Here is a 115,343-nt window from a genome sequence, read left to right as displayed (position 1 = left end):
CAGAGTCTTCAGTCTTTCGCATGAAGTAGCTTGTGGACGGGGTACCGTTCGGGAAAGTGTGAACATCCCCTGTCCCGCTTCCTCCACTCAGCAGTGCGACGCTCCATTTTTTAAGTTGCCCAGTTTCGACCATCTTCAAGATGAACTCAGACAATACCGCCGCTTTGGCGCTACTCGCATTCGGATGCGTAGTGTAAGTGCCGAGGAACTCTACAACTTTCGAATAATCCACATCCTTCCACAAACGAGCTCCAGGCCAGCGGTCAGGATCCCCATCACGCCCATACTGGATAGATTCTTCCCATCCTTCACCTAACGATGAAATGAGTGTGTCTGTGGCATCAAGATTTTTTTGCTGTATCTGGGCATCGCGATGGAAAAGGATGGTCTGAGGCCGTGTTCCACTGTAGGAAAGTGAAAGCGTTTGAGCGTTCCGCATTTTCAATGGGGATGTTACGGTCAGCACCTCATGAGACATCACTTTAAGGCCATATTGCTCCGGCGTAAGATTCGCTGCTGCCATAAAGTCAAACTCTTCACGCAGCTCCTCAGATGCATCTGCAATATGACCGAACCATTCCACAAGATCAGGAGAGGTATAGAGTCTGCACAAATCAAGATAACCCGGACGATAGCCGAACCAGCGACCCATCTGCATGAGCGTATCGTACATTTTAGTGGAGCGTACAAAATAACTGACACAGAGGCCTTCTAGTGTAAGACCTCGAGCGAGTTTGTCGCCGCCTATCGCGATAACTTTCAAAGCTGCGCCGGGTATTGCATAGTCCAATGCATCCTTGGCTGTTCCATTGATGGAACGAACCTGAATGTCTTCAAGAACGTCTGCCAGAACAGTGGTTATTTGCTCCCAGTCAGGCATCGGGGAAGGCCGATCCACCTCTGCGGAAAGACCTGTGACCTGTTGGTGAACAGGAAGGAAATCGTTCTCCCAGATCTGATGCAGATGTTCAAGTGCTTCCTCTGCACCCAATCTACGCGAAATTCGCTGTCGCATTTGACGTACGGTTTTTTCCACCTGTTCTCGCACATGGTCCTGGACATCGACGAATCGGGTAACGTGAATCAGCATGGAGCTATGCTGACCTCCCTGCCCCCTAAGCTCACGGACTGCGCAAGCAAGAACGAATGAGCCTATGGCCTGCCGTAGTGAAGGCGGAACTTCATCTTCACCTCCATAAAGAGGTTGATGAGTCTTTTTATGTTTGGGTGGCATCCAGCCCGAATCCGAAGCTGGATCATAATGATCCAGAATATCCCTGGCTAATGGCAGTGCTGCCGTTCTACCTTCCTTGGTCATCTTCCCAAACATCCGGGCAGGACCAATGTAGTTTGAAGGAGCGGCAAGGTTTATGATGAATGAGCGGGGAAAAAGATCAGGCCCTTCTTTTGCAGTAGCGCCCTTGTGATGAATAAAAATATTCGCGAATGGAGTAGCGGTATAGCCTACATATGCTTTTCTCGTGAAAGCATGAAGTATCTGGCGAATGAGGCTGTTGATGGTCTTCGGCTGGTGTTCCTCATCCGGAGTACCATCATCCTTGAAAACTTGTTCTCCCGTATCAACGGATGCGTTGTCAGCTTCGTCGTCAATCATCAGAAGAGGAAGTTTGGTTACAAGCTTTCTATCATCCTCTGCATCAGTGGAGTCTGCGACGCGGGTTTTGATCCATTGCAGGAGGGCTGTCAGAACGGTTTTCTGTTTTTTTACAACGAAAAGCCAAGGACGTTCTTCCGGAGATATGCCGTGAAAATGCTTGGCAATCGCTTTGCTGAAATCGCCATTTTCTGCACGAGTGGTCGCAGAGTTGGTCTTCAGGTTCTCTCCAAACTCGGCAACTCCTATAGGCATGCCCGGATCTCGATTGGCAGTCGTTTCATAGCCAAGAAAGCTTTCCTCTAACCGCATCTGAGTTTGCGAGCGCAGATTGTTGTGCATTCCGGCAAGTACAATGATGATCTTGTAGCCAGCGTCAGCAGCTTTGCAGATCAGTCCCGAGTAATTACTGGTCTTTCCAGATTGCACATGTCCGACAACCAAACCTCGCCGATCCCATGGGTCCGTTCTTCGAGGATCCTCAAGGAGTCGCAGGATATCGTCAGTAGCTTCGTCCACGCCATCCACCACTACATCAGCGAGCTTCGACTCCAGAAAGTCCCTGTATCGGCGCCAGTATAACCAATCACGTTTTCGCGAAGAAACAAGCCAATCCACGTGACCGGCGTCACTTTTCATCGTCGTGGATTTGCCGATCCTATGGCTGAAACGCTGAATCAGGACCATGACAGCATGTTGCTCGTCAACCATTTCAGGTGTGTCGCTAGCAAACATGAATGTTGCAAGTGCGACCTTTTCAGCAATGAACGCTGGTGTAACTCTTGACTTGTCTTTCTCGGCCTTCACCAAGCGCTGTGCAGTGGCGATAACGTTCTCCAACAACTCTGTCTGAGTATTGTTATCTTGAGTAATACTCATTCGGATCTCCCCAGATTTGCGATCAATGTTGGATATTTCTGAAATGGTTCTGTTCTGTGCATTGCCTTTCGCGCTTCGTCCGGACTTAAACCCTTCCGGGTAAGCAAGTCCTCGAATAGTACGGTTGCGACCTCAATAACTGACTGATTGGGTTCGCCATCAAACCCGGTTTTGGGCGTGTCCTTGTTCTCAGCCGTATCGAGCCAAATACGCTGAACAGGAACAGTTTCTTCTATTACGCGAAGCATCGCCTTGACCAAGTCCTGTCGCTCTCCGCACGCCTCGATAACTGCAGCCACTGCGGGGTGTCCCTGATGAATACGATAACGGAGCCCGCTGCGAAGGTGTTCAACATGCCAGGCCTGGTCAATCGGTGCTCCACCGGGCCCCTGTATGGTTGAACCTCGAAATGCAAAGACCTTCCTGGCCTTATCCCGGGTATTCTCGGCCAGGCCGGTAAGCCAGTTCCGCACAAAAACCGGTGGACGCGCTGTGGACTTACGTACATCGATTTTCCAGTCAGCATCCGCGGAGTTCGGAATCTCTATCCTGATACGCGCCAGACGATGAGATTCTTCACGATTCCAGGCACGTCCTCGGCCAAGCCCAAGCCATCCACCCGCCAGAAGCAGACGTTTGTTACGGTAAACATAAAAGCCCTGCTGAGATGTCCAACCTTCAGGACCGCCCGCTTTAGTAAACTCATCTTCAGAAAGCTTGTCCTTGTGAGGAAGCACATGACACTGAACCTCTAGGATGCCAGAGGGAGTATTTCTGCGCTCAACAGGAGATTCCATAGCCTTAGCGGGATGTCCTGTCATGAACGGATCCCAGGGTTGAACTGGCCTGCTGTTCATATACAGTTGGAAATCTGGATTAGATCCTTCAAGCAAACGATGGAAGATCATGGCGAGACGTAATTCGACATCATCAGCCAGATCTGCAAAATGGTTCAGATCAGATCCTGGTGTGACCACCCTGTCCATCTTTTCCCAGAGAACGATAGTGCCTGAACTCATTTCAGCAAGAGGTTCGATAAAACTCTCGGAGCCGACTGCGGGCCCCTCATACATACGCCAACCACCCTCAGGATCGGAAGCTATGGCGTCCAGATCCCAACGCAGACAAACTATCTCCTGTCCTATACGCTTTGAAGCAACTGTAAGACTGCGGCATTGAGAAAAGGATGCTGTTTTCAGCCCTAGACCAAAACGTCCAAGGTCGTTCGGAGCCCTTTCATCAAGTGGATTAAGTACTCCCAGCGTCATCGCTGCTTCAAGTTCCGGGTCACTCATACCGCACCCGTTATCAAGTATTGAAATCCTGCTCTCTGAATTCTTCCAATGGAAGTCAAGGTGAACCCGAGTGGCACCAGCAGATATGGAATTGTCCACCACGTCTGCCAAGGCTGCGGAAGTTGAATATCCAAGGCCCCGCAATGCTTCCATCATCGCCCCTGCCTTCGGGGGGGCGTATCTGATTTTCATCGTCATATCTCGAAAATGTCGTTTCTATTTCTTTGGAAACCCGAGTCGAGAAGCTTGCGACCAAATGCTCTTATCTTTGGAGTAGATACATAAGGCACAAGGATGGAAAGTCTCCCTCCATCCTTTCGTCGATCGTCTACTTTCAAACCGAGCTTTAACGCTTGTTCGACAAGATCCGACTTAGGGATTGCAATGTGAGGCGACTCAGGTTGCTCAAAATTATTTGAAGTTTCTGTTTCAGTCTCTACAGACTCTCGCTCACTAATCGGATTCAGGTCTGACTTGGTCTCAGTGTTTGATTGTTTATCCGTTAATGATGGCTCCCTGTTCTCTTTCGGTGCGAATTCATCGCCCATGAAGGGCCAAAGGATCCCCCGTTTGATCCTATGTGAAAGTTTACGCATCGCTTTAGATTCAATTTGCCTGATTCGCTCCCGTGTCACTGAGTAGTGCTGCCCAACCTCCTCCAGAGTCATGGCTTCGTCTCTCATCAGGCCAAAGCGCAGAAGGAGTACCTCCCTGCTTCGCTCATCCAATTCATCGAGTAGGCTCAACAGGGTGGATCTTAATGAAGAAAGCTCGGCAGCCTCTGCTGGGTTGGGAGTTAACAAGTCCGTCAACCCCTCAATTCTTGAGAAACCTGTTGCTGGGTCCACCTCGTCCAGTGATTCCACTTCATCGAAAACTGATAGGATCAGGCGTGTTTTTGAAATAGACATTCCGATACGTCGCGAAGTTTCATACTCCGATTCGGGACGACCCAAACCTGCTTCCACTGCGGATCTCTCGCGTAACAGTGTTCGAGATGTTTCCTGAATGTGGACAGGCGCTCTGACCACCCTGCCGTTGTCGGCAATGCTCCGGGTGATTTTTTGCCTGATCCACCAAGTTGCGTAGGTTGAGAATCGGAAACCCTTGCGCCAGTCGTAGCGGTCTACAGCCTTCATGAGACCTACATTCGCCTCTTGGACCAAATCATCAAAGGGCATTTCTGACCAGAGATACTTTTTCGCGATGGACAAAGCAAGTCGAAGGTTGGCAAGTATCATGCGATCTCTGGCTTTTGCCTGACGATTGAGAGCCGAAATAAACTGTTGTGAGATTCCTGAAGTGTTTGCTTTTTCTTGTAATTCTGTAAGAAAAGCTCGGGTAAGGCATAGTTTCACCAAGGACTCAGTGACCTTGCTGGTATCACTTTTCATCCTCTCAATATCCGCAACTGTGTTCACGAAAAACAAGGCTTCTTCATTCATACCCGTGTTTTCATCCTCTTCGTCGACGTCGTCGATGATCGGTATCAAAGGAGACTCGACTTCGGAAGACGACTCATGCCCACTGCAAAAATATCCTGCGTCTGCTTCCCTTCTGGCCACGCGGGTTGCTGCGTCGAAAATCACTGATAAACCGACGGGCCATTGAGCAAGGGCAGACATAGCCTCTCGACCAGCCTCCTCCATCTCCCTAGCCAATCTGATCTCATCTTCTGCACCAAGAAGGTCTTCACGTATTTCTTTCAAATAAAAGCGGAAAGGATCATTCCGACCGGAAGCAAGCTCCTCAAAAAATTGAGTCGCTTCCAACAGGATGTGCTCCTCTGCAGTAGTGGGTTCAATCTGATAAGGACCGCTTAAACCGATCCAATCCACGACTGTCGCTCCTAACTCTCCGGCAACAAATGTCAGAAGCCTCTCAGCTTCTTTATTCCGACTGCCATCTGAGTTCAATCCAGCATCAATAATGGCCTCTTCGGAAACACATCCTTCGTGTAGTGCGAACAGCAACAGATTTCTGAAAGAATCATTACTCTGATCAAGGGAAAGGGGAGTCGATCTTGATGGTAGGAAGAGATCTATATCATCCCAGTTTTCGTCTCGATTTATAGCGTTATGTCGACCAATACTCTCATGAACCTGTCGGGAGCCTCTGACAACCGTCTCATCTCCTTCAGGAACCGAAACTTCTTTCTCTGCTTCCCAATCATCACTGAAAATGTCTTGGAGTGGTTCGTCGTCGAACAGGAGAACTTCGTTTGCGGCGCAAGTGCTCGAAGGGGGGGCTGGCGTTTTACAAGACGAATCCGAGTTTAAGGCGGATGGCTCTATCAAAGGATTTACCAATCCAGCAATATTTTCTTCAACTCCAGAGTCAGTTGAAGAAGGAGTTAAAGTTGGGACTTGCAGGTCAGCTATTTCGCTACGAAAAGCCACCATTTTTTCATTCGCAACAAGGTATGGGGTATCAGGTTGGTTCGTCACAACAGCCGGATACAAAAGCTGCGAATCTGTTATGACACTTACCCCAGTGGCCCTGAGAAGTTCAATTGTTTCTTTACACCCATGCCTCATGGCGTGAGCCATTGCGTCCATTCCGTCTTGATCTTCAAGTTTCGGATTTGCTCCAGCGTTCAGCAAAAGGCGAATAGCCCCTGCACGGCCCCTAGCGGCGGCAAGAATCAACGGAGTAGCTCCCGTTCCATCTCTGGCATTTGGATCATCACCTCTAAGAATATGAAGCTTTATCGCGGCCTCAACCCCAGAGATAATTGATAGTTTAAAAAGAGGGTTAAGCTTCATCACAAATGAATATGAGAACCAAAGTCGCTAGAAACTTGAGGCCTAGAACGGGAAATTAAAAAAATGAGCGTATCAAATCGAAATTCTTTTCGATAACCTAAAAGGAACTGCAACGACCAACATAAGGGGGCTATGGTCAATAAAGGTTCATTACCGCCCAAAAAGTTACGAAAAATCTGGATGAGATGCCCGCTAAATTTTATTTTCAAAAGCATCTCCCTAAAAATAACAATTTTATTGTTTATTGAACAGTCTTCTGAGTACTTGTCATCGTGCTGGTTTCATGGATCTTTTACATTGACCAGATAAGCCCGTATTCAGTGCAATTCAAAAGACGGTCCAAAAAAGACAGGATTTCACCGTATTAAACGTGGACTCGACGCTGTAATAATTGATCATGTCATTTGGGGGCTAGTTGTGAACTGACCTCGATAGATCCAACCTAGTGGCTCTTCTCTTTCCATAAATGACAGGCGGTGTAGTCAGCGGTTAACTTAAGTCACACAAAAGCTTAAGGTGCAATCTGCATAGTTTTACCCAGAGTACCTAATTTTCTAAATAAATTATTGAAGTGCTGAATGCAGAATTAAGGTTTTATTCACCGTGTTCCTCCAAAGAAATTAGCGGAGGGCTAGGCTAAATCAATAGAAATAAAATTCATTTATCGAGCCTACTGACTTACCAACCCAATAAAAGTATTGATCAACCCCAAAGTCTCCGGCTTCTCGCTCCGCACATCGGCCAACCCAGGGCTCATCACCACAACGGCCAGGCTTTTTGCCCTGCTAACAGCCACGTTCAGCCTGTTCCTGCTGAACAGAAATTCCAAGTGCCTTGGCATGTGTTGTTCATTCGAGGTCACCATGGAGACCAGCACCACCTGTGCTTCTTGGCCTTGAAACTTGTCTACTGTACCAACTCGCGCTCCTTCAGGAAGCACTCGTTTTAGTAGGTTGACTTGCGCGTTGTAAGGTGCGACCACCAGAATTTCATCTGCATTTATGGGCAGCACTTCACCTTTTGGCCCAATAAAACTTTGCTTCATTAGCTCTACATAAAGCCTGTTGATGGCTTCAGCTTCTTCAATACTTTTTTGCGAATTGCCATCGTGTATCACTGGGTAGCAATAAACTCCAGTGGCCGAAAATTGGTCAGCCAGTGGTCCGGCTAAAACCAGGCCTTGGTTCTCGGTTTGCTGGGCATGCCGCAAGCGGCCTTCATAGAAGGTGGTGGATATGTAATTGCACACGCTTGGGTGCATGCGATAGCTTTGATCAAGAAACACACCGGTGTCTGGAGGTATGGTGGCCTTATGGCCCAGCAGGTATTCAAGCGTAGACAATCCGCTTTCGCCGGGGTGGTCGCCTTGAATGGGTTGCCCTAGTTGCATTTGGTCACCAAGCAGCACAATGTTGTCGGCGCACTGGCCCATGGCCACGGTGTTGGCGGTGGCCACCTGGCCAGCTTCGTCAATGAACAGGTAGTCGAAGCATCCGGTTAGCTGCCAACTGGAAAACAGCCAGGCGGTGCCTGCAAGCAGGTCGGGGGCCTCTTCCGGAGCGAGCGCCTCGTCTTCAAAAAGATCTTTTTTCTTGAGGTTGCTGATACCAAAGCCGTAGGCTTCTTGATCATCGGTGCTACATACTTTGACGCCGTAGAAGCTTTGCCCCATGCGTTCCAGAACCTGCGCTGTTTTTTCAACCAGGTTGTTGATGGCCTTGTGGCTGTTGGAGCTGATGGCCACTTTCTTGCCGCTTCGAATCAGTTCCGCAATCACGTGGCTGCCGGTATAGGTTTTGCCGGTGCCGGGTGGGCCTTGCACAAACAGGCAGCTGTGGTCCATGTTGCGGATCAGCTCGGTGGTTTGCTGCAAGGTAGTTTGCCCGCATTCCTGTTCAGGTTGAACCAGAACCTCGCCCACTTTCTTGTGGGCGAATCGGGGTGGCTGGCGAAGCAGGAATTGTCGAACGGCTGACTTTTCTGATGCGTCGTCTATTTCCTTTTCAACAAACCGCCACACCGCATCTGCAATTGTTGTTGTATCAAATGGAGCCCCCACCGAAATGTGCATGGTTCGACCAGGCTCTGAATATTTCAACGGCAATGATGTGCAGGCCAGCACCAGTTCGCAATTTTCTTCATCAATGCTTAGTATTTTTCCGCTGGGCATTGCTTCAGAATCAAGTACCTTGATTTGATCGCCTGCCTTGCACTTGAATTCCTGCTCGGGAAATTTCCACTTGCTTTGGCGTGGCATCTTCCCGCCCACCAGTTTGTCTGCAAACTGCAGGTTGGCAATCACTTCCATGTCGTCGAGCAGTTCTTCCGGCTCGGCTTCAATGCGTTCGAAAATGGCCCACCACGCAGGCTTTGCCGCACGCTTGTGGAAATCGATCAGTTGGCAAAGCAGTTGCCTGTATTGCTCAGGCAGTTGGCCGGTGTGCTTGCTGTTTGCCAGGCGATTTGGCAGCTCAGCCAGGTAGGCTTCATGCGCGGCTTGGTTGGCCGCACGTTGCTCAGCCATTTCAATTTGCTTGTCGGTCAGCGGCTTGCCAGGCAATTCCCTGTTTTTATCAAACCACGCAGCATGCGCTGGGCGTTGTTTCAGCAGCCATTCGCGCAGTTCCCAGGTTGATTTGCAGTCGTCGAGGTTATAGTCGTAAATGTCTTGAAGCAGTTGCGGGTCTTGTTCTTGCCGCCAGCGTTCATACACTACGATTGAGTCGGCCGCGTTGGTTACTTCCACGGTACGCGCGGTGCCATAAAACTTTTCGACCTGCTTGATTGAATAGCTGGGTTTGGAAATCCGCAAGCCCTCGCGAACCACTTTGTACAGGTCGACCAGCTTGTGGTGGCGTAGCAGATTGTCGACAGAATCTTCATGCAGGCCGTGCACGCTCATCAGCCGCTTCAGGGCTGTTTTTTCATAATGGGCGTAGTGGTAAATGTGGGCCTGTGGGTAACGCGTTAGGCGTTCATTCAAAAAGTTCATGAAGTCTGAAAATGCCTGGCCCTCTTCAGTACGTGTGTGGGCCCAGAAGGCCTTGAATTCTGCCTTGCCATTCTCGAAGAAGTAAACACCAAACAGGTATTCCAGGCCTTCGGGATACATGGGATCGCCTTCCATGTCGAAGAACAGGTCGCCTTCATTGGGCGGGGGCAGGCGCTCGAACCCTTTACCTTCTTCCACATTGCCAAGGCACTTGACCACGGCCTCGCCAGTTTCTTTTTCATGAACCTGCAGGGCGGCTTGTTCGGCAAGGCGAAGCAGGGTGGGCTCCTGAATGCCTTTTACCTTGGCTGTTTCACCCAGTCGTGAAAGCCCTTTCATGGTTGTTACACCGATAGAAGCCAGTTTCACGATTTGCGTTTTCGTGATGTTGGCCACCTGGCTTAAATGGTCGTCTTCCAGCCTTTGCTGGTCGCAACGTTCACGCCAGTGGCACATGCTGCAAAAGTTGCAGGGGTCGGGGTAGGTGACAGGTTGCAACGTGTGCTGGCTCAGGCTAGCTTCGAAATCAGCCATGAGTTTGCGGTAATAGGCAAAGTAGTCGTTCACGCGGTAGGTGCTGCGTTGGCCATTGCCCAGCTCCACGTGAATGTGTTCTGGCAGTTGCCCAGTGATGTCGGCCAGCAGGTCGCTGTAGAAACACAACTGCACCAGAAATTTTGTCTTGGTGTGGTGGGAAAGCTTGGTGTCCACCACGTCATACACCCACTGCCCGCTTGGGCTTTTGTGGGGCGTGCGCATGAGAAAGTCGGCATGCCCAATGTAAGCACCACGGCGAAGTGTGGCCTGAAACACCACATCTGCGCCTTCCTCAATGGCTTGGGTGGTTTGGCGAACTTGTTCGTCAAGCTCCTTGGTTTTTATTTCAACTACATGCAAACCCTGATCTTTCAGGGTTTGCAAATGCGCGGCTTCATGTTCCAGACCCTTGTCCATGATCAGCCGCATGGAATCCGTTTCATCGGCTTTTTCCATGGGCGCATCAAGGTGGCAACGGTCAAGCCAGGTGCGGTGCTTGCACTCTGCGAAATACGTCAGGTCTGATGCGGAAAACAGAATTTCCTGATCTCGTTTTTGCACTGTTTTACATTTGAAGGGTTGATTAAATAACAGGCCAAATAACCGGCGCAATGGACAAACTCCAAGCCGGCTATATTCATCATTTAACAGGACCTGTAGCTCAACAGATGAGCCTTACTGAACTATTACAAGCAAGGTGTATTTATAAGCGTAGTGTTAATAAAGGGGAAACCCTTGTTTGCGGGGGGTATTTGCGCTGCCTATCAAGAATGATTAACTTCCCAGGGTTTGAATCATTACAATCATGAAAATCCAAAGGAGAAACCGCCGTGCACGAAATCAAATGCCCCCATTGTTCAAAGGCTTTCAAGATTGATGAAGCGGGCTATGCCGACATTGCCAAGCAAGTGCGTGACACGGAATTCGAAAGCCAGCTGCACGAGCGGCTTGAGCTGGCCGAGAGAGAAAAACAAAATGCCGTAGACCTTGCCAAAACCAAGCTGGCCGGTGAGTTTCAGCGAACCGCCGCGGTGAAAGACACGGAAATTCAAGACCTGAAGGCCAAGCTGAACGAAGGGGAAATGGCACGCAAGATTGCCGTGACCGAGGCATTAAGTACGGTGGAGAAAGAACGCGATGCCCTTCAAAACCAGCTTGCCCAAGCGCAGCAGGAAAAGGAAAACCTGGCGAAATTGGCCCAGGCTAACCTGTTGAATGAATTGCAAAAGGCGGCTGCCGCCAAGGATTCCGAAATTCAAGCGTTGAAATCCAGGCTTGATTCCATGGCTGTTGCACAGCAACTGGCCATTACCCAGGCGGTGGGCACTGTTGAAAAAGAGCGGGATAAACTGAAAAACGGTCTTGAGAAAGTGGTGCTGGAAAAACAGCTTTCAGAGCAGTCGCTGAAAGACCGTTACGAAACGCAGATCAAGGATCGCGACGAGGCCATTGAACGATTGCGCGACATGAAGGCCCGCCTGTCCACCAAGATGGTCGGCGAAACCCTGGAACAGCATTGCGAGATTGAATTCAACCGCATTCGCGCCACGGCGTTTCCAAGGGCTTACTTCGAGAAAGACAACGATGCCCGCACCGGCAGCAAGGGCGACTTCATTTTCCGCGACATAGATGATTCGGGTACAGAAATTGTGTCCATCATGTTCGAGATGAAAAACGAAAGTGACCGCACGGCGACGAAGAGCAAGAACGAGGATTTTCTGAAAGAGCTGGACAAGGACCGAACCGAGAAGGGTTGCGAATATGCGGTGCTGGTTTCCATGCTTGAGCCTGACAACGAGTTGTACAACACCGGCATTGTGGACATGTTCCACCGCTACCCGAAGATGTACGTGGTGCGCCCACAGTTTTTCATTCCCATGATTACGCTGCTGCGCAATGCGTCGATGAACACGGTGAAGTACAAGGCAGAACTTGCGCTGGTGAAATCGCAGAACATCGATATCACCAACTTTGAAAATGACTTGGATACATTCAAAACTGCGTTTTCAAAAAACTACGAGTTGGCATCCAAGAAATTTCAAACCGCGATTGATGAAATTGACAAGTCGATCGACCACCTGCAAAAAACCAAGGACGCCTTGCTGGGTACGGACAGAAACCTTCGCTTGGCCAACGACAAGGCGCAGGATGTCACCATCAAGAAACTGGTTCGCGGCAACCCCACAATGGCTGGCAAGTTTGAGGCGTTGAAAAAGGCAGATACGGAGAATTAAAACCAGCCGCCGCTTGAATGGGTCAAATCGGGTCTCTTTTTGGGTAATGGTTTGTAAAATGGGTCAGAATGGCTCTATTGTTGGCTTATGCTGCGAATTGATACCCTACAAATCACGCCTGAAATTTTGGCGCTGATCGCCAGAATCGACGAGTTCAAAGGCGCTTGGCGCGCCTTGGGCACCCTTGCGCCTGAGCGTTTGTCGGCTTTGCGTCGTGTGGCCACCATCGAGAGCATCGGCTCCTCGACACGGATCGAGGGCAGCAAGCTGACCGACCGCGAGGTTGAGCAACTGCTGGTCAACCTGGAGATCAGGCGTTTTGATACACGCGATGAGCAAGAGGTTGCCGGCTACGCACAGGTGATGGACGTCGTTTTCGGCGCTTGGCAAGACATCCCGTTCACCGAGAACACCATCAAGCAGCTGCACCAAATCCTGCTCCAGCACAGCGACAAGGACGTCTGGCATCGAGGCAAGTACAAGACCAACACCAACAGCGTGGCTGCCTTCAACGAGCATGGTGAGCAGATCGGCATTGTGTTCCAGACGGCATCGCCGTTCGATACGCCTCGGTTGATGACCGAGTTGGTCAGTTGGGTCAATGCGCAGCGCGAGTCCAAACTACTGCACCCGCTGCTCATCACGGCGATCTTCGTGGTGGTGTTTCTGGAGATTCACCCGTTTCAGGATGGAAATGGCCGAATAAGCCGAGCCTTGACGACATTGATGCTCTTGCAGGCTGGCTACACCTATGTGCCGTACAGCTCCATGGAGAGCGTGATTGAACTCAACAAGGAAGCGTACTATCTGGCGCTGCGCCAGACGCAGGGTACAATCCGTACCGAAGCTCCGAATTAGCAGCCATGGCTGGTGTTTTTTCTGAGATCTCTGGCCGAGCAGGTGCGGCGACTGGAGAAGAAGGTCGAGCGCGAGAAACTGGTGCTGGCCAGCCTGCCGGAATTGTCGCTGCAGATTGTGGAAATGGTTAGGGAGCGCGGACGCACCACGATGAGTGAGATTGTTCAAGTCACGGGTGCCAACCGCAATACAATCAAGCACCATCTTCGCAACCTGGTAGAACGCGGCCACCTTGGTCAGCAAGGCAGCGGGCGAGGTGTGTGGTACGAGATGCGCTGATTACACTGAAGCCGCTGCACTTAAGTAATTAGCTGGCTTGGTTTTTCTATTTTGACTGGATTGTTATTTCAGCTAACGCCTGCCCGCCAGGTGTAGAAACATGTACATGAGTAGCAAGCCAATCAAAAAACCGAATGCCAAGCCAACGGCAATTTCCAAATCTGCAATTCGTTCGCAACAGGCCCCATCCGTGTAATTGGCTAACATTTCCCACGCCGATTTTGGCAAATTGATGAACCACAGCGCAGGCGTTCTTATCCAAAGAATCGCGAAAGCAATGCTAAAGAATGTTAGCCATATCACACAGCACAAGTACTTGATTTTCTTATTCACCGAACCACCAGTCTTGCCCATGCAAGAATATCTTTCTCAGGAATTTCCAAAGGTTTACCAGAGCGCAGCATTGTTCGCAAATGCACAAAATCTTGCAGCTTGTCGATCACGATACACCCTTCGCTCAAGCCGCTTGGGCCTTTGGGATGCAACCTGAACTTGCCGCGTTTTACTTGCTCGCACCAAGTTGCATCGTCAATGTTGCTATCAATTGCATACAACGCAAACCAATCGTCGCGGTTGTTGAACAAATCATATAGCCAGCCGAGCCTGCCGCCTGATTGCCGGTCCAGCACAAGATATTCACCTTGCGGAATTGGGCCTTGAGAGCGGACACACGTCGAAAGTCGTTGGTTGATATGTGAACCCATGCCGGAAAATGCTGGAAACTCAATGGCACTGAGCTGCAAACTGCTCATGGGTTTGTTGTTTAATTCAAAGTTGCATAGTCGTATGGCAGAGGCAGATTGCATCAACATTGTTTGTTTCGCTGAAAAACACTTTTGGTAACAAGCCCGTTAATTGAGTTCATTGTGTTTCTCATGTAGGTTTTCTGCCGCCTTACTCCCCAGACAGAAATGCAAATTTGGCGGTGCCCCGCTTGCGCTTTGTCGCCATGCATGATCGGTGATTGCCCGTTCGGTTTCACCGTGTGTGTTACCTTGACTTCTGACTCATCAACATTGAAGAAAAAATGATCAAAGACAACAACACCCACAGCATAGTGATTGGTTACATTCTCTGGATATTGGGTTTTATGGGCGCACACCGTTTTTATTACGGTCGCCCAATTTCAGGGATTATCTGGTTTTTCACCTTGGGTCTGTTTTTTATTGGCTGGCTTGTTGACCTGTTTCTGATTCCCGGCATGGACAAAAGCGCCGACCGGCGATTTTTGAGCGGCCCCATCAATTACAACCTGGCTTGGGTACTGCTCACGTTCCTGGGTGTGTTTGGCGTGCACCGGTTTTATCAGCGCAAGTGGATCACAGGCCTGTTGTACCTGGTGACTTTGGGTTTATTTGGTATCGGAATCATTTACGACTGGTGCACGCTGAACGACCAAATTGATGACTTGCACAGGGACGGCACGCTAATCTGAAAAGCGGTTTGATTGACTTGAAGTTGGTTGTCAGCAAGTCATCAGCTTGTTCGCAGACAATAAGCCAACCACAATAATACAGTTAGCTTGAACCATCATGAATCGCACTGAACGTTTGTACAAAATCGATCGAATGCTTCACGAACGCCGTGTGGTGTCAGTGGATACATTTCTCGAAGAACTGGGTGTTTCCCTGGCCACTTTCAAGCGCGACCTGGAGTACATGCGAGATCGCCTGAATGCCCCAGTGATTTGGGATCGTGATGCAGGCGGGTATCGGTTCGACAAGCAAGGTGTTGGCGACGCTTACGAATTGCCAGGCTTGTGGTTTAGTGCCTCGGAAATTTACGCACTGCTAAGCATGCAGCAATTGCTTTCTTCGCTTGAGCCCGGCCTTCTGACCCCACACATCGAGCCCTTGCTCACCAGGCTGAAAAGCTTGCTTGAGCAGGAAGGCATGTCCGCCGAATTGGTGTTGAAGCGAATTCGAATTCACAAGGTGACCGCCCGTGCTTATGAACCTGAGCACTTTGCGCCAATCGCAAACGCGGTTGTTCAACGCCGCAGAATAGTGATTGATCACAACAACAGGAACAGGGGCGAGGTCATTCGCAGGGAAGTTTCGCCACAGCGGCTGACCCATTACCGCGAGAACTGGTACCTGGATGCCTGGTGCCACCTGCGCGAGGGTATTCGAAGCTTTGCGCTGGATGCCATCAATCGTGTTGAGGTAACTGAAAGTGATGCCCTGGAATTGGCAGAGTCAGAAATTCAGGCCGAGCTGGATTCCGGTTATGGCGCTTTCACCGGCAAGGTTGTCGAACATGCAGAGCTTGAGTTTACGGCACCGCGTGCCCAGTGGGTCAGCAAGGAAACCTGGCACCCCGAACAAAAGGCTGCCTTCGCAGAGAATGGGGCTTATCGACTCACAGTGCCTTTCAGCAACCCGACTGAGCTGATCATGGACATTTTGCGGCACGTACCCCATGTGAAAGTAGTGGCACCTGAATCGCTTCGGCGACGCGTACAACAAGCGTTGCAGCAGGGGCTCGAAAATCTTTGAACCAACGCGAGTGGGCTTATGGCAGAACTGATACCCCATCCTGAACTTGTTGGCCCTGTGCCAGCCAACAAGCGAGAGGAATACAAAACAGCAACCTGGCTTGCAGAAGCGCTGCCACCCACTTACAAGGTTTTCCATTCGGTCCATTGGGCCACCCAGAATTGCGACAAGACTTTTCTGGGGGAAATCGATTTCATTGTGCTTAGTCCCCTTGGCCGTTTGTTGTTGATTGAACAAAAAAACGGTGGCTTACAGGAAGGCAAACAGGGGCTCACCAAGCTTTACAGCACCAAGCCCAAGAGTGTGGTTGTTCAAATGAACCGCAGCCTGGAAAACTTGCTTGCTGCATTTGAAGCGCGAAGCGATGTGCGAAACCATGAGCAACTGGACATTGACATGCTGGTGTACTGTCCAGACTACGTGGTTCAAAACAAAGCAGCTGCTGGTATCCCGGTGAATCGCATTGTTGACCAACACAATTCAATCGTTCTTCCCAATGTGATCCTCGATATTTTCAAGGAACGCCCACCACACAAAGAGGCGTGTCAGGACATCAACCTGATCTCGGATTTTCTGGGCAATCGATTGCGAATTCGCTATGACATCGGGTTTCTCGGGCAACTGGCGAAATCGGCGTACATCGAACAGGGAGCTGGCTTGTCTGAATGGGTCAGCAAGATGCATGGCGTACCCTTTCGATTGTTGATTGATGCAACCGCAGGTTCGGGCAAAACCCAATTGGCCCTGGATGAATTGCGCACGGCTCACCAGAATGGTCTCTCGGCCTTGTATGTGTGCTTTAACCGCAATCTGGCGGTTGACATGAAAACAGCCACAGGTCTTGCCAGTGCATGCACCACCTTCCATGAAATGGCGAGGGTGGTTTACGAATCGAAAGGTTTCCTTTACCAAGCCGGTACTACCGCGTTTCAGGCAAGCGTTGACTATTTTCTGGACCATGCCCACGAACTGGCAGGTAGTTTCGATGTGCTTGTCATTGACGAGGCGCAAGACTTTGAAGCGGCTTGGCTGCAAGCCCTGTTCAAGCTGTGCACACCTGAAGGCCGCCTGATTGCCCTGATGGACAGCAACCAGCGTTTGTATGAACGCGAGCCTTGCGATTTTGAGGGGTGGATTCGCATTGACCACCCAGTAAGTAACCGTTGCCCCCGTGTTGTTACAGACATCATCAATCAACTTGAATTGGTTGAAGAACCGATTGGCAGCCGAAGTGCGGTTGAAGGTCTGGATACTTTGCTGGAGACTTACACAGCGGGTGATGCAACTTCATTGGCCAGTGCTACTTCCGCAGTTGTGGCGCACCTGCTGAAAGAAGGCCACACGGCCGATGAAATTGTCGTACTGACCCTTCGAGGCGCCGAATCCAGCGCGCTGTTGAAGCTTGATGAACTGGCACAACACAGGGTCAAGAAAATTGTTGGGCGAACTGCAGAGGGTGATTTCATTTTTTCTGACGGTGACCTTGTTGTCGACACCGTGTTTCGATTCAAAGGGCGCTCTGCCAATTGCGTTGTGCTTTCTGAAATCGACTTCCATGAGCTGAATGAGAACACCAAGCGACGCTTGTTTGTGGGCATGACCCGCGCGCGTTTGCGCCTGGCCCTGGTGTGCACTACAGAAGCCGCAGAGGTACTGAGTCAAAAAATCAACGAATAAAATTCGGTGGCTGAATTGTAGTGGCTCAACTTAAGTGGCTCAATTCCAGTGGCTCATTCTGTGAGCTTTGCCGGGGTCAACATACGTTCACGTTGCGGGATATTCCACAACGCTTTTCTGCGAGACCCTACAATGAAAACTATTGCACCTGCATTACTCCTTGTGTTGTTGTCCACTGGCTGTGCGTCAATTACCAAGGGCACAAGCCAAACCCTGGTTTTTGAACTGGACCCGCAAGACACCCGTTGCACCCTGAGCCGCGATGGTGATGGAGAAATCGGATCAATCAACGCCCGCAACAACACCTTGACCGTGGGTAAAGACAAAGACGACATCGTGGTGAAATGCCAGGCACCTGGCCACGCGCAAAAAACCACGCGCCTGACCAGTTCCGCTGACGCTGCTGGCGTGGTCGGTGGTGCTTTCATCGATTTGGGTATTACCGATTTAGTGACCGGCGCCATGTGGATGTACCCCAACACAACCACGATTACCCTGGAGAAAGAGGGGGGTTCGGCCAACAGGGCTGAGGCCGCTGCACTCAAGTAATCAAATTCGCCCACGCTGGGCAAGACGGATCGCCAAAGCCTCCTGATTTCGGGAGGTTTTTTTATATCCAGTTTCTTGATTGCCGATCTTGAAACGGTTTGCTGGGTGATTCAAAAATTCAACTAAAGGGTTGAAGTCCTTTTTTTACTGGTGGCCTGATTTACATTCGAAAATATTGATGAACAGAAATCTTGTTGTTCGATATTTTTTGTCGAACTTGGATGCTATTCCAAGTCTAGTTAAATACATAGTGGCAATGCTGCATATCGAAAGGTATGCCAAAATTTCATTGATTTAAGGCAATACATTATCGCTCTCGCGTGATTTTGGAAACGCTTGGACCATTTTCTGACAGTCCGCTGTGGCTATAAAAAATCCTTTGAATTAGATTGCTCTGCACTAATGACAATACGATTGCACGTGAAGTTTAAATAAAATTCAATTTTCAGTTGCCAATGAAAAATGAATAAAATAAAATGTGAACTTATATAATTTTACGTGTAACATTTGTTGAAAGGTAGTCTAATGAACTTCTCAATTAAAGCCCTTGCAATTTCGACTTTAGTATCCATGAGTTTTTCGTCCCACGCTGGTGAATTCTCTTGTTCTTTATATGGCAATGTGGACTGTGCTGAACATATTAAAAAACTTGTTACGGACAAATTTACGTCCAAGTTTCCCAGCACGAAGTTTGAGATTGTTGCAGTATCTGAATTTCAAGTCTATTCAGATGGTGGTGGAGTAGGTTATGCAGTGGTCGGAGTAGTTCCGAAAGTTTCTGAGTCTGACAAATACGGGAATCTCAGCCTTTTTCCTATTCGTCGATTTTCTGCAACAAGACGCATTACAGGACAGGACATAAGCCCCTACCAGAAAACGCAAAATGAAATAGAGGTATTACAAAGTGCAGTTGAAGGGATGATGGAGGCTTGCCACCGCGATAAGGCTTGTAATGTAATGACAATGCGCTAAGCTCAATTGAGATACTTAATGCTGCTGACAAGTTTTATAGGCCGGCATCATTTCGTCCCACTCAAACAGGGGCAGCGCAGACACCATGGCAAGCTAAACTCTCGATCGCCATCATCAAGCCAATGTCAAAACGAATCAGCAAATAAGCAACTGCGTACTTGGTGGATCATTAATGAGTCAAAAGTTCACTCTTGATTGACGACCTGATAGGCGGCGTCGGCAATGTTGGGATTAATGAACATCACTGCTATGGTTGATCTTTTTGAAATGGAGGGTTTATGAAAATTACCGTCGAAGCAAATGTCCACGCCCCAATTGAAAAAGTTTGGCTGGCCTATACAACCCCGAGCGACATCGTTCATTGGAACGCTGCTTCCGACGACTGGCACACCACCCAGGCCAGTGTCGACCTTCGACCGGGTGGTGCTTTCTCTTCCCGCATGGAAGCGAAGGACGGCAGCTTTGGTTTTGACTTCGCGGGGACCTACACCAACGTAGTCCCGAATCGGCTGATTGAATACGCCTTCGGGGATCGACAAACGAAAGTTGAATTCAAGGAAAAGCCCGAAGGAGTTGCTGTGAAGATTGTGTTCGACGCGGAAACAACCCATTCCATCGAACAGCAACAGGAAGGGTGGCAGGCAATTCTCGACAACTTTGTACGTTATGTTGAAGCTCAAAGATGATGCGCATGATTAAATAAACCTACGAATCCCTCCAGAGAAAAACATGAACCAGGCCACCAATTCCTTTGTGCAACCCACCCAGGTCAGCTTCACTTCGGGCGGGCAGCAGTGTCGGGCAGACTTCTATCGCCCGGGTGATTCAGGCCCATTTCCCCTGATTATTCTGGCCCATGGTTTGGGCGGTGTCAGAACGATGCGCCTGGGTGCGTTTGCCGAGCGTTTTTTGGCCGAGGGGTACGCCTGCCTGGTGTTCGATTACCGCCACTTTGGTGACAGCGAGGGCCAACCCCGACAGTTGCTGGACATCAACAAGCAGCTTGAAGATTGGCAGTCGGCACTCAACCATGCCCGCACGTTGGCGGAAATTGACCCGGCGAAAATTGTATTGTGGGGAACATCCTTTGGTGGCGGCCATGTGCTGGCCGCTGCTGCGAAAGACCAGGGCGTGGCAGCCGTCATTTCGCAAGGCCCGTTCACGAATGGCTTGGCGTCAACTTTGGCGGTGGACCCGGTTGTATCCATGAAGGTGACGGCAAAGGCAATCCAGGACCGAGTGGGCGCCTTGTTCGGGGCCGAGCCGGTCATGGTCACGGTGGCCGCCTTGCCGGGTGAAACCGGCCTGATGAGTTCGCAGGATGCCTACACCGGCTTCATGAACCTTCAAAGCGATGGGCAAAAAGCATTGAATTACGTGGCCGCCCGGTTTGCGCTGGACATCATTCGTTATTACCCCGGAAGAAAGGCCAAGGACATCAAGGTGCCTGTGCTTTTCTGCGTGTGCGATAACGACACGGTGGCCCCTGCAGGCCCCACCCTGAAGTACGCCGCGCAGGCGCCCAAGGGGGAGATCAAGCGTTATGCCGATGGCCATTTCGACATCTACATTGGTGATGCGTTTGAGCGGGTGGTTGCCGATCAAATCCGGTTTTTGCGCCAGCACGTGCCGGTTTGACACATGGGTACCCCGTTCAAGCTGCTGCTGAGCCAGGAATCGATCGAGTGCTTGGCGCAGAACATTCTTGATGTTCACAAGGACTTTCCGGCAGCTGCATTTTGCCAACATGCACTGGATGGCTTGGAGCCGCTTGAACTGATGCAACGTGCCCAGCACATTGCCAAATCACTGAAGCATTTTTTACCAGCCACTTACGCGCAGGCCATCGCTATTCTTGTCGACTCAATGACGCCCGCAAAAACCGATGACAACGAAGTTGGGGCGGGTGGCTTTTTCTACTTGCCGCACAGCTTCTTCATTTCCGATTACGGGGTGGACAAGCATTACAACAATGGCGAAGACCCTTTCGATGTGTCCATGCAGGCCATGTACGCCTTAACCACTCGGTTCACATCCGAGTTTGCAATTCGCCCATTCCTGATTCACCACCCCGAACGCACGCTGGCACAAGTGGCCCAGTGGTTGAGCGACCCCAACCCCCATGTCAGGCGGCTGTGTTCCGAAGGCACACGCCCCAAGCTGCCATGGGGAAAGCGCATTCAATCATTCGTGGCCAACCCGCAGCCTACGCTGCACATACTCGAATCCCTGAAAAACGATGAGTCGCTGTATGTGCGCCGCAGTGTGGCCAATCACCTTGGTGACATTGCCAAAGATCATCCGGAGATTGTGTTTTCAACTTGTGAACGTTGGTTGCAGGCCGGGGCATCGAGCAACCTGAAGTGGCTGATTCGCCATGCGGTTCGCCACCCCGCGAAGAAGGGCAATGCAAGGGCATTGGAGATACGGGTCAAGGCCAAGCGGAATTAATTTTTTTGTGCGGTATTGGCACAGCGCCGACGCGCTGCAATATGCTGTCGGCTTTCACGGAGATTTATCAACGCAATGAGCAGCATGCAACAGAACAACCCCCTGCACGGTGTCACGCTGGAAGGCGTGCTCGTGAAATTGGTTGAACATTATGGGTGGGACGAGCTGGCGAAACGGATCAGCATCAATTGCTTCAAGAAAGACCCGTCCGTGAAATCAAGCCTGAAGTTTTTGCGCGCCACCCCTTGGGCGCGCGAGCAGGTGGAGGCGTTATACGTGGCTACCTTTGCGTCGTAAAGTGGTTAAGTTAATGATGGGCCATGCCCGGTTTAGAAATCAAAACCAATCAAGTAACTGGTGCTGCGCCCACTGGCGTCAGACTTTCTCAATACACCACGCTCCAGCAGGTCGGTGATGTCACGCAGCGCCGTGTCTTGTGAGCACTTGGCAATTGCGGCCCACTTGCTGCTGGTGAGTTTGCCCTCAAACCCATCCAGCAATTTGTTGAGCAGTTTGATCTGGCGGTCGTTCAATGGAATACCAGCAAGCTGCTGCCAGAAGCGGGCTTTGGCCAGCACCGTTGCCAATGTTTCCTCGGCCTTTTCAACTGCACGCAACAGGCACGCCAGGAACCACGTCAGCCAGTCGGTAATGTCGAGGCCACCTTTTTGCGTGCTTTCCAGTTGGTCGTAGTAATCCTTCCTCTCGCGTTGAATTTGGGCTGACAGGCTGTAGTACCGCTGTGCCGATTGTTCGGCACGTGCCAGTACCATGTCGCCCACTGCACGTGCAATTCGCCCATTTCCATCCTCGAAGGGATGAATGGTCACGAACCACAAATGCGCCAGGCCTGCCTTGATGACCAAATCATCTTGGTCAGCGCCGTTGAACCAGTTCAAAAACCGTTGCATTTCGCTGTTCAATACGCAGGCAGGCGGGGCCTCATAGTGCACCTGTTGTCGATGGATTGGTCCTGAAACCACTTGCATTGGGCCGCGGGAATCGTCGCGCCACTGCCCCACGCGGATGGGATTCAGGCTGCTGAAACCTGCAGGAAACAACGCGGCATGCCAGCCAAAAAGGCGGTCTTCTGTCAGGGGGGCGTGGTAGCGTTGGGTCGCATCAAGCGTCATGTCCACGACACCTTCAACTTGCCGGTCTGCCGGGGCCAGCGCGCCAATATCAACCCCAAGTTTGCGGGCGATAGACGAGCGCACTGATTCGGGGTTGAGCTTTTCGCCTTCAATTTCACTGGTTTTGAGCACATCGTCGGTCAATGCGCGCAAGGCAGCCTGGTCTTTCAAATCAAGCCCCATGTCATGCATGCGGCCAAGCAGACGACCTTGCGCCCTGTGTACCTGGGCGAGCAGGGGCGCGAGCCGCTGGGGGTTGTAAGACCAGCTTGGCCAGTCATCGTGCTGCCAGATGTAGAATTTATCTCCGCTTTTCATGCGGTGATTGTGCTTGGTTTTCACCGCACAGTCAATTTATTCGCCGCATTTCATGCGGCCTTTAAAGCGTCTATTCACCGCAATCAAGCCACAGCCTTGTATGCTTCAACAAACTGCGGGGGTTGTTTCTTGGGTCTGCCCGTTTTCATGTCGATGCACACCCACTGCGTGTGACCTTGCATCACGGTGACCTGGTCGCTTGCGCGTACAAACTGGTACTGCCGTGTCATGTCGGCTTTGCCATCATTCTGGCTGATCCAGGTGGCAACCCACAGGGTGTCGTCCGCGAAGGTGGGGCGCTTGTATTCCATGTGATGTTGCCGGGCCACGCAGCCGTAACCCAATTCAACAAAGCTTTCAAACGTCAGGCCCAAGTGGCTTGAATGAAGCGCCGCGATAGCCTGCATCCACACCAGATAAATGGTGTTGTTGGTGTGGCCAAATTCGTCCAGGTGTTCCGCTTGAACAATCAGCCGACCAACAAATTGCGGCGTGCTGTTCCATACGCTTGGTGCAGTATCGGCGAGGGCAATGGGGGTCAGATTGACGTCTTTGAAAATATTCGAGTTGTTCATGTTTTCTTTTTTTGATGTAAAGGTCGCAGCATTAAAAGCAATATATTTGGGAGGCTTTTCCAAAGCCGGGTGAATGCGTCTATAGCAACCTATTCAAATACAACGGTAATATAAAGGTTGAAGTGTCAGCGGAAGATTAGCACCGTGTTTACTTTAAGCCCCGAAGAAATCGCTTTACTTGTAGTGCCATTTTTCTTGCTGTTTGTACTCATTGTGAAGCATGCTGTTCGAGAGAGCATAGTGGCGGCATTATTGAAGCTGAAAAATCCATTGGCCACTGAGGTGTCAGACTGGTCTACGTCTGGAGGGTATTACGTTTGGGCGGTCAAGGCAGATTTTATATGGGGCGAAAAGTCAAACCAGCTTCTTCAGGTACCTGACACAGCTTGGGCTGTATCGTTTCTGCGTTTTTTGTTGATTATTCAATATGTTTTGCAGATCACGATGGCGATACTTTTTTACATTGTTTTCTTGAGTCATCGCTTTTAAAAATCCCTTTGCCCACCACAAAACATGCGATGAATTCATGGTGTTAATATGCCTTGTAAAACAGGTATATCCAGAACAGACCCGTTCCGAGACAGACAGGCCAATCAACATGAAAATTACCCCCACACTAATTACTGCAGCAATGGCCGGCGTACTGTCAGGCATTGTGATGCCGATTTTATGGCCCAAGCTGATTGATGAAGGGGGCAGCTTGGTGATCGCATTCCTGATCTTCGTGGCCTTTCCTGCGCATGCGTTTGTGATGGGTTTTGGTCGCCAGCCAACAGGCAAGCCGGGCACTGTGGACATGGACCTGCTGAAGCGGGTTGGTGTCTGGTTGGGCGCTGCAATGCTGGCCATGGTGATTGCGCAGGCGGTTTAAACAAGGGGAACAACAATGAATTACAAAGGTCAATGCATGTGCGGTGAAATCCGCTACCAGCTGACAGGTGAACCCAAGGTGGTCGCCTTGTGCCATTGCAACGACTGCCGTCGCAGTGCAGGTGCGCCGGCGGTGTCGTGGGCCATGTTTGATGAACCTGCGCTCACGGTGACCCAAGGCCAGCCGAAAACCATCAATTCGTTGGGTGCGGCCATGCGCAGTTTTTGCGGCAATTGTGGCAGCGGGCTGTTTTACCGCAACGCGGAAAACCTGCCGGGTATTGTTGACATACAAACTGCCACACTGGACGACCCCAATGCCCTTGTACCCCGCGTGCAAATCCAGGTGGCCGAGCGCCTCGAATGGATGACCCACCTGGACAAGTTGCCGGAATTCGAACGCTTCCCAGGCTGATTTTCCAAGCCCGGCCAACCTTTCTCGGTTTGTCCACAACCCCCCTTGCCTTTGCACACACCACCCTTTGTTTGCGGTCGTGTGCAAAGTTAACTACATTTTTCTCCAGAAAAAGGCGCAGTGTCACCCCTGGGTGGTTCATGCGCTACCTGTCATATTCCTGGAGAAACCACCCCATGCTCATTCAATTGGTGCCGAAGGCACACGAAGTCACCGACACATTTCGTACCCGCCGCTGTCTGATCAAGCGTATTCACAACGGCGCGGTGGAAAGTGAAACCGAAGTTTGGTTCAAGTTCGATCAATCGGTAAACCCGCCAGCGGACGACGATTGCGACTCCTACCTTCTGGCTGTGCTGATGGATGCGATGAAGGAAAACAGGCGCATCGAGATCAAGGGCAGTGTGTCAAAAACCTTGCTGGGTAATCTGGTGGAATACCAGTCGGCCTGGAACAAGTGGCTGCCCGATACTTACCACCACGTGGAAGTGCTGGCAGACCAGGTGAGGGAAGACAAGCCACCGGTTTCTGGTGCTATTTGTGCGTTCTCGGGTGGGGTGGATGCCACGTTTTCCGTGTGGCGGCATGCGAAAAAACTGTGTGGCTACAGGTCGCAGACCATCAATTTGTGCGCCATTGTGCATGGTTTTGACATTCCGCTTGCAGACGATGTGGCCTTTAAAAACGCCACAGCCCGGTCCAGAAACACCTTGAGCGATCTGGGTTTGAACATTATCCCCATTGCCACGAATTACCGGGAAATTTCGCGTGTGAATTGGGAACATGCATTTTCCTGTGCGCTGGTGGCCGCCCTTGGCAACTTCAAGAACCACGCGGGTACTTGCATTGTGGGCAGTAGTGAACCTTACGATTCATTGGTGATTCCCTGGGGTTCATCACCGATTACGGATCATCTTCTGGGTTCGGGCGAGTTCGGGGTAATGCACGATGGTGCAAGCCACAGCCGCACCGAGAAGGTCAGGGAGATCAATCAATGGAACGCGGGCAAGAACAATTTGCGCGTGTGCTGGCAAGGCGATTTAAAAGACCGCAACTGCGGGGTGTGTGAAAAGTGCATTCGGACCAAGCTCAACTTTTTGGCTGTGAACGCACCTGTACCTTTGGCATTTCCTGATTCGGATATTCTGCCTGACCTGAAAAAGGTTCAATTACGCAATGACGCGGTTCGAGCTGAATGGCGGCAGTTGCACCAGATTGCCGTCAAGAACAAAGTGGATGAGCCTTGGGTGTACCAGGTACCGGTGGTGATCAACAGAAAGCCCTTGCTTGAACGGGTGTTGCCGAAAGGCAGTGTTCGTCGAAAACTGGTGAGAAGCGTGGTGGGGAATTTGCGGGGGAACTGACAGGGATTCCTCAAATTCAACAGGCTCGAATGGAGCCTGTTGGATTTGTTTCAACTCAATGCCTTGAAGATGCTTGATCTTGCAAGGCGTTGGGTAATTACTTCTTTTTCTTGGCTTTCTTGGCGTTTACTGCGTCTTTCAATGCCTTGCCTGGTGTGAACTTGGCTGTACGTGCAGCAGCAATGCTGATTTCTTCACCAGTGCGTGGATTGCGACCAGTGCGTGCAGCGCGCTCACCGGAGCTGAAAGAACCAAAACCAACCAAAACAACGGAATCACCATCAACGATGGCTTTTGTCACTGTTTCAGTGAAGGCATCTACCAACTTGCCAGCAACGGCTTTGGATACATCGGCTTTTGCGGCTAGCGCGTCAATCAATTCAGACTTATTCATGGATTTCCCTTCTTTTTGTTTTAACACGATCAAAACAACAATTAACGGCTTACGTTACCACTACAAAGCCGCCTGTGCACAAGGTTCTGACAATTTTTTGAGCTGTTTTAGGCGCCTTGGCGACAAATTTCGCATTCTGATCGAAAAATTACCCCTTAAAGCCTGTGATTGGCCGGAGAAGGGCTGTGGGACACACGCAACTGTAACCTGTGGTGGCGATGTGCGTTATTTCAGCGAGAGTCGTTTTTTAATGGCCGTGTTCATGGGGAAACTGTGACACAGGCGCTGGAGTACAAGGGAATTTCTTTTGATCAAAGCAAGCTTTTGGGTGGTGTGGTTGGTGCTGATGGTTCTTCACGCGGCGGTGGCGGTGGTTCCGTTCTATGCGCACGAGTCGATGTGGACAGCCTTGCTGGCGTATTACTCGTATTTTGGCTTGGCCGTGCAGTTGTATGGCTGGGGTTTGCCAGCCATTGGCGAGTTTCGCGAGGGCATGCTGATTGCGCCTGTTACACCACTGGGCCAGTGCCTGATTGTCCTGTTCTGGATGCTGACCCACGCCATGTTGGCCGCACTGTTTAGTTGCAGCAGGTTTGTCAGACGTCGTCTGCAACTGGCTTGATCAACTCACCACTGTCTAGCCTGTTTTTACCCACCCCGCTGACCTGAAAACCCACGGGGTAAAACTTCACCTCGCTGCTGCTCACGATGTAATTTCGCAGCGCTGACACATCCTGGTTCTTTGGGTTCAGCCAGTCTGCCCAGTCTGTTCTCGGGATCATCACGGGCATGCGGTCGTGCACCGGTTGCAAGGCATCGCACGGACTTGTGGTGATGATGGCCGTACTCATGAGCAATTCGCCGGTGCCCGGGTCAACCCAGTGGTCGCACAGGCCCGCCATGGCAAAGTAGGGCGCTTGGTCAGGGTGGATGTAAAAGGGTTGCTTTCGGGCTTTGCTGCCTGGCGGTGGTGTTTGCCATTCGTAGTAGCCACTGGCGGGGATCAGGCAGCGGAATTTTTTGAAGCCGGTTCGGAATGAGGGCTTCTCGTGCACGGTTTCTCCGCGTGCATTGTTCAGCTTCGCGCTGGCTGTTTTGTCGATGGCCCAGTGGGGTACCAGGCCCCACACGTGGTTGAGAATGACCCGCTCGCCTTCGCGGTTGACTCGAACCACGGGCACGTGGCGCGTGGGGGCAATGTTGTAGCTGTTTGCAAAGGCAGATTCATCTTCGGTGTAGCGTGCGTCAAAATATTCAGTCAGCCGGCCAACCGGGCCTTCAAGAACATATCTGCCGCACATCCAAATCCCCGATATTGAATCACGCCCCTTTTTATCAGTTGCCGTAGGTTTTTACTACGTTTTTCATATATTGGTCGACATTGCTTTCAAAGATCTTGCGGGTGACTGAACCTGCGCCCATGGTGTAAACAGCGGGCACCTGGATTTTGTTCAGGCTGCCCTTCATGGTCAGGCTCATCTGTATGTCACCGTTGCTGCCGGGCGAATAAACGACTTTGCCGGTGAGGTCGGCGTTGCCTGTGCCGGGGATGTTGGTCCATGTGGACACGAGGGTATTGTCTTGTGTGTCGTGTCGATACGCTGCCGTGTATTCCGCCACGTGGGTCACACCTAGCTTGCCCATGGGCTTCATGCGGTAAAACCAGGTGTCTGGCTGGCCATGCGGTTTGAGCTGTTCAACGTTGGGCATCAGCTTGAGCAGCGGCTCTTTGGCCAGGAAGTCGGCTTTCAGCTTGTTGAAGTCGCCTTTGAATGTGACCGTTTTCTGAATGTCGATCGGGGCTTGTACTTCAGCCGCCCAAGCGGTTTGATGGGCAAAGGTGAACAGCAGGACGGTAAGAACCAAAGCCTGGATTGAACGGGACTGTGAACTGTTTTTGATCATCATGGCACTCCCTTTTTTACATGTGATGTCATGTGTCGTCACTTTATATGTGATGACAGTCGTAGTCAAAATAATTTCTAGAGTTTCCTTCCTATGTAATGTTTTGACGACAAGCGTCTTCATACGTAAATTGGCGCATGTTTACAAGTGATTACAAACAGGGACAAGCACATGAATCTGTCAGACACGCGCGCCATGGCGCAGGCCGTTGGTATCAACCCCGCCACAGGTGATGTATTGGGCGAATGCCCGCACACGCCGGCGCAGGCCATTCCGGAAATTTTCAAAAAGGCCCGTGAGGCGCAAGCCGTTTGGGCCCGGAAGTCGTTCAAGCAGCGTGCGAAACACTTGCGCTTGATGCGCGAGTACATCATCGAGAATGCTGACGACCTGGCCAAGACTGTGGCCACCAGCAACGGAAAAACCTGGTTTGATGCCATGGCGACCGAAGTGCTGCCCTGTACGCTGGCCTGCAACTGGTATGGCAAGAATGCCGCCCGCGTGCTTAAAAGCGAGAAGCGTGAAATGTCCAGCATCCTCTGGATTGGCAAGCGTTCCGAAGTGGTTCACGAGCCACTGGGTGTGGTGGGTATCATCAGCCCCTGGAATTACCCGCTGTCCATTCCTTTTGGTGAAATTGTGATGGGCCTGATGGCCGGCAACGCCATTGTGCTGAAAGTGGCTGCCGTGACCCCGATGGTGGGCGTGGCCATTGAACGAATCGTGGAAGCTGGGAAATTGCCCGAGGGCCTGTTTCACCATGTTGTGGGCGCAGGCGCCGAGGAGTCTTCCGCCTTTTTTGAAAACGGTGTGGACAAGCTGTTTTTCACGGGTTCGGTGCCTGCGGGCAAAGACCTGATGGCGCAAGCCGCCAAAACCCTCACCCCTTTGTCACTGGAATTGGGTGGCAAAGACCCGATGATCGTGCTGGAAGACGCTGACCTTGAACGCGCAGCCAATGGTGCGGCGTGGGCGGGTTATCAAAACTCGGGCCAATCGTGCGGTGGTGTTGAGCGCATTTACGTGCATGAATCGGTCTATGACCAGTTTGTAGATCTGTTGGCAGCCCGCACACGTTCATTGCGCCAGGGTGTTCCCAACGCAGAATGCACGGTGGACGTGGGTGCCATGACAACCGCCAAGCAACGCCGCGTGGTGGAAAAGCAGGTGGACGAGGCGGTAGCCCAAGGTGCAAGAGTTGTGGCCCAGGCTCAACTGGCAGACAACCTGCAGGGCGAGTTTTACCCAGCCACCGTGATGACGCACGTGCACCACGACATGGTCTTGATGCGCGAAGAAACATTTGGCCCGGTGTTGCCCGTGATGCCGTTCAAAACCGAGGAAGAGGCAGTGCGCCTGGCTAACGATTGCACCATGGCCCTGAGCGCGTCGATCTGGAGCCGTAACACAAACCGCGCCAAGGCGTTGGCCAGCAAGGTGCGCGGCGGTGTGGTGGCCATCAACGACCACTTGTACACCCACGGTATGTCGGATTTGCCTTGGGGCGGCCCTGGCGAGTCGGGTATTGGCCGTACCCATGGCCCGGAAGGTCTGAAGGAAATGACCAAGCCCAAGGCGATCAACTGGGATTACCTGCGCGCGAGAAACAACCTGTGGTGGTACCCACAAGACCGCGAAGCCTACCTGGTGATCAAGCACGCTTTGCGACTGGGTTCACCACGCAATGTGTTTGAGTTCCTGTGGGCCAGCCTGAAGGTGATGCCGACCATGATCAAGCGGATGTATTTCCAGAAATAAAGCGGCTGACTGAAAAACGGCCTATTGAAGGTTCAGGCGCAAGCCAAGGCCTTCCAGTATCATAAGGTTCGCTTCCACCAGGTCTTCGACCGGGGTTGCGAACCCGGACACAATCCAGGCCATGGTCGATTGGTTGATGGCACCCACCATGCCGGTGGTCAGAAGTTGTTCCTGGGTGGCGGACAAGGCCAGTTTGGGATAAAGCCCCTTGATCATCATCAGCAGCAATTGGCCAAATTCACTGACCGTGTCCAGGTAAAGCTTGTTGACGCGGTCGCTCACACCCAGCACTTCAAACCACACGGTTTTGGCCACCACCGGGTCGCGTGCACCTTCAAAAAAAGCGTGCAGGGCGGGGCGGGCCAGTTCAGCGATGGGGGTGCCGGGTTCCATGTTGCGGATCTGGCCGAACACAGCCGCAATCAGGCGCTGGATTTCCCTTTCATACACAGCCACCAGCACTTCCTCGACCGAGGCAAATGATTCGTAAAAATAACGGTCGGTCAGCTTGGCTTGGCGGCACAGGCCGCGTACCGAGGTGCTCTTGAAGCCCACGGTGCCGAACAGCAAGAGGCCTGCATCGAGGAATTGCTCGCGGCGCCGCTGCACGCGGTTTTCAGTGCTTTCGCCGCCGTAAAGCCTGCTACCTGTATCGGATTTGGAAAGATTTTTCATGAGTCTAATTTGACTACATTAATAGTCAGATGTAAAGACAATGGAAATTTTCAAATTCTGCGCTCGGCATGACGATGAAGAACGTTCATGCAAAAATGACCAAGTCAAGCACAGGTTTACGCCTGTCAGCCGATCAGGTAGATTACGGGCTAAACCAAGCCCCAAGCATGAGCTTGATGTGGGGTCTACAAACAAATTTGCCCGGTCAAGATGCGCACATCTCCCTCTGTCACGCCGTCAGTGTCCACCCCATTGTGGCGGCCAAGGGCATGGCAGTGCCACAGCTTGGCCTTGACGCTGTGGGCAACGTTGCCACTCTTTTGGCCTGCGATGGGGCTGGCCCAGTCCAGTAATCTCCAAGAGGTAGAAGTTCGCAGTAATTCCGACGACGAGGTCTCCGTATTTCCCGCCAGCAGTTCAAAGGCTGTCGTTACAGGGCAAGCTCTGAAGGAATCCAACACTCAAACACTTGCGGATGCCAGTATTCGCCTGCCCGGATTTTATGGCTTTGGCAGTACACCACGGCTGACCGGTTTCACCATTCGGGGTTTGGGTAACAACCAGTTCAACGACGGGCTGGACAGCAGCGTGGGTTTGTACGTGGACGGTGTCTACCTTGCCCGCCAGTCTTACGGTGCATTCGGCTTGTTTGACATTGAAGACATCACGGTACTACGTGGCCCGCAAGGTGCTGCCTACGGATTGGGTAGCACAGCGGGTGAGGTGCATTTGCGCACGCGCGCGCCCTCGCACACACCCGAAACGGCAATTTCTCTTGGGCTTGGCAATTACGGTTACCAGCAGGCCCAAGGTTCTGTAAACGGGTCCTTGATTCCAGGCGAGCTGGCTGGGCGCTTGAGTGTTTATAGCCAGCAACGTGATGGCCTGTTGTTCAACCAGTTCAATGGCGAGTATTTGAACAATCAGGACCGTGTGGGTGTTCGGGGACAGTTGCTGTGGACTCCACGAGACGATTTGATCGTTCGCTTGACCGGCGAATATGGTTTGATCGACCAGCGTTGTTGCAGCATCGGTTTGCTGGCACCGGTCAGCCCTTCGATTCAGGCCTCGGACGAGTACATGGGTTACAACCGTCCGGGCACCAACCCATCGGACCGGGTGGTTGACAACAACGTGGAGCCCCAGAACAAGCTGACGCGTGAGGCCGCTTCGGTGGTTGTGGAATGGGGGCCGGTTGGGCGACACCGTTTTGTCAGCATCACTGGGGTCAACCAGATTGCTTACAACCCGTCGATCAATGACGACGGAACGTCGATGCGGCTGCTGGTGGGCAGCAATACATCCAGGTCGCAGCAACTGACACAGGAATTGCGCTGGCATTCCCGTTTCAAGCGCCTGGATACCACGTTGGGTCTGTTTTACATGCGCCAGAACCTGAGCGGCGAGGAGCTGGGCATTCTGGGTGACGAAATTGCCTTGTGGGCCTTGGGTGGTTTGTTGCGCCAGAATGTGCCCACACTGAATCGGGACAATAGCGGTTTTCTGATCAATGCGGTGTTGCCGCCGCAGGCGCTCAATGGGTTGCGATTGAGCACGCCCTACAGCCAGGTGTCCGATACGTTTTCAACCTTCGCATCGGCCGATTTGCACACGGGGCCGAACACCACGGTGACCACCGGTATTCGATACACCGGCAGCCGTCGTGATGGGCAGGTCAGCCGCAGCCGTTCCGGGGGCAATCTGGATTCAAGCCCGTTGTCCCTGACCAACAACCTGGCCGTTTTGAGTGGCCTTCTGGGGCCGCAGGTCAATGCGATTACCTACGATGGCCTCATCGATTCGCTGGTGGGTGAATCATTCGACCGGCAGGACAGCCGCAAGGACAGCGGAGTCAGTGGACAATTGGCGCTTCAGCACAAGTTGAGCAAAACCTTGTCGGGCTACGCCAGCTTGTCGAGAGGATACAAAAGTGGCGGCTTGAACCTGGCTGGTTTGAGCGACCAGGTGCGTGCACAATTTGATCCTGAAATTGCAACTGGAATTGAGTTGGGTTTGCGCAAGTTGCCACGTCCCAATGCCCTGGGTGCCAGCCTGGCCCTGTATGAAACACGGGTGAAGAATTTTCAGGCCTTGACCTATGCGCCAAGCGATGGGCTGGTATCCAGCCCTCGGCAAAACAATGTGCTGAACATTCCCACGGTACGATTGCAGGGCATGGAGATAGACCTGACTTACCCGATTAATCGAACCTTGGTGGTGGATTTCGGTTTGGCCTACAACCGTGCAATCAGTACGAGTTTTTCAAATGCGCCCAACGAAGACACAAACCGCAACGACAAAAACCTGAGCGGTAAGCAGTTGTACAACGCCCCACGCTGGAGCGGTTTTGCAGCGCTTGAAAAGCGTTTCCCCATGCCCGGCAGTCTGGAGGCTTATGTTGGGGTTGAACACGCTTTCCGGACAGAAACCTTTGGCGCGGTGGACCAAAGCCGGAATAGTTTTATTGATTCATACCAGTTGACCAACCTTCGCCTTGGCTTGCGCAATACCCGTTTGGGCTGGAATGTGCAGGGCTGGGTTAAAAACCTGTTTGATGAAGACTACCTGGCGGCGGTGGCCCCACTTTACAGCTTGGGCGAATACGGTGGATTTGCCGGTGACCCCCTGACCTATGGCGTTAGCCTGGATTTGGTACTGGGTCGCTAACCCGCTTCCAGTAAAGCGCAATGGCTGTACAGGCCAGAATTTGCCAGCCCCCCCAGAATGCAATGGCCGCCATGGCGGTGCTTTGCGTCGGCATGAAGGTCAAAACCAGGACAACACCCAAAGGCGCATTTTGTATACCTGCTTCAATGGCAATGGTTCGCTTGTCGGCCGTTGGCAGCTTGAATGCGGAAGCGAACAGGTACGCGCTGCCCAGCACCAAGACTTGCAGGCCCGCGACCTCGCCCGCGTAATTCACAATGATCGTCATGTCCAGGTGCACATTGTCCTTGAGAACCAGCACCACCAGCACAGCGATTGAGGTGAGTGCAAAACGAGAAATATAGGGGGAGACCCGTTTGTAAAATCTCGGAAATTGATTGCCTGACCAATAACCCAGCGCCAGCGGAATCAACAGGGTCACGACAATGGCTGCACCCAGTTGAACAGGATCAATGTGTATGTTGTTCACGATGCCATTGAGGCCAGGATGCAATGAAGAGTACATCGCAAAATTCAGCGGAGTTACCACTGGCGCCAATAAAAAACCAACGGCCGTCAGTGAGATGGAAAGGGGTACATTGCCTTTTGCGATGAAGCTGAACACATTGGACAGGTTGCCGCCAGGTACGCAGCTGACCATGATGAGTGCCAGCACCAAGCCGGGGTGCATGGGTATGCAGACACTGAAAACAAAAGCAATAAAAGGCAACAGAGCAAATTGTGCAAGCAGCCCCACGGCCATTGGCTTTTTATTCTGTAGTACCAAACTGAAATCGGCTCGTCGAAGATTGAGTGATACCGCAAACATGTTCATTGCGATGATCAGGTTCGCCAGCACTAGGGTGCTGGTGTTGACGTTGAATTGGATGTCGTTGGGCATTGTTGCAAATTCATGGAAATTTGTTGTTGCAAGTGTGACGAAATTCATAGGAATAGTCTGCAATTCGTTTTATCGTGTGAATACATCGCTCCACTTCAATTGCTTTAAATGATCTTTTCTACCGTTGAACAGCCAGACATCGTAACCCTCAAAGGGGTTTTGCCGGCAAGCCTGGAAGTGTTTGGCTGCAGCGGCAGTGTGGGCGACCCTGGCAATGGCACATCGTGCTTTTTGTTGAATCAGGATGTGTTGATTGATGCGGGTAGTGGAGTGATGGCCATGAACACGGCCCAAATGTCCAAAATCAACCACGTGCTGTTGACCCACACTCACTTGGACCATGTGTCCGGTTTGCCTTTTCTGGTAGAAAGCCGCCAGCATTCACAGGCCAGCCCCTTGTATGTGTATGCCCAACAAAAAACGATTGATGTGTTGCGCCAGCATGTATTCAACGACCTGATTTGGCCTGATTTCACAGCCATTCCCAGTACTGAAAGTCCTGCATTGAAATTTGTGACCATTCAACCCCATGTTGAGTTGATGTTGGGCGGAGCAATACTGATTCCATTCGCAGTGAATCATTCTGTGCCCACTCTTGGCTTTGTGATCAAGTCATCCTCAGGTGTCTTGGCCATCAGTTCAGACACTTACCTGACCGACGAACTAAGCCAGGTCTTGAATTCAATGGTTCAAGTGGACCACCTGATTATCGAATCTTCTTTTTCAAACAAAGACAAGAAGCTTTCTGAGTTGACGCTGCACCTTTGCCCGTCTTTGTTGGCCACCCAGTTGAACAAGCTCGACACGTGTCGCAATGTCTGGGTTTCTTATTTGAAGGAATGGGACCGTATCCAAACCGAGCGTGAAATCGAAGACTTGGAATTCAATTTCCCGTTGAAGTTGTTGCGTCAAGGGCAAACCATTCGCTTTTGAGACCCAAAACCTTCCGTGACAGGGTCAGTCGTTCAATAGGGTCAGCAGGCGTTTGGCCATTCGCTGCTCTATCACTTGGCCACTCGAAGCGGCCAAATGACTGGCTTTGGTCAGGTTGCGCTTTGCGCAAAGAGTGCACTTGCTTTTCCTCATCAGCACTCGGGTTTTCAATATCAGGTAAACCGGCGTTGAAATCTGGAACCTGCGCTGCGCATTGTCCAGTTTTTTCAGCGTGTACTTGACAGCGACTTCCTCTTCGGAACTCAAAGGGGGACCGTGTTGTTCAGCTTCCAGCAACACTTCAAGTGGTAGTGAAATGCAGGTGTTGAGGTAGGCCTTTTCTTCAGCATCAACGCGAAGTTCCTTGCACATTGTCAGGGCCAGTCGTCGGGCAGCAGACCAGTCTTGCTCGCGATACAGCAACATCAGCTTGCAGCGGTTCACGGACATCATGGAGACCGGGTTGAAATTGAGCTCTGCTGCGGTTTTTTCCAGAAAACTCAGGGCATCGCGTGCCTCGGGAAACCGACCCAACATGGCCAGTGCGTAAATGCGCTGATTCAACAGCCCATATTGATGAAAGATGCTGAAGTAATTCGAGGCATATTTTTTGGCCAGTTCTTCATAGGTTATGTAGGTGCGCAGTACCTCTTCAAACCGACCTTGGGCATTCTGTATCGTGATGAAGGTGGAAAAGGCCAAAAGCTCGGTCTGGAACTCATGGCTTGAGCGCGCTGCTTCGACAGACTTTGTGGACAATTGCATGGCCAGCTCGAACTGTCCGGATGAATAAGCCATGTAACCCAGCCGGTGGTTGATGTGTGCTGCGGCCCTAAGCTTTTCTTTCTCGTTGGTGATGTCTTTCAACGACAGGTGCGTTTGCTGAATGAAGTAGCTCGTCCACCGCGGTTTACCGTAGATTTGCGCCACGATCGCACAGCCTGCGTAGGCTTTGGCCAGGTCACCTGTGTTGGCAGTGTAATGGTTCAGAATCTCGACTGCGCGGATCAGGTACAGGTAACCCAATTCGCCCCCGCCCGTGTAAAACTCCAGTTCAGACAGGCAGGTGTAGATGCGCAGCGCCAGAAGACTTTCCGCTGTGGATGGACTTTTGCGCTTGCTCAGCCAAGAGGGTGCAAGACCCTGAATATAAAAACGCCCAAGGTGAATCTTGATTTGCAGTGCAGACACTTTCGCGGGCATGGGCTTGTAATGCCCGGTGGGTGACAGGGCTTTTTGATACTCGCTGCGCGCGTCGTACAACTGCCCTTGCGCAAAATACACCTGTGCCTTTTTTTCAAGCCAGTGTGCCAGCTCAAGATTGGAGGTACCTGGCAGCAAACCGGATTCATGCCATTCAATGAGCTTGTTCAAGCGTTGCAGTGCATCGTCCAGCGCACCCACTTCGAATGCATAATCGGCCGCACGTTGGGATAGTGGAAAAGCTTTTTCAAGCTGGCCTGCCCAATCGTATTGGGCAGCCAGGCGCACGGTCAGGCGGTTTCGGACCCCTTCTTCAGCCTCCCCCATTTGACCTTCAAGCCAAGAGGCAAATTTTTGGTGGAGCTTTCGGCGTTCTTCAAACGGAATGCGATCGTACACGCACTGTTCAATGACCTGGTGTTCAAACCGGAACTGGGGTTGCCCCAAAACAGACATGGATGGCCGGATCAGCTTGCGCTCTTCCAAAACTTGCAGTGCCTGTCCCAGTTCCAAGGTATCTGGATAGGAAAAGGCGTCTTGAAGTTCTTGTGCCGTGAATGCCGCTTTGAAGATCGAGCAGTGGGCCAACACTTGGCGGTGCTGAGTTGCTAGCTGATCGGTCCTGGCTTGAAGGGCGTGTTCAAGGTTGACGGGAATGGCTGAAAATTGTTCGAGTCGACGAAAGTCAATTTCAAGCCGGGCATTACTGAACCTGCGAACGATGCTCTCCTGCAAAAGCCGTTGAATCAGGGCGCTGAGCAGCAGCAGGTTGCCTTCAGACAGCCGGTGCAGTGCTTCCACCAAGGGGCTGGGTACGGTACTTACCTCGAACCATTTCGCGAGAAATGTTTCGGTTTCCCCGGCTTGAAATTTCATCAGGGGAAGCGGGTGGCGTGCTGTTTCAAGCTGCTTCAGGCGCGCCAGAATGTCAGTGGTTTTGCTGTCGTCCGCTGAGGTGCGGATGGTGTAAATGTTCTGACAGGTTTTTCGGTTCAGCAATTCCTCCAATAGCAGTTGAACGGAGGCACTGTCATACCATTGAAGGTCTTCGATCACAAAAACCAGTTTGAAGTCTTTGGTAGCCTGTTCAAGCACAGTTGAAAAAATATGGGCAATCGCCCGAGTTCTGACGTCGGGCCTGGCCTGTTGAGCAAGCTCTGACAGCGTCAATTTCAATGGGGTGATCAAGCCGATCAACCCCAGCCACTCCAATTGTGCAGGCTCCGCTTGAAAGGTGTCCAGCAGCCAGGATTCAGGAGTGCTGGCCTTGTAGAGCCTTGACAGCTCGACAATCAAGGGAAAGGCAATCGCATAGGGCAACAGCCTGGAATAAGGGTTGGCTCGCAGCTCGATCGTGGTCAGCCCTTGCTGTGCCAGTGTGGCTTGAACGTGGCGCACAAAGGTGCTTTTGCCGACGCCGGCTTCACCGGTAATTTCAATACAACACGATACCCTTGCTGCGCGTGCATGGGTCAGCAGGCCGAGCGCCTGTTCCAGTTCCTGGCTGCGCCCGTGCAGTGCGTTGGTTTGAAGCTCTCTGTGGTGATTGGCTTCGTAGGGTTTTGGAATGCGAAACAATCGGACTGGGTCGGCTTCGCCTTTAATGGGCATTTCGGCCAGTTCGATCAGGGGCAATGCGTCATTGAGTTGCTGGCGGGCTTGTTCAGTAAGGTAGATGTGACCCGGTTCTGATTTTTCCAGAATGCGTGCGGCCAGGTTGACTTCACCGCCGTGGGCATTAAAAAGTTTCAGGTTTTTTCCACCGTATCGCCCCTGCCACGCATGGCCATATCCAATAACCGCGCGGGTGCTGACGCTTTGAACTTGAGTGGCCAGTTGCACGGCAAGTTCAACGTCGTTGATCTCGCTTTTCAAATGCCCCACTGCAAGTTGTACCCGAAGACCTTTGAGGGTTTGACAGGCACCGATCAAGGTAGCGTTGTACTGACCACCCAAGGCCTTCAGTTGGGTGAAACACGTATCCAGCCAATCAGGCTGCATTTCTTCGGGTGTTGTGGCGTAAAACTCAATGTACAGGATCGTCAGCAGTTTGATTTCGTTGAGTTCAGGTGTAGCTGGGACCTCAGGAAGATCGGTTTGCGCAAGGGCCTCTTGCTGATTGGCTAATTGTGGCAATACCTGGTAAAACCCGTTGCCCAACTGGCGAGTGCCGGGCAAATCGCCAAGCTGTTGCATGATTTCGAATGTGGCTGCGTCGCACACAATGTCGTGTGGCCCTGCCAGTTGCAGTGCCCGCAGTGCTTGCTCAACACCTTGGCCATTGGCAATCGACAGGGGAAAGTCGTCGAACTGCGCTGGCTGGTAAGTCGCAATTGGACCCCAGGCGATGCCGCTTTTGACTTGCGTGAATTGCCTGGCCAGTTGCCCGGCCTGGATTAGACCGCAGGCCTGGCGGATTTCCTGTGCACACTGTAAAACGCTTTTTGCGGCAAGCCTCGGGAAATACGCGATCACGGCATCGCCAATAAACTGAATGGTTTGACCCTGGTGTTGTTCAATACGGTTCAGAATTCTGTCGAAAATCCGGTCAAGCCACAGGCGTGTCTTTTCGGCGCCAATCTTGGGGCCAAAGAAAAGGCGGTGCGTACTCGCAATTTTGACAAATTCGCTGACATCGCAAATTAGAATAAAGCCATTGTTTTGTAGGTCTTTTTTCTCTTCCAGAGCAGATTTTGGTTTGGCAGACTCGCAGTTCATGATGGTTAAGTTTTTTGGTGGCGCTGCTCAAGTTAATGTCTGATGTGAAACCAGATTTGATCACTACGTGTAATGTACGTTAGATTCGCCTGCACGGCATCTGTGTAAGTTAGCGGACCGGCCTTTTCCGGTGGGGCCACTTGGCCGATCGATGGCTTGAACACATTCAGCAAACTTCAAAGACCTTGATGATCGCGCAGTAAGGGGAATACAACATGTTGTATCAGCCAAGGTGTACCGTGCTGGCTTTGAGGTGTGGTTGTGAGCGAATTCATAACGCGACACGCCATGTCTGTGATCTCTAATCTGCATACCGACCCTTTGTTGCCCTTCATTTCAACTTCTTCGGGGGTTGTGCGTTATTCTCCAATGCGCGATCAACACGCACAATGTACCCATGAATTGATCATTTCATGACATTGAGAGAAATAGAGCTGTATACGGCCTTAAGCCGAAGTGCCTTTCAGCTTTCTCAAAATGACCTGTATTGACACTCAAAAAGGTTAACCATGAAAAACTTTGCCCTTGCCCTTTTGTTCTGCGCCGCAGTATTCCCGGCTTTTGCTGACAAGCCCACCATGCCACTGCAACCCATCGCATCGCTGGATGTGCCACGTTACATGGGCACCTGGTATGAAATCGCCAAGTACCCCAACCGATTTCAGAAGCAGTGCGTGCGCAACACCAGTGCCCAGTACAGCCTGCAGCAGGACGGCTCGGTCACGGTATTGAACCGTTGCCAACTGGCCAATGGAACGATGGACGAAGCACTGGGTGAGGCCCGCCAAATTGATGGCGCCAAATCGCCGAAATTGGAAGTGCGTTTTGCACCCGAATGGTTGTCTTGGTTGCCTTGGGTGTGGGGCGATTACTGGGTGATAGATCTGGACCCTGACTACCAGTTGGTGGCAGTCAGCGAGCCCAGCCGGGAATACCTGTGGGTGTTGTCGCGCACGCCGCAAGTGGACAAGGTTCGTTACACTGCTTTGCTTGAACGGTTGAGCAAGCAGGGTTTCGATTTGCAGAAACTTGAATTGTCACCTCAGGGCCAATGAACCATGCGTCGTTTGAATCCAAAAAAACTGGTGCTCAGCAAATGGACCGCAGTCAAACCCGTGAACAGGGAATTGCATTTTCTGGTGCGGGCGGTGGTGCCGCCGGAAAGTCCGGAATTGCCTTCAGAGCAGTTCGAACTGGAAGCGGTTCATTCAGGCCGCGTGCAAATCATTCACTGGCGCGATTTGCAGGATGAAGGGCAGTGGCTGCAAGGTTGGAAATAAGCAGGTGAAGTGAAAAGCGGCTTACTTCTGCGCCAGCACATTGCAGAACCGCCGCCCCGTGGTGTCCTTCCTGAATTCTTCTTCCATCTCTTCAATGGGCATGTTTTTTTGCAGGTAATCGTCCACCACCGTCAGTGAGGTAAAACCCAGTGATTTCAAAAATGCAGGAAATTCTTTGGGCTCAAACCCGGCCTTGCTCATCCAGGCCGGGGCCCATTCAATAATCATGTTCAGGCGTTCGGCTTTCGAAATGCTTTGTCGAGCGCCTTCAAGCACGGCCATTTCATCACCCTGTACATCACACTTGATGAATTGAACGGTGTCGTTGCCCGACCCGCGTGCCGCCAGCAAATTGTCGATGGTGTCCATGGCCACTGATATTTTTCGGGCTGGCTTCAGGAACGGACTTTGCGACACGCCCGAATTCACAAAGTCTTCAGTCAGGAAAAACGCCGTGGTGCCCTTTTCTTTACCCACCGCTGCGTGAATCACTTCCGCATGCGCACAGGCTTGCAGGTTCTTTCTCAACTGGGGCAGCACTTCGGGCGATGCTTCCACTGCAATCACCTGGCCGGTAGGCCCCACCTTGTGCGCAGCCAGCAGGGCGAAATAACCGAAGTTGGCACCGATGTCGAGAAAAGTGTCCCCCACCTTCAAGTGCTTGCAGACCACCTTCGTGCTCAAGGGCTCGAACTGCGTGTAAATTTTGGACAGTGATTCTGGAATCTCAAAATAAAGATCGTCCACGATGTGAGATTTGATCATCATGCCTGCCACCGTCCTGCTCCTTCAAAAACCAGGCCACGCGGCCCTGCGACTTCATCTCTGTGCTTGCAGGCCCAATTCAGGGCTGCGCACATTTCAACTGAAAATTCATTGTCCAGCACCGTGTGTTCCTGCATGAAATTTTTGGATTGCACCATGCCCCGCAATTCTTCCAGCAAGCCAGGTTCGTTGAGGTAGCGCACCACGCCTTGCACATAGTTCTCGACCGAATCCGCCACACAATAGTCGGCCAGTCCCAGTGAATCCAGGATGTCGAAGTCGGTCCGCGAATGGGGCTCCGTGCCGATCAGGCTGATGACAGGCAGCCCCAGCACCATGCAGTCGATGGTGGAGGTGGCGTTGCCAAAAGGAAAGGGGCTCAAGGCCAGGTGGTTCTGGTTCAGCAAGTTCAGATAGGCCTCATAACCAGTGCGGCGTGCCACCAGGGCGGTGGGGAAATGGCTACGCAAGCGTTGCTCTGTGGATAGGTGCCCCACACCATACTCGTTCGGGAAAAACATGAAGCGCACTGGCTTGCTGGCCAGTCGCTCAATTTCCTTCAGCGCAGCAACAAAGTTCAGGTTGATCTTCATGGCATTGCAAGGCACTGCAATTTGCACGGTTGAATCGTTCAACACGGCAGGCGGTGGCAGCTTCAAGTCTTTGTGCGCCTGGGCCACATTGCTCACGCGGCTGTTCAGCAGCAGTGTGTTTTCAGATACCACACCTGCACCGCCATACACATTGGGGGTGGCAAACACCACATCCATTTCCGTGCTGTGGCTGGTGGCGGGGTGCCCAAAGCTCATGGCCTGCAAGGGGGCCCAACGCAGGTTGGCCAGCGATATACTCCAGGCCCGCATACCCACGCTCATGAACCATGCAATGTCGGGCGTGCACTGGTTCAATACCGGTTGCAGGTTCATTTCCTCTTCCGGTACTTCAATGAATTCATCGAACAGGCTGATGGACTGTTCGTCCACATCGGCTTTCAGGCCCACCATCACCAGGTAATAGTCGCGCTGCAACTGCTTGATCATGGGCGCGTACCAGCGGTACATGGCGTGCACTGATTTGAATGTTTCAGCAATCACCGCCATCACCGGTTTGTTGTCTGTGTTGCCCACGTGTTTCACGCTGCCCAATGGCTTGGGCTGAATGCCCCGGGCTTTGTGCACGCGTTTGAACCAGTTGTTCAGGTGCTTTTTGATGTCGTGCTTGCGCGGGCTGGTGCTGTAACTGCACAGCATCCAGATGTTGGAAATCAGTGCGCGGTACTGGTCCAGCGGGCGCAAGGCGTCATACGGGTTGTACTCTTCCAGCAAAAAGGTTCGCCCTGCATCACCCGTTACGGTCAAGGGCAAGCGGTCCAGCAACAGGCCAATTGCCAGCAGTGCCGATGTTTCCGAATGTTCTAGCGTCAACTCCACCAAATCAGCTGGCTCCAGGTCGCCCACACCCCCCAGCATCACGGCCCGCACCATGGCCGGGTTCTCGGTCAGGTGTCGGGTTTTCTTCTCACGGGCTTTTTGAAGCAACAGTTTCAAGACCGCACGGTTGCCACCATAACCCGACACTTCCAGCACATGGCTCATGAAACGTTTTTGCTTGGTCAACACCAGCACGCTGTTCAGGCTCAAGTTGTGTTTCAGATCGGTCAGTACATTCACGTAGAGTGCGGCAAAACGCGTACACAACTCGACAGTGCCTTGCAGGTTCAATTGCATCAGGCTGGCGTAGGGTTTGTTCTGGCATTCGTTGACCAGTATTGCAAGCTGGTTGACTGTTTTGTCAAGGTCTTGCCGTTGCAACAACACTCCGCTTTCAATCGCTTGAAGCTTGGTGTCGATTTCATCGAACACCAGTTGCAGTTGTTCTTCCAGGCTTGGCGTGCTTTTGCTTGGTGCCGTCATGTCATTCAACCCAGTTCAACTGTCTGCCCGCTGGCAGACGCTTGTGCAATGGCCTGGCTCAGGGCCAAACCTTCGGCAGCCACCCCCATCGACAGCGTGTAGGCATTCAGTTTTTCATCCCGCATGGCCTGTGCAATGTCGGCGTAGTAATTGGCAAAGGCCTCGATAAAACCGGAAGGGTGGCCTGCCTTGAAACGGTTGTAGCGGGGAAGGGCTGTGATGGTACTTTCTGTGGCAATCCGGTCCAATATCATCCGGTTGCCTGCATCGTCTGCCGCGTCAATCAGTTCCGGGTTTTCTTGGTGCCATTGAAGGCTGCCCTTTGTCCCAAACACGCGAATACGCAAACCATTGCGGTAACCCAGCACGGCCTTGCCGTACCACGCGTTCACAATCAGGTTGTCGCTGTAGCGAATCACGGCATCCACTTCATCAATCAGCCCGGGAGCCACATTGGTGATTGCGCGCGACCAAGCATTTACGGCCTGCGGCGTGTTGCCACACACAAAATTCACCAGGCTGTGAAGGTGCACGAACAGGTCGAGCGACACGCAACTGATATCGCCGTCTTCAAGTCGCCAGGCCTGAATGGCGTGCGTCTTGTTCTGGTTTTTCAATCGCATGTAGGAATCTTGCGGCATTTCCACCATCACCTTGAACACGGTGCCGATGGATCCACTTTCCACGCGGCGTTTCATTTCCCGCACGGCCGGGTAGCCGGTGTAATTGAAAATTGAAAACACCTGGGCGTTGTCAGCCGGTACCCGTTTCAACAAGGCGTTGCATTCATTGACGGTGGCCAGCAGTGGCTTGTCCGAAATCACGCGCAAATTGTGGTCAAGTGCCAGGTGTATGTACTGCGCATGCGACTGAATCGGCGTGGCGATCACGATCGCATCCACTTCATGGGCCACGGCCTCAATCAGTTTTTCGGCGCTGGGGTACAAACGGTTTTTCGGCACGTTGTACTGGCGACCTGACTCGGCATTGAATTCCGCGTTGCGGCTGAAGCAGCCCGCCACCAATTCAAATTCATTGTCCATTTTCATGGCAATTTCATGCACACGGCCCACGGCTGAATTCACGCCGCCACCAATCATGGCCACCTTGATGGGCTTGTGCAAAGGTTTCAATGCGTTCATGGCTGGGTTGTCCTTAACCGTTGAAGGTGTAAAGCTGCCGGTTCACGGCATGCCGTGCCAGTGTTTGCAGTTCGGCTGCGCTTGCACAGCGGGCAAACAACAAGGCAATTCGCCCGGCGGGGCTGGGTGCCACCAAGTCGCCCGTGCTGGCAATGGGTACCCAGCGTTCAAGGTGAAGCGGGTGCTTGAAATGCAGGTGTTGCAGCAAGCCTTCATGGGGAAGGGTAACTGTGTGGCGCAAAATGAATTGCTGTTTTGCCGGTCCAGGTGCAGCATGCCGGCCCAAAAATCCCTTGGTGTAACTTGCCACATAGGGAAAACCTGTTGAAAGTTCAATCAACTGGCTGTACAGGTCGCCGGGGCAACGGCGGGTCACTTCAACCAGCCAGAATTTTTCGCCTTTCAACAGGAACTGTGTGTGAATCAAACCATCGCACAGGCGAAGGCTTTGGGCCATGTGTTCAATTTCACGGCGAATTCGGCGGTGAATGTCTTCAGGAAAATCCAGCGCAATGTGGCTGGTGTCCACCACGAAAGGGTTGGCCGAGCCATGCTCAATCACGACAAAGTCCTGCAGCACCCGGCCATTCACCACGAAGGCGGAATGGCTGTACAACTGGCCATCTACAAACTCTTCCATGAGGCAGTCGCCGCTTTTGGATTCAGCACGGGCGGTCTCCAGTGCTTGTTTCAGTTGCGCTTCATTACCCGCCTGAACAACCGTGATGCCCCGGCCGCTGTAGGCGTCCACTGGTTTCACAATCACGTGGCAGTTGGGCGTTTCATCGGCGTTGAACACGCGGGGCACCGAAAGCCCTTCGCCTTGCGCAAAGCTTCTGAATTTCTGTTTGTGGTTGATTGTTTCAGTGGCGTACAGGCTGTCAATGCCGGGAAAGTGCAAGCGATCGGCCACTTCTGCACAGGAATAATACGACCTGTCGTTACAGCCCGGCACCAGGTATTCGATACCCAGCCGCGTGCACAGGTCGGCCAGTGCTGCCGGGTTGGAATAGTCCAGTTGCTGATAACCCGGCGTGGCCTTGGCCAGAAAGTCGCGCGGGTTGCCACCGGCAAACACCACGGTGTGGCCCGCGTTGCGCAGGAAATTCAGGATAGGCCCTGATGAAAAGTTGGTGTCAACCAACAACACCTTAGCCACGGCTGGCCTCGTCAATAATCACGCAGATTTTGGCCACGTCTTCCAGCGCCAGATCAGGGAAGATCGGCAGGCAAAGTACCTTCTCGGCTGCCTGGTGGGCATTGGGAAGCTTTCTGGGGTTGGCTGAAGGCAGGCCACGGTACATCGGCATGCTGCTGATCAGCGGGAAAAAATAGCGCCGGCCGTGAATGCCGTGTTCCTGCAATCGGGCGTAAAGGGCATCGCGTGAAATCGGGTAGTGGCCGTTCACAAAAACCGGGAAGTACGCACCGTTCCATTCCACGTCATCGGGCACAGCCAGCTGTTCAATTCCACGCACATCGGCCAGCAGCTCACGGTACAGGGCCTGAATGCGGAGGCGCTTTTCAATGGCCTCGTCCACGTATTTCAATTGCAGCAGGCCCATGGCGGCGTTCAGTTCGCTCATCTTGCCGTTGATACCCGGTGCCATCACCGTCACTTCATCGGCAAAACCAAAGTTCTTCAGGTAATCGATACGCTGCTTGGTTTTCTCGTCCTGGCAAATAATCGCGCCGCCTTCGAAGGTGTTGAACACCTTGGTGGCGTGCAGGCTGAGCACCGACAAGTCGCCCGCATTCAAAATGCTCTCGCCTTTTTGTTTTACGCCAAAGGCGTGTGCCGCGTCGTAAATCACTTTCAGACCATACACATCGGCAATGCGCTGAATTTCAACGGTGTTGACAGGCAGGCCATAACAGTGCACAGGCAAAATGGCGCTGGTCTGCGGGGTAATGGCTTCTTCGATTCGGCGGGGATCCAGGTTCAATGTCACCGGGTCCACATCCACAAACACGGGTTGCAGGTCATTCCACAGCAGGGAATGGCTAGTGCACACGAAGGAATAGGGGGTGGTAATCACCTCGCCCTGAATGCGAAGCGCCTTCAGCGCGGTCATCAAGGCAATGGTGCCATTGCAGAACAGGGCAATGTGGGGCACACCGAGGTACTCACACAGCGCTTTTTCAAGCTGTTGGTGGTAAGGTCCGTTGTTCGTGAGGGTTTTGCTGTTCCAGATTTCCTGCAGGTACGGGATGAACTCCGCAAGCGGCGGCAGCGCAGGCTGCGTCACATAAATTTTCCGATTGTCCATACCCAAGCCTTTCTATTCGATTTTGTTCATTATGTCTGCAAGCACTTGTAATCATTTGTTAAATATCAGGCCTGTTTCCCCTTCAGAAAATCGTTTTCCCCCGTTCAGGCTTGCTATAGTGGCGCATTGAAAATAGCCCAACAACGGCGTGCTCCGTTGTGTTGAAGGCTTTTTCTTTCCATGTTTGACCAGTTACCAGGAATTCACCATGTTTGTTACAAGCAACGGCGTAGGCTGGCTTGAAGCTGTGATTTTGGGTTTGATCCAGGGGCTTACCGAGTTTCTGCCCATTTCATCCAGTGCGCACTTGCGCATCATCGGCCCCATGTTGCCTTCCGGGCTTGACCCCGGCTCGGCCTTCACGGCCATCACGCAGTTGGGTACCGAGTTGGCGGTGTTGGTCTACTTTAGGCAAGATATTGCCAGGATCTTCCTGGCTTGGTGTGCGTCATTCAAGCGCAACACACCGTCCAGTCCGGATGCCCGCTCAGATGCTCGACTGGGCTGGCTGGTTATTGTGGGCACACTGCCAATTGCGGTGCTGGGCCTGCTGTTTCAAGACCTGATTGAAACCTACCTGCGCAACCTCTACCTAACCGCCATCATGCTGATCGTGTTTGGCTTGATCCTGGGGTTGGCAGACAAGGTGGGCAAACGCCAAACCGAGCTGCGCGACATGACCTGGCGCGACGGCATTGTGTTCGGCTTTGCTCAGGCCCTGGCCCTGATACCCGGCGTCAGCCGTTCAGGCGGTACCATCACCGCCGGTTTGCTGATGGGCTACACCCGTGAAGCGGCGGCCCGATATTCTTTCCTGCTGGCTGTGCCCGCCGTGTTTGCGTCTGGCTTTTACCAGCTGTACAAAAGCTGGGGTGTGGCAGGCCCTGTCAGCCCAGCCAACACGGCGCTGGCCACGTTCATCGCCTTCTTCGTGGGTTATGCGGTCATTGTGTGGTTTCTGAAAATTGTCAGCACACGCGGTTATGGCCTGTTTGTGGCCTATCGGGTCGTGCTGGGTTTTGTGGTGCTGGGCTTGTTGGCCGCCGGGGTTTTGCAGCCCCTGTAAAGTAGTAAAAGGATGTTTGGCATGCAGGTGTTGTGGTTCAAACGGGATTTGCGCTTAAGCGACCACCTGCCGCTTTTCGAGGCCATGCGCAACGCCAAACACCATGGTTTGGTGTTGCCCCTGTACATCCACGAACCTAGTCACCTTGCAGACCCCCACACGGCACGCCAGCACCAGGCCTTTGTGCATGAATGCCTGGACGATTTGCAGCAGCAGTTCCGCGCAGTGGGCGGTTACCTGCATGAGGAGTTGGGCGAGGTAGTGGACGTGTTGGCTGACCTGCACGCGCAGTACAAATTCACCCACCTGTGGGCGCACCAGGAAACCACCCAGCTTGTGCAATTTCAACGAGACAAGGCGGTAGCGGCTTGGTGCCGCAGCGTGGGTGTTGCTTTCATCGAGTTGCCGCAGAACAATGTGCAGCGGGGTGCATCGTTTTTCAGAGCACTTGAAGAAAAGCCGAGTTTTCAAACCTACCTGGACCGCGCGGCCCAAGAACCCATCAAGAACCCGGCTGGGCGGGATTTGTCTGCTTTTTTTGCCCCGCGACCACCTCAGGACTTGAACCGCAGCAACGTGCCCCTGGCCGCAGGCGCCGACAAACCCTTGCGCATGAAAGGCGGCCGCACCCAAGCGCGGGCGGTGGCAGCAAAGTTCTTTACTCCAGCAAAACTGAAGGCTTACCCATTTTCAATTTCAAGCCCCCTGAAGGCGTGGAATGGTTGTTCTCGCCTGTCGCCTTACCTGGCCTATGGCGTGGTCAGCGACCGCGAAGTGCTGCAAAAGCTCAATGTCTTGGTGAACACCGTGCACGGGCAGGGCGATCCACATGCGATAGCCAAGGTGGAAGATGCAGCCCGCTTTTATGTCGATCGGCTCATCTGGCGGCAAGGCTACTTTCAACAGTTCGAGAGCCACACCGGGCTTGAAACCGATGCCTTCTACCAGGGTGAGCCTTTTGAAATCAACGCCGCCCACTTGCAGGCCTGGCAGCAAGGAAAAACCGGCTATCCCTACATCGACGCCTTACAGCGTTGTCTGTTTCAAACCGGTTGGCTGAACATGCGGGCAAGGGCCACGTTGGTGTCGTTTGCCTGCGTGCAACTCGGTTTACCCTGGCAACCGGTGGCCTTGTACCTGGCTCAGCAGTTTCTGGACTTCGAGCCCGCCATTCACTACGGGCAAGTTCGTATTGCTTCCGGCACCAGCCATTTTTCACAAATGCTGGTTTACGATCCACTGAAACAACAGGCTGAACAAGACCCCAAGGGCGAATTCGTGCGGCGTTGGTTGCCTGAACATGGCACCAACCAATACCCGGCACCTCTCATCGACAACGCAGAATCCCTTAAGCAGGGCAAGGCCCGTTTGCACGCCATGCGGCAAAACCGGGTTTAATTTCCTCTCAACCCCGCACTCACATAGTCATGAAAAAGCCTGCGCATCTCTTTCGGGCCATCGGCCTGGCTGACCAGTGGCAGCAGGCCTTCATCGTGCATCACCATTGAAAAGTCGGCCAGGCCGTGAATGGCCGTGTTTACCGCCAGGTGAATCTTGAAACGCAACTGGGCTTCGGAATAACGGGGCAGCAGGGTCTGCAAGGCAGGGGAGAATACTTCCATGTAGGGGTTGAAAAAGCGGGTCAGAAATCGTTGACCCTGCTCGCCGGTTTGCCAGGTCAGGCGGGATAAAAACTGAATGCAGGTGGCGCCAGTTTGTCCGCTGGCGAATAACTTTAAAAACGGGTCAAAGATCAGTTCGCTCAATCGAACCCACTCTTTGTGCTCGGGCTTGCCAAGGGCAAATTCAGCATGCGCTTGTTTGCAATACACATCCAGCCGGCTGGTCGCAAATTCCACCACCTCTTCGACCAGGCGTGCTTTGGTCTTGAAGTGGTAGTGCACCACAGACCTGTTGCCTTGGCCTGACAACTGGCGAATCTGGCTCAAGGAAACCCCTTCAATGCCATGCTTCGCAAACTCGTTCAAGGCAATCCGCAAAAGCTTTTCCCGAGTATCAACGGTGTCAGTGGTCAAGACGGCTGGTTTGTTCATGTGCTTGTTTTTGTGAGTAATATTCCACTTGCCTTGCTTAATACCTTGGTATTAATCTAGGTTGATTAACAAGAATATAACTAAAAATCGGGAGACATGCGTGAAACTTTCACAGGTAGTCATGGCCGGGGTGGCTTTCGCGTTTCTGGCGTCCTGCTCGTCGGAAGACACTTCCAGTACAGCGTCCGCCACACCCTCTAACGCAACCAATGTGCTCAGCAGCGAATCTCTGGCGCAAGCCATGGGGGCTTCTGTGTCCAGCATGCCCTTGGGGCTGGGTTGTGGTTGGCTGGCTGCTTCTGACCCCGACAAGGCCAACATCGCCTTTCCCGACAGCGAAGCCAAGTACTGGGTGGCCGCAGCGCCCGTGTCGCCACAAACCCGTTTGCGAATTGATGGCCGATACCCCGACGCGCGTTACTTTTCCTACAACGCCTACGATGTGGCGCTGCGCCCCACCGACGCACTGGCCGATGTGGAATTAAGCCCCAACAGCGGATCTGTGAATTCATTTCAAAACGAAAATGCTGCACCCGGTGGGAAATACACCGCCTACCTGGAATACGGTCCATCGCGTGTCCAGAACGCCACTCAAAATCCCACCTCGGCCCCCAACTCTCCCCGCAAGCCCAACACCTTCTACACCGGCAACGTCAACCTTGGCCCCTTGGACGTTCCGAATGCACTGGCGCTGTTCATGTACCGGGTCTATGTGTCCGAAGCGGGCGAATTCATGGACGGCGGCGTGGGTCTGCCCACGCTTACACTTGAAACCGCCGACGGCAGTCGCGAGCTGGGCACCCTGCCCAACTGTGCTGAACCTGTCTTGCCCAACCTGGGCGGTGCTTTGCCCCCCTTGGGTATCAACGACCTGTTGCTGGGGCTTGATTACCCCAACCAGTTGGCCTTGCCTTTTCCCACGGCAAGCTACCCGCCCACCACAGGCAAATTCTTCAGCTTGGGCGACACCGTGTTTCGCATTCTCGGTAATGCAACCGGGCAAGACACCAGCGCCTTGGGCGGGCGCGTCGATTCCGGCTCGGGTGGTTTTTTAAGCAACATTCACAACGCCTACACCACCACAGCCTTTGATCGAAAAGGCGGCAGCATTGCGCTGCTTCGTGCCAAAGCGCCGACCTACCGTGGGCAGGCAGGTGTGCCATTCGGCACGGAACAACTTCGATACTGGTCCCTGTGCGGCAATGAGTTTGTCACCCAGCGTTACACCGATTGCGCAGCCGATTATCAGGTGCCGCTCGATCAAAACGGCTTTTTCACGGTTGTGATTTCCGACCCGGCCGACCGGCCTGCCAACGCCACCGCGGCCAACGGCTTTCTGTGGCTGCCTTGGGGCCCATATCCCGATCAGGTGCTGTTGTACCGCCACATGTTGCACAACCCAACATTCACACAAGCCATACAGAATGTTGAAAAAGGTGCAAACTTGGACACGGTAATGGGCCCCTTTGCACCGCAGGCCACGTATTGTAGTCCCGAGGTATTTGGCCAAAGCAACCGCAGCAGCGAAGTTTTTGCGCTGTGCCTTCAAGAACAGAACACCCAACAATAAACACTCAACACGAGGAGACATGACATGGCAGTTCTCAAGTTAAAGTCCGGTTTGCTGGCAGCGGCCATTGTTCTGGCCACAGGCGTGGTGCAGGCCAATGACCTGTCCGAACTGGGCAAAAGCCTGACCCCGGTCGGGGCCGAGAAAAAAGGCAATGCCGCAGGTACCATTCCCGACTGGACCGGTGGATTGAACAGTATCCCCAAAGGCTTCAACCCAGAAACCGGTTACGTGGACCCCTTCGCTGGCGAGAAGCCCCTCTTCACCATTTCCTCGGCCAACATGGCCCAGTACCAGGCCAATTTGACGGCGGGTCAAATTGAAATGATGAAGCGTTACCCCACCTACAAAATGAATGTGTACAAAACCCACCGCACCGCCGCGTATCGTCAGGCGGTGTACGACGCGGCCAAGGCCGAAGCGCCGAATGTGAAGCTGGTGGACGGTGGAAGCGGCGTGCAGGGCATCAAGAAATCGAACATTCCATTCCCTGTGCCCAAAAGCGGTGTGGAAGTGATCTGGAACCACAACTTCCGTGACCTGGGTGGCTCGGTGGTTCGTTACTCCGCTGACTTCCCTGTTCAATCCGATGGTTCATTCACAGTGGGCAAGCGAATTGAAACCGTGGCGTTGGCTTCCTACATGGACAGCCCTGAAGAAAACCGCATTCTCTACTTCATGAACCAGATCACGGCACCCGCCAACGCAGCAGGCGATGTGGCCCTGGTGCACGAGCCCATCAACCAGGTTGCCGAACCTCGTTTGGCCTGGCAGTACAACCCGGGTCAGCGCCGTGTCATTCGTGCACCTGAACTGGCTTACGACTCCCCGGGTATCGGTTCCGACGGCCTGCGAACCAACGACGACTTGAACGGCTTCAACGGTTCACCCGACCGGTACGAGTGGAAGTTGATCGGCAAAAAAGAAATGTACGTGCCTTACAACAACTACAAGATTGCCGATCGCACCTTGAAGTACAACCAGATCGTTCAGAAAAGTCACGTCAACCCCGACTTCGTGCGCTATGAGTTGCACCGCGTCTGGGTGGTTGAAGCGACACTGAAGCCGGGCAAGCGTCACATTTATGCCAAGCGTGTGTTCTACGTTGATGAAGATTCCTGGGCGGTTTTGCATGCCGATCAATACGACAGCCGCAACACCCTGTGGCGTGTTCGTGAAGTGTATGGTGTGCAGGCTTACCATGTACCCACCTTTGCCGGTACCGGCGAAGTGCTGTACGACTTGCAGTCGCGCCGCTACCTGGTGGGTGGTTTGACCAACGAAGAAAAGTTTGCCGAGTTTGGCAAGAAGTACACACCGGCTGACTTTTCCACTGCAGCCTTGCGCCGCATGGGTCGTTAATTGATGTCGTAATCAGCGATAATCGCGGTTTGATCGTTTCAAACCGCGAGCTGCCATGGCCCTTCGAGCCACCGTTTACAAAGTTCAACTGGACGTGTCCGACCTGGACCGCAACCACTTCGCGCAGTATCCGCTGACGCTCGCTTTGCACCCCTCTGAAACCGAAGAACGCATGATGGTTCGCCTGTTGGCGTTTGCCATGCACGCCGGTCAAGACGTGCAGTTTGGCAAAGGCTTGTCAGCTGAAGAAGAGGCCGCTGTGTGGGAAGTCGACCCCACTGGCGAAATCAAGGTCTGGGTTGATGTGGGTCAGCCTGATGAAAGCCGCATCAGGAAGGCCTGCGGCCGGTCAGGCCGCGTGGTGATTTACTGCTACACCCGCTCGGCCGAAGTGTGGTGGAGGCAGAACCAGGACTGGCTCAACAAACTCGACAAGGTCCAGGTGCTGCAACTCAGTGTCGAAGACGGTGCCACGCTGGCCAAACTGGCCCAGCGCAACATGGCGCTTTCCTGCACCATTCAGGAAGGCACGGTGTACCTTGGTGAGTCTGCTATACAGCCCATCATTCTCAAGCCCTGATCAATTGCCTTTGTAGGCAGTGGCCATGGCTTTCGAAAAATCCCGACCAGGCTCGCTGTTCACATGAATGCCGCCCTTGTCACTGGATTCAAGGGCTTGGTCGTTGTACACCGCCTCGTCCAGCTTGCCTTCGCTTTTGGCCACTATCAGTGAAACCACCGCATCGCCGCTCACATTCACTGCCGTGCGCAGCATGTCCAGCAAACGGTCCACACCCAGAATCAAACCAATGCCTTCCAGCGGCAGACCCACCTGGGCAAACACCATGGACAGCATGATCAGGCCCGCGCCCGGAACACCAGCCGTGCCGATTGATGCCAATACCGACATCATGATCACTGTCAAATAGCCTGTCATACCCAGTTCAACACCATACAGGTTGGCAATGAACACCGTCGCCACGCCCTGCATGATGGCCGTGCCATCCATGTTGATGGTGGCGCCGAAAGGCACTGTGAACGACGCCACGGAATTGTTCACACCCATGCGTTCGGTCACCGTGCGCAGTGTCACCGGGATGGTGGCGTTGGAACTCGATGTACTGAAAGCAAACACCTGCACATTGCGGATTTTTTTCATGAAGGTCACCGGGTTCAGCCCCGAGAAAACCTTGAGAAAAATCAGCAGCGTGACAAACAAATGTAGCAACATCACCCCGCCCGCCACCAGCACAAAGCCGATCAACTGGGCAAACAATTCCACCCCAAGTTCGGCCATGGCCTTGGCCAGCAGGCAGAACACGGCATACGGTGCAAGGGCCATGATGATGCTCACCATTTTCATCATGGCTTCATTCAAGATTTCGATCAGATCAATTACTTTGCGGGCTTTTTTGCCTACCAGCAACAGGCTCACACCCAGCAAAATCGCGAAGAAAATAATCGACAGCATTTCGCCCTGTGCCATCGCATTGATGGGGTTGGTCGGAATAATGTTGATCAATACATCGGATAAAGCAGGGGCTTCCCGCGCTGAAAACTCCGCACTGCTGCGCGCATTCATGCCCTCGCCAATACCCAGACCCACAGCAATCAGAATTGCACTGGCAATGGCCACGGCGGTGGTCAACATGTAAAAGCCGAATGACTTGGTGCCAATTTTGCCCAGCAATTTGATGTCACCAATGCCGCACACCCCGCAGATCAGTGAAAACAGCACCAGTGGAACCACCAGCATGTTCAGCGCATTGATAAACATTTTGCCCACAATGTGGAACAGGCCGCTGGTCACAAATTTCTGAACAAAACTGCCCTCGGCATTCAGCCCCGAAAAATTGATCGCCAAGCCCACCACAATTCCAAGCACCATGCCCAGAATCACTTTCACCGTCAAAGTCATTCAGTCGCTCCACGTATTTATTGAGGCTAAACTATAAGCACCAACCCACCATTGAACAAACTTGGCCTCCGGTATGTACTTCAACACCTCCAAAATCACCCCCCGCGAAAACTACCAGCTGCTCACTGGGGCCGTAGTGCCTCGCCCAATTGCCTGGGTTAGCACCCTCAGTGAACAGGGTGTTGCCAACCTGGCGCCCTATTCATTTTTTACGGTGGCCAGTTGCAGCCCGCCCGTGTTGTGCGTGGTGCAGGTCAACCCACGCGAACGGGCTGCGAAGGACACGCTGAGCAACCTGCAGGCCACCCGCGAATGCGTGGTGAACATTGTCAGCCACGTGCTGGTGGACGCCATGAACACAAGTTGCGGTGATTACCCGCCTGAAGTGGACGAGTTTGAAAAAGCAGGCTTGAAAAAATCACTCAGCAATTCAGTCACAGCACCCGGTGTTGAAGACGCACTGGTGCGTTTTGAATGCAACTTGCGCGAAGTGAAATTGGTGGGCGAAGGCGCCATGGCAGGCAGCATGATGCTGCTGGACGTACTGGGTGTAGAGGTCAATGACGCCGCCTTGCGCGCTGGCTTGATTGCTAACGACTTGCTGGACGCCGTGGGCAAGCTGGCGGGCGATGGCTATTGCATCACCCGCAGCAATTTTGAATTGGCAAGGCCGCAAAACATCTGAGAAATTCCGTAACGTGTCGCCTCGGTTCTGATTCCATCAAACATGCTGCGCAGACTGTGCCTGCTTTATTTTGTAAACGATTCCTTGCCGGGTCACGTTAACTTACATTACCCCGTAAGGAGCAATGTCATTCATGAAACCTGCCTTCAAAGCCACACTGCTTTCTGTTTGCATAGGCACCTTCGCATTTCAGCAGCAGGCATTTGCCCAAACAGACCCCGCACAAAAAAACCTGCCTGCACTTATTCAGGTGGCAGTCGGCAACAAACTTGTGCTGCAAGCCCAGGCTGAGGGAACAATTACTTACGAGTGCCGAAAAGAGAAAGACCCCCTGACCGCCTACAAGTGGACCATGGTCAAGCCGCAGGCCGTATTGAAAGACAGTGAAGGTAAGGAAATTGGAACCTATTCGGGACCACCCGCTCGTTGGTCCTTGAAAGACAACTCATTTGTGACCGGTTCACAAGTGGCCGTGTCGCCCAATGGTGAAAAAAATATTCCGCTTCAATTGGCCAAGGCCGATGTGTCGGGTGGCTTGGGTGAGTTGACAGCAATCACCTACATTCAGCGTGTGAACACGAAGGGTGGTGCCGCGCCGAAAGGCAAGTGTTCTGAAAGCAATGAAGGTGAAAAGGCAGATGTTAATTACAGTGCCCAGTACAGATTCTGGAGGGGAAACTGAGTTTTGGCAAAAAGCTATAAGTTGTAAGAACCTAATTTTTTGTCGGTAGCGATGAAGATCGAATTAAAGTCCCATATTTGCGCATACCTTGATGTACTGGGAGGGGCTGAGATTTTTTCAAATCAAAATCTTTTGGCGGCTGAATTTTTTCTATCGTCAATCCTGGAATTTGAGCGACGCTTGAATGCCATGGGGCCCGATGGTAGCCCAGTGGTTAAAACTTTTACTGACAATGTTTTTGCCGCATTCCCTCTTAATTCAACAAGTAAAAAGTTGAGAGAGCAACAGATCGCTGGTTTTCTTCAAGAAGTGGCCTGTCAAATACAGCATTTCTTCCTAGAATCTGAGCTTTTCTTGAGGGGGGCAGTGATTATTGGAGACATGATGATTCATGAGAAGTTTGTTTTCGGACCGGGTGTGGTGAAAGTTGTATCGGAAGAAAAGTCCGCGATCTTTCCCCGTGTGGTTCTTGATCATTCTGTCCTCGCCGAGCTTTCAGAATCATTCCAAGATGTGTTTGTTTACAGGGCAGCAGACGGGGTGACGTCACTTAACTATTTGGGAGTCCAGTTCTGGATGCTGAAGCCTCACCAAAAAGCAATAGAGAAAGCTTTGCTCAAAAACAAAAATCGAGTGGCGATAGAAGCCAAATACTATTGGCTGCAGCAATATCACGAGGACACTGAAGCACACCTTAGAAGATATGGTCTGTATCCCACAATGTAGGCGTCTGCCAGCTAAGCTCCACCCTGCTCAACCAACCGATACAACACCCACCCTGCCAATATGCTCACTGCCCAGGTCACCACAAAGGCCAGCAAGTTCGACGACATGCCCTGATGATCCAAGGCAATTACCACTGAACTTGCAAACACCGCAATGCCGTAGTGAATCAGGAATACCGAGTATGAAATATCGCCCAGCCAGCGCACTGGGCCGCGAACCAGGTTTGCCAATAACTGCTCCAGGTGATAACTGTTCAACAAAAGCAGGGCGGTCAACCCGGTCAGCAAAAGGCGTTCACGCCAGTCAATCCACAGGGCCAGGCTCAGCAACCCCAAAATCAGGGCACTACCCAAGCCTGCTTTCCCCTCACGCTGCGCCCAGTAGGCGATCACACCCAGCCCATACGAGCCGAAAAAATACCAGGCCCATTCATCGTGCCCTGCATGCAGGTTCCACCACCACAGCGACGACACCGCCATCGCGCCTGCAAGCAGCAACAAGGTATATTCAGGCTGTATCCAGCTGACATTTCCCAGCCGTTGGCTCAACCAGCTCATTAACACCATCACCGCAAACAGTTGAAGGTCGATCGCCACGTACCACACGCCTGCAGACAACGCTTCCACGCCCACCACATCGTGCAGCAGAAACACATGGGCCAGCAATTGCATCAGGTCCGGCAAATCAGACACCTCCTCGTGCACTGCAATTTTGCCGGCCAGCCAGCTCAGCAACACAGCCACAGCAATTGCCACCCAAAACGGTTTGGCCAGGCGCACGTAGCGCTTCTTCAGCAGCTTCCAGGGAGCTACCACCCTGCCTTGTTTCAGCATATTGAATAGCGACTGGCTGGCTAAAAAACCACCGATCACCAAAAAAATCTGAACTACATACCGACCTTCGTCTGCGATGAAACCCAACAGCGCAGGCCACTCAGCCCGCAAAGCAGGCGACATGGGTGTGTACAGCAACAGGTGGTGCATCACAATGACCTGTGATGCCAGGGCTTTTAGCAAATCAATGGTTGAATTGCGCGACATCACTTACTGCAATGAATCCAGGTGTTCACGCAGTATTCGGCGAACTTCCACGATGGCTTCAGGTGTTTCCTGCACGCTGTGCCAGGAATCGACCACCAATTCCGAAGCAGCACCCTTAAGCTTTGCGCTGGCATACGGCACTACGCCATCGCTGCTGTCCTCCAGTGTCAATTTCGGCGTGTCATTGCCCATAATGGAATGAAACTTGACCTTGTTCGAAATCGGCAATTTTGCCGACTCTTGCACAAAGGGATCCTGATCGCTCAGGTTCTTGATGCTGTTGATGGCACCTACCAAGGGCTCGTCTGATGCATTGTCAGAATTCACAAGCAGTTGCCCAATTTCCGTTACCCTGCTCAACACCGTGGCGGGTAGACGGATCAACCCAGACACAAAGCGTGCAAACCGGTTTTCTGCATAAGGGGTGCCACGGTGGGGCGCTGCAATAAAAATGGCACGTGTGGGTTGTGGCATGGCCTTGAATATCACATAGGGCTCGATTTTCTGGCGCAACCGCTGCTCCCTTTGCCGGGAAATACTGTATCGATCCAATACCGATTCCCACAACTGGTCGCCTGAGTCCGACACCATCAAACGCGCCAATACACCACCCATGCTGTGGCCAATCAGTACCATGTCTCTGGAAGCCCTGCGGCTGCCTTGCGGGTCAAAGTTTTTCAGGGTTGCATCCACCGCATCCCGAATTTCCCGGTTGTTGAATGGCAGGGGCAGGTTGGTGGGGTAATACACCTGCCAAATCTGGAAATTCTGCCGCAACTCCTCATCACCCAGTACCTCGTTGGCCACATTCACCCACGCCTCCGGGCTACTGGCCAAACCGTGCAACATCAGAATCACCCGGCGGTTGGGGTCAAAAGGTTGCATCAAATAAATGCGTGGTTTGTCCAGGGTTTCACTTCGCCCGATCAAGGACAACAGGCTTTCCTGTGCGAAGCCCGAACGGGCCAGCCATAGCCCGTACCCAGACGTGAAATTGGCGGCCAGCGGCACCCGAATGCCTCGAACATCCACACTCACATTCTTGTGCGGGTCAAAGCCCTGCAATTCGACCTGGTTTCCGGCCAGCACTGATTCAATGCTGTTGCCGGGAAAGCGTAGCATCACAGTCACTGATGGAAAGGGTGTTTCACTCCAGGGCTTGTTCTCGTCTTCCTGCTTTACCACACTGCTGGCAAACACTGCCACCAGTTCAGCGCCCAGGCCATCACGCCGATACTGGTTACGCAGCCCTTTGAAAGTGAGTGCAGACGCAGCAACCAGCTCATTGGGCAACTGGCCCTTGTGGCTCAGGCTGAGGCCTGCCGTGCTGCCGCTGACTTTCCAGGGGGAGAAGTCCAACAAATAGGTCTTTTCTTGAGAAACCGATTTTTCAAGCTGGTTCCTGTAGCGGTTGAACAAACCCACTACAGCCTGTTGCGTGGAAAAATTGTAATAGTCCCGAACCTGCGCCTGCCGGTCTTCCATGGCGCGTAAATCAGGGGTGCGATCGGTATAAAACAGGTAGGCGTATGCATGGCGAGCGCTTTCAAGGTAGGCCGACAGGGTGGCAGCTTTCAGCGTGTTATTAACCGGCTCAAGTTTTTGCATTTCCTCGTATTGAAGCGCTTCTTGAAGCCAAAGCTCTGACAAAGCCGACAGTCGCTGCTCGTCCCCCAGCCCTGCCGACGCAATCAATGCCTTTCGGCAGGCCAGAATATTGCTGTTGCAGCGTGCCTCGTCAATGCCCACCACCTGCAAGGCCGTACGCGCAGAGGCGCTCAGCTTTCCTGTGGTCAACACATCCCCACGGCGGGTCGACAGGTAATCTTCCGAACTGACAGACCCCACACTGACAATTGCGCAGCCTGAAATCGTCAGTGCCAGCACGCCCACACCGCTGGCCTGAATGAGTGAATGACAAAGCTTACGAAACATGTGCTGCGGCAAAGCGTGATAGAAGGGCCTGATTTTACGCACTTTTTACTACAGATTGCATCTTCATTTGCTTGCGCTGCGCAGGCTTTGGGCGGTGTTCGTTGCTGGTCATCTAGCCTTTCGCTGAGATGCTTCGTTGCGCATGCCTTGGGTCGGTGTTCGTTGCCGCGCATCTCGCCTTGGACAAGGCTTGTTTCCCGTCTTCATTATTCTGGCTTGGGGAATGCGAAACGCAATGGCGTCTTCGCATCGATTGCTTGCGCAATCGCCCCGCGCTGCGAATCAGCCGGGAAGCCTTGCCCCGAATCGGCAAGATGATGCAGCAATCAAACACCTCGCAGGCTGCGAACCTGCGCTGGTTATGGAGCAGGTGGTGGTGAACTCCTCTCAGGCTGCGAACTAACGCCGGTTAGCGGTTGCTTCTCACCAACGGTTGCAAGTCGCATATCATTCCCCAAAAGTCGCAGGCGCTGTCCTTCGAGTTTGCAAAGGCAGCATTGCCCTTGCACCGCCATTCAAGAAAGCCTGCCCTTGTGTTGAGTTCCTCGTCCGTTCGGCTGCAAGCCGAAAGCGCAGCCCGCCCGCTTTTTAGCGGGTGCGCTTAAGTCGGGGAACTCAACAACAAGGGGGATGTCAGGCTTTCTGGCGGAAGAGGGCATGCGCCTGAGCAAACGAAGAAAGGTCACGCGCTTTGCAAACGAAGAAGCAACCTACGCCTGAGCAAACCAAGCAAGGCCATGCGCCCGTACCGCCTGCTACCGGCTTTAGAGCGTGAATTCACCACGCCTGCCGCCAATTCCCTGCTAAAATGCAGCCTGTTTTCAAACCCTTGCATCAAATAGAGGCCCCGCGATGAACACGCGCTCCGCTTCTTCGTCTGCCAACCCCACCACACTGGTGGTCAACGGCCCTGCAGTCGAAGCCCAACTCCGTGAATTACTCCAAAAACGCATCCTGATTCTGGACGGTGCAACCGGCACCATGATTCAGCGCTACAAACTCACGGAAGCCGATTTCCGCGGCGAACGCTTCGCTGATTTCCATCGCGACATCAAGGGCAACAACGAACTGTTGGTGCTGACCCAGCCTGCCATCATGACCGAGATTCATGAGCAGTATCTGGCCGCGGGTGCCGACATTCTGGAAACCAACACCTTCGGTGCCACCACCGTGGCCCAGGCCGACTACGACATGGAACACCTCGTTGACGAGATGAACCGCGAAGCCGCCCGCCTGTGTAAAGAAGCCTGCCTCAAGTATTCCACGCCCGAGAAGCCCCGCTTTGCCGCTGGCGCGCTCGGACCCACGCCCAAAACAGCGTCCATCAGCCCCGATGTGAACGACCCCGGCGCGCGCAACGTCACGTTTGACCAACTGGTTGAAACCTACTACCAGCAAACAAAAGGCTTGGTAGAAGGCGGCGTGGACCTGTTGCTGGTCGAAACCATTTTCGACACCCTGAACGCCAAGGCCGCACTGTTCGCCATCGACCAGTATTTCGAAGACTCCGGCAACAAACTGCCCATCATGATTTCCGGCACGGTCACCGATGCGTCCGGTCGCGTGCTGTCAGGCCAAACTGTTGAGGCCTTCTGGAACTCGGTCCGCCATGCCAAGCCCATCACCATCGGCTTGAACTGCGCCCTCGGTGCCTCGCTCATGCGCCCCTACGTGGCCGAGCTGTCCAAGATTTGCGATGTACCCATCTGCGTCTACCCCAACGCTGGCCTGCCCAACCCGATGAGCGACACCGGCTTTGATGAAACACCCGACATCACATCCAGCCTGGTCAAGGAATTCGCGCAGGCCGGTTTCCTGAACATCGCCGGCGGTTGCTGCGGCACCACGCCCGACCACATCGCCGCCATTGCCAAGGCCTTGGAAGATCAGAAGCCCCGCACTGTACCCACCATCGCACCCAAGTGCCGCCTGTCTGGTCTTGAGCCCCTGAATATTGATGACGACAGCCTGTTCATCAACGTCGGCGAGCGCACCAACGTCACCGGGTCCAAGGCCTTTGCCCGAATGATTTTGAACGAGCAGTACGACGAAGCCCTGAGCGTGGCCCGTCAGCAGGTTGAAAACGGCGCGCAAATCGTGGATGTCAACATGGACGAAGCCATGCTCGACTCCAAAGCAGCCATGGTCAAGTTCCTGAACCTCATGGCCTCGGAACCCGACATTTCCCGCGTGCCCGTCATGATCGACTCCTCGAAATGGGACATCATCGAGGCTGGCCTGAAATGCGTGCAAGGCAAGCCCGTGGTCAACTCCATTTCCATGAAGGAAGGCGTAGACGAATTCAAGCGCCAGGCCCGCCTGTGCAAGCGTTATGGTGCCGCCGTCATCGTCATGGCCTTTGATGAAAAAGGCCAGGCCGACACGCTTGCCCGCAAAACCGAAATCTGCGAACGCGCCTACAACATTCTGGTCAATGAAGTCGGCTTCCCGGCTGAAGACATCATCTTCGACCCCAACGTATTCGCCATTGCAACAGGCATTGAAGAACACGACAACTACGGCAACGACTTCATCGAAGCCACCGGCTGGATCAAGAAAAACCTGCCGCACGCCAAAATTTCCGGTGGCGTGTCCAACGTCTCCTTCAGTTTCCGCGGCAACGAACCCGCCCGCGAAGCCATTCACACCGTGTTCCTGTACCACGCCATCAGAAATGGCATGACCATGGGCATCGTGAACGCCGGCATGATGGGCGTGTACGACGACCTCGAGCCCGAACTCAAAGCCCGCGTTGAAGACATTGTGCTGAACCGCCAGCCCACATTGCCTGCCAACGATCCCGACTTCGGCAAAACCGCTACCGAGCGCATGATCGAATTCGCAGCCACCCTCAAGGCTGGCGGCAAAAAGCTGGAAGAAAACCTGGAGTGGCGCAACCAGCCAGTTGCAAAGCGCCTGGCGCATGCACTGGTCCACGGCATCACCAACTTCATTGTTGAAGACACCGAAGAATGCCGCGCTGAAATTTCAGCACGCGGTGGTCGCCCAATCAATGTGATTGAAGGGCCGCTCATGGACGGCATGAACGTGGTCGGTGACCTGTTCGGTGCCGGCAAAATGTTCCTGCCCCAGGTGGTGAAAAGCGCCCGCGTCATGAAGCAGGCGGTGGCCCACCTCATCCCGTACATCGAAGAAGAGAAAAAGCAGTTGGTGGCCGCTGGTGGCGACGCCAAAGCCAAGGGTAAAATCCTGATTGCCACTGTGAAGGGCGACGTCCACGACATCGGCAAGAACATTGTCACCGTGGTGCTTCAGTGCAACAACTTCGAAGTCGAGAACATGGGTGTCATGGTGCCTTGCGAGCAAATTCTCGCCAAGGCCAAGGAAATCAATGCCGACATCATTGGCTTGTCCGGCCTCATCACGCCCTCGCTTGAAGAAATGGCCTATGTGGCCAGCGAGATGCAACGTGACCCGTATTTCCGCGACCGGGGCATTCCACTGTTGATCGGCGGAGCCACCACCAGCCGTGTACACACTGCCGTGAAAATTGCGCCGCATTATGAAGGCCCAACCGTATATGTGTCAGACGCAAGCCGTTCTGTCGGCGTGGCCTCCAATCTGTTGTCCGATGAGTCCGCAGACACCTTCAAGGCCGACCTGAAAACCGAATACGAACGTGTTCGCGAACAGCATGCCAACAAGAAGGCACAACCGCTGATCTCCATTGAAGCCGCGCGCGCGAACAAGCAGAAAATTGACTGGGCCGCCTACACGCCACCCAAGCCAAAATTCATCGGCAAACGCTACTTCAAGAATTACGACCTGGCCGACATCGCCCAGTACATCGACTGGACTCCGTTCTTCCAGACTTGGGACCTGCACGGCGGTTACCCGCGCGTGCTGGAAGATGAACTGGTGGGCGAAGCAGCACGCAAAGTGTTTGAAGATGGCCAGGCCATGCTGAAAAAGTGTATCGAAGGCCGCTGGTTGCAAGCCAATGCAGCCGTGGCGTTTTACCCTGCCAATACCGTTGGCGACGATCACATTGAAGTGTACGCAGACGAAACGCGAAGCAATGTGCTGTTCACCTACAGCCCGCTGCGTCAGCAAGGCGAAAAGCGCGAAGGCATTGCCAACAAGTCACTGGCCGACTTCATTGCACCGAAAGGGCTGGGCGACGACTACATCGGTTTGTTCGCCGTCACTGCCGGTTTGGGCGTCGAGAAAAAGGAAAAGGAGTTTCAGGCCGCGCTTGACGACTACAGTTCCATCATGTTCAAAGCACTTGCCGACCGCATGGCTGAAGCCTTTGCTGAATGCCTGCACCAGCGGGTTCGCAAAGACCTCTGGGGCTATGTGGCCGATGAAACCCTCAGCAATGAAGATCTCATCGCCGAGAAATACCAAGGCATTCGCCCGGCACCCGGCTACCCAGCCTGTCCGGAACACACCATCAAGCGCAACATGTTCGAAGCCATGAACTGCGATGAAATTGGCATGTCACTTACCGAAAGCCTGGCCATGAACCCGGCTGCCAGTGTCAGTGGTTTCTACTTTGCCAATCCCCAGAGCGATTACTTCAATGTGGGAACCATCGGCCAGGATCAGTTTCAGGCTTTGCTGACTCATTCTGCCAGGGACGAAGTTGATTTACGGCGGGCTCTGGCAACGGTTCTAGTGGGGTAAGCCAACCTGCACATTAAATTGAACCATCAAGCATGAAGCGGGCACTCACCCTCAGGAGGATCCATTTCATGCTTGAAATTCAAACCATTCACGACCGTGATCATATGTTGGCTACCCTGGCACAAGCTGCCGCGTGGGTTGAGAGTGAGGAAGAGTTTAAATTCTGGAGTGGGCTTGATTACCAGTTTGGCGAGCCCATAGAACGCTTCCATCCAGGCCAGCCTCTGGAGGTTTACCTGGCTTGGGTGGATGGGCGTGCAGTCGGCTATGCCGAGCTGCATGGAACCAGATTCGAAAAACTGCTTGCCAGAGTCTTGTGTCATCCCGAGTACAGAGGGCACAGTGTTGGTCGCCTTTTGACTGAACATGCTTGTTCCCGTGCTTTTGTCGAAGGCGCCATCCTTAAACTGTTTTGCTACACCGAGAACACACACGCTCATCGCCTGTATCTCAACCTTGGTTTCTCTGAGGATGAAATCCAGTATCCGGAATTGCTTACGCGTATGTCAAAGCTCAATCCGATAATTGGTCCTCGAAATTTTCATGAGAATTCATGGGAAAAATCCAATGCCCACTATGAACTAAAGTGATTTATTGGTCACATAAGTAACACCAGTAGTTTTAGAAAAATTAAAGGTGTCCGTGTGATAGAAACAATCAATAAATTTGCGCGCCTCGCTTCTGCGCGATCTGAAGTTGTGGGTGCATCACTGGTCATCTTGATGGTCGTGATGATGGTTCTGCCACTCTCACCCATGATGCTGGATATTCTGCTGGCAGTTAACATTTCCATCGCAATCCTGTTGGCCATTAGTGCGGTGTTGATTGAAACCCCTTTGGCTTTTTCCTCATTTCCAGCCATTCTGCTCATGACAACGCTGTTCCGGTTGTCCTTGACCATCTCGACCACACGTCAAATTCTGCTTGAGGCCGACGCTGGCCACATTGTTCAGACCTTTGGCGAATTCGTGGTGGGTGGAAATATCGCGGTAGGTCTGACCATTTTCATCATCATCTCGGTGGTGAATTTTCTGGTGGTAACCAAAGGCTCTGAACGTGTCGCTGAAGTGGCAGCACGTTTTTCACTTGACGGCATGCCGGGCAAACAAATGTCCATTGACAGCGACCTCAGGTCTGGTTTGATCAATCAAAGCATGGCCAAACAAAAGCGTGCAAACCTTGAGAAAGAGTCCCAGCTTTTTGGAGCCATGGACGGTGCCATCAAGTTCGTCAAAAACGATGCAATTGCCGGTTTGGTGATCACTGGGGTCAATTTGCTTGGTGGACTTGCAGTGGGAATGCTGCAAAAAGACATGAGCTTTTCTCAAGCTGCCAATATCTATTCCATTTTGTCCGTAGGCGACGGATTGGTAGCCATCATTCCTTCCTTGCTGATTTCCGTTGCTGCAGGCCTTATTGTGACCCGGGTTACCAAGGGTGAAGAAGAGGGTTCCAGCACCGCATCCGACATGTTCAAGGATTTGTCCCGAAACTCAAATGCCTTGCAAATCAGTGGTGTGTTTTGCCTGCTGTTTGCATTTGTTCCAGGCATGCCCGCACCTGTTTTCGTGATTACTTCCCTGGCATTTTTTACGGGCTGGTATTTCATGTCCGGTAGAGATGAGAAGCCCAAGGAAATCAATATTGAACAGCAGTTTACGGACTTGATGGGACCTGACCACAGAAAGGCCCTGGAAGATGTCACGACCACTGACACCTATGCCCCCCTGCAAATTCGGGTACCCGAGGACGTAGAGCCTACAGTCATCAACCAGATCCAAAACATTTGCAGAATCGCCAGAAACAGGCAAGTTGAACAACTCGGCATTGTTCTCCCCTTGTTTGACTTGACGCGCCACCGTGAGGCCTATGCGGAGGTCTATGTCTTCGGTGTGCCTGCACTCAGCCTGAACCTGTCCGAAAAACGGATGAGCATTCTGGAGCCAACTGAAAAAATCCAGAATGTTGATGCTCAAATTGAATTTGCTGTTGAGAAAGACAAAACCACCGGGCGGTATCACCACCTGTGTGAGCCAACTTTCAAGCCCAGGTTGGACCAGCACGGCTTAGTCTACAAAACATACGAATCGCGCTTGCTTGAACAGGTGGAAATTTTGTTGGTCAGCAGAATTCATCAGATGTTTACGCTCAATGAATACCAGCGGCATCTGGTTTCCCTTGGAGATCGCTTCGCTGAGCAACTCAAGGAGCTTGAAAGGGTATTGCCCACCACCAAGGTGGTTGAAGTGTTGCAAAAGCTGATGCGTGAACGTGTGTCGATCAAGAACCTCCGGACCATTTTTAACTCCCTCATTGAGTGGGGGCAGCGTGAACGTGATGTGGATGTCATTACAGAACAGGTTCGCAGGTCCCTGCATGAACAAATCTGTCATCAGTACTCTCAATCCAAAACCATGCGAATTCTTTTGCTGGATGTCGAGTTTGAACAGATCATTCGTGAGTCGGTTCGAAGTCAAGGTAGCAACAGCTATCTTGATATTGACTCCAGTTCAATCAATGAAATGGTGGCGATGATCGAGCAGCAAATGGGCCCCTATCTTCACGAAGACCTCCCACCAGCCATTGTATGTTCCATGGATTGTCGAATCCATATTCGCCAGATGATCGAGCGATCACTGTTCTGCATACCCGTCCTTTCCCATCAGGAGGTTTCATCCAACCTGGAAATACAAGTGCTTGGCAACATTGCAATTACCGAGTTGCATTCTTCAAATCGTTAAGCAGGAACTGAGTCACCATGATGCAACTGCAAATCAAAGCCAAATCCGGTCTTCACGCCGGGGCTGTATGGAATTTGACAAAAGCTTTTGTCACACTGGGCGCGTCTTCCAGGGCAGACGTCTTTTTGTGTGACCCGGAAATTCCGGATTCATTGATTACATTAAGCCGGTATGGCAGAAGGTATGTCATTGAGGGAATGGACCCTGGGGCCAAACTGCTTTCTGCTGACAATAGCAAAGTAGAAAACACACTGTTCCCCTCCCAAACCGTCACGCTGGATTATCGTCACATCCAGTTGGACATGACTTTGATCACGGTCAGCCACAGTATTGCGTCGCGCATGGGGGAAAGTTCATTCCACATGATGCACACCTTTCTGCGTTTTCTGCAGGGCTTGGGTGCACGTGCAATTGTTGCCTTTCTTTTCATTGTCTGTTTGCTAATGACTTCACTGATCCTGTTTTTCGGGACAGCCGGTGTGGCCAAAACCCAAGCCAGTGTATTGGGCAAAAAAGGCCCTCAAGCAGAGAGAGCCGCTGAAGTGCCCATTGGGGTGACCATGGCCATCAATGTTCTTCGCGATCTGGAGTTGTTTGCCCAGCAATTGGACACCAAGGGAATTTCTGCAGAGAGGCAGGAAAACCGCATTCAGATCAATGCCGAACTTTCACGAGTACAGGGAATCGCCCTTGAGCGGCAACTGTCTGCCTACGCTAGGGATTATGGCAATTTTGTAGAACTGAATGCTGCTTTGAAGTTCACTAATGAGCAGCTCAAGGTGGATGCGATCGACGTTGAGCAGATTGTCCTGGGCAGGGCACCCGCCGTGGTGTTGCGCGATGGCGCAATGCTGTTTGAGGGGGGAAGCTACAACGGTTTGACAATCTCCAGCATCGATAGCAACAAAGTGGTTTTTCAGGGTGTTGCCACCTATGAGGTACCTCTCTAATGCAGGCCAATAACCTGGCTGCACTGGAACAGGGAACCATCGACCAGTTGCGGGAAAGGCTTGTAAACCTCAATCCTGTCCGGCGAATCGGTTATGTGTCCGAAATCGTTGTGTCTGTGGTCAAGGCACACTTGCCCACTGTCTTGCTGGGTGAATTGTGCGAAATTGAAGCTTCCGATGGTCGAATCGTACTTGGCGAAGTGATCGCTTTCACAGAGAACCTGGCCACCATTTCCTGTCTGCAATCCGTAGTGGGAATTGCGCTGGGTTCTACAGTCAGGCCATTGGGCCGCCCACACTCCGTCAAACCAGGTGCGAGGCAATTGTCACTGATTCTCGACGGCATGGGTCGTAACCTTGCTGATCCACTGAACTCACGTGACAGTGTATTGTCACTTGATCCTGATGCAAGCCCGGTCATTCGGCCTGCACCACCCGCCACCAGTCGTCCTCCCGTCAAGCAAGCGCTTATTACCCAAGTCAAGGTAATCGATAACCTGCTCAGCTTCGGTGTGGGGCAACGGGTAGGCATTTTCGCACCACCAGGCTGTGGAAAAAGTACTTTGATGGCCCAGATTGTCCGGGGGGCCAAAGTCGATGCCGTGGTATTTGGTCTGGTCGGAGAGCGGGGTCGTGAGCTTCGGGAATTCATTGAAAATGAAATAGACAGCACCATCCGTCAGCGCAGTTTTTTTGTGTGCGCAACTTCTGACAAATCTCCCATAGAACGCGTGCGGGCCGCATTCACAGCCATGTCGGTTGCTGAGTACCTGCGGGATCAGGGAAAGTCGGTGCTGCTGTTGATCGACTCTATTACCCGACTGGCCCGGGCCCAGCGTGAAATCGGTTTGATGGCAGGTGAACCTGCCACACAGGCTGGTTTTACCCCATCGGTGTACTCCATTTTGCCCGCCTTGGTAGAGAGAGCGGGGCGCACTGAAACCGGCTCCATAACCGCGATTTTCACGGTGCTCATGGAAGGTGACCGCATTGAAGACGATCCGATCGCCAGCGAAGCGAAAAGCTTGCTTGACGGTCACATTGTTCTGACTCCCAAACTCGTGGAGCGCAATCATTTCCCCGCCATTGATCCGTTACGTAGCCTGTCCAGGGTGATGCATTCAGTAGCGGACGAAAAAACCAAGCGTGCTGCAGCAGGGCTTCGCAGGATTTATTCCCTGTATCAGGAAGTCGAATTGCTGGTTCGGTTAAATGAGTACAAAACAGGAACAGACGCGCTAATCGATGAAGCTGTGAAAGTTAAACCAATGCTGGACGCTTGGTGTCAGCAGAACAGAATGCAGCCGGTTGACCCTGCACAGGCCTTGAGGCAGCTTGAAGAACTGGTTTCGTCGTTTCTTGCAATTACCGAACAGGACACAATGAATGGATTCAATCGATAAAGACCTCCGTTCCATTCTGCAGATTCGAAAAATGCGCGCCGACTCCTTGAGTCGGGCAGCTCGTGCCAGGGAAATGGAACGAAACTCAATGGCCAAAGACGTAGTGGACAAGGTGCAGGCGTTGACCGCGACTGAAATCCAGGTGCGTCAGCTTCAGCAGGAACGGTTGGGCGAACTGGTCAGTGGCCAGTTTGTGAAAATCGATCGAGTGGAGGCTTTCTCCAAGATGCAATTGAGAGGTGTACAACAGATCATGGATGCCAATCGTGACATTGAACTGGCTCAGAAGCGGCTCGAGAGTTCCAACGAACGACTCGAAGAAAGTATGCAAATTGCAAAGGTTGCAGAGAAGAAAAAAATTGCCATTGAAGAGGTCATCGAATGGCGCAAGAACTGAGCTCGGATATGGAAGTCATTGATCCCCCGCAGGATGAAAAACCCAGCCCCTGGCTGGTCTCAGGGCTTAGAAAAGTAGGGTACGACCGTGTATCAACACGAATTTATGCCCGGCAATGCCAACAGGTTCAATACAGCTATCCATTTGAATCGCCTACTGTCAGTGGCTTGTCGCTACGCTACACGCAGAACTTCCCCTATACAGGTGGACTAAGTACCAGCGTCTGGTTACTGGCGTACTCCGAAGAGGGTAATCAGGTTGATCTGGCGGTTGATCCTGCGTATGTATTTCAGCGCACAGGTTGTATCGTTTCGCCGCGTCTCGTTCACTGGAATGCGGAAGAAATTGTGCCCATCTTTGACATCGTGGTCAGTGCTGTCAGTGAACTCGCCTTAATGCTGAGTCTCCAGATTCACCGGTTTCTGACTGTTGAGGAATGGCCTGCCAAGGAACCTGTCACTTACCTTGCGCTTGATCATCGTCGCGAGTGCAAAGTCGTGATGACAGCAGACACCCCAACCCTTCAGTGTCTGGACCAAAAAATCAGAACCTACAGCACCGACTTCTGGAGAAATCATGAGCGAATGGGGTGCGCTATACGTATCCCGTCAGTTATTTCCATATACCCCACCCGGAGCTTGTGGAGTACACAGGAATTGGCTTCACTTGGAGAGGGGGATCTTCTGGCTGTGCAGAACTTTCACGTCCCTGATGTTGGAGTCCGACTCCGTGGCGGGATTCGGTTCAAGAATCACAGAAATTTGAAAAAACAATTTGAGGTATTCATTCAAATGAACGAAGAAGACACCACACTTTATTTTGGGTCCGATGACATCGGCGACTCTGAAACGCAGGACAACCTGCTTGACGGCAGCCCAATTGCACCACTCGAGGAAATTCAGCTGGAAATTCATGCGGGAAAAACCACTGTCCTTTTCAATGATCTATGCAATGTGCAGGCAGGTACCTTGATCGAACTTCGCGAGCATTCGCTTCCGTACGTCAAGCTTTGTGTCATGGGTTCACCCATTCTTGAAGGTGAACTGGTCAACTTTCAGGACCAGGTCATGATTCAAATTACCAAGCGGCTGGATTGAACTAATCATGCAAGAGTCGATTAATCCAATTGGACTGGTTGTTACCATCGCCTCTTTGTCGATATTGCCCTTGGTGGCTGTTACGGCAACTTCCTTCCTGAAAATCTCTGCAGTTCTTTTGATTCTTCGCAATGCAATTGGTGTGCAGCAAGTGCCCTCCAACATGGTGTTGTACGGTATTTCCATGGTGATGAGTCTGTTGATCATGGGGCCGGTTCTTACTGACGCCGGGCAACGGTTTGCACCTGAGGGGAAAATGCCGGTCACGGGTGTGGAGGTATTGATCTCCATCAATGAAGCCGTACCACCCTTCAAGCAGTTCATGATCAACAACCTGAATCCGGATTATCTGGAAAGATTTTATGACACAGCTCAGCAGTTTCAGAAAAAGTACAACGCAGCGCCCGTCAGTAAATCCGACCTGTTTGTGGTCATGCCCGCCTTTGTGGCCTCTGAGTTGTCCGAGGCGTTCAGGATAGGGCTTTATCTCTACTTGCCTTTTGTCATTATTGATCTGGCGGTTTCCAGTGGTCTGATGGCCTTGGGAATGATGATGGTGTCGCCAATGTCGATCACCGTTCCTTTAAAAATCATCCTGTTTGTGGCTATAGAAGGATGGGCCAAGATTCTTCAAGGCCTGGTCAATTCTTATTTGGGATAATCCATGCTGAGTTACTACGTGAACCAGGCGCTGTGGCTGTCCTTCCTGGTGGCGGCTCCAGTAGTTATCGTCACCATGGTGATCGGCTTTGTGCTGGGTTTTATTCAAGCGATATTTCAGCTGCAGGACCAGGCCTTGCCATTTGCCATCAAGCTGCTTTGTGTAACCTTGACACTGGTCATGCTTGGCCCATGGATGGCGGGAACATTGATGCAATTCACAGAGGCCATTCTCACTCTGATTGCATTGCCGGGGCAATAAGTGGAAGAGTTATTCATTGGCACTGGTGACCCGCTTCGAGAGTTTGTCTCGGTGCTTTCCTATCACCTGCCGAGAACTATTGCCTTCATGCTTTTTTTCCCTCTGCTGTCGAAGGCCAATGGCAGCAACTTGATCAAAATGTCAGTGGGCAGTGCGTTGATTCTTTACCCTGTGCTGGCCTCCACGCAGTATTTCACAGCGCCTCAAACGGCGCCTGCATTCACTTTGCTTACCTTTTTAAGTGAGGTGTTGATCGGATCATTGTTGGGCTTGATCATCGCATTTCCCTATTATGCATTCAAGGGTTTCGGTGCCTTGGTGGATGTATACCGGGGTGCTACGTTTGCAGGTCAAGTCACAGGAAATGATGCGGGTGAAGAACTTCCAATCGAGACATTGTTTGGCTACTTCTTTACTGCGTTGATTCTGGCCGGTCCTGGGTTACATGCGGTGTCAGTGCACCTGCTTCAAAGTTATCTACTGATGCCACCGGGAACCTTCAGTCTGCTGGGTGCTGATCTATGGCTCCAAACCCTGCTGCGCCTGGCAGCGGATTGTTTGACTTTTGCGGTGCTGTTGAGTGGGCCAGTATTGATTGCTGTGCTGGCAGTGGAACTTGCAGTTCAGATCATTTCTGCTTTTGCACAGCAACTTCAGGTGTACAGCATGGAATACAGCCTGAAAAGTCTGTTCGGGATACTGGCCTTGGTTGGTTTGCTGCATTTTGCAGAAGAGGACATCTTCTGGTTGTTTAGACAATACAGTGAGTCATTGAATACCTTGCTGGAGGTAGGACGATGAGCGGTGAAAAAACCCTGCCAGCCACCCAAAAGAAAATTGAGGATGCCCGTAAGAAAGGCCAAGTCTCTGTCAGCAAAGACATCAAGATTGTATTCAATTTGCTGATTGCTTATGCCGTCATATTTTGGTCCATGCCCGGTTACCGAAATCACTTTACAGAATTGATGAATGTGATCGTCACCGCTGGGCTTCAATCTCCCCACCATTTTTCCGGCGATGTAATTGCTGCTGCTTTTGAAGTGTTCTTGCTGACAACTTTTCCAATTGTCGCCGTGTGTGCGCTTGCTACCACTCTACTCACCTGGTTTCAAATCGGCTTTCTTGTGGCTCCAGAGGCCGCAATGCCTTCATTCAAAAAACTGGATGTAGTTCAAAACTTCAAGAATCTTTTTTCCAAAAAATCCGTACTCCAACTCCTGCTGGCGCTGTGCAAAGTCCTGATTGTCGCCTGGGTTGTGTTTCAGGTTTTTGTCGGTATGCTGAATGACATGGTGTATAGCTACAGGGCTGGCATGGAAGAAATGCTGGGCTTGCTGGAGGGCGTACTTAAGAAGGTGATTTTCACGACTTTAGCCGCCTTTATTGTCGTGGCATTTCTTGACTGGGTGATTGAAAGGAAAAACTGGTTAAAGAATCTGAAAATGAGTCTCAGCGACGTACAGGACGAACAGAAGCAGATGTATGGAAACCAGCAAATGGTTCAGCATCGCAAACGAGAGCACCGCAATCTGCTTAACTCGTCCTTGAGTCGAATCACTTCTTCAAAAGTCGTGGTTGCGAATCCAACCCATATTTCTGTCGCATTGGATTATGAGCCAGGTGTTCATGATATTCCCTACATTGTGGCCATGGGTGAAGACCTCGAGGCATTCGAGATTCGCCGGCGTGCAACGGAATTGGGTATTCCTATCATTGTGAATGTGAAGCTTGCTCGCATGATTTACAGTGATTGCGAAGTGGATGAGTACATTCAGCGAGATCACCTGGAATTGGCTGCAGAGGTGTTTCGTGCTGTCTTCCAGCTGTCTGCCAACAATCAGGCAGAAGAGCCTTCAGATGTAAACAAGGGTTCACCCAAAGACTCTTCTGGATGAGTCTGCAACTGATACTTGTCAGGTGCTTCATCAAGCGACAAACCCAAAGTCTTGCAAAGTGCCAAGTGCAGGGATGAAAGTTGTTTGATTGGCATGACAATGTTGATCAAATCAGCGGTCATAGGGGATGGTTCCGTGTTTTCAGCCGGTTGTGTCTTGTTTTGATAAGCAAGCGTGAGGGTGGCGCAGCCCTCGTGTTCATACACTGACACTATCTCATTCACAAATATTCCAGTCATCGCCCGCTTACTCCATCAGTTTGATGTTTTCCCGTGCACGTGAAGCTTCAGCCATCAGTCCGAAAGTGCCACGCCTAACTGCGGCAATGCCTCGAAAAAGTCGAAGCCGTTCCCGCAGTTCATTGCTCATAGGAAACTCGATCAGTTCATTGGGCTTTTTACAATCACCTGCAAATCTCAAAAAATACATAGGGTCGCCTGTTCGAAGAATGAAGTCTCCTCGGAGGCTGTCCCATTCCGCAGCAAAGTTCAATGCACGCTGCCAGGCGAAAATATCAAATCGACCTGGTATGAGGTTCCAGTTCAGTGAGTCGCTGTCGCCTAAAGTTGGGTGCATCTGTTCTATTTCAATTGGATCATCTGAAAAAAACAGGTAAGGAGTCGATATCTGTAGCACAACACGTTCAGGCTTGCGCCAAGTTGACTCAGGTTGAATTTTGACTAGTTTTGAAACTTGATTGGTTGCAAGACTGGTGAAAGGGTAAACGGGTCGAATTGTGAATCCTTTCCCCTCGGTTACCCTTCGAAGTCTCAATGAAAATGCACTGCAAACCATGTAGGTGTCATCAAAATAATGTCGCATGGCTGGGCAAGATAAAAAACCCTTCGAAAGCGTATTCATGTCTTTTGGAGGAATAAACTTTCTCGGGGACGGGTAAGCGAATGCTGCTTTTTCCGCGATATTGACCCAGCCAATTTTAGCCATATTTCAACATATTCTGAAGTTGAGGGATCTCAAGAGTTTCCGTACCAGTTCTCTTCATACTCCTCTTCATCCTCTGCTTCTTGATTTTCTACTTTTTCAGGCACAGCGAGTTCACTGGGGGAAACACTTCCGGGAACAACAATGCCTGGGCGTGTATACACCATTCCTGGAGTGATAACCCTGTTCGTGGTTTTCGCATCGGCAGTAGCACCGGCCACCTCTGCATAAACAGGCGGGGTGTAAGCAAAGGTGTTGAACGAAGAGGTCAGAATGTACATCGCTTTTTTCTTCTCGTCCGCTGTCATGGCCGAGAAGTTTTTACCAAACAGTTTTGCCGACATGGCGTCTATGCTGGCGGTAGTCTCGGCGCTCATCGACAAACCAGTTGCATCGAATACAAAAGTGGCTGGTACAGCAAATGCGGCATTGTTGAAGTTTGCAGTTGCTCTGTCGTCGCTGCCAGCGCCACCCTGACCTTGCCAGTCGCCATGGTTGTTCACCAGCCAGGTGTTCATTTGACCTGTCAGGAAAACATTGGCTTCACCTGAACCGCCATTGAGGGTACTTACTTGGGCAAGGTATGTTCCGTATTCCGGTTTAAGCAGGGTGTTGCTGGCGTTGATAAGCTGTGTTCGCTGGTCTCCGTTCAAATGACTCAGTTCAGCATCCTTCCAGAAATCCTCATCTGTGGCACTTGCTTGGCCCAGCGCTCCAATACCCAAAGTGCCAAAGCGATCGTTCTTGACACCCGCATCATGCCGGTGAACTTCTGCCCGATCTGCGCCCAGTGGACCACCCGTGGTGTAGAACGTATTCAATGCATCCCAGAAGGCTTTCAAGCCAGTATCTTGTTCGGCAGCAGCTGTTGTTACGGGCGGAGCCGTGGCAGGCACAGCTGCCTTGCTGCTGATGTAAGTAGCTCCATTGCCGGTCAGAGTCAGCGCATTGGTGGTGGGGTTGTAAGCGGCCAACCCCATCGAAATAGCGGTGTTGATTTGAGATGGTGTCAATTGTTCCCAAGTGGTGGTGGCGGGCAAATTCAGAAGATTGGTAACAAGTTTCAGAATACTGTCTTTCTGTCCTGTAGTGGCTCCAAGTCCAGCCGGCAAGGTCTCGACTGTACCTTCCATGTTCTTGTAAACTTTCTTGGCCAGGCTTTCAACATCTGTTGCTGCATAATTTTTCGCCGGGTTCGAGTCTGCAACTGGGGCATATGCATCACCCTTGAAGAACACGGACGCGCCAGAAGCTTCCACGAGGTCTTCAGGTTTCATGGCCAGTGTGGCCATGGAAGCAATAAACTTGAGTGGTTCTTTCTCTGCAAGTTTGGAAGAGCTGGTTTGCCCTGCAGTAGACAAGGCCCAGTCGCCTACACCTTTCGTCGCATCACCTGTCACCAATCCCATCAGTTTGAGGATGTTGAGGTGTTCCTGGGTAATGGCAACATCACTTCCAAAAAGTGATTTGCACAGCGTTTCAACAGGGTCAGGTAAGGCGGCCAGGTCAGTAGGCGTGGTAGTCTTGCCCTCATAGTTCTTGTTAAAAAGAAACTGTGCGCTGCCAGTCAAACCAGCGAGTTGCCCACCATCTACAGCTGGATCTCCATTGAAATTGAATGTGCGATGCTTGAGGTATTGTTCTGATCCGGGCGAGAAAAATGGGGCTTCTCCACCAAAAAAATCTTTAGAAATTTTTGTATCAATCTTGTCAAAAATTGGAGTTTTGACAGTGATCATCCATGCCCGAGTTTCCTTGCCATCATCTCCAGTGAATAAATCCGATACCGTATTCCAGTCGGTGGTCAGTTCATATTTGTTGACGACACCTTTGACGTCTTTTGCTTCAAGATCATCGATGGCAACGCCACTGACCGAGCTGGCCCACTCCAGCATGCTTTGGCGTTCAGCCTCACTGTTAAAGAGAAATACGCTTTTGCCTGCTTTGTAGTAGAACTTGTTTTCACCGTCGACCACTGTCATTCCAATGTTCTCATTCCCGTCGCCGTCCACGTTGCTGGGTGTGAGACCTGCGTTAGGCACGTAGGCGGTGTTTACTGTACTGGTTGCTGACATGCGATTGCTCCTGATACGAAATTAAAGTCCGGCGAGGTAGCCGCGTTGAGCATCGTTGGAACCTTGCCAGGCGGTGCTTAGTTGCTGGTACACGTTGTCGAGTAGTTGATTGTGTCCATCCAGTATTGAGGCATCGTAGTCTTCTAGTGCCTTACCGAACTGTCCACCTGAAGTAATGGGTTGCGTCATCAGGTTGGCTGTCATGGGGCTGTACCATTGCCACTTTGGGTCATGAGGATTGACTGTTTTGTCGTTTCGCATTTGGGCAACTTTGTAGAAGCTTGCACCTGAAAAGCCGATAAAGATCGCAGCCGCCGCCATGGCGCAGGCAAACTCGGTCGTTGCTCCATCCAGTCGTTTTTGTGCGGCATCAACCGCCTGATCAAAGCGTAGTCCTGAGACATCCATCATCAGTTTCTTGACGTCAAGACCCAAGGAATAACTCAACATCAAAAAGCGGATGAACAAGTCACCAAAAGGGTTGTCGAATACGCCGAGTGTTTTTTGATTCCCAAACATTTTATCGAGTTCTTCGTCCGAGAGTCCCCACATTTGCTTGGCCTGATCACGGGAGATGTTTGATTTGCCGCTCGCCAAGTCCAGGTAGGTTCGAACTTGCGCAGGGTCAACTGAATTGAGAAATACTCCTGCTTGCTCCTTGGTCATTGCAAATGAAGACATCAGTTCTTCTGTAAGCTGGGTTTTTTCCTGGGTGCTCAAGGGGGCTGTGGAGGCCTTGGAAGTTCCCGCCGGGACTGTGGATGTGAAAGATGTAGTAATCGGGGTAGAAACTTCGTTCATGCTCATGGTTGGCTCCGGATTTTTAAAATTGCCACGACTAGGCCTGAAGAGGGGCAAAGAGTTGCGGCATCATTTGAAGTTGGTTGTTGATCTCGCTTTGATACGCCGCTGCGTCTTGACCAACAGACTCCAGTAGATGATTAATGAGATCAATGGAAGCCTGATCAAGCTCAAACGCATGCATCAGCTTGGCCACTTCCATTTTGAGCATCCCCATGCCCACCTGTAGACCACCTTGTGCAGCAGTAATGCAAGACTCGGTCGCTTCCAGAAAACGAAGCAGGGCTGCTTGCTGTGACATGGTCAATTCACCGGTTAACATGCCTTGCAGAAAATTGGGTAACTGGCGCAGAAACTGAGCTGCCGCGGACGTGGATTGTGCCAACGAAGTACCCATCATCGCCAATCCACTTGCCGCCGCAGAAGTGACCAGCAACATCATCACCAAGATGAGGATGGCGCCTACAATTGCCCCACCGACATTGCCGAATACACTGGAAAGGCCTTTCATCATCTCGCTCATCCCTTTCTGAATGACGGAGTCGTAGCCCCCAGCTTCAGCAATCAGCGGCTCCATCACCATTACCAAGGCCACTGCAAAAATAGCCACTGTCATGGGGGTGGGGATGATACAGGCCACCAAGGCAGAGAGAATCAGCCCGACAATACCGAGGGCCTTGAATACCTTGCCCAGCACGCCAGCAGATTTTGACTTTTTTAGTTGTTCAATGAACTTGTCGACTTGATCCCGAATGTAGGAAACTTTCGCCCGCTCTGTTCCCTCCAGACCTTCCATGATTCCGGTCAGGGTTTCCCTGGCTTTTTTCAGATTTTCAAGAGTAAATAATGCAAGGCTTTCAAAGAAAGTGTCTTCACTTGATTCTGATGCTCCAGTCGCTGTGGCTGAAGGCAAAACCGACGAACTTGAAGTAGTCATTGCGGGCTCTCCTGAAACTTCTGGCCGAGTAAAATGGAAGCCATCAAGTTCGAATGGCGGCCATCATGTTCTGTTCGTTGTCGAGCAGTTTGACCTGACCCTTCACAACCTCCTGAATGAGTTGTCCTATTTCATCAATACGGGTTTTGATTTTGTCGGCAAGATCCTGTTCACCTGCATCTAGCGCATTTTGACGCAAGCCTGTCAGGCGTACGGAGTCCAGGTTGATCAGACCGATGTACATTTCAACCACTGCAACCAATGGGCGGGTTTTGCCATCTGCAAGTTTTTCACCGGCAGTACGCAGCAAACCCATTCTTTCCTTGAAATACTTCATCCCGTCGGTATCGCCTTTTGCTTCCGCTTCTTTAAACATGCGATGCGATTCATCCAGGGCGTTTTGCACTTCTTTTTTGCTTGAACCTGCTGAATGTGGCCGCCAGTTCTCATCCATGGGGGTGGTGAGAAAACCTTGGTAGACAGACTCTCCTTTTGCCGTATCTCCTTCTCTTTGAACAAGACCGTGCGTTTCTGAAAGCCCTGCAGACAAATAATATTCCTTGAAGGCCGTTGCAAGGTTTTTTCGAAGATCAGAGCCCGCTATTTTGGTTTTGGCATCATCTGTTCCCGCAGCAGTCAAGGCACTGGTGTAAGTGGCATTGGCTTCGGTCATTTGTGTGTACAAACCTTGCAAACCCAGTTTTTCAAGATCTTGCCCGGCTGCTTTCAAGCCATCGAGTTGAGCCAATAAACTTGTAATGGCTTCTTTTGTTGCAGGGCCGGAATCCTCTTCCCAGGACAGCGAACCTTTCAGCAAAGTATTGTTCAGTTTTTCAAGACCTTGCAGGGAGGTTGCAATCGTTTTGGATGCTGTATCAAGCTCGTCTGGTCCCTTGGTGGCTTTTGCGAGGGTATCAATGCACTTTTGCTGAAACTTCAATTCGTCTATTTTGTTGGAAAGTTCATTTTTTCCATTGCCTGCAGATTTCCAGGCATTTTCCTGTTGTTTGAGCTGACTCAATATTGAGCTGACTCCGCTGGCGTTGGGGGTCTTGGACAACGACTTGATCAGATTTTGAAGATCGGTCAACGACAGCTTGCTAAGGTCTTCAATTCCGTTCTTGTCCATCCAGTCCTGAATCAGGGAATCTGCAGTTATAGGCGGTGTGTTGCTTGCAGTCGCCATGGATGAGCTTGCAGCAGTATTTGGAGTGGCAGCGGCGGTGTTCATGAGAAGCTCCTGGTTTTAAATCCTGACAATTCAATTAAAGGCTTCGGTCAGGGAGTTACATTGGAATTAATTAAGAGCCCAAATACCGATTCTGGATTTGCTGGCTGCGACGTTCTGGTCATAGCGTTCTCGTGCGCTCTTGGCTTGAGCTGCCAGTGTTTCACTGGAATATTCAGGGGGCACAACTTTAAGCTTTGCATCGGCCACCCAGGCATACATTTCCTGAGCCTGTTCCTGATTAATGGATTCGCCGTTTTTGATTTTGTTGGAAATTTCCGTGACACTTTCGGATTGGGGGTTTTTGCCAGCACCCACGTCAAGAAAATCTTTCATTCCCTGGCTTACCTTGACTGTTCCATCTTTGGTGTGTGCATTCAAGACGGACATCAGCGAATCTGCGGCTTTTTCCAGGCGCCCATAATGTTCGCCCAATTCCGCAATCCGTTTCATTTCGTGGCCAACTACACCCAACTCAAGATCACCCATGAGAAGGGATACTTGCATCCAGTCATGGTTCCCGGCAGCTTCCCACAACGCGTCCATTTTCGACTGGTCGGGTGAGTAGCGCTCGGGTTCTTTCCAAGCGGTTGTACCTGCGCCAGTGGCGGGGGGTATGGCTTGTACCATGAGTAGCTCCTGAGTGGGTGTGTTGTATTAATTATTAACGGGCTGCCTGGAGTACGTCCTTGACGTATTCGGCTGACTTGCCGCATGCGGAGAGAATTTTTGCTGCCGTGTCCAGCGAAATACCCATTTCCGCAACCGCTGCTGCCACCTCGCCTGGGGTAGGGGGGGGGTCAGAGTTAATCGTCGCTAGAAATTCAGTCAATGCAGCTTCCTGCATATCATCACCAGCATTTGCAAAAGCATTGATGGAAGCGCTCACGCTTGAATTATTAACACCAGCCATTTTCAAACTCCTTTAAAATCATTGATTTGAGGTATCGCACTACGCACTACAAAAAATTAGTTCTTCCCTTCCAATCGGTCCCTTTCCTCCTTTCGTTGCTTTTCAAGTTGTTCTTCTTGTGGATTCCTAATAAGAACAAGGGCCAATTCCTGGATTGCGATATCCAACAGAGCTTGACCAGCGGCATCGCCACCGCCACTACCACCAACTGGTGCTGACATAATTTTCTCCTTTATTTGTTGACTATGCTCTTGAGGGGTTCGGTCATGTCTTTCACCAGGCTTGCTGCAAGTTGCCACATGGAACCCATCATTTGCATTTCATAACTCATCACAGCGATATCCGCAGGCGTTGTGCCAAACTCGGGTTGAGAAAGCAAACCGTCTACTTTTTTGGCGTGGCGGTCTGCAAAGCCGAACACCCGGGCCCCCACATCTAGAACTTCCATACAACCTCCTCTGGTTGAGTTACTGCTGTTTCACCAACTGCTCGAAACTCTCTGAAACCTTGCTGCCAATTTTTCCTGTTAATTGCACGGAGACCGATTTCATTGCGCTGACGTGCATTGCATCAACGAGACTGAAGACACTGTCGCGTGTATCAAAGTCCCGGAGTTTTTTGTCCATGTTCACTTTGTCCTGATCAAGTTGAGCCTGAGCTTTTTCTACAAAGGTCTTGACGGATTGATTGACAGGGTTGGGTTCAGAGAGCAGCTGTGCAAATCTGGAGGCGTCCTCTGGCACGGCCTTGACTGCAGAGCCGCCAAGGGAGGGTGAACTTGTTTGAATGGCAGCAATGGACTCAATCAATTTTTATCTCCAGATCAACGCCCAAATTTTTGCCGAGACTCGAACGAAGAATTTTTTCGAGAGTGGTTTTTTCTTGGGCAGACAAATTGTTTTTCAAACTTAAATACAGCGTGCACTTGCGATCGTTAAATTCACCTTGAATATTGACTTCCCCAACCTGGGTGTTTTGAATGCAAAAATTAAATTTGCCGTTTCTAACTTCAATATTCTTTTCCTCACATTTCTTTGGTGGTGAAAAAAAATCTTTAGTTCCTACGGGTGCGTGTTGTGCTGATTTTTCACTTAATTCAGGGTGAGTTTCACTAAAAGGATTGTGTTTCTCGGGTTGAAGCAACATGCCCAAAAAGTCGGATTCAGCCTTTGCGTTGTTGGAGTTTCTCAGTGACTTGTTGGGAATACTTGTAGAAGTCGGTGAGTGTCTTGACACATCTGTCTGTGGGACAGTCCGCCTGTTCTTCGCATCAATTTTCCGGTTGGTAATTTCTGAAATCTTCAAAGGGTCGTATTGGCTGTTGATGGTCATCAGCGTTTCTCCGCGGGTATTTGTCTCGTGAAAGGTATTCAATTGATTTGCCGATTGATTTCCCAAATGATCTGTTCAAGTGCAGTTCGGGCCTGGGTTTCCGATCGAATCTCCCAGTTCGGTCTCGTTTTCACCACAAAGCCTGGCGTGGGTTCAAGATGAAAAGTCACGTGGAAACCTGCGAAGATAACTTTGTTTTCTTCACGATTCAGCGATTCGGCTGCGGCAATAAATCTGGGCGAAAGCATGTGCTCTCCTACCCACACAAGATAGTAATGATTGCCTTTTTCAGGGTTGGACGATTCGAGGCTGGGCAGAAGAGTCCAGTCATTGAGGGTATACAACGGATCTGGAATGGCGGAAGAAGTTGACATCAGTCAGCCTCACTAAAGTACGTTATGAAGATGGCGAAAGAATGGCTGACAGCTGGGTGTTGCGTTCAATATTTTCCACAAGGACTTTTCGTTGCCCGGCATTTCTGTACATGCCGATCAGCAAGTCATGCAGCAATACCCAACGGCAGTAGTTGGTAATGAATGCATTACGTGCCGGCAACTTTTCAGCGCGAACTGCTGAGGCAATTGCTACGAGTGAATTGGCTCCCGCCAGGGTTTCATTGGTCATGACAGCTTGGAGACATGTCTCAGTCAGTTGGGTCAGGTTGGGCAAGCCCTGAATTTTTGCGGTGCGCCCCCAATTCAGAAATTTGTCATGCAGGGCATGAAGATTGATCAAAAGACCGAATTGTTTAATTCGGCTCAAGATGATGTGATGCCTTGAAGTTGTTACGCGTGACGGTTCTTGCGTTTTTTCTCTGTTTAGAATTTGAACAAAGCCTTCCTGCATGGCGATCAATTTGCTTCGCGGCGCACCGGCTTCCAGATCTTTTTTGATCAGCTTGTAGAGGGAGTGCAAATCGGGTGACCCAGCAGTATTGGGTTGAACTTCTATAACCTGATAGGCCTTGATGAATTCTCGCAGCGAGGGGCCTTTGAATGTTTTCGACAAGCCGATGTCATAAGCCCCCAAAGTTCCCTGAATGAAATCGCCAAATTCTGCTTCCAGTTTCTTTCGGTTGATATTGACTTCAACCCGTTCATTTGGAGTGAGCAGGCTTTCGTGTTCTTCTTCAAGCGATTTGAGCAAGAGAAACTTTCTGAGGGCTTTTTCAGAGGGATTCAGGTCACCCGCAAGGTCAACAATGCTTTTTCCCCTGTTGCGAAGGGATTGAAGCATGGACATCATGTCTTTGTAATGAAAGCTGTCGCTGCTTGTAAACAGGGTTTTATAGACAGTGACGTACTTGCTGCGAGCGCTCTTCTTTTGAGCCCCTGTAGATGTGATGCCCCGTTGCAGAACAGCCTGCTGTTGTTCGGCAGCGCTGACCTGTGGTTCATTTGATGCAGCCTTTGGCTTGCCGAGATTTCCTGATTTGTCAGTGGATGATTGGGCGTGGGCGGCAATAAACCGCTCAACCCGCTTTTTGCCCTCGCCTTCCAGGGGGCGACGATTGGCCAGGCTCCCCTGTGCGGCTTCAGTGGTGGTTACCTCTTGAGGACCTAATGGTTTTACGGGTGTGGTTGTATTCATCGACTGTTCTCCATTCGGTTATCCAGGCGAAGGGTTGGTGTGGTTTGCAGGTTGTCACCAGTCAGCGAGAATGACTTTTGCAAGGTGTTGATTGCTGAGCGGGTGGACTGTGAGTTGTGGGGTGGTTCTTCGATCAATCGTGGCGTGATCAGGAACAGGCGGGCCACGTTGAGCTTTTGCTTTTGCTTGCTTGAGAAGGCTGCACCTATAAAGGGGAGTGAACCCAGAAAAGGTACCCGGTAGTCTTGTTCGTTTTCAGACTCCCTGTTGTAACCACCAATCAGGATGGCTTTTTCACGTTGTATCAGTGCCTGGGTACTCAAGGAGGTGTTTTGAATGGTGGGTGCCTCAACAATTTGGGTACCCTGCACACTTTGGGTGATGTTGCCGTCCTGAATTTCGATGCGCAAGAAAATTTTGTCTTCGTTGCCTTCCTTGACAAGTCGCGGAGTAACCTGCAACAAACTGCCTGCTGTCACGGGCACTACACTGGCCACCCTTTCACCCAGTACCTGAATGTATAGCGTCTGGCTTAAGTCGATGTACGCGGAGACATTGTCTTGCGTGACAATGGTGGGTCGCGCCAGAACCTTGGCATTTTCATCGGCCGACAAGGCTTTGAGGCGTGCGAGGAATCTAACAGGGTCCACAATTGTGCTTGCACCCGGAATGGCCAGACTGGGGGAGTTCACGCTTGCACCGGGAAAGTCGTACAGCAGGTGAGTGGACTGAAAACCAAATTCAAGCCCCAGTTCGTTAAGGCCACGTGTGTCAACCTCCACCAGCATGGCTTCCACTTCAATCATGGGCAATGGACGATCCAGTTTGTCGATTAACTGTTTGTAGTAGTCATATTTACTTTTAGCGTCACGAACCAGGATTGTGTTGGTGCGGGGGTCTGCGGTCACACTGATTGGTTTTTCTTCCTTTTTGTCGGCTTCCTGCCCATTTCTGGGAGGGTTGATGGTGGTGGTTGACATGGACTTCTCGCGGAAAGTGTCGCCCTGCATGAAGCCGCCGGTTGCCGTACTTAATCCTCCACCGTCTGCGACCAGGCCCGCCCGCTTGTTTTCAGGTGAGGCTGTCATGCGCTGGTTTGGCAAGCCCAGGAGATTGAGCAGCACAGACAGTGCACCGGGAGTCACCAGCGTTTGTCCACGGAGCGTGGTTTCGCGGTCTTCCACAGAGGCATATTGAAGCGGAAAAACCATAAGCTCGATGCCGTGTTTTTCAATTTCGGAAGGGTCTGGCGGGGATTGTTCAAATGCTTCTTTCAGGAGGTTGAGATAGCTTCTTGGACCTGAAACAATCAGCTCTTTGGTGTTGGCGTTGATGGCGATCGGGAATTCTTTGTAGTACAGGCCTGCAGAGGTGAGCAGGTCTTTCCAGTCGTCATTGCTGCGTTCCCCGCCGACAAATATTTTTTGTGTTTTCCAGTCGTCTGACCTGTAGACATAAACCTGTGTGCCGTTTTGAAACCAGTTAATGCGGAATGAGCTTTTGAAGTAAGCCATCAGTTCTTCAACAGTCGAGAATTCAAATTTTCCGCTGATAGGGCGTGTGTTGAGTGCATTGGAATTCAGGCGCAAACCGAGCATGTCCAGCATGGATTCAAGTGCCCGTTTGGATGATTCTTCTTGTGCCATATATATTTTCGTTTCCGGCTTGAGGGCCGGAGCTGCATGCGGCAACGACCACTGGGCCATGAGCAGACAAGCCATTGCCAGGGTGTTATTCCACTTCTTCATATTGATCACCTATGGTCGTGATTGAATGGTTAACCTCGTTCTGGAGGTGTTCAATCTCTCGTTTGTAAAGTGCCATCAGGTTCTCGATGGATACCTGGATTTCCGATCCGTGTGCTGCTTTGATACGTAGCTCAAAAGGCTTTAGGTCTTCTGTGGCATTGACTTGCCATTTGCGAAGCATGGTTTGCTCGGAGATGATTTTGCCAAGTGATTCTTGAACAAGGTCGAGTTGACCTGTGGTGCATTCAAGGATCAATTCCTGGTTATTCAAGGAGTGTTCCAGCAATGCTTTAACCAGTTTTTCAACTTTGACTTGATCGGGGACTGTGTTCAGAAATTCGCTGAGTGTTGCCATGCTGATGTCAATGCAGATTCGAGCCGATTGATCAGCCAGGGTTTTGACACGATGCCGCATGGTTTTACGGATGGACTTCAAATCCTGTTGCATGGAGTCTGCGATTTCCTGGCGGGCCTGCTCACGGATTTCGTCAGCTTCCATTTTGGCGGTTCGAACGATTGCCGCTGCTTCTTTGCGCGCATAAGTCAGAATGTCCTGGTAGTCTCGGACAAACCCCAAGGTGCTGGCAGGAATCAGGTGGCCATTGACTTGTATTTCGCTGGGAATGCGCACTCGTCGAAGCAGATTAAGCATTGCTGCCCCCATAGAGCTGGTCAACATCCACCGCGTAGGACTCTTCTTCTGTAAACAGGTCAGTGTCCAGGTCGATGTCAATGTCTGACTCGGCATGTTGTTGGCAAATTTCTTCAAACAGGGCTTTCATTTCCTTGCCCATCCATTCATGTACCTCGTTCCACATGCTCTGCTCCATGGGCTCGGTCATTTCTACAAAGCGAAGCACCTGGTCCGTTACATTCAGGCTCCATCGTTTGAAGAAGGAAGGAAAAAATCCTTTGAGAACCATGCCAAGGCCGATTTTCATTCGTGTTTGAATCGGAATGATGAGGTTGTCATTTTGATTGATCAGGCTTGCGGACTGAAACTGCCAGCGGTGCAGGCGGGTGGGTATGCTGCGGTAGTGCTCAATGATCTTTCGAATGTCGTCTGCAGATTTGACATTGAACTTCTGTTCCCATTCCTGGGGGCGGGAATGAATGATGGTGGTGTCGAGCGTGAGCGCTGACAGTTTCAGCAAATGTTGTTGCTGCTGTTCAATGTTGGTCACTGAGACTGCAATGAATTCGGGGAACTGCAGCAGTTCCTGGTCGGGTTGGTCCTCAAGCTCAAACACACTTCGTGTTTGCAAAAGCTGAAAATAATCGACCGACAGTTTTTTGGATTGGTCCGGAGGGTAGGGCATTCGGTGATGATGGTCATCATTCAGTTGGATGAGCGGATTGCTCCACCAGCGCCACCATTCAATTTGAAGTGTTGTGGGCATGCTCATTTGATGAATCTCGAACGAAGGGATTTCAGGACGGCAGGCCATTGGTCAATGCCCTTGGCTTGCAGCCAGGTGAGAGCGATTGTCAGCATCCACATCAGGAGAATGATGTAAACAATGGCAAGAAAGTAACCTTTGTCCGCAGCGCTCAATGCCATGGGGCCATACCAGACCAATGGGACGCATTCGTCAATTTTTGGTTCTGAGGGAATGGCGGTTACTGTGACGTTTGACTGTGCATCCCCTGTGATGCCCGGAATGCTTTTGAATACCATTTCACGCACTTTCGGGATGTAGGCTGGAAACTGCGCTTTTTCTGCGTACTTCACAAAAACAGCCGCGGAAGAGGGGCTTAGAGCTTCACCTGGATTGGCCCGTTCTGGGAGAACAATGTGCACTTTTGCGGATAAGACGCCATCAATGCGCATGAGGGTGTCTTCAAGTTCCTGTGACAGGGCATACAGATAGCGGGCTCGTTCTTCCAGGGGTGAGCTGATCATGTTCTCTTTCTTGAACACCTGGCCGATGGAGGATTTCTTGTCGCGAGGGAGACCTTTCGCTTGGGTAATGCCAAGTGCCGTGGCCGAAAGATTTTCCGGCACAGTGATGGTCAAGCCTTCCTTGGTTCGAGCTTTTTCGGCAGGAATTCCGGCATCAAGCAGATGTGAATAAACTTCATTTGCTTCCTGCTCGGAAAGTCCGTTGAACAAGGTAGCTCTTTCTGAACAACCGGTCAGAGCCAGGAGCATCACCAGGGCACCCAAGTGCAATCGGAGTTGAAGTAGTGACCTTGTCAATTTATCTTCTCCGGGTAACAGAGCCAACTTCTTCGGAGATGTCTTCAGCGCTGTTGCCCACTCTGTTTACACCCAGAAAATAGTAGGCTGAGGCGAACTGTTGCTGGGAGATTGCTTTCGCATAATTCCCGTCCATGGTGTGCCCGCCTTCAAATTGATGAATCCCTCTGCGCACTTGTAGCTCAAGACGGTTGATGTAAAACTCGGCCTTGTTCAGTTCCACTGCGGATGCTGCAAGAAGGGATGGCGCTGCCTGTTCTGAGCTTTCCTCATCCGGTTTGGCTTCCAGGGAGCTTGTAGACTGACCAAGTGTTTTTTTCATTCCGGTCAGCAATTGTTGAAAATATTCAACATTCTGGCTGGGTGCAGTGAGTTGAGCGGGTTGTAATGGCACTGAACTCAACACGGGAGTGAACTCGATTTTTTCCATTGCTTGCCTTTTTGTCCTGCGCATTCTGAGTAGGGCGCTTGCCTGTCAAAGTTCCATGCGGTCACCTGTTCGGGTTAAAGCATGCAGCGTTCCCTGCTGTTGTCCTGAAACTTGAGTTCGTAGGCGGGGGAAACTGGTTTTTCCGATTCTTGCCCATAGAACTGGAGACGAAGCTCAATTCGCCGGCTCGCGTCTTTGGAGCTTTGAATGTTATTGAATGCGACGCCACCAGCCAGAAACAGCTTCTTGATCTGTATGCGTTGATCTGATGTGAATTGGATAGGGCCCAAGCCGTCGGATCGAAGCAGGGTACACATGACCCACTCGGAGCGTTTGAGACTCAGGTTCAGGTTGTACAGGTACGAGCCATCGGTATCTGTGTAGCCTTCAATCACAACCTGCTTGAGCCATTTTTGCCCCAGTGGGGTGTTTGCAGTTTCAAGGATGACGGGCACCACATCCGCAAGGGCGTTTTCACCCGCCGCACCCAGTTTGTATTCGTCGGTATTGAATTGACCTTGAGAGCCAAAGTTGATCCGATTGAGTTTGCAATCCACATTCAGGTTCGGGTTTACTCTTTCTGCACTTTTTGAAAGGCTGTCGCAAATTTCATTGATTTCCTGAAATCGCAGGTCGGTTTGGGTAATTTCTGGTTCCTTCGTTCGGACAATAACCACTGGCTTTTCGACATCGCCTTTTTGCGCTTTTTCGACCAACTCTTGTGCCTGGCGTGAGATGGCAGCCAAAGCTGCAACCATGATGACCAAGAACAGAATCATCAGGGCGGTCATCAGATCTGCGTAAGAAATCCAAAACGGTTTTTCGCCTTCATCGCTGCGATGCGGAGTTGAATACGAAGTCATCAGACTCATGATTGCACCGAGGGGGATGTTGAGTCTTCATGGCTGTCTTGCTGCCGGGCGCGAATAACTTTCATAGCCAGGTCCTGGGGGGTGCCTTTGATATGGCTCAGGCGGTTGTCCAGGCGGGCACACATGTCTTCAATGGGTTGTTTGACTTGGCGGCCCAAGGCTGTTTCCAGTTGGTTGACCAATCGCCGGTTGGATTCGTTGAGTGCTTTTTCCAGTGCCTGGCTGAGGCCTTCATCGCGTTGGCTTTGAACTGATTCAAGTTGTTTGATGACGGGCAGCATGGCCTGCAGAAGGTCGTCTTTGAGATCGCGTGTGACATTGCTCGTGCTTGAGGAGTGTTGTACCAGCGTGGCCAGGTATTCTTCGCCCACGCCGGGTTCAAACAAGCCATTCATTGCGTCTACAAGGTCGTCCAGTGCGGCAAGGTTCTTGCGGTACAGTGACTTTTCCCAATGGGTGATGACCATGGCTGCGCAAATGGCGGCGGTGGATGCGTAGAAAGCATCGCGCACGCCGCCAATGAGCAGGGTAATGCTCTGATTCATGTTTTCGACACTGGACGCGTCGAAATTGCTGAGGCCAAACAAAAGACCCGAGAAGGTACCAATGATGCCAATGCCGGTCAGGATACCCGGGAGGTGTTTGAAGTATTCGACGCCTAGGGGGCGGTCAATCACCGTAGAGGCTGAAAAGTGTGTGGTCACCGGTACGGTGAGCCGGAATTTTCGGTTGCGTTTGACTCCGTTGATCATGCCGGTTTGCGGATGGAGGGTTTTGGCGAAGTCTTTCCACGCTTTTTCCAGCATGGTTCCCTGAAAAACGCGTGCCACGCCATCTTTGCGCATGTAGTCATCGCCCTCGGTCATGGAGCGAACGGTGGTGCCGACCTTGGAGACGAGTTCTGCCAGTTCACGTGATTTGACAACATAAAGCCGGTAGAAGTTGAAACAGGCCAGGCACAAGAGCACCATCACGGCCGCTGGAGGAATTAACTGGAGAAGATTGGTACTTGTTGAGCTCACCGTGGTTTCCTTGTCGACGATTCCAATTTCTGGAATTGGGGTGATTACCTGACTGCAAGTCTTGAGTTGCAGACCTGAATTTTTGGTTCCAGATTTGGTGAGCTTGAAATGCAAAAAGGCACCCCGAGGGGTGCCTTTTTACTTTGCCCGGGGGTCGGAGCCCCGGGCAATACTACAAACTTAAACTGGCAGACTGTCCAGGGGCAGTGCGCCGGTCAGTGCGTCCAGCGGGTTGCCGCCTGAAGAAATTGGCAGGCTTGCTGGATCCAGCAATGCTGTCAATGAATCCAGCGGCGTTCCTGTGGCTGGGAAGCTTGGCAAGCCGCCGCCTGCGCCGCCGGCCAGTGCATCAGTCAAAATGGCTGGGTCAAGCAGTTCTGTCACCATGTCCAGCGGCGTTCCTGTGGCTGGGAAGCTTGGCAAGCCACCGCCTGCGCCGCCGGCCAATGCATCTGTCAGGATGGCTGGGTCGAGCAGTTCAGTAACCATGTCCAACGGTGTGCCGGTTGTTGGGAAGCTTGGCAAGCCACCACTTGCGCCGCCGGCCAGTGCATCAGTCAAAATGGCTGGGTCGAGCAGTTCTGTCACCATGTCCAGCGGTGTGCCGGTTGTTGGGAAGCTTGGCAAGCCACCGCCTGCGCCGCCGGCCAGTGCATCAGTCAAAATGGCTGGGTCGAGCAGTTCAGTCACCATGTCCAACGGTGTGCCGGTTGTTGGGAAGCTTGGCAAGCCGCCGCCTGCGCCGCCGGCCAGTGCATCAGTCAAAATGGCTGGGTCGAGCAGTTCAGTCACCATGTCCAACGGTGTGCCGGTTGTTGGGAAGCTTGGCAAGCCGCCGCCTGCGCCGCCGGCCAGTGCATCAGTCAAAATGGCTGGGTCGAGCAGTTCAGTCACCATGTCCAACGGTGTGCCGGTTGTTGGGAAGCTTGGCAAGCCACCTGCACCACCTGCCGCGCCACCGAGGCTGCCCAAGGCGTCAGACAAAGGAGCCAATACTGTGTCAAGTGGAGTGCCTGTGGTTGGAATGCTTGGAATACCACCACCTGCGCCGCCTGGCAGACCGCCAGACAATGCGGCGATCAATGGATCTGTGATGACTGACAATGCATCAAATGCCTGGTTCAGGCCATCGGCCAAGGGTTGTGAGACCATGGGCAGTGCGTCGGTTACAGTAGCCAAACCGTCAAACAATGGGGTGGCTGCATCAAAACCTTGTGTCAGGCCGTCGTTCAATGGGCCAAGTACTGGAGCCAATGCGCCAACAGCTTGTTCCAAGCCACCTGCAAGTTGTGGGGCTACCATGCTCAGGCCACCGCCCAGTTGTTCTGCGATCACACGCAGGTTCACTGGCAATGTGTCGGCTGCGGCGCTGACCAAGCCACCTTCGTTGCCTGCCAATACGTCGACCACTGGAGACAAGGCTTCTGCTACAGCGCCGGTGATTGGCGTGACATTTTGGTCCAGGGAATCTGTCACTGGGCTCAAACCGTCCAGTGCGTCGACCAAGGTGTCGTTCACTGGGGTCAGTGCGGGTTCCAGGGCGTCGGTTACAGGCGCCAATTCTTCCAGAACGGGGTCCAGTGCTTCAGTCACAGGGGCCAATGCTTCAACAGGCACATCCACTGCGGTGGTCACAGGTGCGACTGCATCAAGGATGGCGCCAACGGCGGGTGCGGCTGGGCCAGCTGCGTCTGCAACGGGATCCAGTGTGCTTGGAGCTTCGCTGGAGCCAGGGTTGACACCGCCGCCACCAGAAGAACCGCCGCCGCCAGTGCTGTCGTCATCATTGCTGTCGCTCAGAACAAAGGCCGCGCCAGCAGCGGCTGCCAAGGGGCCCGCCATACCACCCGCTGCCAAGCCCGCTCCGAACAGGCCGAACATGCCGCCTGCGCCGACTACAGCCACGGTTTCGCCTTCAGTCAACAGTTCGAATTCGCCTTCGGCCACTTCGAATTCGGCTGTACCAGCTTCGCTTTCTTTCAGGGTTGCTACTGCGTTGGACTGAAGAATGCCTTCAGTGGCTTTTTGGCCTTCAGCACCTGGAAACTCAATGTAAGCTGAGCCTTCTGCGCTGGTGGTGACCACGTCGCCCGCAGAAATGATGTCGCCTTCTTTCAGAAGGACTTGTACGCCATCGGGGCTGGTTGCAGTGACCTCGCCCAATACGCTTTTGATGATTCCAGTGATGTTAGCCACGATACATTCTCCGACAATGTGTGTTCATTTTAAAGTTCGGCAAAAATTCGCCATGTGAGAGTTTTACTGGCATGAGTCAGGGACTGGATGTAAAATCCGAGCTTATTTTTACAATGTTTTACAATATTTGTAAGTATTGTGCTTATAATCCCTGTAGTATCGCATGCAGCGTGCCCTCTACGAATTTAAGGCAAACTGGTTGTTTACATCTTTAACCGGGTAGTGTACCCCTTTCGAGGGGTGTTTTTGGGCCTTGTAGTGCAGGAAATTCTCGAGTAGCGTTACCAGTCCAATTGGCGGATGGCCAGTTCTTTCATGATTTCTTCGGCGCCGCCGCCGATGCACATCACTTTCACTTCCCTGTAAATCCGCTCAGTCGAACTGCCTCGCATGAAGCCCATGCCGCCCAGAATCTGTACTGCCTCATTGGCGCAATGCTGCAGGGTTTCCGTGGACTGGTTCTTGAGCAGGCAGATATCTGCCACCAGTTCTTCATTGATGTCACCCTTGTCGATTCGGGCAATCGTTTCATCAAACCAGGCTTCTGTGGCGCGAATTTTCATGCGCATGTCGGCCAGTTTGTGTGCAATGACCTGGTGTTCAATCAGTTTTTTACCGAAGGTGAGCCGGTTTTGCGCCCAGTCCAGCGCTTCATTCAGGCAAACCCGAGAAAATCCGATGCATGCACCAGCGAGCATCAGCCGTTCGGTGTTGAAGTTTTCCATGATGATGCGGAAACCTTTGCCTTCCTTGCCCACCAGGTAGTTGGCGGGCACTTCGACGTTGTCGAAGTAGATGCTGGCAGTGTCGCTCATCCACCAGCCTGTTTTCTTCAAGGGACTCCGGGTAAGGCCTTTCGCATTGCCGGGGACCATGAGTACCGATATGCCACGGGCTCCTGGTTCACCGGTGCGCACTGCGACGGTGAGCCAATCGGCGCGAACGCCACTGGTGATGAACACCTTTTCACCGTTGATGCGGTAGTGGGGCACGCCGTCTTTTTGAAACAATTCGGCCTTGGTTTTCAGGTTGGCCACGTCTGACCCACCGGAAGGTTCAGTGATGGCCAGTGCGCTGATGGCTTCGCCTTTCAGCACGGCCGGGGCAATTAGTTGTACCAGTTCCTCGCTGCCATGGTTCAGCAATGGCGGCAGACCAATGTTGTGGCTGAACAGCCCCGCCAGCAAACCACCGCTGCCGGCGGTGCACACCAGGTTGGACAACTTCAGTCGATCGGCCAAAGTACATTCAAAGCCACCGACCTCTTCCGGATAACCCAGGCCAAGTAGCCCCAGTTCACCGGCTTGTCTGTAGAGATCGCGGGGGAATTCACCGGCCTCGTCCCAGTCGTTGATGTGGGGTTTGATCTGTTCGCTGACAAAGCGCTCGACTGAGCGGAAAAAATCATCCATGTGATGAGTGACCTTTGAGTAAGCTGTGAATGACCTGCGGCTTGAGTTTCCGCAGGCTTGTGAAAAGAGTTGCTTGGGTGTGTTCAGCCAGCTTCTTTGAGCTGAATCATTGTCTGTTTGAGCTTCATCTGTTCGCCCACCTGCACATGAACCTGGTCCACAATGGCTGCGGTTTTTGCAGTAATGCGGTGTTCCATTTTCATGGCTTCCAAGCAGACCAGCACAGTGCCGGCTTCCACCTGTTGTCCGGGTTCTACCAGTACTTGGGTGATTTTGCCGTTCATCGGGCTTTTGATGAGGGGCTGAAATACACCTTCGGCGGCAGCGGCACTGCTTTGCAGGGTTTCATTCTCAATGAGTGCGGCTTGCGGGTTGAGCCAGGATTGAACCCAGATGCTGTTGCCGTTGATGGCCAGGCTGTAGCGGCCGAAATGACCGTTGACCGTAGCCTTGATTTGAAATGTTTCACCGCTTTTTACGGATGTCCAGTTTTGGACTGTAACCGGTTGGCTGCCCAGTCCGTCAACCTGACAGGTGTGGATTGTTTGATGATCCAGTTGTGTCACTTTGAGAGCAAGCGATTGGCCGGCAGCTTTCAACTTCAATGGGCGGGGCAGGGCACGGGTGCTGGAAAAGCCACTTAGGGCCTTTGGCCAGGCTGGTGTGCTGTGTTCTTCCAAGGCCAGGAAAATTGCGGCAATGGCGTATTCACTTTCAAAACTTTGCGCTTGCAGCAGTTTGTCGGCGTGTTCAGCTAGAAAGCCAGTACCAAAATCACCGGCCTGAAATACCGGGTGGCTGGCAATGCGCTGAAGGTACAGGGCGTTGTGCTCAAAACCCATGAGCACAGTGCGGTTCAGTGAATCAGCCAGTTTTTCGCAGGCAGCAAGCCGGTTGTCAGCGTGCACAATGACTTTGGCCAGCAGGCTGTCGTACCAGGGGCTGACTTCGCCGCCGGTTTGCAAGGCGTGGTCGCACCGGCTGTTGGGGTCGGCATGCCAAGCCAGTACTGGCCCGGTTTGTGGCATGAAGTCGCGGGCCGGATCTTCGGCACACAGACGACCTTGAATAGCGTGGCCAGTGAAGGTGATGTCGTTTTGCTGCAAGATCAGGTGTTCACCGGCTGCAATGCGCAGTTGCCACTGCACCAGGTCAAGGCCGGTGATGGCTTCGGTGACGCCGTGCTCGACTTGCAGGCGGGTGTTCATTTCAATGAAGTAGAAGTTACCCGTGGTGTCGAGCAAAAATTCTACGGTGCCGGCCCCCACATAGTTGGTGGCGTGCACTAGTTTCAAGGCGGCTTCGCCCATACGTGCGCGAAGTTCGGCATTCACGGCGGGGCTTGGGGCTTCTTCAACAATTTTCTGGTGACGGCGCTGCACGGAGCAATCGCGTTCGCCCAAATGCACGGCATGGCCGTGCGTGTCGGCCAGCACTTGGATTTCAATGTGGCGCGGGTTGATGATGGCTTTTTCAAGCATGACCCGGTCGTCGTTGAAGGCGTTTTTCGCTTCAAGCTGGGCCGAATGCAGTTGCGAGGCAAATTCCTGTTCGTTCATGACCAGGCGCATGCCGCGCCCGCCACCACCGGCCAGCGCCTTGATCATGACTGGGTAGCCGATCTGCTGAGCCGCGGCCATCAGCTCGCTGACACCTGCACCTGCTTCACTGAAACCCGGAATGCAGGGCAAGCCAGCTTGCTGTGCAATTTCCTTGGCCCGTGCCTTGTCGGCCATGTCTGCAATGGCTTGCGGTGTAGGGCCAACCAGGGTGATGCCGGCCTCGACGCAGGCCTGGGCGAAAGCGGGGCTTTCTGACACAAAACCATAGCCGGGGTGAATGGCATCGGCACCGCATTTCAATGCCGTTTCAATCAGCCTGTCGATTCGCAAATACGAATCAAGAGAAGGCGCAGGGCCGATGCAGTAAGACTCATCGGCCTCTTGCACATGCAGGGCTTTTTCATCTGCTTCCGAGTACACGGCCACGGTGGCAATGCCCAAGGGTTTGGCTGCGCGCAATATTCTGCGCGCAATCTCATTGCGGTTGGCAATCAGAAGTTTCTTGATTCTAGGCATTCTTTTTCTTGCCTGGCAAAATGCCCATGAATTTGCAGATGATGCTGAGCATGACTTCGTCTGCACCGCCGCCAATTGAAATCAGGCGACCATCGCGGTAAAGCTGCGACGCTGGGTTTTCCCAAGTAAAGCCCATGCCGCCCCAGAACTGCAGGCACTTGTCGGCGACTTCGCGCACCAGTCGGCCGCTTTTCAGTTTGCACATGCTGGCCAGCTCTGTAACTTCGCCGCCGGCGACGTATTCTTCGGTGGCTTGCCACACCAAGGCACGCAGGGCTTCAATTTCGGTTTTCAGTTCGGCCAGTGTGAAGTGAACCACTTGCTGGTCGAGCACGGTGCTGCCAAAGAGATTGCGCTGGCGGGTGTAGTTGATGGTTTCGTTCACCACGTGCATCATGCCTTCGATGCTGTTGGCGGCGCCCCAAAGGCGCTCTTCCTGGAACTGGATCATCTGGTACATGAAGCCTGCGCCTTCCATGCCGATGAGGTTGCGTTGGGGTACGCGCACATTGTCGAAATGGATCAGGCCGGTGTCGGAAGACCACATGCCGATTTTGTGAATTTTTTTCTCGATCGTGATGCCCGGTGTTTTCATGGGTACGATGATGAGCGATTTGTTCTGGTGCGGTTTGCCATCGCTGGTGTTGGCCAGCAGGCAAATCCAGTCGGCTTGCAGGCTGTTGGTAATCCACATTTTGCTGCCGTTGATGACGTAGTCACCGCCGTCTTTTTTTGCGGTGGTTTTTACACCGGCTACATCAGAGCCTGCCGCCGGTTCTGACACACCAATACAGGCCACCATGTCGCCTGCAATGGCCGGGGCCAGAAATTCACGGCGCAGTTCGTCGCTGCCGAACCGCGCCAAAGCCGGTGTGGCCATGTCGGTCTGAACGCCGATTGCCATGGGCACACCGCCACAATGGATTTTTCCCAAAGCTTGCGCCGCTACCACGGAATAGCTGTAGTCCAAACCCATGCCGCCAAACTCTTCCGGTTTGGTCAGGCCTAAAAGCCCCAGGTCACCCATCTTCTTGAACAGGGTATGGGCTGGGAATATTTGTTCCTTCTCCCATTCTGCAATGTGTGGGTTGATTTCATTGTCCACGAATCGCTCGATTGTGCGCTGTAGCTCTTTGTGTTCCTGGGTTAGTCTCACTGCACTTCCTCCTCGTTGTTCGTTTTGCGCGTTCAGGGGCGGGCCACGCCAAACTGCATGGGCTGCACACTGCGCTCTTGTTGCAGGCAGGCGCTGAGCGCAAGCGCCAGTACCTGCCGGGTGTCTCGGGGGTCGATCACGCCATCATCCAGCAACAGGCCACTGGTGTAAAAGGCGCTGGTTTGCGATTCAAACGTGTCGACAATCTGTTTTTTCATGTTCTCGAGCATGAACTCGGGCACTTCAATGCCTTTGCGGGCTGCACTGGCTTGCATGACGGTGGCCATGGTGCCGGCTGCCTGTTCAGCACCCATGACGGCGGTTTTGCTGTTGGGCCAGGAAAATACGAAACGGGGGCCGAATGCACGACCGCACATGCCGTAATTGCCAGCACCAAAACTGGCACCGCACAACACGGTGATTTGCGGCACGGTGGCGTTGCTGACAGCCTGGATCATTTTCGAGCCGTGCTTGATGATGCCGCCTTGCTCCGATTCCTTGCCGACCATGTAACCGGTGGTGTTTTGAAGATAAACAATCGGGGTGCGGGTTTGGCAGCAGCTTTGAATAAAGTGGGTGGCCTTGGTGGCGCCTGCCGTGTCGATAGGCCCCAGGTTGCTGATGATGCCGATGGGTACGCCCATCAACTTCGCATAGCCGCACAAAGTGGCTGGGCCGTAGCTGGCCTTGAATTCCAGAAAGTCGGAGTTATCCACAATACGGGCGATGACTTCGCGCATGTCCACCGGTGTCTTGATGTCGGCGGGCATGACGCCCATCAGTTCTTCGGCCGGGTAACGTGGTGCGGCAGCTGCCTGATCCAGGGCTGGGATGTGGTTGCGGTTGCTGGAATTCCAGTCAATCTTGGCCATGACTTCACGGGCCAATGCAATCGCGTGACGATCGTCATCGGCCAGATAGTCGCCGAGGCCCGAGATTGAACAGTGCATGTCAGCACCGCCCAGTTCTTCATCGCTGGCAATTTCGCCTGTGGCGGCTTTCAGCAAGGGCGGGCCAGCCAGGAAAGCACGTGCCCGTTCCCGAACCATGATGACCACGTCGCTCAAACCGGGAATGTAGGCACCACCTGCAGTAGATGAGCCGTGTAGCACATTCACAACCGGCAGGCCGGCTGCGCTGAGCTTGGCCAGGCGGTAGAAGTTTCCGCCACCCAAAATGAAATGTTCAACCTTGTATTTCAGCAGGTTGGCGCCGGCCGACTCACCCAGATTGATGAAGGGCAAGCGGTTTTCCAGGGCGATGTCTTGCGCCCGTTGCATTTTTTCAATGCCCATGGTTTGCAGGGCGCCGGCTTCAATGCCGGAGTCGCTGGCCACCACCATACACAGGGTGTTGGACACAAAACCCAGCCCGGCAATTACACCACCACCGGGCAAGCTTTTTTCGGGCTTTTGACCGTCTTGCAGGTAGCCGGCCAAGGTGCTGAGCTCAAGAAACGGTGAACCCGCATCAAGTAGCAAAGCGACACGTTCGCGGGGCAACAGTTGTCCACGTTTGGCAAACGAGGGACCCGCCTTGGCCGACGCGTCGCGAGTGCGTTGTTCCAGCGCCCTAAGTTCGCTCAGCGCTGCCGCCATGTGGGCGGAGTTGGCTTGATATTCAGGTGCGTTGGCGCTGAGTGATGTGTCGAGAACGGGCATTGGTTACTTGTCAATTTTTTAGTGATGCAACAAATCAAACGTTTGTTTGATTTTGGGTGTTTTCAATGTGGCTGTCAAGAAAAGAAGGCTTAGTTGCCCTTCTTGCTGGCCCTCTCGGCATCCCGCCTTTGAATGACTTCCGGCACGCCACCCAAATGAAAGCTGTTGAAGGCCGGATTGGCCTTGCCGGTGCCCACCGGCCAGATGCGGCGCGCGTTGGGCGCAGCGCCGTCAATCCGAATGCAGGAGCCTGAAATGAAAGAGGCGGCGGGGCTGCACAAAAACACCAAAGCGCCAGATACCTCGGCCTCAAGGCCAAGGCGTTGCAGCGGAATAGTTTTGTCCAACTGCATGATGGTTTGCTTCATGGGTTCGGGGTAGGTGTCCATGCCACTCGATGCAATAAAGCCGGGTGCCACTGCATTGACCCGGACAGGAGCCCATTCATTGGCTGCAGTTTCGGAAAAATTCAGCATGCCGGCGCGGGCGGCACCAGAATGACCCATACCGGGCATGCCATTCCACATGTCGGCAATGATGTTGGTGATCGACATGTCTTTTTTGCCCAGCTGCAGCATCATGTGCTGGTTGAACACCTCGCGTGCCACCAGGAAGCCGCCAGTGAGGTTATTGCGCACCACGGTTTCAAAACCCTTGCCGCTGATCATGTTCAAGGGAGAGGGGAACTGGCCGCCTGCATTGTTGATGAGGTGATCAATTTTGCCGTGCGCAACAAGAATGTCGGCGATGGTTTCCTTGACGCGGTCCTCTTCGCGAATGTCACAACTGTGAAGGCTGATTTTGACGGAACAGGTGCTCTCAATTTCCGCTTTCACTGTTTCCAGTTTTTCCATCTTGCGACCCACCAGGGCCAAGTCTGCTCCCAAGCTGGCCAGTTCGTGCGCCGTACAGCGTCCAATACCGGAACCGCCTCCAGTCACCACGATGGTTTGGCCAGCAAAAAGGCCGGGTTTGAAAACAGATTGGAAAGAATTCACGGACAGGACCTTTGGTAAAAAAATTAAAAATCAAACGTTCGTTTGAATTAATGATGGGATTGTTACCAACTACGGCGGCCATGTCAACCAAAGCGCGCATTGAACATGGAATGATGTCACAGGTGTATTCAAACGAACGTTTGATTGATAAGATTGACGCATTATTACTTTCACCCCGCGCGCAATGAATACTACAAGCAAACAGAATTCCGGCAAACAAATTCGAATTGGCGGGGCCTGCGGCTTTTGGGGTGACAGCAGCCTGGGTACCTCGCAACTGTTGGACGTGCCGGGTATTCAATACATTACCTATGATTACCTTGCAGAATTGACCTTGGCCATCATGGCGGGCATGCGCATGAAAAACCCGGAACACGGTTATGCGCTTGATTTCATTGACCTGATGAAAAAGGCGCTGCCTGTGGCCAAGGCCAGAGGAATCAAGATTATTGCCAATGCAGGTGGATTGAACCCGGCCAGTTGCGCCGCCGCCCTGGAGAAGGCCATGGCGGAGCTTGGGCAGACCATTCGCATTGGTGTGGTCAGTGGCGACGACGCCACGCAGACGCTCGGCCAATTGCGAAAAGAAGGTGCGGCCCTGACGGATCAGCATTCCGGGCGGGCTGCCCCCCCGTTTTTCCTGACCGCAAACGCTTATCTGGGTGCTTTTCCTATCGCGGCAGCGCTGGAAGGTGGGGCGGACATTGTGATTACCGGGCGTGTGGTGGACAGTGCCATGGTGCTTGGCGCCTTGATTCACGAGTACAAATGGCAAGTCGATGATCTGGATCAATTGGCGCAGGGCAGCCTGGCTGGTCACATTGTGGAATGCGGAGCACAGGCCACTGGCGGTTTGTTCACGGATTGGCACCTAGTGCCAGACTGGGCCAATATCGGTTACCCCATCGTGGATGTGTCGCCCGATGGCAGCTTCGAGTTGAGCAAGCCCGACAACACCGGCGGCCTGATCAACACCGCAGTGGCCACCGAACAGCTGTTGTATGAAATTCACGACCCTGCAAATTACGCATTGCCCGATGTGGTGTGCGACTTCACCACGGTTCAGATTGAAAACTCGGGCGAGAACAGAGTGATTATTCGGGGCGCCAAGGGCAAGGCGCCAAGTGATTTGTACAAGGTGTGCGCCACCTACCCGGAGGGGTTTCGGTGCATCGGCATGTTGTCGATTGTCGGGTTTGATGCCGAAGCGAAGGCACAACGCACCGGCGAAGCCATTTTGACGCGCACGCGGGCCATGTTCAAGGCGCAGGGGCTTGCAGACTACAGCAGCGCGTCCATTGAGGTGATTGGCAGCGAAACCGATTTGGGCCCTCATGCAACGGTGCGTTTGGGCCATGAGGCCATGTTGCGCATTGCAGTGACCCATGCTGACAAGAAGGCAGCGTCAATATTTTCTCGCGAAATTGCCCCGGCAGGCACCAGCTACGCCCCGGGCACCAGTGGCAATTTTGGCATGGGGCGACCCAATGTGACGCCTTTGGTGAAGCTGTTCAGTTGTTTCGTGCCCAAGCACTTGCAAACTCCCAAGGTTCAGGTGGGGGGCGACATGCTGGATTACATCGAGCCACAAAGAAGGGTTGGCGTGGAAGTGACGAATGCAACTTCTGCCGCACTGGCCGAATCGGAACAGGCACAGTCACAAACACAGGCGGTGGTCATTCCGCAGGAACTGCTGGGCAAATCCCTCATTGCCATTGCCCACGGACGCAGCGGCGACAAGGGCGACACAAGCAACGTAGGTATTGTGGCGCGCAAGGCCGAATACTGGCCTTTGTTGCGCCATCTGTTGCGTCCCGAACGGGTGTCGCATTACTTGGCCCACTTGGTGAAAGGTGAAATTCACACTTTCGAGCTACCTCAAGTTCAGGCCTTCAATCTCGTTATGAAAGAAGCACTGGATGGCGGTGGCATGACTTCCATGCGCAATGATCCTTTGGGCAAGGGCATGGCTCAAATTCTGCTCAACATGAAAATTAGTGAATAATCTTCACCCGCATGGAGAGGGGTACCACCTTGGGCGGACCCCTTAGCTGGTTATCTTTTTCTTACAGGATGTCTCCGTAAGTGATCTTGTGAGGCGCTTTTTGAAGCCGCCTACATCACCACTTACCAGGAGAAAGACCATGCAAGTAACCAAGATTTCCATCGCCGCTGCCATTGCCTCTACCTTTGCCATGCCCATGGCCGCACAGGCGTCTGACATTGCTACCTTGAATGGATGGGGCACCCTGTTTGCCGCGGCACATTCTGGCCAGCAAGCCACGGCGCAAGCCCAGGCCACAGGCGAGCTGAAGCTGGGCCTGTTCCAGCGCCAACAAGCCCCGGCAGCTCAACAGCCCGCTGCGCCGCAACCTGCCCCCGAAGTTGCACCCCAGCCTTCCCCTGTTTCTGAGCCTGCCCCTGTGGCAGAAGCGCCAGCCATGCCCACACCTGAAACGGCTGTGGAGCAAGCCTCGGCAGGCATGTCCAGTGCTGGGAAGGGTATCAAGGCGGGCGCCAGTGCAGGCTTGTCTGCGTCGGTGGCACTCAGCGGTGAACAACTGGGCACGGTGTTGAACAAGGTGGATGGTGTGTATCAAACCGCTGGCGGAATTGTTGAAGGCGTGACCGGTGGTGTGCTGGGCACGGTACAAAATGTGGCCAATATGACGTCTGGCTTGAATTTGGCTGCCGGCGCAGCACAAAGTGGTGCCTTGAATGTGGCCGGCTTGGCGACGGCCACCCTGGCTGGTAATTTGAGCGCAACGGCCAGTGTGTTGAATGCAGGGCAGTTGGGGGCCATCACAGCTGTAACGTCGGGTTTGGTTCAAAACCTGATTGCGGCCCGACCTGCTTCACTGACGGGTTTGTTGCGCTGATCGAAGTCGCGCAGTGACCTACAAACCCCGGTTGGTTCCGGGGTTTTTTTACGGCCAGTTTCAGGCGTGTTGTGACAGAAAGAACGCCACCACCTTGTCAGCCAGGGTGTCCAGGTTGTCGCCTTTTTTGGGTTTGTACCAGGTCACCATGAAGTTCATGGCACCCAACACCATGAGGCGTGCGAATTTGGTATCGCTTCCCAGAAAGCCGGCTTCATGCAAGTTGTTGACGGCATTCTGCCAAATGGCGTCGTATTCATCTTTGGTGGCAATCAGGCGCCTTTGGTGGTTTTCATCCAGACAACGCCAGTTGTAAAGCATCACTGGAATGAAGTCGTTGCCATCTTCCAGAATAATACTGAGGTGAACCCGCACCAGTGCACGAAACTGCACGTCGGCAGCCAGGCCTGGCTTGACCACGGCACGCGTCTTTTCAAGCCCTTGGCGCAGGCCTTCTTCAACCACTGCAACGAGGATGTCCTGCTTGCTGGCGAAATGGTAGAAAGGGCTGCCGCATTGCATGCCGACTGCATTGGCAATTGCGCGCATGCTGGCCCCGTCATAGCCTTTGTCCCGAAACAGTTTGGCTGCTGCGCGAACAATGTCGCCACGGCGACCGTCATCGTGTTTTGCTTCTTTCAATACTCTAGCCACAGCCCAGTCCTTTTTTTATGTTGTCAGGTTCAGCACCATCCACTGGTGAGGAATGCCCACTTCCATGTGGGCGGGCCCATCGGGCGCAAAACCATGTCGACTGTAAAATTCAATTGCCTGTTGCTGCGCGCTCAGGCGCAACGTTTTCATGTTTTGTTGTCGTGCCACATTCAGCAGGGCAAGCAACAGTGCTTTGCCAATTCCCCGGCTTCTGAATTCAGGGAGTACTGCCATGCGGCCGATTTTTCCTTGGGGCAACAGGCGGGCGGTTCCCACCGGGGAGTTTTCCCACCAGGCCACGGCATGAACTGAAGATGCGTCGTGTTCATCCCATTCCTCGGCCTCGTCAATGCCCTGTTCTTCGATAAAAACAGAACGGCGAATGGAACTGGCCCACTCGCCGTTGATCAACCAACTGGAACAGTCGATTCGAATCAATGATTCAATCAGCCCAGTGCGGCGAATTCAGCGTCCACGGCTTCCAGCATCTCAGGAGTGATCAAACCACCCGAGAAGTTGGCCACAACAGCCAATGGGAAACCTTTGCCCATGCCGATTTGTGGGTGTGTAGAAATGCCAGGCATGTGTTTTTCAAGAATTGCTGCGGTTTCAGCGTTTTCCAGCAAATCGCCCAGTTTGGATTGGGTAGAGAAAGCCATTTAATTCGTCTCCTAGAATTTTTAAATGAAGCACAATTCAAACAAACGCTTGAATTATTCCCCATTCTAGACCAAGAATTGATCAGCTGTAACGCTTTTTCAGCGCACTGACCGAGTTGGTGTAGATCTGGTCCATGTCAGTGCGGCTGGAGATGGAAATCTGGAGGTTTCGAACCAGCCCATCTTTCAGGCTGTAAACCCAGCCATGCACGGTCAGGTTCTGACCGCGCTCCCAGGCGTCCTCGATGATCGTGCTTTCGCACAGGTGTTTGACCTGTTCAATCACATTCAATTCGCACAGTTGATTCAGGTACTGCTGTTCTTGCGGCGAGTCGTTGCTGAGCAGGTTGTGCCGACGGGCCAACTGGTGAATGGGGCGCACCCAGGCGTCGGCCAAACCCATGCGATCGCCTCGCATGGCCATGCGCACGCCGGAGCAACCGTAATGTCCACACACGATGATGTGTTTCACCTTCAGGATTTCAACTGCGAACTGCGTTGCAGACTGCCCATTCAAGTCACCATGAAAAACCTGGTTGGCCACATTGCGGTGGACAAACACTTCACCCGGTTGCAGATTCACGATGGTGTTGGCGGGCACGCGGCTGTCGGAGCAACCGATCCAGAAGTATTCCGGTGATTGCTGGTTTTCCAGGCGTTTGAAAAATTCGGGGTCCTTGTCGATTTGGGCGCTGGCCCAGGTGCGGTTTGCGTCAAGCAGGTGCGAAAGGTCGGTGGTCACGGTGTCGGCTTCTTGGAAAACAGGATGCCTAGTTTATCGCGTTGCAGCAGGGCGTGCCACTTGGGGGAATCCGGGTGGATCAAGGTTGCACAAGTGCTCACCCTGGATCCCGCAAGCTTGACGGTTTTTATTCAACCTGGGAAACGTAGCTGATGGACAGTACGTCATCAGGGCTGGCGGTACTTTGTCCCGTTGTGTAGCCGAATTGAAGTGCGGTGGTGGGACTCAGGGCGTATACGGCAGAAATGGCGCGTTCTTTCCGTTTGGGTGAACCCGCCAGAAGTTCATCCCTTTCCGATGTGTTCAGGTTGATGAACAAGGAGTTGCCCAGTGGAAAGTTCACGCCAACCGCAGTGTAGTTACCGTTCTGCAAGCGCAGCTGGGGAGTATCTCCGTAATACTGACGCCCAATCACAGCCGTCAGCCCAAACCCGTTGTTGAAGCGGTAAGCCAAATCAGCCTGCAGGCCGTAATCAGTTTTGCCGGTGCCTAGGCCTTTGTCTTCGTTGCCCGTGGCAATTTTCACCAAGCCAGTTGCCGACAAGGCAAAGCCCTTGGTTTGAATGCCGCCGATCAAGTCTTTGGTGTAGGTGGCGACCATGTCGCCCAGCCCTTGTTCACTGCGACGTGCCGGGCCTGCGTTTCCTGTGACCGTGCCCGCCACCAAGGTACCTGGGCCTTCCAGCGAAATGTAGGGCACAAACAAGGAAGCTCTATAACCTTCCCCCACCAGTGTGGCACCGACGGTGAATGATCTCGCCTTGGTTTCTGTAGGTTGACCAAATTTGCCAGACAAACTGTCAAAGCTGTAGGTCATCAACAAGCCCGGAGGGGCTGAAAAAACAGACGCGCTGGCTGCGCTTAACGTGCAAGCCACAACGGTACGAATGAAAAGATGCCCCATCACTGTCTCCTTTTTTTGAAACAGTATAGGGGCAAAAATGCGACCACTGGGATACTTCAAAAGGTGGCCGGAAAAGTACCTACAGAAAGCAGGCACTGTTCGGCGGGGCGAAATTTCTGTTTGGCTTACAGGGGTTTGGCCGCTTCATCACGGTTTTTGCTGCGTCGCTCGCTCATTTTTTCCTTCCACTGCGCACGCATCACTTTTGCTTTTTCGCGCTGCTCCGGGGTCAACACCTTGTAGATTTCGTGTTGGGTTCGCAGCATGCTCATCTTGCTGGCCCGTTCCCTGTCCTGTTGCTGGGCAATTAAACGTTCGGCTTTGGCAGCATCAAAGGCATCTTGCTCGACAAGCGACTTCATCTCGTCGCGTTGTGACCGGCGATCGGCCATGGTGGCCTTCATTGTTTCTTTCTGTTGCTTCATGATCTGGTCGATTCGGGTTTGCTGCGCGTCGCTAAGGTCGAGTTTTTTCAGCATGCCCATTTCACCCTGATGGTGGCGTCGCATTTCTGAATGCGGCTTTTTGTCACCTCCTTCGTGGTGGCCAGCCTGTGCACTCATGGGAATGGCCATGGCCAGCGCAGTGATGGCAATCATTTTCTGGATGCTCAATCGGGATATGTTCATGGTTTGCTCCTGTTGCTCTGTTTCACGATGTGTGGGATCACGACATCACAACTGCATTGTGCAAAGCTGGCATGTAAACGTGCATGCTGGTCATGTAAAGATGGGTAAAGCAGGGGTCTGGCAATGTGCAGCTTGGTAGCCAGCTAGTAAGATCAGGTCATGACAAAAATACTCCACATTGACGACGACATTGAGCTGGGCGAAATGCTGTGCGAATACTTGCGCGGCGAAGGCTTTGAAGCCGAGCATTGTGCCAACCCACTGGAGGGTTTAAGCAGGCTGGCTGATGGGAATTTTCAATTGGTGGTGCTGGATGTGATGATGCCCCAGCAAAACGGACTGGAAACACTCAAGCAGATTCGTCTGCAGTACAACACCCCGGTGTTGATGTTGACCGCACGCGGTGACAATATCGACCGCATTGTGGGTTTGGAGCTGGGTGCCGATGATTACGTGCCCAAGCCCTGCCTGCCCCGCGAGATCGTGGCCCGGGTGCGGGCCATTTTGCGACGGGCCAATGATTCAGGCAAGAACCCCAAAGATGCTTTGAACCTTGGTCCTCTCGAAGTCCAGCCCGCCAAACGGAAAGTGTTGCTTCATGGGCAGGAGGTGGAATTGACCAGTGCTGAATTCAATTTGCTGGAAGTGCTGGCAAGTCATGCTGGGCAAGTGGTGAGCAAAGCCATGCTGAGTGAGCAAGGGTTGGGTCGCCCCCTTGCGCGTTTTGACCGCAGCATTGATGTGCACTTGAGCAGCCTGCGCAACAAACTGGGCTTGCACAGTGAAAAGTTGCCATTGACCTTGCACACCATTCGCGGTCAGGGCTACCAGTTGAGCCTGGATTGACCCCATGGGCAAATTATTCTGGAAGTTCTTCTTCGGTTTCTGGTTGTGCCTGATCGCTGCGGCGCTGGCCACGGGCAGTGCTCTTTATCTGATGCGGGAAAAGCCTGCCAGCAGCGACATTGCCGAAGGGCCCCGTACACAATTCATGCTGGAAACCATGCAGGAGGTGCTGGAAGGCAAAGGCCCGCTGGCCCTGCAAGACCTTCTTGAGCGCAATCGCTTGCGGACAGGTAACGCCGTGCCGGTTTTTGCCGTCTCGCAGGGCGGCTCAGATATTCTTGGGCGTGAAATTCCAGAAAATATTCGCCCGCGCGTCAATGCCTTGTTTGCAGGTCTGGAACAAGCCGAACCGGGAATATTGAAGGTGACTGCGAAAGACCAGTCACAGTGGATACTCTTTATTCCCCGACCTCGAAAACCAGCAGAGCCAGGCGTGGAACCTTCAGATGAGCATGCCAAACAGCTTGAAGGGCGTGGGGAAGGGCTGCGGGGCGAGGGCACACGGGGCGAAGGACGGCGCCATCGAGATGCCCTGCAACCGCCCTTGCCACCCTTTCCCGGCGCGGGCCTGTTTGCCGCATTGCTGGCCAGCCTTTTGTTTGCAGGCGTGTTGGCGTACACATTCAGCAAGCCATTGAATACCCTCAAGAATGCATTTCGCGAGGCTGGCAAGGGCAGGCTTGGCATTCGAATATCCAGGTCAGGGCGACAACGTACCGATGAAATGGGTGAGTTGCTCAGTGGTTTTGACTTGATGGCTTCCGAAATTGAGGCGCGGATTGAGCAACAAAAAGCCTTGTTGCACGATGTGTCGCATGAATTGAGATCACCTTTGGCCCGGTTGAACCTGGCGGTGGGGCTTGCGCGACAGAATCCGGCCCAGCTGGACAACAGCCTGAGCCGAATTGAAACAGAGGCCGAGCGCTTGGACCACCTGATTGGTGAGTTGCTGAACTTGTCCCGGCTGGAATCGACCCAATCCACCCATTCTGCCCGCGCCACCCACAACGTGATTGAATTGCTGGGTGCTGTGGTGGAAGACGCCCGGTTCGAGGCACAGCAACAAAACAAACACATTGAATTTCAGGAGCTGCTTGACAGCTGGGCCATGCCTTGCGAGCCGGAGGTGTTGCAGCGTGCCTTTGACAATCTCATTCGCAATGCCGTGAAGCACACGCCGGATGGTGGCAAGATTGAAGTGGTGGCCCGGCAGAGCACACAAGGGGCTCTGTGCATTCAGGTGCTGGATGACGGGCCTGGCGTGCCTGCAGAGTTAATGGGAAAACTGTTCACGCCTTTTTTCAAGCACGGCTCAAAGGCTGGGCACGGGCTGGGCCTTGCCATTGCCAGAAAGTCCATTGAGAACCACGGTGGCACCTTGACTGCCAGGCAGCGGCAGCCCGTCGGCATGGAGTTCGAGCTTGTTTTGCCCCGGTTTCTCTAACAAGGCATCCACCCAGGCAATGTGGTCGGCATGAATGGCTTGGCTGCTGTTGTGTTCGGGGTCTCGGCTGGAAAAGTCGGTTCGAATGGCTTTGATGTGGGCCTTCACCATGTCGTAGAACTCAGGCGCAACTCTAGCCACGTAGGCCAGCCCAACCAGGTCGGCCAGGGTTTCCTCAAAGTGAACATTGTTTTTGAATTTCAAACCCAGTTGTGCTTCCAGTGCTTTGCGGGTTGCCTGCCGTTTACCGGGCTCCGACATCAGGCAATGGGTCAGTTCATGGCCTGAAGTAAAAGCTAGAAAGGCAGGCTCCAGGCCTTCCTCCCCTGCGTTCAGGAAATGGGACCACACCCGTTTTGCATCGTTGTTCTGGTTGATGTGCAGCACGCAGGCCTTGATGCCGCTATTGGTCAGGAAAGGAGATGGGTTCTTCATCGTGCTTTCACGCACATGAATGCGCTCAGTGTTGATCGCATAAACCTTTGAGAATTGATGAACTTCCGCTTGAACCGCTGCCACATCGGGCAAGCTGGCCTGCGGTGTGAACAGGCTGACCAAACCGAAAAACAAACCGTTCCACATGACATACCCCGGAAAAATTTTGGTGATGTCAGTTCAACGGCCGCGTGGATCGGTTTCAGGATTGCCCCAATGCGTTGCCCACAAAGGGGGTATTCGAACGGGGCCTGGGCGTCGAATGATCGCATTGGCATGTCAAAATAGAGGGAAATGCACAATTCAACGCGAGGAGTCAATTCACATGAACAGTAGTCCAGTGGCCATCATCACCGGTGCGGCGGGTAACCTGGGGCAGGCCGTGGCCACCCACTTGGGCAGCTTGGGTTATCGTTTGTTGTTGGTTGACCTGAACCAACCCGATTGGGAAGGTGAAAGCGATGCTGTGTCGATTGGCAATGTGGACTTGACCTTGCCGGAACATGCCCAGGAGGTGGTGAACCAGGCTTGGGAATACTTTGGTCAAATTGATGCGGTGGTCAACATCGCGGGTGGTTTTGTGTGGGAACGACAAGCCGAGAGCAGCCTGGACACCTGGAACCTGCAATTCGCCATGAATGTTCAAACCACGGTGAACATGTGCCAAGCCATCTTGCCCCAGTTTCAAGACCAGCAAAGCGGCGTGATTGTGAACATCGGTGCTGCAGCGGCAGGCAAGGCGCTTGAGGGCATGGGTGCGTATGCTGCGGCCAAATCGGCTGTATTGCGCTTGACTGAGGCCTTGGCCGCCGAGAACAAGCACTTGGGCATTCGCGCCAACGCGGTCCTGCCCAGCATTCTGGATACACCCGCCAACCGGGAGGCCATGCCCGATTCAGACCCGGCTGACTGGGTATCGCCAGAATCCTTGGCCGGTGTTATCGCTTTTCTGTTGTCAAATGCTGCCCGCGACATCAACGGAACAGGCATTCCAGTCACTGGCCGGGTGTAAAAACGGGTTCGAAAATCTAGCAGCGGTTGGCCAGGCCGTCTAAATAATTGTCGATGGTGAATTCAGCCTGTTCCATCAAATCAAACAGGTTCGGGCTAAGCACATAATTGGCGAACAGGCCATCGATCAGTGAATGCAAGCCAATTGCTGCCATTCGGGCGTTGGTAGCGGCGGGTAGTTCCCCCTTGTCAATCGCAGCTTGAAAGTCTGTCTCTATGGTGTGCAGGCACCCCTGGATTGTTTCAAGGTGCCTGTCGCGGATGGGCAACATGTCGTCCACCATTTCGGTTTTGTGCATCACGATGTCAAACACACGTTGAATGCGCGGGTTTTCTGCCAGGGTCCTCACCACGTGCATGGAACGGGTGCGCAGATACGCCAGGGGTTGTTGTTCAGGATGCAGGTCGGGCGTGGCGATGAATTCATCCATGGGCAGAATGACCCGTTGCAACATGGCGTCAAATAGGTCAGCCTTGTTCTTGAAGTGCCAGTAAATGGCACCCCGAGTCAGGTTGGCGGCGCGGGCAATGTCGTTCAGCGTGGTCCTGGATACACCCTTTTCTGAAAAAACAGCTTCGGCTGTATCCAGAATCAGGTTGCGTGTTTCCAGTGCTTCTTCCTTGGTTTTTCTCACCACAATTGCCGTCGCCCAATTGAAAAAATTATTTACATACACTCATGCATGTATGTATTATCTGACTTCTCGGTCATTAAATCAACCCGAAAAATTCCCGCAAGGGTTATAACACGGCACGCACCATGTACAGCAACTCATTGAATTCAAAACAAACCCAAGCCTCCCCCTATAGCCGATCATTCGCTGGGGTGACCTTTTTCCCGGCCTTGTTGGTGACTGTATTGTCCACGACTTTGCTCTTGGGCTGTGGTTCAGGTGCAGACGCGCAAGCGCCCGGCGGACCTGCTGGTGGTCAGCCCGCACCTGTGCCGGTGGTGGAGGTGAAAACCGAGCAGTTGGACCTGGTTTACGAGTACCCCGCACAAATTGCCGGTCTTCGCGAGGTTGAAATCCGCGCCCGTGTGGCCGGTATTATCGAGCGCCGCATGTTTGAAGAGGGAGGGCGCGTGAAAAAAGGCCAGTCACTGTACAGCCTTGATAATGCACCCTATCAAACTGCTTTGACGCGCGCTTTGGCCGATGAAAATTCAGCCAAAGTACGCACAGCCCAAGCCGAGCGCGACTACAAACGCGTCATGCCACTGGCTGAAAGCAAGGCTGTTTCTCAGTCTGAGCTAGACGCTGCGCAGTCTGCCTTTGAAGTGGCCAAGGCTGATCAGCAAGTGGCCAGTGCGGCAGTTCGCACAGCCCGCTTGAACCTGGAATACGCGCGGGTTCAGTCACCCGTGAATGGTTTTGCGAGCCGCTCACAGTATTCCGAGGGCAGCTTCGTGTCGGGTCCGTCCGAATTGTTGACCACCGTCACCCAGGTGGACCAGGTGTATGTGAACTTCGGCATTCCTGAAAAAGACCACGAGCAACTGCGCAAAGGCGTGGCCAGCGGGGCAGTCAGCTTGCCCAATGGCGACATGGTGGTTGAAGTGCTGGGAGCCGATGGCGAGCCCATGGGCTTGAAAGCGAAGCTGGGCTTCAAGGATGTGCGGGTGAACCCTGCCACGGGCACTGTGGACGCAAGGGCTGTGTTGGCCAATGACAAGGAAGTGCTGAGCCCGGGCCAGTTTGTGCGGGTGCGCATCAGTGGTGCCGTGCAAAAAGACGCGGTGCTGTTACCGCAGCGTGCCGTGCTGGAAAATCCGGCGGGTGGCAAAGTGGTAATGACCGTCAGCCCGGAAAACACAGTGGCCCCGCGCCCGGTTGAAGTGGCCCAGTGGAAAGGCGACCAGTGGGTTGTCACAAAAGGTCTGGCCAATGGCGACAAGGTGATTACCGACGGCTTCATGAAAGCGCCCCCCGGTACACCGGTAAAACCGGTTATTGCCGGCGATGCAGCACAAGCCCAGCAGGCGCCTGCGCAACCCGCAGCCACACCTGAAGCAACTGAAACCAAGCAGTAAGAGGCCAGACCATGTTTTCGAAATTCTTTATCGACCGGCCTGTGTTTGCGGCCGTGCTGTCGATTTTCATCATGCTGGCCGGTTTGGCCGCCATGCGTGGCTTGCCCATTGCCCAGTATCCAGAAATTGCACCACCCGTGGTGCAGGTACGTGCTGTTTACCCTGGTGCCTCGGCGGAAGTGATCGCCAGCACGGTGGCCGCTCCGATCGAGAACGCCATCAACGGTGTTGAGGACATGATGTACATGAGCTCAACCTCGGCCAGCAGTGGCGTGGTTGAAATCATGGTGACGTTCGAGATTGGCACCGACCCCGACCAGGCCGCCCTGAACGTGAACAACCGAGTAAAACAGGTTGAAAACATCCTGCCGCAGGAAGTGCGCAGGCAGGGTGTGACCGTCAACAAGGGTTCTTCATCGTTCTTGCAGGTATTGGCCTTTTATTCCGAAGACGGCCGGTTTGACGACTTTTACACCTCCAACTACGTCACCTTGAACGTGCTGGACCGCATCAAGCGGATTCCAGGCACTACCAACGTGCAGATTTTCGGTGCGAAAGACTACGCCATGCGCATCTGGATCAAGCCCGACCGCATGGCCCAGCTGAAACTGACTGCAGGCGACATTGCGGCTGCATTGAACGAACAGAATGCCCAGTTTGCAGCAGGCAAGGTGGGGCAGTCGCCGAACAACAACGGCCAGGAACTGGTATATACCGTGACTGCCCAAGGCCGTTTGAGCGAACCGGAAGAATTTGAAAACATCCTGCTTCGCGTGAATGCAGATGGGTCATCATTGCGCCTGAAAGACGTGGCCCGGGTCGAATTGGGTTCGAAAGACTACGACTTCAATGGTCGAATCAACGGCAAGCCCGCCACCTTGGTTGGTGTGTTTCTGCAGCCGGGTGCCAACGCACTGGATGTGGCGCAAACCGTCAAGACCACCATGGATGAAATTTCAGCCGACTTCCCGGAAGGGCTGGACTATGCCGTGCCCTATGACACCACGCGGTTTGTAGAGGTGTCCATTCGCGAAGTGGTTAAAACCCTGGTTGAGGCGATGATTCTCGTGTTCATCGTGGTGTACGTATTTCTGCAAAACTGGCGCGCCACGTTGATCCCGATTTTGGCCGTGCCTGTGTCCCTGCTGGGCGCCTTTGCAGGCTTGTACATGTTGGGTTATTCCATCAACACCCTGACCCTGTTTGGCATGGTTTTGGCCATTGGTATTGTGGTGGACGACGCCATTGTGGTGCTTGAAAACGTCGAACGCATCATGCACGAAGAGGGCTTGAGTGCCCGAAAAGCCGCCATCAAAGCCATGGAAGAAGTCACCGGGCCGGTGATTGCCATTGTGCTGGTGCTGTCAGCGGTGTTCATCCCCATTGGTTTTCTGGGTGGTTTGACCGGCGAGCTGTACCGCCAGTTTGCCATCACCATTTCAATCGCCGTGATTGTTTCCGGCGTGGTCGCGTTGACCATGACGCCTGCCTTGTGCGTGCTGTTGCTCAAGCACGAACACAAAAAGCCGGGCAAGTTCTTCACTGCATTCAACAACTGGTTTGCACGCGTAACCACCCGCTATGTGGGCGGCGTGAAGTTCATCAGCCTGCGCCCCGCGATTGGTATTGGCCTGTTTTTGGTGATGTTGATTGTGACCGCGGGCTTGTTCAAGGCCACACCCGGTTCACTGGTACCCGATGAAGACCAAGGCTATTTCATTGCTGCTGTGTTTTTGCCCGATGGTGCCACCTTGCAGCGCACCGACAAGGTAGTAGCCCAAGTCGTGGATGCCGTGGCCGCCAACCCGGCCAATGAATACTCCGTTGCCTTCACGGGCCTGGACTTTCTGGGCGGCAGCTTTAAAAACAGCGCAGCTACGTTGTTTGTGACTCAACGCCACTGGGACGACCGTGAAGCCGTGACCAAAGACCTGGTGGGTGAATTGTTTGGCCGAACGGCGGGGGTTCAGGAAGGACTTGTGCTGGCTTTTGCACCGCCCCCCATTTTTGGTTTGGGCAATGCGGGCGGTTTCGAGTTTTATATTCAAAACCGGGGTGAGGGTGGATCTGCTGCGCTGGGTAAAGTCATGAACGACTTCATGGCCAAGGCCAACAAAGACCCCCGCCTGGCGGGTGTTCAAACCCTGTGGCGCCCCGGCACCCCGCAGTTGTACGTGGACGTAGACCGTGAACGTGCACGCGCCATGGGTGTGAATGTGAACGAGGTGTTTGACACCTTGTCTGCCAGCATGGGTACCTACTATGTGAACGACTTCAACAAGTTTGGCCGCACTTGGCAGGTATTGATGTCAGCCGATGCGCAGTACCGCAAAAGCCCGACCGATATTGGCAACATGTATGTGCGCTCAAACAAGGGCGAGATGATCCCGATTTCTGCCTTTGCAAAAGTGGAATTTTCACAAGGCCCGGAAACTTTGGAGCGTTTCAACAATCTACCTGCAGTGAAACTGTTGGGCAGTGGCGCACCCGGTGTCAGTTCTGGTGAGGCCATTCAAGCCATTGAAGACATTGCAGCCGAAGTGCTTCCAGCCGATTTCAGCTACGACTTCTCCGGCGCTTCTTTCCAGGAAAAGCGTTCCGCCGGTTCGTCCAGCTTCGCGCTCATTTTGGGCGCATTGATGGTGTTCCTGATTCTGGCCGCACAGTATGAGAAGTGGACACTGCCGTTCTCGGTGTTGCTGGCCATGCCCTTCGGTATTTTTGGTGCGCTGCTTGCCGTGTGGATGCGCGACATGACCAATGACGTTTATTTCCAGATCGGTTTGGTGACCTTGTTGGGCCTGGCTGCCAAGAATGCGATTTTGATCGTGGAGTTTGCCGTGTTAAAGCGCGAGGAAGGCATGTCGGCACTGGACGCCTCCCTTGAAGCAGCCCGTTTGCGGTTCCGCCCCATTTTGATGACCTCGTTTGCGTTTATTCTGGGGGTTGTCCCGCTGGCGTTTTCCAGTGGAGCTGGTGCCGGCGCGCGCGCTGCCGTGGGTACTGGTGTGATGGGTGGCATGACAGCCGCCACATTGCTGGCCATTTTCTTCGTGCCCCTGTTTTACCGCCTGATTGACAGAGGTGAAAAAGGTGGCCGACACCATGACGATGAAGAGGAAGCAAATGATTCATCCAATCAATCTACACACAACAAAGGAGGCGAGCATGTATAAAGCCTTTCCAAAAAAAGCCCTTGCGCTGGGTTTGGCGCTGGCCTTGACAGGCTGCGCCTCTGGAATTCCCTTGCAGGAAAAGTTCACCGGCAAGCCTGAGCAATCCACCGAAGTGGCTTTGCCCGAAAACGTCAAGGGTGTTGGCATGAACAACATCCAGAATGAAGCCTGGTGGCTTTTGCTTGGTGACCCCGGTTTGAATGCGGTGGTTGAACAAGCCTTGAAAAACAACACGGACGTGCGGCTGGCCAATGAACGCCTGAACGAAGCAGGTGCCGTGTTGGGTATTGCCAAGTCACAACAATGGCCCTCCATTTTTGGCCAGTTCACAACCGGTCGTAACCGGCCTTCCCAAGCCGGTAATGTGCCTGTATTCGGTGGGCAAAATGTGTATCAAAGCAATCAGTTTGGTTTTGGAGCCACTTGGGAACTTGACTTGTGGGGTCGTGTGGGGGCGCTGAAAGACGCA

At 52.7% G+C, this 115,343-nt stretch carries 106 protein-coding genes (2 of these 106 only partly in view); 51 read left to right on the top strand and 55 right to left on the bottom strand.

Features of this window, described 5'->3' with window-relative positions; all coding sequences use genetic code 11:
• From RGQ30_RS15725 to RGQ30_RS15710, 4 genes are all read right to left on the bottom strand, one after another.
• Positions 1-2,494 carry the 5' portion of a Z1 domain-containing protein gene (locus RGQ30_RS15725; RefSeq protein ID WP_130557322.1) on the bottom strand. It extends 416 nt beyond the left edge of the window, so only the first 2,494 of its 2,910 coding nucleotides appear in the window; its start codon is at positions 2,492-2,494; its stop codon lies off the left edge, out of view.
• Entirely contained in the window at positions 2,491-3,945 is a 1,455-nt protein-coding gene (locus tag RGQ30_RS15720; protein ID WP_338284572.1) for an ATP-binding protein, read from the bottom strand. Before RGQ30_RS15720 ends, RGQ30_RS15725 begins: the two co-directional genes overlap by 4 nt.
• Before the next feature lie 38 nt (positions 3,946-3,983).
• A complete protein-coding gene (locus RGQ30_RS15715; RefSeq protein ID WP_130557324.1) occupies positions 3,984-6,554 on the bottom strand; it encodes a sigma-70 family RNA polymerase sigma factor in 2,571 nt (856 codons plus the stop codon).
• Between the two features lie 670 nt (positions 6,555-7,224).
• Positions 7,225-10,644: a TM0106 family RecB-like putative nuclease gene (locus RGQ30_RS15710; RefSeq protein WP_130557325.1), complete on the bottom strand. Its 3,420-nt coding sequence runs from the start codon at positions 10,642-10,644 to the stop codon at positions 7,225-7,227.
• A 269-nt stretch (positions 10,645-10,913) separates the two neighbouring features.
• Here RGQ30_RS15710 and RGQ30_RS15705 point away from each other — a divergent pair, with 269 nt between their 5' ends.
• From RGQ30_RS15705 to RGQ30_RS15695, 3 genes are all read left to right on the top strand, one after another.
• On the top strand, positions 10,914-12,317 hold the full coding sequence (locus RGQ30_RS15705) for a DUF2130 domain-containing protein (protein ID WP_130557326.1): 1,404 nt from the start codon (positions 10,914-10,916) through the stop codon (positions 12,315-12,317).
• Between the two features lie 87 nt (positions 12,318-12,404).
• On the top strand, positions 12,405-13,175 hold the full coding sequence (locus tag RGQ30_RS15700; RefSeq protein WP_338284571.1) for a Fic family protein: 771 nt from the start codon (positions 12,405-12,407) through the stop codon (positions 13,173-13,175).
• Positions 13,176-13,187: 12 nt separating this feature from the next.
• Positions 13,188-13,454 (top strand): DUF977 family protein, encoded by a 267-nt coding sequence (locus RGQ30_RS15695; protein ID WP_338284570.1) that lies wholly within the window; start codon positions 13,188-13,190, stop codon positions 13,452-13,454.
• 329 nt (positions 13,455-13,783) lie between these two features.
• On the opposite strand, the gene RGQ30_RS15690 is transcribed toward RGQ30_RS15695, so the two are convergent.
• A complete protein-coding gene (locus tag RGQ30_RS15690) occupies positions 13,784-14,206 on the bottom strand; it encodes a DUF2778 domain-containing protein (protein WP_338284569.1) in 423 nt (140 codons plus the stop codon).
• A gap of 275 nt (positions 14,207-14,481) precedes the next feature.
• Between RGQ30_RS15690 and RGQ30_RS15685 the strand changes: the two genes are divergently transcribed.
• From RGQ30_RS15685 to RGQ30_RS15645, 9 genes are all read left to right on the top strand, one after another.
• On the top strand, positions 14,482-14,889 hold the full coding sequence (locus RGQ30_RS15685) for an NINE protein (RefSeq protein WP_130557327.1): 408 nt from the start codon (positions 14,482-14,484) through the stop codon (positions 14,887-14,889).
• 97 nt (positions 14,890-14,986) lie between these two features.
• Positions 14,987-15,952: a helix-turn-helix transcriptional regulator gene (locus tag RGQ30_RS15680; RefSeq protein WP_130557328.1), complete on the top strand. Its 966-nt coding sequence runs from the start codon at positions 14,987-14,989 to the stop codon at positions 15,950-15,952.
• A gap of 18 nt (positions 15,953-15,970) precedes the next feature.
• The gene (locus RGQ30_RS15675; protein WP_130557329.1) at positions 15,971-17,629 is read left to right on the top strand and encodes an ATP-binding domain-containing protein; all 1,659 of its coding nucleotides are present in this window, start codon (positions 15,971-15,973) and stop codon (positions 17,627-17,629) included.
• A gap of 132 nt (positions 17,630-17,761) precedes the next feature.
• On the top strand, positions 17,762-18,178 hold the full coding sequence (locus RGQ30_RS15670) for a putative periplasmic lipoprotein (protein WP_130557330.1): 417 nt from the start codon (positions 17,762-17,764) through the stop codon (positions 18,176-18,178).
• A gap of 525 nt (positions 18,179-18,703) precedes the next feature.
• On the top strand, positions 18,704-19,150 hold the full coding sequence (locus RGQ30_RS15665; protein WP_130557331.1) for a hypothetical protein: 447 nt from the start codon (positions 18,704-18,706) through the stop codon (positions 19,148-19,150).
• A 278-nt stretch (positions 19,151-19,428) separates the two neighbouring features.
• Positions 19,429-19,836 (top strand): SRPBCC family protein, encoded by a 408-nt coding sequence (locus RGQ30_RS15660; protein ID WP_130557332.1) that lies wholly within the window; start codon positions 19,429-19,431, stop codon positions 19,834-19,836.
• Positions 19,837-19,879: 43 nt separating this feature from the next.
• Positions 19,880-20,788: an alpha/beta hydrolase gene (locus RGQ30_RS15655; protein ID WP_130557333.1), complete on the top strand. Its 909-nt coding sequence runs from the start codon at positions 19,880-19,882 to the stop codon at positions 20,786-20,788.
• A 3-nt stretch (positions 20,789-20,791) separates the two neighbouring features.
• A complete protein-coding gene (locus tag RGQ30_RS15650; protein ID WP_130557334.1) occupies positions 20,792-21,601 on the top strand; it encodes a DNA alkylation repair protein in 810 nt (269 codons plus the stop codon).
• 75 nt (positions 21,602-21,676) lie between these two features.
• Positions 21,677-21,898: a VF530 family protein gene (locus RGQ30_RS15645; protein WP_130557335.1), complete on the top strand. Its 222-nt coding sequence runs from the start codon at positions 21,677-21,679 to the stop codon at positions 21,896-21,898.
• Positions 21,899-21,930: 32 nt separating this feature from the next.
• Here the strand turns inward: RGQ30_RS15645 and RGQ30_RS15640 are convergent, their stop codons facing one another.
• Positions 21,931-23,052 carry a Fic family protein gene (locus tag RGQ30_RS15640; RefSeq protein WP_130557336.1) on the bottom strand — a complete coding sequence of 374 codons (1,122 nt, stop codon included), beginning with the start codon at positions 23,050-23,052 and terminating at the stop codon, positions 21,931-21,933.
• 83 nt (positions 23,053-23,135) lie between these two features.
• Positions 23,136-23,627 (bottom strand): acyl-CoA thioesterase, encoded by a 492-nt coding sequence (locus RGQ30_RS15635; RefSeq protein WP_130557337.1) that lies wholly within the window; start codon positions 23,625-23,627, stop codon positions 23,136-23,138.
• Positions 23,628-23,771: 144 nt separating this feature from the next.
• Here RGQ30_RS15635 and RGQ30_RS15630 point away from each other — a divergent pair, with 144 nt between their 5' ends.
• From RGQ30_RS15630 to RGQ30_RS15615, 4 genes are all read left to right on the top strand, one after another.
• Positions 23,772-24,116 carry a hypothetical protein gene (locus RGQ30_RS15630; protein WP_130557338.1) on the top strand — a complete coding sequence of 115 codons (345 nt, stop codon included), beginning with the start codon at positions 23,772-23,774 and terminating at the stop codon, positions 24,114-24,116.
• Positions 24,117-24,225: 109 nt separating this feature from the next.
• On the top strand, positions 24,226-24,498 hold the full coding sequence (locus tag RGQ30_RS15625; protein ID WP_130557339.1) for a hypothetical protein: 273 nt from the start codon (positions 24,226-24,228) through the stop codon (positions 24,496-24,498).
• 15 nt (positions 24,499-24,513) lie between these two features.
• Positions 24,514-24,912 (top strand): GFA family protein, encoded by a 399-nt coding sequence (locus tag RGQ30_RS15620; RefSeq protein ID WP_130557340.1) that lies wholly within the window; start codon positions 24,514-24,516, stop codon positions 24,910-24,912.
• 176 nt (positions 24,913-25,088) lie between these two features.
• Positions 25,089-26,276, top strand: coding sequence for a hypothetical protein (locus RGQ30_RS15615; RefSeq protein WP_130557341.1), 1,188 nt, complete (start codon positions 25,089-25,091; stop codon positions 26,274-26,276).
• A 97-nt stretch (positions 26,277-26,373) separates the two neighbouring features.
• Here the strand turns inward: RGQ30_RS15615 and RGQ30_RS15610 are convergent, their stop codons facing one another.
• Positions 26,374-26,670, bottom strand: coding sequence for an HU family DNA-binding protein (locus RGQ30_RS15610; RefSeq protein WP_130557342.1), 297 nt, complete (start codon positions 26,668-26,670; stop codon positions 26,374-26,376).
• Between RGQ30_RS15610 and RGQ30_RS15605 the strand changes: the two genes are divergently transcribed.
• The gene (locus tag RGQ30_RS15605; protein ID WP_130557343.1) at positions 26,669-26,947 is read left to right on the top strand and encodes a hypothetical protein; all 279 of its coding nucleotides are present in this window, start codon (positions 26,669-26,671) and stop codon (positions 26,945-26,947) included. The genes RGQ30_RS15610 and RGQ30_RS15605 overlap by 2 nt on opposite strands.
• 30 nt (positions 26,948-26,977) lie before the next feature.
• Positions 26,978-27,292 carry a hypothetical protein gene (locus RGQ30_RS15600; RefSeq protein ID WP_130557344.1) on the top strand — a complete coding sequence of 105 codons (315 nt, stop codon included), beginning with the start codon at positions 26,978-26,980 and terminating at the stop codon, positions 27,290-27,292.
• Here the strand turns inward: RGQ30_RS15600 and RGQ30_RS15595 are convergent.
• Both RGQ30_RS15595 and RGQ30_RS15590 read right to left on the bottom strand, forming a co-directional pair.
• Positions 27,267-27,971 carry an SOS response-associated peptidase gene (locus RGQ30_RS15595; RefSeq protein WP_130557345.1) on the bottom strand — a complete coding sequence of 235 codons (705 nt, stop codon included), beginning with the start codon at positions 27,969-27,971 and terminating at the stop codon, positions 27,267-27,269. The two genes, RGQ30_RS15600 and RGQ30_RS15595, sit on opposite strands and share 26 nt — an antisense overlap.
• 34 nt (positions 27,972-28,005) lie before the next feature.
• Complete coding sequence (locus RGQ30_RS15590; protein WP_338284564.1) at positions 28,006-28,578, bottom strand: hypothetical protein; 573 nt, start codon at positions 28,576-28,578, stop codon at positions 28,006-28,008.
• Between the two features lie 168 nt (positions 28,579-28,746).
• On the opposite strand from RGQ30_RS15590, the gene RGQ30_RS15585 reads away from it, so the two are divergent.
• A complete protein-coding gene (locus RGQ30_RS15585) occupies positions 28,747-30,333 on the top strand; it encodes an aldehyde dehydrogenase family protein (RefSeq protein WP_130557347.1) in 1,587 nt (528 codons plus the stop codon).
• A 21-nt stretch (positions 30,334-30,354) separates the two neighbouring features.
• Here RGQ30_RS15585 and RGQ30_RS15580 read toward each other — a convergent pair whose 3' ends face one another.
• Positions 30,355-31,008 (bottom strand): TetR/AcrR family transcriptional regulator, encoded by a 654-nt coding sequence (locus tag RGQ30_RS15580; RefSeq protein ID WP_130557348.1) that lies wholly within the window; start codon positions 31,006-31,008, stop codon positions 30,355-30,357.
• A 68-nt stretch (positions 31,009-31,076) separates the two neighbouring features.
• Here RGQ30_RS15580 and RGQ30_RS15575 point away from each other — a divergent pair, with 68 nt between their 5' ends.
• Together RGQ30_RS15575 and RGQ30_RS15570 are read left to right on the top strand one after the other, a co-directional pair.
• On the top strand, positions 31,077-31,361 hold the full coding sequence (locus RGQ30_RS15575; RefSeq protein WP_338284563.1) for a hypothetical protein: 285 nt from the start codon (positions 31,077-31,079) through the stop codon (positions 31,359-31,361).
• A complete protein-coding gene (locus RGQ30_RS15570; RefSeq protein ID WP_338284562.1) occupies positions 31,318-33,675 on the top strand; it encodes a TonB-dependent receptor in 2,358 nt (785 codons plus the stop codon). The genes RGQ30_RS15575 and RGQ30_RS15570 overlap by 44 nt, the downstream gene beginning before the upstream one ends.
• On the opposite strand, the gene RGQ30_RS15565 is transcribed toward RGQ30_RS15570, so the two are convergent.
• Entirely contained in the window at positions 33,647-34,555 is a 909-nt protein-coding gene (locus RGQ30_RS15565) for a bile acid:sodium symporter family protein (RefSeq protein ID WP_338284561.1), read from the bottom strand. The genes RGQ30_RS15570 and RGQ30_RS15565 overlap by 29 nt on opposite strands.
• 108 nt (positions 34,556-34,663) lie before the next feature.
• Between RGQ30_RS15565 and RGQ30_RS15560 the strand changes: the two genes are divergently transcribed.
• Positions 34,664-35,488, top strand: a complete 825-nt coding sequence (locus RGQ30_RS15560) for a 3',5'-cyclic-nucleotide phosphodiesterase (RefSeq protein WP_130557351.1) — start codon at positions 34,664-34,666, stop codon at positions 35,486-35,488.
• A 24-nt stretch (positions 35,489-35,512) separates the two neighbouring features.
• Here RGQ30_RS15560 and RGQ30_RS15555 read toward each other — a convergent pair whose 3' ends face one another.
• Positions 35,513-39,409: an AAA family ATPase gene (locus RGQ30_RS15555; RefSeq protein ID WP_130557352.1), complete on the bottom strand. Its 3,897-nt coding sequence runs from the start codon at positions 39,407-39,409 to the stop codon at positions 35,513-35,515.
• 509 nt (positions 39,410-39,918) lie between these two features.
• On the opposite strand from RGQ30_RS15555, the gene RGQ30_RS15550 reads away from it, so the two are divergent.
• Positions 39,919-40,464, top strand: a complete 546-nt coding sequence (locus RGQ30_RS15550; protein ID WP_130557353.1) for a lipocalin family protein — start codon at positions 39,919-39,921, stop codon at positions 40,462-40,464.
• A 3-nt stretch (positions 40,465-40,467) separates the two neighbouring features.
• On the top strand, positions 40,468-40,689 hold the full coding sequence (locus tag RGQ30_RS15545) for a TIGR02450 family Trp-rich protein (protein WP_130557354.1): 222 nt from the start codon (positions 40,468-40,470) through the stop codon (positions 40,687-40,689).
• 21 nt (positions 40,690-40,710) lie between these two features.
• Here RGQ30_RS15545 and RGQ30_RS15540 read toward each other — a convergent pair whose 3' ends face one another.
• The 5 genes from RGQ30_RS15540 to RGQ30_RS15520 are packed head-to-tail and all read right to left on the bottom strand — an operon-like array spanning position 40,711 to position 46,779.
• Positions 40,711-41,457, bottom strand: coding sequence for an FkbM family methyltransferase (locus RGQ30_RS15540; protein WP_130557355.1), 747 nt, complete (start codon positions 41,455-41,457; stop codon positions 40,711-40,713).
• On the bottom strand, positions 41,454-43,367 hold the full coding sequence (locus RGQ30_RS15535) for a tetratricopeptide repeat protein (RefSeq protein WP_130557356.1): 1,914 nt from the start codon (positions 43,365-43,367) through the stop codon (positions 41,454-41,456). Before RGQ30_RS15535 ends, RGQ30_RS15540 begins: the two co-directional genes overlap by 4 nt.
• 5 nt (positions 43,368-43,372) lie before the next feature.
• On the bottom strand, positions 43,373-44,509 hold the full coding sequence (locus RGQ30_RS15530) for a Gfo/Idh/MocA family protein (protein ID WP_130557357.1): 1,137 nt from the start codon (positions 44,507-44,509) through the stop codon (positions 43,373-43,375).
• Between the two features lie 13 nt (positions 44,510-44,522).
• Positions 44,523-45,668, bottom strand: coding sequence for an ATP-grasp domain-containing protein (locus tag RGQ30_RS15525; RefSeq protein ID WP_338284560.1), 1,146 nt, complete (start codon positions 45,666-45,668; stop codon positions 44,523-44,525).
• Positions 45,661-46,779: a DegT/DnrJ/EryC1/StrS family aminotransferase gene (locus RGQ30_RS15520; protein ID WP_130557359.1), complete on the bottom strand. Its 1,119-nt coding sequence runs from the start codon at positions 46,777-46,779 to the stop codon at positions 45,661-45,663. The genes RGQ30_RS15525 and RGQ30_RS15520 overlap by 8 nt, the downstream gene beginning before the upstream one ends.
• 208 nt (positions 46,780-46,987) lie before the next feature.
• Between RGQ30_RS15520 and RGQ30_RS15515 the strand changes: the two genes are divergently transcribed.
• Positions 46,988-47,845 (top strand): undecaprenyl-diphosphate phosphatase, encoded by an 858-nt coding sequence (locus tag RGQ30_RS15515; RefSeq protein ID WP_130557360.1) that lies wholly within the window; start codon positions 46,988-46,990, stop codon positions 47,843-47,845.
• 21 nt (positions 47,846-47,866) lie between these two features.
• The gene (locus RGQ30_RS15510) at positions 47,867-49,243 is read left to right on the top strand and encodes an FAD-binding domain-containing protein (protein ID WP_338284559.1); all 1,377 of its coding nucleotides are present in this window, start codon (positions 47,867-47,869) and stop codon (positions 49,241-49,243) included.
• On the opposite strand, the gene RGQ30_RS15505 is transcribed toward RGQ30_RS15510, so the two are convergent.
• On the bottom strand, positions 49,240-49,899 hold the full coding sequence (locus RGQ30_RS15505) for a TetR/AcrR family transcriptional regulator (protein WP_130557362.1): 660 nt from the start codon (positions 49,897-49,899) through the stop codon (positions 49,240-49,242). The two genes, RGQ30_RS15510 and RGQ30_RS15505, sit on opposite strands and share 4 nt — an antisense overlap.
• 100 nt (positions 49,900-49,999) lie before the next feature.
• Between RGQ30_RS15505 and RGQ30_RS15500 the strand changes: the two genes are divergently transcribed.
• Genes RGQ30_RS15500 through RGQ30_RS15490 form a run of 3 tightly spaced genes read left to right on the top strand, consistent with a single transcriptional unit; the run spans position 50,000 to position 53,411 of the window.
• Positions 50,000-51,469: a hypothetical protein gene (locus tag RGQ30_RS15500; protein ID WP_130557363.1), complete on the top strand. Its 1,470-nt coding sequence runs from the start codon at positions 50,000-50,002 to the stop codon at positions 51,467-51,469.
• A gap of 24 nt (positions 51,470-51,493) precedes the next feature.
• The gene (locus RGQ30_RS15495) at positions 51,494-52,831 is read left to right on the top strand and encodes a DUF1329 domain-containing protein (RefSeq protein ID WP_130557364.1); all 1,338 of its coding nucleotides are present in this window, start codon (positions 51,494-51,496) and stop codon (positions 52,829-52,831) included.
• A gap of 55 nt (positions 52,832-52,886) precedes the next feature.
• Complete coding sequence (locus tag RGQ30_RS15490) at positions 52,887-53,411, top strand: YaeQ family protein (RefSeq protein ID WP_130557365.1); 525 nt, start codon at positions 52,887-52,889, stop codon at positions 53,409-53,411.
• Here RGQ30_RS15490 and RGQ30_RS15485 read toward each other — a convergent pair whose 3' ends face one another.
• On the bottom strand, positions 53,412-54,749 hold the full coding sequence (locus RGQ30_RS15485; RefSeq protein ID WP_130557366.1) for a dicarboxylate/amino acid:cation symporter: 1,338 nt from the start codon (positions 54,747-54,749) through the stop codon (positions 53,412-53,414).
• 73 nt (positions 54,750-54,822) lie between these two features.
• On the opposite strand from RGQ30_RS15485, the gene RGQ30_RS15480 reads away from it, so the two are divergent.
• The 3 genes from RGQ30_RS15480 (at position 54,823) to RGQ30_RS15470 (ending at position 56,842) form a co-directional block, all read left to right on the top strand.
• Positions 54,823-55,434, top strand: a complete 612-nt coding sequence (locus RGQ30_RS15480) for a flavin reductase family protein (protein WP_130557367.1) — start codon at positions 54,823-54,825, stop codon at positions 55,432-55,434.
• 133 nt (positions 55,435-55,567) lie between these two features.
• The gene (locus RGQ30_RS15475) at positions 55,568-56,116 is read left to right on the top strand and encodes a DUF3455 domain-containing protein (protein WP_130557368.1); all 549 of its coding nucleotides are present in this window, start codon (positions 55,568-55,570) and stop codon (positions 56,114-56,116) included.
• 51 nt (positions 56,117-56,167) lie between these two features.
• Positions 56,168-56,842, top strand: coding sequence for a hypothetical protein (locus tag RGQ30_RS15470; protein ID WP_130557369.1), 675 nt, complete (start codon positions 56,168-56,170; stop codon positions 56,840-56,842).
• Between the two features lie 11 nt (positions 56,843-56,853).
• On the opposite strand, the gene RGQ30_RS15465 is transcribed toward RGQ30_RS15470, so the two are convergent.
• The gene (locus RGQ30_RS15465; RefSeq protein ID WP_130557370.1) at positions 56,854-57,882 is read right to left on the bottom strand and encodes an acyltransferase family protein; all 1,029 of its coding nucleotides are present in this window, start codon (positions 57,880-57,882) and stop codon (positions 56,854-56,856) included.
• Between the two features lie 3 nt (positions 57,883-57,885).
• A complete protein-coding gene (locus tag RGQ30_RS15460; RefSeq protein ID WP_130557371.1) occupies positions 57,886-59,817 on the bottom strand; it encodes an esterase/lipase family protein in 1,932 nt (643 codons plus the stop codon).
• An 852-nt stretch (positions 59,818-60,669) separates the two neighbouring features.
• Between RGQ30_RS15460 and metH the strand changes: the two genes are divergently transcribed.
• From metH to RGQ30_RS15405, 11 genes are all read left to right on the top strand, one after another.
• A complete protein-coding gene (gene metH / locus RGQ30_RS15455) occupies positions 60,670-64,467 on the top strand; it encodes a methionine synthase (RefSeq protein ID WP_338284557.1) in 3,798 nt (1,265 codons plus the stop codon).
• A gap of 68 nt (positions 64,468-64,535) precedes the next feature.
• Positions 64,536-65,057: a GNAT family N-acetyltransferase gene (locus RGQ30_RS15450; RefSeq protein WP_338284556.1), complete on the top strand. Its 522-nt coding sequence runs from the start codon at positions 64,536-64,538 to the stop codon at positions 65,055-65,057.
• Between the two features lie 54 nt (positions 65,058-65,111).
• Positions 65,112-67,208: a type III secretion system export apparatus subunit SctV gene (gene sctV, locus RGQ30_RS15445; protein WP_130557373.1), complete on the top strand. Its 2,097-nt coding sequence runs from the start codon at positions 65,112-65,114 to the stop codon at positions 67,206-67,208.
• A 17-nt stretch (positions 67,209-67,225) separates the two neighbouring features.
• A complete protein-coding gene (locus tag RGQ30_RS15440) occupies positions 67,226-68,158 on the top strand; it encodes an FHA domain-containing protein (RefSeq protein WP_130557374.1) in 933 nt (310 codons plus the stop codon).
• Positions 68,158-69,561 carry a FliI/YscN family ATPase gene (locus tag RGQ30_RS15435; protein ID WP_130557375.1) on the top strand — a complete coding sequence of 468 codons (1,404 nt, stop codon included), beginning with the start codon at positions 68,158-68,160 and terminating at the stop codon, positions 69,559-69,561. The genes RGQ30_RS15440 and RGQ30_RS15435 overlap by 1 nt, the downstream gene beginning before the upstream one ends.
• Positions 69,545-69,958, top strand: coding sequence for a hypothetical protein (locus RGQ30_RS15430; protein WP_130557376.1), 414 nt, complete (start codon positions 69,545-69,547; stop codon positions 69,956-69,958). Before RGQ30_RS15435 ends, RGQ30_RS15430 begins: the two co-directional genes overlap by 17 nt.
• On the top strand, positions 69,943-71,055 hold the full coding sequence (locus RGQ30_RS15425; protein WP_130557377.1) for a FliM/FliN family flagellar motor switch protein: 1,113 nt from the start codon (positions 69,943-69,945) through the stop codon (positions 71,053-71,055). The genes RGQ30_RS15430 and RGQ30_RS15425 overlap by 16 nt, the downstream gene beginning before the upstream one ends.
• Before the next feature lie 7 nt (positions 71,056-71,062).
• Positions 71,063-71,716: a type III secretion system export apparatus subunit SctR gene (sctR, locus tag RGQ30_RS15420; protein ID WP_130557378.1), complete on the top strand. Its 654-nt coding sequence runs from the start codon at positions 71,063-71,065 to the stop codon at positions 71,714-71,716.
• Between the two features lie 3 nt (positions 71,717-71,719).
• Positions 71,720-71,977 (top strand): type III secretion system export apparatus subunit SctS, encoded by a 258-nt coding sequence (gene sctS, locus RGQ30_RS15415; protein ID WP_130557379.1) that lies wholly within the window; start codon positions 71,720-71,722, stop codon positions 71,975-71,977.
• Entirely contained in the window at positions 71,978-72,778 is an 801-nt protein-coding gene (locus RGQ30_RS15410; protein WP_130557380.1) for an EscT/YscT/HrcT family type III secretion system export apparatus protein, read from the top strand. It abuts the gene before it with no gap.
• Positions 72,775-73,872 carry an EscU/YscU/HrcU family type III secretion system export apparatus switch protein gene (locus tag RGQ30_RS15405; RefSeq protein ID WP_130557381.1) on the top strand — a complete coding sequence of 366 codons (1,098 nt, stop codon included), beginning with the start codon at positions 72,775-72,777 and terminating at the stop codon, positions 73,870-73,872. Before RGQ30_RS15410 ends, RGQ30_RS15405 begins: the two co-directional genes overlap by 4 nt.
• 246 nt (positions 73,873-74,118) lie before the next feature.
• Here RGQ30_RS15405 and RGQ30_RS15400 read toward each other — a convergent pair whose 3' ends face one another.
• The 26 genes from RGQ30_RS15400 to RGQ30_RS15275 all read right to left on the bottom strand — a co-directional run bounded on the left by RGQ30_RS15400 (position 74,119) and on the right by RGQ30_RS15275 (position 99,469).
• A complete protein-coding gene (locus RGQ30_RS15400; protein WP_130557382.1) occupies positions 74,119-74,817 on the bottom strand; it encodes a hypothetical protein in 699 nt (232 codons plus the stop codon).
• A gap of 29 nt (positions 74,818-74,846) precedes the next feature.
• The gene (locus RGQ30_RS15395) at positions 74,847-76,889 is read right to left on the bottom strand and encodes a hypothetical protein (protein WP_130557383.1); all 2,043 of its coding nucleotides are present in this window, start codon (positions 76,887-76,889) and stop codon (positions 74,847-74,849) included.
• A 21-nt stretch (positions 76,890-76,910) separates the two neighbouring features.
• Positions 76,911-77,696, bottom strand: a complete 786-nt coding sequence (locus RGQ30_RS15390; RefSeq protein WP_130557384.1) for a hypothetical protein — start codon at positions 77,694-77,696, stop codon at positions 76,911-76,913.
• A 31-nt stretch (positions 77,697-77,727) separates the two neighbouring features.
• On the bottom strand, positions 77,728-78,627 hold the full coding sequence (locus RGQ30_RS15385) for a hypothetical protein (protein ID WP_130557385.1): 900 nt from the start codon (positions 78,625-78,627) through the stop codon (positions 77,728-77,730).
• Between the two features lie 43 nt (positions 78,628-78,670).
• On the bottom strand, positions 78,671-79,858 hold the full coding sequence (locus RGQ30_RS15380) for a hypothetical protein (protein ID WP_130557386.1): 1,188 nt from the start codon (positions 79,856-79,858) through the stop codon (positions 78,671-78,673).
• A 66-nt stretch (positions 79,859-79,924) separates the two neighbouring features.
• Positions 79,925-80,485: a hypothetical protein gene (locus RGQ30_RS15375; RefSeq protein ID WP_130557387.1), complete on the bottom strand. Its 561-nt coding sequence runs from the start codon at positions 80,483-80,485 to the stop codon at positions 79,925-79,927.
• A gap of 34 nt (positions 80,486-80,519) precedes the next feature.
• Complete coding sequence (locus RGQ30_RS15370) at positions 80,520-80,768, bottom strand: hypothetical protein (RefSeq protein ID WP_130557388.1); 249 nt, start codon at positions 80,766-80,768, stop codon at positions 80,520-80,522.
• Positions 80,769-80,824: 56 nt separating this feature from the next.
• Complete coding sequence (locus RGQ30_RS15365; protein WP_298218084.1) at positions 80,825-80,989, bottom strand: hypothetical protein; 165 nt, start codon at positions 80,987-80,989, stop codon at positions 80,825-80,827.
• A gap of 11 nt (positions 80,990-81,000) precedes the next feature.
• The gene (locus RGQ30_RS15360; protein ID WP_130557389.1) at positions 81,001-81,216 is read right to left on the bottom strand and encodes a hypothetical protein; all 216 of its coding nucleotides are present in this window, start codon (positions 81,214-81,216) and stop codon (positions 81,001-81,003) included.
• A gap of 19 nt (positions 81,217-81,235) precedes the next feature.
• Positions 81,236-81,577, bottom strand: a complete 342-nt coding sequence (locus RGQ30_RS15355; protein WP_130557390.1) for a hypothetical protein — start codon at positions 81,575-81,577, stop codon at positions 81,236-81,238.
• Complete coding sequence (locus tag RGQ30_RS15350) at positions 81,570-82,100, bottom strand: hypothetical protein (RefSeq protein WP_130557391.1); 531 nt, start codon at positions 82,098-82,100, stop codon at positions 81,570-81,572. Before RGQ30_RS15350 ends, RGQ30_RS15355 begins: the two co-directional genes overlap by 8 nt.
• A 38-nt stretch (positions 82,101-82,138) precedes the next feature.
• Positions 82,139-82,474 (bottom strand): hypothetical protein, encoded by a 336-nt coding sequence (locus tag RGQ30_RS15345; protein ID WP_130557392.1) that lies wholly within the window; start codon positions 82,472-82,474, stop codon positions 82,139-82,141.
• Between the two features lie 22 nt (positions 82,475-82,496).
• Positions 82,497-83,690, bottom strand: coding sequence for a hypothetical protein (locus RGQ30_RS15340; protein ID WP_130557393.1), 1,194 nt, complete (start codon positions 83,688-83,690; stop codon positions 82,497-82,499).
• Positions 83,687-85,336 (bottom strand): type III secretion system outer membrane ring subunit SctC, encoded by a 1,650-nt coding sequence (gene sctC, locus RGQ30_RS15335; protein ID WP_338284555.1) that lies wholly within the window; start codon positions 85,334-85,336, stop codon positions 83,687-83,689. The genes RGQ30_RS15340 and sctC overlap by 4 nt, the downstream gene beginning before the upstream one ends.
• An 85-nt stretch (positions 85,337-85,421) precedes the next feature.
• Positions 85,422-86,090 (bottom strand): HrpE/YscL family type III secretion apparatus protein, encoded by a 669-nt coding sequence (locus RGQ30_RS15330; protein WP_338284554.1) that lies wholly within the window; start codon positions 86,088-86,090, stop codon positions 85,422-85,424.
• Positions 86,083-86,844, bottom strand: coding sequence for a hypothetical protein (locus tag RGQ30_RS15325; RefSeq protein ID WP_298218076.1), 762 nt, complete (start codon positions 86,842-86,844; stop codon positions 86,083-86,085). Before RGQ30_RS15325 ends, RGQ30_RS15330 begins: the two co-directional genes overlap by 8 nt.
• The gene (gene sctJ / locus RGQ30_RS15320; RefSeq protein ID WP_130557397.1) at positions 86,841-87,638 is read right to left on the bottom strand and encodes a type III secretion system inner membrane ring lipoprotein SctJ; all 798 of its coding nucleotides are present in this window, start codon (positions 87,636-87,638) and stop codon (positions 86,841-86,843) included. The genes RGQ30_RS15325 and sctJ overlap by 4 nt, the downstream gene beginning before the upstream one ends.
• 1 nt (position 87,639) lies before the next feature.
• Positions 87,640-88,068, bottom strand: coding sequence for a hypothetical protein (locus RGQ30_RS15315; RefSeq protein ID WP_338284553.1), 429 nt, complete (start codon positions 88,066-88,068; stop codon positions 87,640-87,642).
• Positions 88,069-88,142: 74 nt separating this feature from the next.
• A complete protein-coding gene (locus RGQ30_RS15310) occupies positions 88,143-88,940 on the bottom strand; it encodes a flagellar motor protein MotB (RefSeq protein ID WP_130557399.1) in 798 nt (265 codons plus the stop codon).
• Positions 88,937-89,962 carry a hypothetical protein gene (locus tag RGQ30_RS15305; RefSeq protein ID WP_130557400.1) on the bottom strand — a complete coding sequence of 342 codons (1,026 nt, stop codon included), beginning with the start codon at positions 89,960-89,962 and terminating at the stop codon, positions 88,937-88,939. The genes RGQ30_RS15310 and RGQ30_RS15305 overlap by 4 nt, the downstream gene beginning before the upstream one ends.
• A 180-nt stretch (positions 89,963-90,142) precedes the next feature.
• A complete protein-coding gene (locus RGQ30_RS15300; protein WP_338284552.1) occupies positions 90,143-92,158 on the bottom strand; it encodes a FecR family protein in 2,016 nt (671 codons plus the stop codon).
• Positions 92,159-92,439: 281 nt separating this feature from the next.
• Positions 92,440-93,570: an acyl-CoA dehydrogenase family protein gene (locus tag RGQ30_RS15295; protein ID WP_130557402.1), complete on the bottom strand. Its 1,131-nt coding sequence runs from the start codon at positions 93,568-93,570 to the stop codon at positions 92,440-92,442.
• An 83-nt stretch (positions 93,571-93,653) separates the two neighbouring features.
• Positions 93,654-95,648, bottom strand: a complete 1,995-nt coding sequence (locus RGQ30_RS15290; RefSeq protein ID WP_130557403.1) for an acetyl/propionyl/methylcrotonyl-CoA carboxylase subunit alpha — start codon at positions 95,646-95,648, stop codon at positions 93,654-93,656.
• Positions 95,641-96,804: an acyl-CoA dehydrogenase family protein gene (locus RGQ30_RS15285; protein ID WP_130557404.1), complete on the bottom strand. Its 1,164-nt coding sequence runs from the start codon at positions 96,802-96,804 to the stop codon at positions 95,641-95,643. Before RGQ30_RS15285 ends, RGQ30_RS15290 begins: the two co-directional genes overlap by 8 nt.
• A 32-nt stretch (positions 96,805-96,836) precedes the next feature.
• Entirely contained in the window at positions 96,837-98,465 is a 1,629-nt protein-coding gene (locus RGQ30_RS15280; protein WP_130557405.1) for an acyl-CoA carboxylase subunit beta, read from the bottom strand.
• An 89-nt stretch (positions 98,466-98,554) separates the two neighbouring features.
• A complete protein-coding gene (locus RGQ30_RS15275) occupies positions 98,555-99,469 on the bottom strand; it encodes an SDR family oxidoreductase (RefSeq protein WP_298218648.1) in 915 nt (304 codons plus the stop codon).
• A 178-nt stretch (positions 99,470-99,647) separates the two neighbouring features.
• Between RGQ30_RS15275 and RGQ30_RS15270 the strand changes: the two genes are divergently transcribed.
• On the top strand, positions 99,648-101,468 hold the full coding sequence (locus RGQ30_RS15270; protein WP_130557407.1) for an acyclic terpene utilization AtuA family protein: 1,821 nt from the start codon (positions 99,648-99,650) through the stop codon (positions 101,466-101,468).
• 139 nt (positions 101,469-101,607) lie between these two features.
• Positions 101,608-102,342, top strand: coding sequence for a hypothetical protein (locus RGQ30_RS15265; protein ID WP_130557408.1), 735 nt, complete (start codon positions 101,608-101,610; stop codon positions 102,340-102,342).
• Between the two features lie 60 nt (positions 102,343-102,402).
• On the opposite strand, the gene RGQ30_RS15260 is transcribed toward RGQ30_RS15265, so the two are convergent.
• The 6 genes from RGQ30_RS15260 to RGQ30_RS15235 all read right to left on the bottom strand — a co-directional run bounded on the left by RGQ30_RS15260 (position 102,403) and on the right by RGQ30_RS15235 (position 105,930).
• Positions 102,403-102,996 (bottom strand): TetR/AcrR family transcriptional regulator, encoded by a 594-nt coding sequence (locus RGQ30_RS15260; RefSeq protein WP_130557409.1) that lies wholly within the window; start codon positions 102,994-102,996, stop codon positions 102,403-102,405.
• 15 nt (positions 102,997-103,011) lie between these two features.
• Complete coding sequence (locus tag RGQ30_RS15255; protein ID WP_130557410.1) at positions 103,012-103,434, bottom strand: GNAT family N-acetyltransferase; 423 nt, start codon at positions 103,432-103,434, stop codon at positions 103,012-103,014.
• A gap of 8 nt (positions 103,435-103,442) precedes the next feature.
• A complete protein-coding gene (locus tag RGQ30_RS15250) occupies positions 103,443-103,655 on the bottom strand; it encodes a hypothetical protein (RefSeq protein WP_130557411.1) in 213 nt (70 codons plus the stop codon).
• A gap of 82 nt (positions 103,656-103,737) precedes the next feature.
• On the bottom strand, positions 103,738-104,397 hold the full coding sequence (gene can, locus RGQ30_RS15245) for a carbonate dehydratase (RefSeq protein WP_130557412.1): 660 nt from the start codon (positions 104,395-104,397) through the stop codon (positions 103,738-103,740).
• A 127-nt stretch (positions 104,398-104,524) separates the two neighbouring features.
• Complete coding sequence (locus RGQ30_RS15240; protein WP_130557413.1) at positions 104,525-105,301, bottom strand: transporter; 777 nt, start codon at positions 105,299-105,301, stop codon at positions 104,525-104,527.
• A gap of 125 nt (positions 105,302-105,426) precedes the next feature.
• Positions 105,427-105,930, bottom strand: a complete 504-nt coding sequence (locus tag RGQ30_RS15235; RefSeq protein ID WP_130557414.1) for a Spy/CpxP family protein refolding chaperone — start codon at positions 105,928-105,930, stop codon at positions 105,427-105,429.
• Between the two features lie 159 nt (positions 105,931-106,089).
• On the opposite strand from RGQ30_RS15235, the gene RGQ30_RS15230 reads away from it, so the two are divergent.
• From RGQ30_RS15230 to RGQ30_RS15220, 3 genes are all read left to right on the top strand, one after another.
• Positions 106,090-106,776, top strand: coding sequence for a response regulator transcription factor (locus RGQ30_RS15230; protein WP_130557415.1), 687 nt, complete (start codon positions 106,090-106,092; stop codon positions 106,774-106,776).
• A gap of 238 nt (positions 106,777-107,014) precedes the next feature.
• Positions 107,015-108,220, top strand: coding sequence for a HAMP domain-containing sensor histidine kinase (locus RGQ30_RS15225; RefSeq protein ID WP_420915180.1), 1,206 nt, complete (start codon positions 107,015-107,017; stop codon positions 108,218-108,220).
• Positions 108,221-108,980: 760 nt separating this feature from the next.
• On the top strand, positions 108,981-109,667 hold the full coding sequence (locus RGQ30_RS15220) for an SDR family NAD(P)-dependent oxidoreductase (protein WP_130557417.1): 687 nt from the start codon (positions 108,981-108,983) through the stop codon (positions 109,665-109,667).
• A gap of 16 nt (positions 109,668-109,683) precedes the next feature.
• Here RGQ30_RS15220 and RGQ30_RS15215 read toward each other — a convergent pair whose 3' ends face one another.
• The gene (locus RGQ30_RS15215) at positions 109,684-110,301 is read right to left on the bottom strand and encodes a TetR family transcriptional regulator (RefSeq protein WP_338284550.1); all 618 of its coding nucleotides are present in this window, start codon (positions 110,299-110,301) and stop codon (positions 109,684-109,686) included.
• Between the two features lie 125 nt (positions 110,302-110,426).
• Between RGQ30_RS15215 and RGQ30_RS15210 the strand changes: the two genes are divergently transcribed.
• The 3 genes in view from RGQ30_RS15210 to RGQ30_RS15200 are tightly spaced (at most 11 nt apart) and all read left to right on the top strand, a layout consistent with a single transcriptional unit that may run on beyond the window.
• Positions 110,427-111,698, top strand: a complete 1,272-nt coding sequence (locus tag RGQ30_RS15210; RefSeq protein WP_130557419.1) for an efflux RND transporter periplasmic adaptor subunit — start codon at positions 110,427-110,429, stop codon at positions 111,696-111,698.
• A gap of 11 nt (positions 111,699-111,709) precedes the next feature.
• On the top strand, positions 111,710-114,874 hold the full coding sequence (locus RGQ30_RS15205) for an efflux RND transporter permease subunit (RefSeq protein ID WP_130557420.1): 3,165 nt from the start codon (positions 111,710-111,712) through the stop codon (positions 114,872-114,874).
• Positions 114,867-115,343: the 5' end (the start) of an efflux transporter outer membrane subunit gene (locus RGQ30_RS15200; protein WP_338284548.1), read on the top strand. 975 nt of this gene lie beyond the right edge of the window; the window shows 477 of its 1,452 coding nt (coding positions 1-477); it begins with the start codon at positions 114,867-114,869; its stop codon lies off the right edge, out of view. The genes RGQ30_RS15205 and RGQ30_RS15200 overlap by 8 nt, the downstream gene beginning before the upstream one ends.

Source organism: Limnobacter thiooxidans (assembly GCF_036323495.1).
Taxonomy (GTDB): domain Bacteria; phylum Pseudomonadota; class Gammaproteobacteria; order Burkholderiales; family Burkholderiaceae_B; genus Limnobacter; species Limnobacter thiooxidans.
This window is presented reverse-complemented; position numbering and strand designations above follow the sequence as displayed.

Excerpts from the sequence above, each read along its gene's own strand:
- RGQ30_RS15720 (WP_338284572.1), bottom strand. The coding sequence starts at position 3,945 with ATGATGGAAGCATTGCGGGGCCTTGGATATTCAACTTCCGCAGCCTTG.
- RGQ30_RS15715 (WP_130557324.1), bottom strand. The coding sequence starts at position 6,554 with ATGAAGCTTAACCCTCTTTTTAAACTATCAATTATCTCTGGGGTTGAG.
- RGQ30_RS15700 (WP_338284571.1), top strand. The coding sequence starts at position 12,405 with ATGCTGCGAATTGATACCCTACAAATCACGCCTGAAATTTTGGCGCTG.
- RGQ30_RS15690 (WP_338284569.1), bottom strand. The coding sequence starts at position 14,206 with ATGAGCAGTTTGCAGCTCAGTGCCATTGAGTTTCCAGCATTTTCCGGC.
- RGQ30_RS15685 (WP_130557327.1), top strand. The coding sequence starts at position 14,482 with ATGATCAAAGACAACAACACCCACAGCATAGTGATTGGTTACATTCTC.
- RGQ30_RS15680 (WP_130557328.1), top strand. The coding sequence starts at position 14,987 with ATGAATCGCACTGAACGTTTGTACAAAATCGATCGAATGCTTCACGAA.
- RGQ30_RS15675 (WP_130557329.1), top strand. The coding sequence starts at position 15,971 with ATGGCAGAACTGATACCCCATCCTGAACTTGTTGGCCCTGTGCCAGCC.
- RGQ30_RS15670 (WP_130557330.1), top strand. The coding sequence starts at position 17,762 with ATGAAAACTATTGCACCTGCATTACTCCTTGTGTTGTTGTCCACTGGC.
- RGQ30_RS15665 (WP_130557331.1), top strand. The coding sequence starts at position 18,704 with ATGAACTTCTCAATTAAAGCCCTTGCAATTTCGACTTTAGTATCCATG.
- RGQ30_RS15660 (WP_130557332.1), top strand. The coding sequence starts at position 19,429 with ATGAAAATTACCGTCGAAGCAAATGTCCACGCCCCAATTGAAAAAGTT.
- RGQ30_RS15655 (WP_130557333.1), top strand. The coding sequence starts at position 19,880 with ATGAACCAGGCCACCAATTCCTTTGTGCAACCCACCCAGGTCAGCTTC.
- RGQ30_RS15650 (WP_130557334.1), top strand. The coding sequence starts at position 20,792 with ATGGGTACCCCGTTCAAGCTGCTGCTGAGCCAGGAATCGATCGAGTGC.
- RGQ30_RS15645 (WP_130557335.1), top strand. The coding sequence starts at position 21,677 with ATGAGCAGCATGCAACAGAACAACCCCCTGCACGGTGTCACGCTGGAA.
- RGQ30_RS15640 (WP_130557336.1), bottom strand. The coding sequence starts at position 23,052 with ATGAAAAGCGGAGATAAATTCTACATCTGGCAGCACGATGACTGGCCA.
- RGQ30_RS15635 (WP_130557337.1), bottom strand. The coding sequence starts at position 23,627 with ATGAACAACTCGAATATTTTCAAAGACGTCAATCTGACCCCCATTGCC.
- RGQ30_RS15625 (WP_130557339.1), top strand. The coding sequence starts at position 24,226 with ATGAAAATTACCCCCACACTAATTACTGCAGCAATGGCCGGCGTACTG.
- RGQ30_RS15620 (WP_130557340.1), top strand. The coding sequence starts at position 24,514 with ATGAATTACAAAGGTCAATGCATGTGCGGTGAAATCCGCTACCAGCTG.
- RGQ30_RS15615 (WP_130557341.1), top strand. The coding sequence starts at position 25,089 with ATGCTCATTCAATTGGTGCCGAAGGCACACGAAGTCACCGACACATTT.
- RGQ30_RS15605 (WP_130557343.1), top strand. The coding sequence starts at position 26,669 with ATGGATTTCCCTTCTTTTTGTTTTAACACGATCAAAACAACAATTAAC.
- RGQ30_RS15610 (WP_130557342.1), bottom strand. The coding sequence starts at position 26,670 with ATGAATAAGTCTGAATTGATTGACGCGCTAGCCGCAAAAGCCGATGTA.
- RGQ30_RS15595 (WP_130557345.1), bottom strand. The coding sequence starts at position 27,971 with ATGTGCGGCAGATATGTTCTTGAAGGCCCGGTTGGCCGGCTGACTGAA.
- RGQ30_RS15590 (WP_338284564.1), bottom strand. The coding sequence starts at position 28,578 with ATGATGATCAAAAACAGTTCACAGTCCCGTTCAATCCAGGCTTTGGTT.
- RGQ30_RS15585 (WP_130557347.1), top strand. The coding sequence starts at position 28,747 with ATGAATCTGTCAGACACGCGCGCCATGGCGCAGGCCGTTGGTATCAAC.
- RGQ30_RS15580 (WP_130557348.1), bottom strand. The coding sequence starts at position 31,008 with ATGAAAAATCTTTCCAAATCCGATACAGGTAGCAGGCTTTACGGCGGC.
- RGQ30_RS15575 (WP_338284563.1), top strand. The coding sequence starts at position 31,077 with ATGACGATGAAGAACGTTCATGCAAAAATGACCAAGTCAAGCACAGGT.
- RGQ30_RS15565 (WP_338284561.1), bottom strand. The coding sequence starts at position 34,555 with ATGCCCAACGACATCCAATTCAACGTCAACACCAGCACCCTAGTGCTG.
- RGQ30_RS15560 (WP_130557351.1), top strand. The coding sequence starts at position 34,664 with ATGATCTTTTCTACCGTTGAACAGCCAGACATCGTAACCCTCAAAGGG.
- RGQ30_RS15555 (WP_130557352.1), bottom strand. The coding sequence starts at position 39,409 with ATGAACTGCGAGTCTGCCAAACCAAAATCTGCTCTGGAAGAGAAAAAA.
- RGQ30_RS15550 (WP_130557353.1), top strand. The coding sequence starts at position 39,919 with ATGAAAAACTTTGCCCTTGCCCTTTTGTTCTGCGCCGCAGTATTCCCG.
- RGQ30_RS15545 (WP_130557354.1), top strand. The coding sequence starts at position 40,468 with ATGCGTCGTTTGAATCCAAAAAAACTGGTGCTCAGCAAATGGACCGCA.
- RGQ30_RS15540 (WP_130557355.1), bottom strand. The coding sequence starts at position 41,457 with ATGATGATCAAATCTCACATCGTGGACGATCTTTATTTTGAGATTCCA.
- RGQ30_RS15535 (WP_130557356.1), bottom strand. The coding sequence starts at position 43,367 with ATGACGGCACCAAGCAAAAGCACGCCAAGCCTGGAAGAACAACTGCAA.
- RGQ30_RS15530 (WP_130557357.1), bottom strand. The coding sequence starts at position 44,509 with ATGAACGCATTGAAACCTTTGCACAAGCCCATCAAGGTGGCCATGATT.
- RGQ30_RS15520 (WP_130557359.1), bottom strand. The coding sequence starts at position 46,779 with ATGGACAATCGGAAAATTTATGTGACGCAGCCTGCGCTGCCGCCGCTT.
- RGQ30_RS15515 (WP_130557360.1), top strand. The coding sequence starts at position 46,988 with ATGTTTGTTACAAGCAACGGCGTAGGCTGGCTTGAAGCTGTGATTTTG.
- RGQ30_RS15510 (WP_338284559.1), top strand. The coding sequence starts at position 47,867 with ATGCAGGTGTTGTGGTTCAAACGGGATTTGCGCTTAAGCGACCACCTG.
- RGQ30_RS15505 (WP_130557362.1), bottom strand. The coding sequence starts at position 49,899 with ATGAACAAACCAGCCGTCTTGACCACTGACACCGTTGATACTCGGGAA.
- RGQ30_RS15495 (WP_130557364.1), top strand. The coding sequence starts at position 51,494 with ATGGCAGTTCTCAAGTTAAAGTCCGGTTTGCTGGCAGCGGCCATTGTT.
- RGQ30_RS15490 (WP_130557365.1), top strand. The coding sequence starts at position 52,887 with ATGGCCCTTCGAGCCACCGTTTACAAAGTTCAACTGGACGTGTCCGAC.
- RGQ30_RS15485 (WP_130557366.1), bottom strand. The coding sequence starts at position 54,749 with ATGACTTTGACGGTGAAAGTGATTCTGGGCATGGTGCTTGGAATTGTG.
- RGQ30_RS15480 (WP_130557367.1), top strand. The coding sequence starts at position 54,823 with ATGTACTTCAACACCTCCAAAATCACCCCCCGCGAAAACTACCAGCTG.
- RGQ30_RS15475 (WP_130557368.1), top strand. The coding sequence starts at position 55,568 with ATGAAACCTGCCTTCAAAGCCACACTGCTTTCTGTTTGCATAGGCACC.
- RGQ30_RS15470 (WP_130557369.1), top strand. The coding sequence starts at position 56,168 with ATGAAGATCGAATTAAAGTCCCATATTTGCGCATACCTTGATGTACTG.
- RGQ30_RS15465 (WP_130557370.1), bottom strand. The coding sequence starts at position 57,882 with ATGTCGCGCAATTCAACCATTGATTTGCTAAAAGCCCTGGCATCACAG.
- RGQ30_RS15460 (WP_130557371.1), bottom strand. The coding sequence starts at position 59,817 with ATGTTTCGTAAGCTTTGTCATTCACTCATTCAGGCCAGCGGTGTGGGC.
- metH (WP_338284557.1), top strand. The coding sequence starts at position 60,670 with ATGAACACGCGCTCCGCTTCTTCGTCTGCCAACCCCACCACACTGGTG.
- RGQ30_RS15450 (WP_338284556.1), top strand. The coding sequence starts at position 64,536 with ATGCTTGAAATTCAAACCATTCACGACCGTGATCATATGTTGGCTACC.
- RGQ30_RS15440 (WP_130557374.1), top strand. The coding sequence starts at position 67,226 with ATGATGCAACTGCAAATCAAAGCCAAATCCGGTCTTCACGCCGGGGCT.
- RGQ30_RS15435 (WP_130557375.1), top strand. The coding sequence starts at position 68,158 with ATGCAGGCCAATAACCTGGCTGCACTGGAACAGGGAACCATCGACCAG.
- RGQ30_RS15430 (WP_130557376.1), top strand. The coding sequence starts at position 69,545 with ATGGATTCAATCGATAAAGACCTCCGTTCCATTCTGCAGATTCGAAAA.
- RGQ30_RS15425 (WP_130557377.1), top strand. The coding sequence starts at position 69,943 with ATGGCGCAAGAACTGAGCTCGGATATGGAAGTCATTGATCCCCCGCAG.
- sctR (WP_130557378.1), top strand. The coding sequence starts at position 71,063 with ATGCAAGAGTCGATTAATCCAATTGGACTGGTTGTTACCATCGCCTCT.
- sctS (WP_130557379.1), top strand. The coding sequence starts at position 71,720 with ATGCTGAGTTACTACGTGAACCAGGCGCTGTGGCTGTCCTTCCTGGTG.
- RGQ30_RS15405 (WP_130557381.1), top strand. The coding sequence starts at position 72,775 with ATGAGCGGTGAAAAAACCCTGCCAGCCACCCAAAAGAAAATTGAGGAT.
- RGQ30_RS15400 (WP_130557382.1), bottom strand. The coding sequence starts at position 74,817 with ATGGCTAAAATTGGCTGGGTCAATATCGCGGAAAAAGCAGCATTCGCT.
- RGQ30_RS15395 (WP_130557383.1), bottom strand. The coding sequence starts at position 76,889 with ATGTCAGCAACCAGTACAGTAAACACCGCCTACGTGCCTAACGCAGGT.
- RGQ30_RS15390 (WP_130557384.1), bottom strand. The coding sequence starts at position 77,696 with ATGAGCATGAACGAAGTTTCTACCCCGATTACTACATCTTTCACATCC.
- RGQ30_RS15385 (WP_130557385.1), bottom strand. The coding sequence starts at position 78,627 with ATGACTACTTCAAGTTCGTCGGTTTTGCCTTCAGCCACAGCGACTGGA.
- RGQ30_RS15380 (WP_130557386.1), bottom strand. The coding sequence starts at position 79,858 with ATGAACACCGCCGCTGCCACTCCAAATACTGCTGCAAGCTCATCCATG.
- RGQ30_RS15375 (WP_130557387.1), bottom strand. The coding sequence starts at position 80,485 with ATGGTACAAGCCATACCCCCCGCCACTGGCGCAGGTACAACCGCTTGG.
- RGQ30_RS15370 (WP_130557388.1), bottom strand. The coding sequence starts at position 80,768 with ATGGCTGGTGTTAATAATTCAAGCGTGAGCGCTTCCATCAATGCTTTT.
- RGQ30_RS15365 (WP_298218084.1), bottom strand. The coding sequence starts at position 80,989 with ATGTCAGCACCAGTTGGTGGTAGTGGCGGTGGCGATGCCGCTGGTCAA.
- RGQ30_RS15360 (WP_130557389.1), bottom strand. The coding sequence starts at position 81,216 with ATGGAAGTTCTAGATGTGGGGGCCCGGGTGTTCGGCTTTGCAGACCGC.
- RGQ30_RS15350 (WP_130557391.1), bottom strand. The coding sequence starts at position 82,100 with ATGACCATCAACAGCCAATACGACCCTTTGAAGATTTCAGAAATTACC.
- RGQ30_RS15345 (WP_130557392.1), bottom strand. The coding sequence starts at position 82,474 with ATGTCAACTTCTTCCGCCATTCCAGATCCGTTGTATACCCTCAATGAC.
- RGQ30_RS15340 (WP_130557393.1), bottom strand. The coding sequence starts at position 83,690 with ATGAATACAACCACACCCGTAAAACCATTAGGTCCTCAAGAGGTAACC.
- sctC (WP_338284555.1), bottom strand. The coding sequence starts at position 85,336 with ATGGCACAAGAAGAATCATCCAAACGGGCACTTGAATCCATGCTGGAC.
- RGQ30_RS15330 (WP_338284554.1), bottom strand. The coding sequence starts at position 86,090 with ATGCTTAATCTGCTTCGACGAGTGCGCATTCCCAGCGAAATACAAGTC.
- RGQ30_RS15325 (WP_298218076.1), bottom strand. The coding sequence starts at position 86,844 with ATGAGCATGCCCACAACACTTCAAATTGAATGGTGGCGCTGGTGGAGC.
- RGQ30_RS15315 (WP_338284553.1), bottom strand. The coding sequence starts at position 88,068 with ATGGAAAAAATCGAGTTCACTCCCGTGTTGAGTTCAGTGCCATTACAA.
- RGQ30_RS15310 (WP_130557399.1), bottom strand. The coding sequence starts at position 88,940 with ATGAGTCTGATGACTTCGTATTCAACTCCGCATCGCAGCGATGAAGGC.
- RGQ30_RS15295 (WP_130557402.1), bottom strand. The coding sequence starts at position 93,570 with ATGGATGATTTTTTCCGCTCAGTCGAGCGCTTTGTCAGCGAACAGATC.
- RGQ30_RS15290 (WP_130557403.1), bottom strand. The coding sequence starts at position 95,648 with ATGCCTAGAATCAAGAAACTTCTGATTGCCAACCGCAATGAGATTGCG.
- RGQ30_RS15280 (WP_130557405.1), bottom strand. The coding sequence starts at position 98,465 with ATGCCCGTTCTCGACACATCACTCAGCGCCAACGCACCTGAATATCAA.
- RGQ30_RS15270 (WP_130557407.1), top strand. The coding sequence starts at position 99,648 with ATGAATACTACAAGCAAACAGAATTCCGGCAAACAAATTCGAATTGGC.
- RGQ30_RS15265 (WP_130557408.1), top strand. The coding sequence starts at position 101,608 with ATGCAAGTAACCAAGATTTCCATCGCCGCTGCCATTGCCTCTACCTTT.
- RGQ30_RS15250 (WP_130557411.1), bottom strand. The coding sequence starts at position 103,655 with ATGGCTTTCTCTACCCAATCCAAACTGGGCGATTTGCTGGAAAACGCT.
- RGQ30_RS15240 (WP_130557413.1), bottom strand. The coding sequence starts at position 105,301 with ATGGGGCATCTTTTCATTCGTACCGTTGTGGCTTGCACGTTAAGCGCA.
- RGQ30_RS15235 (WP_130557414.1), bottom strand. The coding sequence starts at position 105,930 with ATGAACATATCCCGATTGAGCATCCAGAAAATGATTGCCATCACTGCG.
- RGQ30_RS15230 (WP_130557415.1), top strand. The coding sequence starts at position 106,090 with ATGACAAAAATACTCCACATTGACGACGACATTGAGCTGGGCGAAATG.
- RGQ30_RS15220 (WP_130557417.1), top strand. The coding sequence starts at position 108,981 with ATGAACAGTAGTCCAGTGGCCATCATCACCGGTGCGGCGGGTAACCTG.
- RGQ30_RS15210 (WP_130557419.1), top strand. The coding sequence starts at position 110,427 with ATGTACAGCAACTCATTGAATTCAAAACAAACCCAAGCCTCCCCCTAT.
- RGQ30_RS15205 (WP_130557420.1), top strand. The coding sequence starts at position 111,710 with ATGTTTTCGAAATTCTTTATCGACCGGCCTGTGTTTGCGGCCGTGCTG.